Origin of the sequence: Mesorhizobium sp. M0663 (assembly GCF_040320585.1) — a bacterium.
In the GTDB taxonomy this organism is placed as follows: domain Bacteria; phylum Pseudomonadota; class Alphaproteobacteria; order Rhizobiales; family Rhizobiaceae; genus Mesorhizobium.
In genome coordinates, this window is sequence record NZ_JAMYPX010000004.1 from 57,672 (window position 1) to 166,720 (window position 109,049).

General features: G+C 62.3%; 117 protein-coding genes, 1 tRNA gene and 3 pseudogenes (2 of these 121 cut by a window edge). 69 read left to right on the plus strand and 52 right to left on the minus strand.

All coding sequences use genetic code 11. From position 1 onward, the window contains the following. On the plus strand, positions 1-339 hold the end of the coding sequence (locus NKI54_RS09550) for a DUF1236 domain-containing protein (protein ID WP_352636305.1). It extends 450 nt beyond the left edge of the window; only the last 339 of its 789 coding nucleotides appear in the window; the start codon falls outside the window, past its left edge; its stop codon occupies positions 337-339. Between the two features lie 106 nt (positions 340-445). Here NKI54_RS09550 and NKI54_RS09555 read toward each other — a convergent pair whose 3' ends face one another. Both NKI54_RS09555 and NKI54_RS09560 read right to left on the minus strand, forming a co-directional pair. Next, on the minus strand, positions 446-688 hold the full coding sequence (locus NKI54_RS09555; RefSeq protein ID WP_352636298.1) for a polymerase: 243 nt from the start codon (positions 686-688) through the stop codon (positions 446-448). A gap of 247 nt (positions 689-935) precedes the next feature. Then, complete coding sequence (locus NKI54_RS09560; RefSeq protein WP_352575226.1) at positions 936-1,490, minus strand: DUF4142 domain-containing protein; 555 nt, start codon at positions 1,488-1,490, stop codon at positions 936-938. 245 nt (positions 1,491-1,735) lie between these two features. Between NKI54_RS09560 and NKI54_RS09565 the strand changes: the two genes are divergently transcribed. Then, positions 1,736-1,966 carry a hypothetical protein gene (locus tag NKI54_RS09565; protein ID WP_156937349.1) on the plus strand — a complete coding sequence of 77 codons (231 nt, stop codon included), beginning with the start codon at positions 1,736-1,738 and terminating at the stop codon, positions 1,964-1,966. A 75-nt stretch (positions 1,967-2,041) separates the two neighbouring features. Here the strand turns inward: NKI54_RS09565 and NKI54_RS09570 are convergent, their stop codons facing one another. Beyond that, positions 2,042-2,353 (minus strand): hypothetical protein, encoded by a 312-nt coding sequence (locus tag NKI54_RS09570; RefSeq protein WP_023677109.1) that lies wholly within the window; start codon positions 2,351-2,353, stop codon positions 2,042-2,044. A 308-nt stretch (positions 2,354-2,661) separates the two neighbouring features. On the opposite strand from NKI54_RS09570, the gene NKI54_RS09575 reads away from it, so the two are divergent. Next, positions 2,662-2,826, plus strand: a complete 165-nt coding sequence (locus NKI54_RS09575) for a DUF3309 family protein (RefSeq protein ID WP_023677107.1) — start codon at positions 2,662-2,664, stop codon at positions 2,824-2,826. A 260-nt stretch (positions 2,827-3,086) separates the two neighbouring features. Here NKI54_RS09575 and NKI54_RS09580 read toward each other — a convergent pair whose 3' ends face one another. Then, positions 3,087-3,284 (minus strand): hypothetical protein, encoded by a 198-nt coding sequence (locus tag NKI54_RS09580; RefSeq protein WP_292655400.1) that lies wholly within the window; start codon positions 3,282-3,284, stop codon positions 3,087-3,089. Between the two features lie 501 nt (positions 3,285-3,785). Between NKI54_RS09580 and NKI54_RS09585 the strand changes: the two genes are divergently transcribed. Beyond that, complete coding sequence (locus NKI54_RS09585; protein WP_352571876.1) at positions 3,786-4,517, plus strand: Crp/Fnr family transcriptional regulator; 732 nt, start codon at positions 3,786-3,788, stop codon at positions 4,515-4,517. 169 nt (positions 4,518-4,686) lie between these two features. Further along, complete coding sequence (locus NKI54_RS09590; protein WP_023677104.1) at positions 4,687-5,214, plus strand: YciE/YciF ferroxidase family protein; 528 nt, start codon at positions 4,687-4,689, stop codon at positions 5,212-5,214. Between the two features lie 136 nt (positions 5,215-5,350). Here the strand turns inward: NKI54_RS09590 and NKI54_RS09595 are convergent, their stop codons facing one another. Beyond that, positions 5,351-6,349 (minus strand): ATP-dependent DNA ligase, encoded by a 999-nt coding sequence (locus NKI54_RS09595; protein WP_352637305.1) that lies wholly within the window; start codon positions 6,347-6,349, stop codon positions 5,351-5,353. Positions 6,350-6,379: 30 nt separating this feature from the next. Continuing rightward, complete coding sequence (locus NKI54_RS09600) at positions 6,380-6,547, minus strand: hypothetical protein (RefSeq protein WP_023677102.1); 168 nt, start codon at positions 6,545-6,547, stop codon at positions 6,380-6,382. Positions 6,548-6,773: 226 nt separating this feature from the next. Here NKI54_RS09600 and NKI54_RS09605 point away from each other — a divergent pair, with 226 nt between their 5' ends. After that, positions 6,774-7,478, plus strand: coding sequence for an MgtC/SapB family protein (locus NKI54_RS09605; RefSeq protein ID WP_352577685.1), 705 nt, complete (start codon positions 6,774-6,776; stop codon positions 7,476-7,478). Between the two features lie 202 nt (positions 7,479-7,680). Beyond that, positions 7,681-8,943 carry a DUF763 domain-containing protein gene (locus NKI54_RS09610; protein WP_352449581.1) on the plus strand — a complete coding sequence of 421 codons (1,263 nt, stop codon included), beginning with the start codon at positions 7,681-7,683 and terminating at the stop codon, positions 8,941-8,943. 10 nt (positions 8,944-8,953) lie between these two features. Here NKI54_RS09610 and NKI54_RS09615 read toward each other — a convergent pair whose 3' ends face one another. The 6 genes from NKI54_RS09615 to NKI54_RS09640 form a co-directional block, all read right to left on the minus strand. Then, complete coding sequence (locus NKI54_RS09615; protein WP_352637306.1) at positions 8,954-9,397, minus strand: PPC domain-containing DNA-binding protein; 444 nt, start codon at positions 9,395-9,397, stop codon at positions 8,954-8,956. A gap of 24 nt (positions 9,398-9,421) precedes the next feature. After that, positions 9,422-9,574 carry a peptide ABC transporter permease gene (locus NKI54_RS09620; RefSeq protein WP_352457805.1) on the minus strand — a complete coding sequence of 51 codons (153 nt, stop codon included), beginning with the start codon at positions 9,572-9,574 and terminating at the stop codon, positions 9,422-9,424. A gap of 201 nt (positions 9,575-9,775) precedes the next feature. After that, entirely contained in the window at positions 9,776-11,491 is a 1,716-nt protein-coding gene (locus NKI54_RS09625) for an HAD family hydrolase (protein WP_023677097.1), read from the minus strand. Between the two features lie 4 nt (positions 11,492-11,495). Beyond that, on the minus strand, positions 11,496-12,467 hold the full coding sequence (locus NKI54_RS09630) for an SDR family oxidoreductase (protein WP_352691321.1): 972 nt from the start codon (positions 12,465-12,467) through the stop codon (positions 11,496-11,498). Positions 12,468-12,516: 49 nt separating this feature from the next. Further along, positions 12,517-13,626 carry an FAD-dependent oxidoreductase gene (locus NKI54_RS09635; RefSeq protein WP_352571870.1) on the minus strand — a complete coding sequence of 370 codons (1,110 nt, stop codon included), beginning with the start codon at positions 13,624-13,626 and terminating at the stop codon, positions 12,517-12,519. A gap of 9 nt (positions 13,627-13,635) precedes the next feature. Continuing rightward, the gene (locus NKI54_RS09640; protein ID WP_352691323.1) at positions 13,636-13,959 is read right to left on the minus strand and encodes a hypothetical protein; all 324 of its coding nucleotides are present in this window, start codon (positions 13,957-13,959) and stop codon (positions 13,636-13,638) included. A gap of 202 nt (positions 13,960-14,161) precedes the next feature. Between NKI54_RS09640 and NKI54_RS09645 the strand changes: the two genes are divergently transcribed. The 12 genes from NKI54_RS09645 to NKI54_RS09700 are packed head-to-tail and all read left to right on the plus strand — an operon-like array spanning position 14,162 to position 26,033. Continuing rightward, a complete protein-coding gene (locus tag NKI54_RS09645) occupies positions 14,162-14,818 on the plus strand; it encodes a cytochrome c3 family protein (RefSeq protein ID WP_502898208.1) in 657 nt (218 codons plus the stop codon). After that, on the plus strand, positions 14,802-17,789 hold the full coding sequence (locus tag NKI54_RS09650) for a TAT-variant-translocated molybdopterin oxidoreductase (protein WP_352691326.1): 2,988 nt from the start codon (positions 14,802-14,804) through the stop codon (positions 17,787-17,789). The genes NKI54_RS09645 and NKI54_RS09650 overlap by 17 nt, the downstream gene beginning before the upstream one ends. Then, a complete protein-coding gene (nrfD, locus tag NKI54_RS09655) occupies positions 17,782-19,149 on the plus strand; it encodes an NrfD/PsrC family molybdoenzyme membrane anchor subunit (RefSeq protein WP_352691330.1) in 1,368 nt (455 codons plus the stop codon). Before NKI54_RS09650 ends, nrfD begins: the two co-directional genes overlap by 8 nt. Next, the gene (locus tag NKI54_RS09660; protein ID WP_352457813.1) at positions 19,146-19,673 is read left to right on the plus strand and encodes a DUF3341 domain-containing protein; all 528 of its coding nucleotides are present in this window, start codon (positions 19,146-19,148) and stop codon (positions 19,671-19,673) included. Before nrfD ends, NKI54_RS09660 begins: the two co-directional genes overlap by 4 nt. A gap of 2 nt (positions 19,674-19,675) precedes the next feature. Next, positions 19,676-20,209 carry a c-type cytochrome gene (locus tag NKI54_RS09665; RefSeq protein WP_352457837.1) on the plus strand — a complete coding sequence of 178 codons (534 nt, stop codon included), beginning with the start codon at positions 19,676-19,678 and terminating at the stop codon, positions 20,207-20,209. Further along, the gene (locus tag NKI54_RS09670) at positions 20,206-21,354 is read left to right on the plus strand and encodes a hypothetical protein (protein WP_352571865.1); all 1,149 of its coding nucleotides are present in this window, start codon (positions 20,206-20,208) and stop codon (positions 21,352-21,354) included. The genes NKI54_RS09665 and NKI54_RS09670 overlap by 4 nt, the downstream gene beginning before the upstream one ends. Further along, positions 21,347-21,799, plus strand: coding sequence for a hypothetical protein (locus NKI54_RS09675; protein WP_023677086.1), 453 nt, complete (start codon positions 21,347-21,349; stop codon positions 21,797-21,799). Before NKI54_RS09670 ends, NKI54_RS09675 begins: the two co-directional genes overlap by 8 nt. After that, on the plus strand, positions 21,796-22,545 hold the full coding sequence (locus NKI54_RS09680; protein WP_352691332.1) for an SCO family protein: 750 nt from the start codon (positions 21,796-21,798) through the stop codon (positions 22,543-22,545). Before NKI54_RS09675 ends, NKI54_RS09680 begins: the two co-directional genes overlap by 4 nt. Then, a complete protein-coding gene (gene coxB, locus NKI54_RS09685) occupies positions 22,542-23,513 on the plus strand; it encodes a cytochrome c oxidase subunit II (RefSeq protein WP_352691334.1) in 972 nt (323 codons plus the stop codon). Before NKI54_RS09680 ends, coxB begins: the two co-directional genes overlap by 4 nt. Continuing rightward, entirely contained in the window at positions 23,510-25,147 is a 1,638-nt protein-coding gene (gene ctaD / locus NKI54_RS09690) for a cytochrome c oxidase subunit I (RefSeq protein ID WP_352691336.1), read from the plus strand. The genes coxB and ctaD overlap by 4 nt, the downstream gene beginning before the upstream one ends. Beyond that, positions 25,144-25,782 (plus strand): cytochrome c oxidase subunit 3, encoded by a 639-nt coding sequence (locus NKI54_RS09695; RefSeq protein WP_352577674.1) that lies wholly within the window; start codon positions 25,144-25,146, stop codon positions 25,780-25,782. The genes ctaD and NKI54_RS09695 overlap by 4 nt, the downstream gene beginning before the upstream one ends. Further along, positions 25,779-26,033 (plus strand): cytochrome C oxidase subunit IV family protein, encoded by a 255-nt coding sequence (locus tag NKI54_RS09700; RefSeq protein ID WP_023677081.1) that lies wholly within the window; start codon positions 25,779-25,781, stop codon positions 26,031-26,033. Before NKI54_RS09695 ends, NKI54_RS09700 begins: the two co-directional genes overlap by 4 nt. Positions 26,034-26,080: 47 nt before the next feature. Here NKI54_RS09700 and NKI54_RS09705 read toward each other — a convergent pair whose 3' ends face one another. From NKI54_RS09705 to NKI54_RS09715, 3 genes are all read right to left on the minus strand, one after another. Next, the gene (locus NKI54_RS09705; RefSeq protein ID WP_352577673.1) at positions 26,081-26,368 is read right to left on the minus strand and encodes a hypothetical protein; all 288 of its coding nucleotides are present in this window, start codon (positions 26,366-26,368) and stop codon (positions 26,081-26,083) included. A 479-nt stretch (positions 26,369-26,847) separates the two neighbouring features. Next, positions 26,848-28,248 carry a phospholipase D family protein gene (locus tag NKI54_RS09710; RefSeq protein WP_352637313.1) on the minus strand — a complete coding sequence of 467 codons (1,401 nt, stop codon included), beginning with the start codon at positions 28,246-28,248 and terminating at the stop codon, positions 26,848-26,850. Between the two features lie 62 nt (positions 28,249-28,310). After that, positions 28,311-29,126 (minus strand): endonuclease/exonuclease/phosphatase family protein, encoded by an 816-nt coding sequence (locus NKI54_RS09715; RefSeq protein WP_502898209.1) that lies wholly within the window; start codon positions 29,124-29,126, stop codon positions 28,311-28,313. A 243-nt stretch (positions 29,127-29,369) separates the two neighbouring features. On the opposite strand from NKI54_RS09715, the gene NKI54_RS09720 reads away from it, so the two are divergent. Then, entirely contained in the window at positions 29,370-30,272 is a 903-nt protein-coding gene (locus NKI54_RS09720; protein WP_352577670.1) for an alpha/beta fold hydrolase, read from the plus strand. Between the two features lie 63 nt (positions 30,273-30,335). Then, a complete protein-coding gene (locus tag NKI54_RS09725) occupies positions 30,336-30,746 on the plus strand; it encodes a DUF427 domain-containing protein (protein ID WP_502898210.1) in 411 nt (136 codons plus the stop codon). 31 nt (positions 30,747-30,777) lie between these two features. Here the strand turns inward: NKI54_RS09725 and NKI54_RS09730 are convergent, their stop codons facing one another. The 4 genes from NKI54_RS09730 to ku all read right to left on the minus strand — a co-directional run bounded on the left by NKI54_RS09730 (position 30,778) and on the right by ku (position 34,096). After that, positions 30,778-31,194: an HD domain-containing protein gene (locus NKI54_RS09730; RefSeq protein ID WP_352577668.1), complete on the minus strand. Its 417-nt coding sequence runs from the start codon at positions 31,192-31,194 to the stop codon at positions 30,778-30,780. 127 nt (positions 31,195-31,321) lie between these two features. Then, a complete protein-coding gene (locus NKI54_RS09735; protein WP_352577667.1) occupies positions 31,322-31,693 on the minus strand; it encodes an avidin/streptavidin family protein in 372 nt (123 codons plus the stop codon). Positions 31,694-31,768: 75 nt separating this feature from the next. Further along, the gene (locus tag NKI54_RS09740; protein ID WP_352577666.1) at positions 31,769-33,169 is read right to left on the minus strand and encodes a PAS domain-containing HWE histidine kinase family protein; all 1,401 of its coding nucleotides are present in this window, start codon (positions 33,167-33,169) and stop codon (positions 31,769-31,771) included. Between the two features lie 93 nt (positions 33,170-33,262). After that, the gene (ku, locus tag NKI54_RS09745) at positions 33,263-34,096 is read right to left on the minus strand and encodes a non-homologous end joining protein Ku (RefSeq protein WP_023677071.1); all 834 of its coding nucleotides are present in this window, start codon (positions 34,094-34,096) and stop codon (positions 33,263-33,265) included. A 119-nt stretch (positions 34,097-34,215) separates the two neighbouring features. Here ku and NKI54_RS09750 point away from each other — a divergent pair, with 119 nt between their 5' ends. Further along, a complete protein-coding gene (locus NKI54_RS09750; RefSeq protein ID WP_352637316.1) occupies positions 34,216-34,680 on the plus strand; it encodes an NUDIX hydrolase in 465 nt (154 codons plus the stop codon). A 54-nt stretch (positions 34,681-34,734) separates the two neighbouring features. On the opposite strand, the gene NKI54_RS09755 is transcribed toward NKI54_RS09750, so the two are convergent. Next, entirely contained in the window at positions 34,735-35,337 is a 603-nt protein-coding gene (locus tag NKI54_RS09755) for an alpha-ketoglutarate-dependent dioxygenase AlkB (RefSeq protein ID WP_023677069.1), read from the minus strand. A 129-nt stretch (positions 35,338-35,466) separates the two neighbouring features. Here NKI54_RS09755 and NKI54_RS09760 point away from each other — a divergent pair, with 129 nt between their 5' ends. Continuing rightward, positions 35,467-35,682, plus strand: a complete 216-nt coding sequence (locus NKI54_RS09760; protein WP_352449552.1) for a KTSC domain-containing protein — start codon at positions 35,467-35,469, stop codon at positions 35,680-35,682. A gap of 160 nt (positions 35,683-35,842) precedes the next feature. Then, a pseudogene (locus NKI54_RS09765) lies at positions 35,843-35,999 on the plus strand (histidine kinase); the annotation flags it as partial. A gap of 37 nt (positions 36,000-36,036) precedes the next feature. Here NKI54_RS09765 and NKI54_RS09770 read toward each other — a convergent pair. Both NKI54_RS09770 and NKI54_RS09775 read right to left on the minus strand, forming a co-directional pair. Then, a complete protein-coding gene (locus tag NKI54_RS09770; protein ID WP_352637317.1) occupies positions 36,037-37,218 on the minus strand; it encodes an acetate/propionate family kinase in 1,182 nt (393 codons plus the stop codon). Beyond that, positions 37,218-39,629: a phosphoketolase family protein gene (locus NKI54_RS09775; protein ID WP_352637318.1), complete on the minus strand. Its 2,412-nt coding sequence runs from the start codon at positions 39,627-39,629 to the stop codon at positions 37,218-37,220. The genes NKI54_RS09770 and NKI54_RS09775 overlap by 1 nt, the downstream gene beginning before the upstream one ends. Before the next feature lie 298 nt (positions 39,630-39,927). Between NKI54_RS09775 and NKI54_RS09780 the strand changes: the two genes are divergently transcribed. Then, positions 39,928-41,928 (plus strand): protein-L-isoaspartate(D-aspartate) O-methyltransferase, encoded by a 2,001-nt coding sequence (locus tag NKI54_RS09780; protein WP_352691345.1) that lies wholly within the window; start codon positions 39,928-39,930, stop codon positions 41,926-41,928. A 48-nt stretch (positions 41,929-41,976) separates the two neighbouring features. Continuing rightward, on the plus strand, positions 41,977-42,222 hold the full coding sequence (locus tag NKI54_RS09785; RefSeq protein WP_023677063.1) for a hypothetical protein: 246 nt from the start codon (positions 41,977-41,979) through the stop codon (positions 42,220-42,222). On the opposite strand, the gene NKI54_RS09790 is transcribed toward NKI54_RS09785, so the two are convergent. From NKI54_RS09790 to NKI54_RS09805, 4 genes are all read right to left on the minus strand, one after another. After that, complete coding sequence (locus NKI54_RS09790) at positions 42,167-42,826, minus strand: DUF1772 domain-containing protein (protein WP_352637319.1); 660 nt, start codon at positions 42,824-42,826, stop codon at positions 42,167-42,169. The genes NKI54_RS09785 and NKI54_RS09790 overlap by 56 nt on opposite strands. Positions 42,827-42,930: 104 nt before the next feature. Beyond that, positions 42,931-44,469, minus strand: coding sequence for a SpoVR family protein (locus NKI54_RS09795; protein WP_023677061.1), 1,539 nt, complete (start codon positions 44,467-44,469; stop codon positions 42,931-42,933). Then, positions 44,469-45,791 carry a YeaH/YhbH family protein gene (locus NKI54_RS09800; protein WP_023677060.1) on the minus strand — a complete coding sequence of 441 codons (1,323 nt, stop codon included), beginning with the start codon at positions 45,789-45,791 and terminating at the stop codon, positions 44,469-44,471. Before NKI54_RS09800 ends, NKI54_RS09795 begins: the two co-directional genes overlap by 1 nt. Positions 45,792-45,810: 19 nt before the next feature. Continuing rightward, entirely contained in the window at positions 45,811-47,760 is a 1,950-nt protein-coding gene (locus NKI54_RS09805) for a PrkA family serine protein kinase (protein WP_023677059.1), read from the minus strand. 271 nt (positions 47,761-48,031) lie between these two features. Here NKI54_RS09805 and NKI54_RS09810 point away from each other — a divergent pair, with 271 nt between their 5' ends. Further along, entirely contained in the window at positions 48,032-48,193 is a 162-nt protein-coding gene (locus tag NKI54_RS09810; protein ID WP_023677058.1) for a hypothetical protein, read from the plus strand. A gap of 16 nt (positions 48,194-48,209) precedes the next feature. Here NKI54_RS09810 and ocd read toward each other — a convergent pair whose 3' ends face one another. Both ocd and rocF read right to left on the minus strand, forming a co-directional pair. Continuing rightward, positions 48,210-49,277 carry an ornithine cyclodeaminase gene (ocd, locus tag NKI54_RS09815; RefSeq protein ID WP_352571844.1) on the minus strand — a complete coding sequence of 356 codons (1,068 nt, stop codon included), beginning with the start codon at positions 49,275-49,277 and terminating at the stop codon, positions 48,210-48,212. A gap of 3 nt (positions 49,278-49,280) precedes the next feature. Next, the gene (gene rocF, locus NKI54_RS09820; RefSeq protein WP_352588776.1) at positions 49,281-50,201 is read right to left on the minus strand and encodes an arginase; all 921 of its coding nucleotides are present in this window, start codon (positions 50,199-50,201) and stop codon (positions 49,281-49,283) included. 130 nt (positions 50,202-50,331) lie between these two features. Between rocF and NKI54_RS09825 the strand changes: the two genes are divergently transcribed. After that, the gene (locus NKI54_RS09825) at positions 50,332-50,769 is read left to right on the plus strand and encodes an Lrp/AsnC family transcriptional regulator (protein ID WP_352588773.1); all 438 of its coding nucleotides are present in this window, start codon (positions 50,332-50,334) and stop codon (positions 50,767-50,769) included. A 208-nt stretch (positions 50,770-50,977) separates the two neighbouring features. Further along, positions 50,978-51,301 (plus strand): hypothetical protein, encoded by a 324-nt coding sequence (locus NKI54_RS09830; protein WP_352588770.1) that lies wholly within the window; start codon positions 50,978-50,980, stop codon positions 51,299-51,301. Between the two features lie 41 nt (positions 51,302-51,342). Here NKI54_RS09830 and NKI54_RS09835 read toward each other — a convergent pair whose 3' ends face one another. The 3 genes from NKI54_RS09835 to NKI54_RS09845 all read right to left on the minus strand — a co-directional run bounded on the left by NKI54_RS09835 (position 51,343) and on the right by NKI54_RS09845 (position 53,251). Continuing rightward, on the minus strand, positions 51,343-51,564 hold the full coding sequence (locus tag NKI54_RS09835) for a hypothetical protein (RefSeq protein WP_352588767.1): 222 nt from the start codon (positions 51,562-51,564) through the stop codon (positions 51,343-51,345). Between the two features lie 146 nt (positions 51,565-51,710). After that, positions 51,711-51,971 (minus strand): SpoIIAA family protein, encoded by a 261-nt coding sequence (locus NKI54_RS09840; protein WP_352588764.1) that lies wholly within the window; start codon positions 51,969-51,971, stop codon positions 51,711-51,713. A 98-nt stretch (positions 51,972-52,069) separates the two neighbouring features. After that, positions 52,070-53,251 carry a DUF3182 family protein gene (locus NKI54_RS09845; RefSeq protein WP_352637321.1) on the minus strand — a complete coding sequence of 394 codons (1,182 nt, stop codon included), beginning with the start codon at positions 53,249-53,251 and terminating at the stop codon, positions 52,070-52,072. Between the two features lie 131 nt (positions 53,252-53,382). Between NKI54_RS09845 and NKI54_RS09850 the strand changes: the two genes are divergently transcribed. Further along, positions 53,383-53,886: a YbhB/YbcL family Raf kinase inhibitor-like protein gene (locus NKI54_RS09850; RefSeq protein ID WP_352588960.1), complete on the plus strand. Its 504-nt coding sequence runs from the start codon at positions 53,383-53,385 to the stop codon at positions 53,884-53,886. Between the two features lie 153 nt (positions 53,887-54,039). On the opposite strand, the gene cyoD is transcribed toward NKI54_RS09850, so the two are convergent. Genes cyoD through cyoA form a run of 4 tightly spaced genes read right to left on the minus strand, consistent with a single transcriptional unit; the run spans position 54,040 to position 58,044 of the window. Next, positions 54,040-54,468, minus strand: a complete 429-nt coding sequence (gene cyoD / locus NKI54_RS09855) for a cytochrome o ubiquinol oxidase subunit IV (protein WP_023677049.1) — start codon at positions 54,466-54,468, stop codon at positions 54,040-54,042. Then, complete coding sequence (cyoC, locus tag NKI54_RS09860) at positions 54,465-55,115, minus strand: cytochrome o ubiquinol oxidase subunit III (protein ID WP_352637323.1); 651 nt, start codon at positions 55,113-55,115, stop codon at positions 54,465-54,467. The genes cyoD and cyoC overlap by 4 nt, the downstream gene beginning before the upstream one ends. Further along, positions 55,112-57,118 carry a cytochrome o ubiquinol oxidase subunit I gene (gene cyoB / locus NKI54_RS09865; RefSeq protein ID WP_352637324.1) on the minus strand — a complete coding sequence of 669 codons (2,007 nt, stop codon included), beginning with the start codon at positions 57,116-57,118 and terminating at the stop codon, positions 55,112-55,114. Before cyoB ends, cyoC begins: the two co-directional genes overlap by 4 nt. A 2-nt stretch (positions 57,119-57,120) precedes the next feature. Then, complete coding sequence (cyoA, locus tag NKI54_RS09870; protein WP_352691348.1) at positions 57,121-58,044, minus strand: ubiquinol oxidase subunit II; 924 nt, start codon at positions 58,042-58,044, stop codon at positions 57,121-57,123. Between the two features lie 591 nt (positions 58,045-58,635). On the opposite strand from cyoA, the gene NKI54_RS09875 reads away from it, so the two are divergent. From NKI54_RS09875 to NKI54_RS09925, 11 genes are all read left to right on the plus strand, one after another. After that, positions 58,636-59,778, plus strand: a complete 1,143-nt coding sequence (locus tag NKI54_RS09875) for an extracellular solute-binding protein (RefSeq protein WP_352637327.1) — start codon at positions 58,636-58,638, stop codon at positions 59,776-59,778. Beyond that, positions 59,778-60,629 carry an IclR family transcriptional regulator gene (locus NKI54_RS09880; protein WP_352637328.1) on the plus strand — a complete coding sequence of 284 codons (852 nt, stop codon included), beginning with the start codon at positions 59,778-59,780 and terminating at the stop codon, positions 60,627-60,629. The genes NKI54_RS09875 and NKI54_RS09880 overlap by 1 nt, the downstream gene beginning before the upstream one ends. Positions 60,630-60,652: 23 nt before the next feature. After that, a complete protein-coding gene (locus tag NKI54_RS09885) occupies positions 60,653-61,684 on the plus strand; it encodes a sugar ABC transporter substrate-binding protein (RefSeq protein ID WP_352617742.1) in 1,032 nt (343 codons plus the stop codon). Positions 61,685-61,822: 138 nt separating this feature from the next. Beyond that, positions 61,823-62,806 carry an ABC transporter permease gene (locus NKI54_RS09890; RefSeq protein WP_352588749.1) on the plus strand — a complete coding sequence of 328 codons (984 nt, stop codon included), beginning with the start codon at positions 61,823-61,825 and terminating at the stop codon, positions 62,804-62,806. Continuing rightward, positions 62,796-64,328, plus strand: a complete 1,533-nt coding sequence (locus tag NKI54_RS09895) for a sugar ABC transporter ATP-binding protein (protein WP_352588746.1) — start codon at positions 62,796-62,798, stop codon at positions 64,326-64,328. Before NKI54_RS09890 ends, NKI54_RS09895 begins: the two co-directional genes overlap by 11 nt. 30 nt (positions 64,329-64,358) lie before the next feature. Continuing rightward, positions 64,359-65,354 carry an ABC transporter permease gene (locus tag NKI54_RS09900; RefSeq protein ID WP_352501149.1) on the plus strand — a complete coding sequence of 332 codons (996 nt, stop codon included), beginning with the start codon at positions 64,359-64,361 and terminating at the stop codon, positions 65,352-65,354. A gap of 1 nt (position 65,355) precedes the next feature. Then, on the plus strand, positions 65,356-66,141 hold the full coding sequence (locus NKI54_RS09905; protein WP_023677038.1) for an SDR family NAD(P)-dependent oxidoreductase: 786 nt from the start codon (positions 65,356-65,358) through the stop codon (positions 66,139-66,141). Between the two features lie 17 nt (positions 66,142-66,158). Then, positions 66,159-67,364 (plus strand): CaiB/BaiF CoA transferase family protein, encoded by a 1,206-nt coding sequence (locus NKI54_RS09910; RefSeq protein WP_352588742.1) that lies wholly within the window; start codon positions 66,159-66,161, stop codon positions 67,362-67,364. Positions 67,365-67,366: 2 nt separating this feature from the next. Continuing rightward, positions 67,367-68,152, plus strand: coding sequence for an enoyl-CoA hydratase/isomerase family protein (locus NKI54_RS09915; RefSeq protein ID WP_352691352.1), 786 nt, complete (start codon positions 67,367-67,369; stop codon positions 68,150-68,152). After that, a complete protein-coding gene (locus NKI54_RS09920; protein ID WP_352691354.1) occupies positions 68,149-69,924 on the plus strand; it encodes a CoA-transferase in 1,776 nt (591 codons plus the stop codon). The genes NKI54_RS09915 and NKI54_RS09920 overlap by 4 nt, the downstream gene beginning before the upstream one ends. 13 nt (positions 69,925-69,937) lie before the next feature. Then, positions 69,938-70,771, plus strand: coding sequence for an SMP-30/gluconolactonase/LRE family protein (locus NKI54_RS09925; protein WP_352691357.1), 834 nt, complete (start codon positions 69,938-69,940; stop codon positions 70,769-70,771). 26 nt (positions 70,772-70,797) lie between these two features. On the opposite strand, the gene NKI54_RS09930 is transcribed toward NKI54_RS09925, so the two are convergent. Together NKI54_RS09930 and NKI54_RS09935 are read right to left on the minus strand one after the other, a co-directional pair. Next, a complete protein-coding gene (locus NKI54_RS09930; RefSeq protein WP_352449521.1) occupies positions 70,798-71,127 on the minus strand; it encodes an antibiotic biosynthesis monooxygenase family protein in 330 nt (109 codons plus the stop codon). 153 nt (positions 71,128-71,280) lie between these two features. Continuing rightward, the gene (locus NKI54_RS09935) at positions 71,281-71,799 is read right to left on the minus strand and encodes an EF-hand domain-containing protein (RefSeq protein ID WP_352588727.1); all 519 of its coding nucleotides are present in this window, start codon (positions 71,797-71,799) and stop codon (positions 71,281-71,283) included. A 176-nt stretch (positions 71,800-71,975) separates the two neighbouring features. Between NKI54_RS09935 and NKI54_RS09940 the strand changes: the two genes are divergently transcribed. Beyond that, a complete protein-coding gene (locus NKI54_RS09940; protein WP_023677031.1) occupies positions 71,976-72,242 on the plus strand; it encodes a DUF3606 domain-containing protein in 267 nt (88 codons plus the stop codon). Between the two features lie 36 nt (positions 72,243-72,278). On the opposite strand, the gene NKI54_RS09945 is transcribed toward NKI54_RS09940, so the two are convergent. Both NKI54_RS09945 and NKI54_RS09950 read right to left on the minus strand, forming a co-directional pair. Beyond that, positions 72,279-72,827, minus strand: a complete 549-nt coding sequence (locus NKI54_RS09945; RefSeq protein WP_023677030.1) for a DNA-3-methyladenine glycosylase — start codon at positions 72,825-72,827, stop codon at positions 72,279-72,281. 103 nt (positions 72,828-72,930) lie between these two features. Next, positions 72,931-73,260, minus strand: a complete 330-nt coding sequence (locus NKI54_RS09950) for a hypothetical protein (RefSeq protein WP_352691359.1) — start codon at positions 73,258-73,260, stop codon at positions 72,931-72,933. Between the two features lie 227 nt (positions 73,261-73,487). On the opposite strand from NKI54_RS09950, the gene NKI54_RS09955 reads away from it, so the two are divergent. Together NKI54_RS09955 and NKI54_RS09960 are read left to right on the plus strand one after the other, a co-directional pair. Further along, positions 73,488-74,015: a metallophosphoesterase gene (locus NKI54_RS09955; RefSeq protein WP_352691361.1), complete on the plus strand. Its 528-nt coding sequence runs from the start codon at positions 73,488-73,490 to the stop codon at positions 74,013-74,015. A gap of 50 nt (positions 74,016-74,065) precedes the next feature. Next, a complete protein-coding gene (locus NKI54_RS09960; protein WP_352691363.1) occupies positions 74,066-75,361 on the plus strand; it encodes a cytochrome P450 in 1,296 nt (431 codons plus the stop codon). A gap of 494 nt (positions 75,362-75,855) precedes the next feature. Here NKI54_RS09960 and NKI54_RS09965 read toward each other — a convergent pair whose 3' ends face one another. Both NKI54_RS09965 and NKI54_RS09970 read right to left on the minus strand, forming a co-directional pair. Next, positions 75,856-76,089, minus strand: coding sequence for a hypothetical protein (locus tag NKI54_RS09965; protein WP_352691365.1), 234 nt, complete (start codon positions 76,087-76,089; stop codon positions 75,856-75,858). 380 nt (positions 76,090-76,469) lie between these two features. After that, positions 76,470-77,792, minus strand: a complete 1,323-nt coding sequence (locus NKI54_RS09970; RefSeq protein WP_352691367.1) for a hypothetical protein — start codon at positions 77,790-77,792, stop codon at positions 76,470-76,472. A gap of 398 nt (positions 77,793-78,190) precedes the next feature. Here NKI54_RS09970 and NKI54_RS36485 point away from each other — a divergent pair. From NKI54_RS36485 to NKI54_RS10020, 11 genes and pseudogenes are all read left to right on the plus strand, one after another. After that, a pseudogene (locus NKI54_RS36485) lies at positions 78,191-78,366 on the plus strand (helix-turn-helix domain-containing protein); the annotation flags it as partial. Next, a pseudogene (locus NKI54_RS09975) lies at positions 78,336-78,501 on the plus strand (IS481 family transposase); the annotation flags it as partial. The pseudogenes NKI54_RS36485 and NKI54_RS09975, both read left to right, overlap by 31 nt. Positions 78,502-78,738: 237 nt before the next feature. After that, positions 78,739-80,094 (plus strand): tyrosine-type recombinase/integrase, encoded by a 1,356-nt coding sequence (locus NKI54_RS09980; protein WP_352691369.1) that lies wholly within the window; start codon positions 78,739-78,741, stop codon positions 80,092-80,094. A gap of 341 nt (positions 80,095-80,435) precedes the next feature. Then, positions 80,436-80,597 (plus strand): hypothetical protein, encoded by a 162-nt coding sequence (locus NKI54_RS09985; protein WP_352449508.1) that lies wholly within the window; start codon positions 80,436-80,438, stop codon positions 80,595-80,597. Positions 80,598-80,612: 15 nt separating this feature from the next. Next, a complete protein-coding gene (locus tag NKI54_RS09990) occupies positions 80,613-82,286 on the plus strand; it encodes a DNA primase family protein (protein ID WP_352691373.1) in 1,674 nt (557 codons plus the stop codon). Positions 82,287-83,415: 1,129 nt separating this feature from the next. Beyond that, positions 83,416-84,201 (plus strand): terminase small subunit, encoded by a 786-nt coding sequence (locus NKI54_RS09995; protein WP_023720468.1) that lies wholly within the window; start codon positions 83,416-83,418, stop codon positions 84,199-84,201. Positions 84,202-84,216: 15 nt separating this feature from the next. Beyond that, positions 84,217-84,480 carry a hypothetical protein gene (locus tag NKI54_RS10000; RefSeq protein ID WP_352691377.1) on the plus strand — a complete coding sequence of 88 codons (264 nt, stop codon included), beginning with the start codon at positions 84,217-84,219 and terminating at the stop codon, positions 84,478-84,480. A 1-nt stretch (position 84,481) separates the two neighbouring features. Beyond that, on the plus strand, positions 84,482-85,066 hold the full coding sequence (locus tag NKI54_RS10005; protein ID WP_023720466.1) for a hypothetical protein: 585 nt from the start codon (positions 84,482-84,484) through the stop codon (positions 85,064-85,066). After that, entirely contained in the window at positions 85,066-85,737 is a 672-nt protein-coding gene (locus tag NKI54_RS10010) for a hypothetical protein (RefSeq protein ID WP_023720465.1), read from the plus strand. The genes NKI54_RS10005 and NKI54_RS10010 overlap by 1 nt, the downstream gene beginning before the upstream one ends. A 94-nt stretch (positions 85,738-85,831) precedes the next feature. Further along, complete coding sequence (locus NKI54_RS10015; RefSeq protein WP_352691382.1) at positions 85,832-86,275, plus strand: hypothetical protein; 444 nt, start codon at positions 85,832-85,834, stop codon at positions 86,273-86,275. Between the two features lie 26 nt (positions 86,276-86,301). Then, entirely contained in the window at positions 86,302-92,991 is a 6,690-nt protein-coding gene (locus tag NKI54_RS10020; RefSeq protein ID WP_352691384.1) for an LPD22 domain-containing protein, read from the plus strand. Between the two features lie 45 nt (positions 92,992-93,036). Here the strand turns inward: NKI54_RS10020 and NKI54_RS10025 are convergent, their stop codons facing one another. Continuing rightward, the gene (locus NKI54_RS10025) at positions 93,037-93,276 is read right to left on the minus strand and encodes a helix-turn-helix domain-containing protein (RefSeq protein ID WP_023720462.1); all 240 of its coding nucleotides are present in this window, start codon (positions 93,274-93,276) and stop codon (positions 93,037-93,039) included. A 178-nt stretch (positions 93,277-93,454) separates the two neighbouring features. Between NKI54_RS10025 and NKI54_RS10030 the strand changes: the two genes are divergently transcribed. The 3 genes from NKI54_RS10030 (at position 93,455) to NKI54_RS10040 (ending at position 94,376) form a co-directional block, all read left to right on the plus strand. Further along, on the plus strand, positions 93,455-93,709 hold the full coding sequence (locus NKI54_RS10030) for a hypothetical protein (protein ID WP_352449502.1): 255 nt from the start codon (positions 93,455-93,457) through the stop codon (positions 93,707-93,709). Positions 93,710-93,819: 110 nt separating this feature from the next. Further along, complete coding sequence (locus tag NKI54_RS10035; protein WP_156948129.1) at positions 93,820-94,113, plus strand: hypothetical protein; 294 nt, start codon at positions 93,820-93,822, stop codon at positions 94,111-94,113. Then, positions 94,110-94,376 carry a pyocin activator PrtN family protein gene (locus tag NKI54_RS10040; RefSeq protein ID WP_023720459.1) on the plus strand — a complete coding sequence of 89 codons (267 nt, stop codon included), beginning with the start codon at positions 94,110-94,112 and terminating at the stop codon, positions 94,374-94,376. Before NKI54_RS10035 ends, NKI54_RS10040 begins: the two co-directional genes overlap by 4 nt. A gap of 13 nt (positions 94,377-94,389) precedes the next feature. On the opposite strand, the gene NKI54_RS10045 is transcribed toward NKI54_RS10040, so the two are convergent. Together NKI54_RS10045 and NKI54_RS10050 are read right to left on the minus strand one after the other, a co-directional pair. Beyond that, positions 94,390-94,701 carry a DUF6804 family protein gene (locus tag NKI54_RS10045; protein ID WP_023720458.1) on the minus strand — a complete coding sequence of 104 codons (312 nt, stop codon included), beginning with the start codon at positions 94,699-94,701 and terminating at the stop codon, positions 94,390-94,392. Beyond that, positions 94,698-95,045, minus strand: a complete 348-nt coding sequence (locus NKI54_RS10050) for a hypothetical protein (protein WP_023720457.1) — start codon at positions 95,043-95,045, stop codon at positions 94,698-94,700. Before NKI54_RS10050 ends, NKI54_RS10045 begins: the two co-directional genes overlap by 4 nt. A 158-nt stretch (positions 95,046-95,203) precedes the next feature. Between NKI54_RS10050 and NKI54_RS10055 the strand changes: the two genes are divergently transcribed. After that, complete coding sequence (locus tag NKI54_RS10055; RefSeq protein ID WP_023720456.1) at positions 95,204-95,605, plus strand: hypothetical protein; 402 nt, start codon at positions 95,204-95,206, stop codon at positions 95,603-95,605. Positions 95,606-95,736: 131 nt separating this feature from the next. Here NKI54_RS10055 and NKI54_RS10060 read toward each other — a convergent pair. Both NKI54_RS10060 and NKI54_RS10065 read right to left on the minus strand, forming a co-directional pair. Continuing rightward, positions 95,737-95,813: transfer RNA gene (locus NKI54_RS10060), tRNA-Arg, on the minus strand. A gap of 163 nt (positions 95,814-95,976) precedes the next feature. After that, entirely contained in the window at positions 95,977-96,897 is a 921-nt protein-coding gene (locus tag NKI54_RS10065; RefSeq protein ID WP_352691387.1) for a zinc-binding dehydrogenase, read from the minus strand. 202 nt (positions 96,898-97,099) lie between these two features. Here NKI54_RS10065 and NKI54_RS10070 point away from each other — a divergent pair, with 202 nt between their 5' ends. Beyond that, complete coding sequence (locus NKI54_RS10070; RefSeq protein ID WP_352691389.1) at positions 97,100-97,906, plus strand: AraC family transcriptional regulator; 807 nt, start codon at positions 97,100-97,102, stop codon at positions 97,904-97,906. A 33-nt stretch (positions 97,907-97,939) separates the two neighbouring features. Here NKI54_RS10070 and NKI54_RS10075 read toward each other — a convergent pair whose 3' ends face one another. Next, entirely contained in the window at positions 97,940-98,830 is an 891-nt protein-coding gene (locus NKI54_RS10075) for a D-alanyl-D-alanine carboxypeptidase family protein (RefSeq protein ID WP_352691391.1), read from the minus strand. 236 nt (positions 98,831-99,066) lie between these two features. Between NKI54_RS10075 and NKI54_RS10080 the strand changes: the two genes are divergently transcribed. From NKI54_RS10080 to NKI54_RS10090, 3 genes are all read left to right on the plus strand, one after another. After that, complete coding sequence (locus tag NKI54_RS10080; RefSeq protein WP_352691393.1) at positions 99,067-100,173, plus strand: hypothetical protein; 1,107 nt, start codon at positions 99,067-99,069, stop codon at positions 100,171-100,173. 76 nt (positions 100,174-100,249) lie between these two features. Further along, positions 100,250-100,870, plus strand: a complete 621-nt coding sequence (locus NKI54_RS10085; protein ID WP_352691395.1) for a nucleoside triphosphate hydrolase — start codon at positions 100,250-100,252, stop codon at positions 100,868-100,870. Between the two features lie 70 nt (positions 100,871-100,940). Beyond that, a complete protein-coding gene (locus NKI54_RS10090; protein ID WP_245274707.1) occupies positions 100,941-101,156 on the plus strand; it encodes a hypothetical protein in 216 nt (71 codons plus the stop codon). Positions 101,157-101,334: 178 nt separating this feature from the next. Here NKI54_RS10090 and NKI54_RS10095 read toward each other — a convergent pair whose 3' ends face one another. The 3 genes from NKI54_RS10095 to NKI54_RS10105 all read right to left on the minus strand — a co-directional run bounded on the left by NKI54_RS10095 (position 101,335) and on the right by NKI54_RS10105 (position 103,643). Continuing rightward, complete coding sequence (locus tag NKI54_RS10095; RefSeq protein ID WP_352691397.1) at positions 101,335-102,039, minus strand: glutathione S-transferase family protein; 705 nt, start codon at positions 102,037-102,039, stop codon at positions 101,335-101,337. 136 nt (positions 102,040-102,175) lie between these two features. After that, complete coding sequence (locus tag NKI54_RS10100) at positions 102,176-103,384, minus strand: beta-ketoacyl-[acyl-carrier-protein] synthase family protein (RefSeq protein ID WP_352588683.1); 1,209 nt, start codon at positions 103,382-103,384, stop codon at positions 102,176-102,178. Positions 103,385-103,388: 4 nt separating this feature from the next. Then, on the minus strand, positions 103,389-103,643 hold the full coding sequence (locus NKI54_RS10105; protein WP_023677013.1) for an acyl carrier protein: 255 nt from the start codon (positions 103,641-103,643) through the stop codon (positions 103,389-103,391). A 202-nt stretch (positions 103,644-103,845) separates the two neighbouring features. Here NKI54_RS10105 and NKI54_RS10110 point away from each other — a divergent pair, with 202 nt between their 5' ends. From NKI54_RS10110 to NKI54_RS10130, 5 genes are read left to right on the plus strand one after another with little or no spacing between them, the layout of a single operon-like run. After that, on the plus strand, positions 103,846-104,688 hold the full coding sequence (locus NKI54_RS10110; protein ID WP_502898211.1) for an urease accessory protein UreD: 843 nt from the start codon (positions 103,846-103,848) through the stop codon (positions 104,686-104,688). 28 nt (positions 104,689-104,716) lie between these two features. Beyond that, complete coding sequence (locus NKI54_RS10115) at positions 104,717-105,019, plus strand: urease subunit gamma (RefSeq protein WP_023677011.1); 303 nt, start codon at positions 104,717-104,719, stop codon at positions 105,017-105,019. Between the two features lie 19 nt (positions 105,020-105,038). Next, positions 105,039-105,296 (plus strand): DUF1272 domain-containing protein, encoded by a 258-nt coding sequence (locus NKI54_RS10120; protein ID WP_352492190.1) that lies wholly within the window; start codon positions 105,039-105,041, stop codon positions 105,294-105,296. 35 nt (positions 105,297-105,331) lie between these two features. Further along, the gene (locus tag NKI54_RS10125) at positions 105,332-105,925 is read left to right on the plus strand and encodes a HupE/UreJ family protein (protein WP_352637364.1); all 594 of its coding nucleotides are present in this window, start codon (positions 105,332-105,334) and stop codon (positions 105,923-105,925) included. Positions 105,926-105,932: 7 nt separating this feature from the next. Continuing rightward, positions 105,933-106,238, plus strand: a complete 306-nt coding sequence (locus NKI54_RS10130) for an urease subunit beta (RefSeq protein ID WP_023677008.1) — start codon at positions 105,933-105,935, stop codon at positions 106,236-106,238. A 26-nt stretch (positions 106,239-106,264) separates the two neighbouring features. Here the strand turns inward: NKI54_RS10130 and NKI54_RS10135 are convergent, their stop codons facing one another. Continuing rightward, positions 106,265-106,759 (minus strand): hypothetical protein, encoded by a 495-nt coding sequence (locus NKI54_RS10135; protein WP_352492191.1) that lies wholly within the window; start codon positions 106,757-106,759, stop codon positions 106,265-106,267. A gap of 126 nt (positions 106,760-106,885) precedes the next feature. Further along, positions 106,886-107,269, minus strand: a complete 384-nt coding sequence (locus NKI54_RS10140) for a hypothetical protein (RefSeq protein ID WP_023677006.1) — start codon at positions 107,267-107,269, stop codon at positions 106,886-106,888. A gap of 179 nt (positions 107,270-107,448) precedes the next feature. Here NKI54_RS10140 and ureC point away from each other — a divergent pair, with 179 nt between their 5' ends. Beyond that, positions 107,449-109,049 carry the 5' portion of an urease subunit alpha gene (gene ureC, locus NKI54_RS10145; protein WP_031211834.1) on the plus strand. It continues 112 nt past the right edge of the window, so 1,601 of the gene's 1,713 nt are visible here — the first part of the coding sequence; its start codon is at positions 107,449-107,451; the stop codon falls past the right edge of the window.

The following is a 109,049-nucleotide window of genomic DNA, read 5'->3' on the forward strand; positions in this document are numbered from 1 at the left end:
AAGACTGGGACCACGACCACCGAGCAGACTCAGGGCAATGCCTCGACGCAGACGCAAGACCAGAGTTCGACCGCTTCCATCAACAATGTGACCGTTGAACAGAAGACGGAGATCACGCAGGTCATCAAGGAGACGAACATCCAACCGGTATCCAGCGTCGATTTCGACATCTCTGTCGGTGTCGAGGTTCCGCGAAAGAAGGTCCGGCTGCATCGCCTGCCGGCGCGCATCGTCAAGATCGTTCCGGCTTACGAAGGCTATGAGTATTTCGTGCTCGCCGACGGCCGGATCGTCATCGTCGACCCGAATACCTACAAGATCGTGATTATCCTGACCTAGTCGTGGCCCAGACGGTCTACCGTGGGTTGATGCACCAAAAAAGCCCGCCGCGCAGCTCGGGCGGCGGGCTTTTCCGTACCCGGCTCCAGCGTCTGCAAATCGCAAATCAAGGTCCGTCCTCGGGGCGAGGAGTGAGCACGGTGTGATCGATGGTGTCGGGCAGGCAGGGACTGGGCACGCAGCTTGTTCGGACTGACGCGGTGGTCATGGCATCGATATCCGTAACCAGCACCATTCTCGCGTAGTACCGCGGCCACAGCGGCTCTCCAAACAGGACGAAGACGCCGCCAATCATCAAGGCCAGCAACATGAGTGCCGTAACATTTGCAAATATCTCGCCGTAGCGCATGAAGGCAGCCTGTCCCATTCGGAAAGCGATTTCAGCCTGTGACAGCGGCGACCAGGACGGCGCCGAAAGCCGGCGCTACTATCCTTGAGGCCCCGCGAATGCCGCCTTCCATTGGATCCTCCCCGAACAAGCCGGATAAATAACGGCACTCTCGGTGCTTTGTTCCCGGCCGTGTGGCCGGACGACAGCCGCGTCACACAGGCCGTGTGTGGGGCGGCCTTTCGTTTGCAAAAGGCACTCTTCGCTCTCATTGATGCGCGGCAGCGAGGTCCTTGAGATGACGTTCGTGCATTTGCAGCACCGGCAGCGTCTTCTTGGCAAACTCCTTCATCGCCGGATCGTCGCCGGAATTCGCGTAAGCGGAAAACAGCGCCACCGCTTCCTTATGCGCCTGGGTCTGCATGTCGATATATTTCGATTGGAAGCTGTCCCCGCTGGCCTCCTTGAGTTGGTCGAGCAGCGCCTGGTGCTTGGTGTCCAGCGACGGGCCGGCTGGCGCGGTGGCCGAAGTCGTCTGACCCTTGCTGAGCGCCGCCTTGAAGTCCTCGCCGGCCTTGGTGTGGTCCGTGACCATTTGCGCCGCGAATGCCTTCACGTCGTCGGCAGTCGCCTGCGTCTGCGCAAGTCGGCTCGATTCGATTTCGAATGTATTGGCGATGGGCACGGTCTTGACGAACGTCGCGGTGTCAACCTTGCTCATGGTGTCGGTCGTTAGAGGCGTCAGCGTCGCCGATTGGGCAAAAGCAGCCAAAGGTGCGCCAGCCATCATCGCTGCCGCAGTGATGGATAGAAGGGTTTTCATGGGGGTTCTCCGAGGCTGATGTCATCCCTCCGATGGCTCAACGCGCAAGCTGCGGCGAGGTTGCCTGGTCGTGGGGGCCACAGCCGCCACCACGCCAGACAATGGTTTGGAAACGCAAAACAAAAGACGCCGGCTGCGTCCTGCAAAGTGCAACGCAAGCCACGAGATCGTACGGAATCGTACAAGCTCTTTCGCTTTGCGGCAGTCTTGCTATCGTTGGCTGGGAGAGATGGGTGGAGGCTTCCGTGGGGCAGATCAAGTCGCCGCTAGGAATCGGTATTGACACCGACGCTGCCGTTCATACCATCATGGCCGACTATCATTCCGGCGACATTCTCTCGACCACCGTCGTCATAGCCGATTTGCGCAAACGCTTTCCCTGGTTCCGGCAAACCGACGAGGAGCTGGTTGGCTTCATCGTTCGGGCGCTGGACGGTCGGGATATCGCGGTCAGCTTCGACCACCGCGGCCGCTAGGCTGATTTTACGGCAAAACCAGCCGGCCGCGGAGCTTAAGCTCCGCGGCCTCGTCAGGCTGTGATAACCGGGCGCTTACTTGCCGCAGTGGTTGTCGTTCACCGTCGGCGCCATCGTGCCCGGAGCCTTGCCGGTCGCATCGGGCAGAGCCCCCTGCGGGCCCGGCGGGCAATTCCGGTCGGCATTCGAATTCGTCGTTGAGAAATCGCGAATGCTATTGGTGATGGTCGAATCCGTGCCGGTGTCAGGGCCGCCATTATCCGGGACTACGATCGTCCGCCCGCTACCGTCGGCAGCGGCTCCGGAAGGGTCGCCGACGTTCTGCGCCATCGCTGACGTAGCCAGACCGATCGTAAGCGCCGAAGCTGCGAGAATTTTCGTGAGCATGATGCTTCTCCTTTTTACGAGGGTCGTCGCGTTGCGACTACGAAAACAACCGTTCGGGCGAGCGAAGGTTCCGACAAATTTCCTATGAATTCAGCATGTTCTCAGGTGTTCAAGGTGGCCGCCATGCCATTCTCCGCGGGCACGCATCTGTGGACTTTTCTAACGGCACAGCCCGGCATTTTGCTCGCCGCATGAGCGTACGCCTTACCGTTCCGCCGGAACAGGAATGCTTCTTGCGAGTTCATACCTTTGTACGATGCGACGCGCTGATGCGAATGGCGGCAGCGCAAACAAGGAGAGCAGACATCATGGGCCTTGGAACCATTCTCATCATAATCTTGGTCCTTGCCTTGCTTGGCGGCTTCAGCGGCTTGGGCGGCGGACCGTTCTATGGCACCGGCTATTACGGTGGTGGCGGCCTCGGCCTGGTGCTGCTTATCGTCATTATCCTGGTCCTGCTTGGGCGCATTTGATGCACGTCGCGCAAAAGTGTGCAGCGGTTTTGTGATAGCGACATGCATAAAACAGGAACCTAAAGCGCATCGCATGAGGCCAGTCGAACGCGACGCGCCTTAGTGTCACGCTCGCGACAAAAACGCCTGCCGCTTGGTAACAAGCGCCGGGCGTTTTGGAGACAAGATTTCCATGATCCTTGGCCAACCAGGATCCCTGGCTAAAAAGGGCGACCCGGTGCCGAACCTTTCGGCACCGAGGACACCACCATAGCAGCAGCTTAGTGTTGGCGATCGGCGGCCAGCGCTTCTTTCAGATCGGCGCTGAGCACGCCTTCGTTGAACAGCGACATGATACGGGCGGCCAACCGCTCGCGGACAGGACTGTCGTCCGCAACACCCAACTCGCGGCAGCAGTCGTCGAGCGCTTTTTTCAGCACGCTCAGTTCGGCTGGAGTTGCTGCACCTTGCATCGACATGCCATCCTCCCTTGAAAAAGGGCGAAAGCGCGAAGCGTCTTTCAAGCGTCCACTCGCCATGTCTGTGTGGACGACTCCAATTCAATTAGCGCCGCTCTCGTCCAAACTCAATGTACGGAAATTACCAAACAGACAGTTTGGGAACGACTGCCTTGCACCTGCATTGTTGCTGCGATCCAACCCACCCCTCATTTGGATCATTGGGCGTAGCCCACGACGCCCGAATGGAGCCCGTTGCATCCCTCGCGACGGGCTCTTTCGCGTCCGGTGACCTCAATTGTCGTTTTCGTACCAAACCGTCTTTGGTACGTTTCCAACTCTAACTTTCAGTCGGATGTTTTCGTAGGCAAGCGGCAGGAGAAACTGTCGTGCATCGATTCATTTTTTTATTTAGTAGGCTCCATACCTTTCAGTGCCTATATGAGCGTTATCGTCCGCAGGTTATACCGGGCGCGGACGGCTGGGAGATAAAAAAGCTCTTGCCCTGTTTTGGGGCTAGCTATGTCTGATCCAGCAATTTCCAATAGAAATCGATACAGAAACAAGCTGTTGCGCCGGATGAGCGCCGGCGATTTCGCATCTCTCGAGCCGCACATCGAGCGCTGTTCACTGGAGTTACGGCAATCGCTCGAAGTGTCCGGATCCCCGATCGAGGCCATTTATTTCCTCGAGGACGGCATCGGTTCGGTGGTTGCGAAAATGCCGAACGGCAGCGATGCGGAAGTTGGCCTTGTCGGCTTGGAAGGTATGACCGGCTCGGCCCTGATAATGGGCGACGACCGTACGGTCCATGATTGCTATGTGCAGCTGGCGGGAGAAGCCGCCAGGATCGACGCCGAGCCGTTCAAGGCGGCGCTGACGCAAAGCCCGACGCTGCGGCTGTTCTTGCTGCGCTACGTGCAATATCTGCATGTCCAGACCGGCTATACGGCGCTGGTCAACGCGCGATCGAAACTTGAAGACCGGCTGGCGCGCTGGCTGCTCATGTGTGACGATCGGGTGGACGGCGGCCGGCTGACGATCACTCACGAATTCCTGTCGATCATGCTTGGCGTAAGGCGTCCGGGTGTCACGGTCGCGCTGCAGCTGCTCGAGGGGCGAGGGCTCATCCGGTCCCGCCGCGGCGAAATTATCATTCGCGATCGCGATGGTCTCGTCGCACTGGCGGATGGCGGCTACGGCCTGGCCGAGGCCGAATATACCCGCCTGGTCGAGCATATCGGCGAGCGCTGACGGCGCTTTCCTGGCCGATTGCTGCCGCAGGTCGAGGCCCCTTGCGACACTACACGGCGGGTCGGAAAAATTTTCAAAGCTCCCGGACCGTCAGGGAACTTGTTTCCCGTCGGAGGGTTATGGGACGCCTCTACTTTGCGAGGCGGCACCAACCATTCGGGAGAGGATCATGGCGACCACGAAAAAGGCCGCGAAGGCGGCAAGCAAGGGCCTTGAGGATCTGTTCCTCGACGGGCTCAAAGACCTCTACTACGCCGAGAAGAAGATACTGAAAGCGCTGCCTAAAATGGCCAAGGGCGCGGAGTCGGAAGAAGTGACCGCCGCCTTCGAGAAACACCGCATGGAAACCGAAGGACATGTCGACCGCCTGGAGGAGGTGTTCGAGAAGTTCGGCAAGCCGGCCCGTGGCAAGACCTGCCCGGCGATTGACGGCATTATCGAAGAGGGCTCGGAAGTGCTCGAGGAGTATAACGGTGCTCCCGCGCTCGACGCCGGGCTTGTCGGCGCGGCGCAGGCCGTCGAACATTACGAGATCGCTCGCTACGGCACTTTGATCGCGTGGGCGGAAGAACTCGGCAAGAGCGACGTTGTCGAGCTGCTCAGGGCAACTCTAAAGGAAGAGGTCGCGACCGACGAAGCGCTTTCCAAGCTCGGCGAAAGCGGTGTCAACGAACGCGCAATGCAAGAAGCCGCTTGATTTCAAAACCGCAACCGAGCCTCGGAAATGGTTGCCAAGGCTCGGTTGGCCGCGGTGAACCGGTGAATTCTGCATTGGTCTGTCATGAACGGTAGAGCGGGCAGCTAGAGCCTTGAAGCGGTGCATCGCTGCGGGCTTACTCGATCTGATCGAACGTGCATTGCCGGGGCTCTTTGTCCGGCCGCCAGCGCAACAGCTTGGTTCCGTGCCGGAACCGGTCGCCTGTCACATGGTCGAAACGAACCTCGACCACCAGTTCAGGCTTTATCGGCTCCCATTGTCCGCTGCGCTCCGTGCTCCAGCGGCTTGGCCCGCCCGGCGCCTTGCCGGTGAAACCCGGTTTGGCCCGCAGTTTTTCCAGCCGCCTGGTCAGCGTCGCGCGGTCGTCCTTGCCGATGGTCGAGGTGAACCCGACATGGTCCAGCCTGCCTTCGTTGTTGTAGAGGCCGAGCAGCAGGGATCCGACTTCGTTGCTGCCGGCGAGATAGCGAAAGCCGCCGACCACACAATCCGCAGTGCGCAGCCGCTTGACCTTGACCATGGCGCGCTCGCCGGGCCGGTATGGCCCGGCGATCAGTTTTGCAACGACACCGTCGGTCGAGCCATGGCCGGCGCCTTGCAGCCAGCGCTCGGCGGCAGCGGCGTCATGCGTATATTTGGACAGGTGCAGTTCGGGCCGTGCCGCCGACGCGACAAAGGCCTCAATCGCCTGCCTCCTGGTGGTGAGAGGCTCTTCGATGATGATCCCGCCGCCGGGTTCGGCCAGCATGTCGAACAGGACCAGCATGGCAGGCGTCTCGAGGCTCAACTTGCGGATCCTGCTTTCGGCGGGATGAAGGCGCATTTGCAGGGCCTCGAACGAGGACGATCCGTCGACCTCGATGACGATTTCGCCGTCGGCAACAAACCGCCGCGACCTCACATCGCGCAGCACCGCGACCAGTTCGGGAAAATAGCGGCCAAGCGGCTTGCCCGATTTTGCACGCAGATCGACGGCATCGTCGCCCTTGAACACGAGGCAGCGAAACCCGTCCCATTTCGGTTCGTACTGCCAAAGCCCGTCGCCGCCAGGAATTGCGTCGGCGGCTTTGGCTTCCATCGGACGAAGGTCGAGCGGCAACGGAAATGCGGTCATGGCTGGTCCGCGCCGCCGCTGAGGCATTCGCTACCGCCGTCGGCCATTCCCCTGCGCCCCGCTTTCCCGCCTCGGCACCTTGCGGCCGGTTTGGTCGGGTGAAGGCGACCGCGGATCGACCTCGTCGGACCCACCGATCTCCTTGGTGATGCGATAGGCCAGATAAGCGACGGCTCCGGCAAGCAGCAAGCGGACCATGACTGCAAATCCTTCGTTGGCGTGAACCCACCAACCCGCAGGCCGAAGGTTTTGTTCCGCCGCTGCCCATCGCCGGGGTGAATCGTCGGCGGCGCAACCAAAATCCAAGCGCATCGTTTGTTGCTTATCGACGAAAAGAATTTGCGATGAAGACGCTCTTGCCCTTGTTCGCTTTGACCCTGGCGCCATTCCTGGCCAGCAGCGCTTGGCCTGACGGGTGACCGCGATGCTCCTCGTTGTTCCGGTCTGGCAGGACATCGCGGCACGACTGCTTCTGACCGCGCTCGCCGGCCTGTTGATAGGCCTCAACCGCGAGGCGCGCGGGCACGCGGCGGGGCTACGCACCACCGTGCTGGTCGGATTGGCCGCCGCCATCACAATGATCCAGGCCAGTATTCTGCTCGAGACCGTTGGCAAGCACCCGGATTCGTTTGCATCGATGGACGTCTTGCGCTTTCCGCTGGGCGTGTTGACCGGCGTCGGCTTTATCGGCGGTGGCGCCATTCTTCGCCGCGGCAATCTTGTCAGCGGCGTCACCACGGCGGCCACATTGTGGGTGATGACGGCGATCGGATTGGCTTTCGGTGGTGGCCAATACGGCTTGGGCGCTGCCGGCACGGCGCTGACGCTGGCCACCTTGCTGGTCCTGAAATGGGTGGACCTTCGAATGTCGCGCGAACACCATGCCCAGTTGGCACTGACGTGGAAGGCCGCGGCTCGACAGGAGATCGATGCGCTCATCGGGCCGCTTGGCTACCAGGCACGCCTCGTCGCAATAGAGAGGCGCCCAGATCTCAAGGACCCTGTGTTCTCGTTCGAGATCAGTTGGAGGCGGCCCGACACTGGCGCACCGCCAATGGATCTGCTGGCATCGGTGGGCGAGCATTGCGAGATTCAAAAGTTTGATCTCCTCAGCGAGCCTGCCCGCTAGAGCGGTTCATCGTTTCACGGAAACGCCGAAACGCTCTATCTCTTTGTTTCTGCGCAATCCCGGACGGAAAACCGTTTCACACTTTTCCTGGAATTGCTCTAGCGGCTCGCAACGATCGCGGCCTGGAATCAGGCCATCGCTTCTTCGCGGCGCTTTCGATACCTATCTGTGGAGGCAGGACTCAAGGAGCAAGCAAAAGAGCGTGGCACAGCGATCGGGAAGTGCTGATCTTCCACTTCACGGCGGACGCGTGCCGAAATGGCTCGGCGACCGCATGACGCGGCTTGGCGCGGTCATGTGCGAGGCGATCATCCACCATTACGGCCGCGATGAGTTGCTGCGCCGGCTGGCGCATCCGTTCTGGTTCCAGTCCTTTGGCGCCGTAATGGGGATGGACTGGCACTCTTCCGGCATCACCACCAGCGTCGTCGGAGCGTTGAAGCGCGGTCTGTCGCCGCTTTCCGGCGAACTCGGCATCCACGTTTGCGGCGGCCGCGGCGCGCATTCGCGCAAGACCCCGCACGAGCTTGCCCTGATCGGCGAGCGTGTCGGCCTCGACGGGCAAGGCCTCGCGACTGCCAGCCGGCTTGTCGCCAAGGTGGACAGCGCCGCGGTCCAGGACGGTTTCGATCTCTATCTGCACGGCTTTATCGTCACCGACGACGGCAAGTGGGTGGTGGTGCAGCAGGGCATGAACGGCGACAGCAAGGTGGCGCGCCGCTATCACTGGCTGTCCGAAGGCCTGAAGAGCTTTGTCGACCAGCCGCATGCTGCCATCGAGGGCGCCAACCAGGGCGAGATCGTCAACCTGACCGACCGGCGCGCTGAAGCGTCGCGCCAGGGACAACTGGACCTTCTGCACGACCTTGGACCGGATCGCATCGTGAGGGAGCTTGCCGCTTTGGAGCGGGGTTCGGCGCCAGCGCCGGAGCCGGCACAAAAGCTGCTGCCGCATCTGGTGATGCCGGCGCACCACGATGTGCGCGAAAGCGACGTCGTCATGCGCCGCCTGCACGGCAACATCGCGGCGGCGGCCGAGCGCGGCCCGACAGATTTCGCCGGGCTTCTCCTGGTGCCCAATGTCGGCGCGCGCACGGTGCGGGCGCTGGCGCTGGTCGCCGAAGTCGTGCATGGCGCGCCGTGCCGTTTTTCCGATCCAGGCCGTTTCTCGCTGGCGCATGGCGGTAAGGACAGGCACCCGTTCCCCGTGCCGCTGAAGGTCTATGACGAGACGATCGGCGTGCTGAAGTCGGCTGTCCAGAAGGCCAGGCTCGGCCGTGACGAAGAGATCGGCGCGTTGCGGCGGCTGGACGACCAGTCGAGGCAGGTCGAGCGCTATGTCACCGGCCCAAGCCTGAAGGAAATCGTCGCCGGGGAGTTCGAGCAATCGCATCTGCTCGGCGGCCGCAGCGTCTTCGGTTGGGAGGTCGTACCCGAAACGGCCGCAGTCAAATCAACGAAGTGATCGGCTCGGATCAAGCCTCCAAGTCGATCAGGGCGACGCCGAGTTCGGGACGGTGCCTGCGGCGCAGATGGCCAGGCGTCTCCACCAATGTGACCTCGAGCGTCGGCCGCACGATGCCGTCCAGCAGATGACCGCCCCTCGTGGTGCCGTCACTCAATCCAAGGACTGCGTGGACGTGCAGGCTGGGCTTGCCGTCGTCGCCGATAGCAACATCGCCGATCGCGCTCAGCACTTCGCACTGTTCCCGGACGGGGATTTTCCGGTAGGTCCTTTCTCCAGGGTCGAACCAGCCGACGGTTGCGCTTTCGAAAGCGCCGAGCGCGGTCAGCGACGCGCCGCCGACGCCACGGTCGACTGCAAATGACGTCAGCTGCGCAAACGCCTCTTCGCCGGGATCAAGCACAACGACGAACGTTCTCTGTCCGGCGCTTTCGGCAACAAGCTGTGATTTCATGATTTCGCTCCAGCCGTCAGGAATTCAAATCCACCACACCAGCAATGCCAGCAAGACGAGACCCACTAGGCCGGCGATGAAAATGATCCGGCGCGCCCGCGTCCGCAGGATGATCTCGCCCTGCCGCGCCTGTTCCGCTGAAAAGACAGGACCATCCTTGTCCCGGTCGTTGCTCATCCATCGTCTCCTTTCGAGCAATTATTCAGCATTGAATAGATCTGGCGCCCGATAGAACACAATCTCGTTTGGCGGATGAGGTTCCACGATGGACCATCGACGGTTGGAACTGACTGGGACTCGGCCGTCTGCCGAGGTGGGACGGAGATCGACCACGAGGTGAACCCAGCCGGCTTGGGACCGGCTGGGCGCCGTTTGCATCTATTCCTTCGGCGCGGTCGCGGGCGCGGTATAGCGGCGGCGCACCGCGTCCAGGACGTGCTTGCGGCTCTCCTGCGCCGAAAGTGTGCCGTCTTTCTCCGCTTCGGCGGTTTCGCGCGCCAGTTCCTTGTCCCTGATCTGGTGGCGAAACCATTCGGAATAGTCGCCGGCGCGCAAATGATGTTCCCAGGTCCTGTCGTCGATGCCCTCGGCGATCTGGGCGAAAATCATCAGATTATGGGCGCGGAGGTTCATCGCATTGTCGGGGCCGCGGAAATAGAAGCTGCCCTTCTCGTCCAGCTGGCCCTCGGCATATTTGCGGCTGTGCCGCTTGAGCGATTGTCGCGGTTCGATCGGCTCGACCATGGCAGGTTTCTTGCGCGCCTGCGGCCGCCAGAACAGCACGCGCTCGTCTTTTGGAGAGTTCAGGTCCTTGTCCTTTGGCGGTTCGGTGCCGGTCTCGTGACAGAACGTCTTGATGACCTTTTTCGCCTTGGGGCCGAGTGCGATGACGGCGGTGACCAGCCGCAATGCCTCGGTTGAGATCGCGTCCGGATGAACCGTGATCAGGATCGTGCCCGGCAATTCCATGGCCAGCACCATTGGCGTGTCGTCGCGCCGCTTCGGCAAGAGGTGATGCGCCTCGTCGATGATCAGCCAGTGTGGTCGTGCCGTGCGGAAGCGAACACCGCCAAGGCCCGGCAGCAGGTCGGCAAAGAAGTCCGGCCGCTCGTTAACGCGCAGCGCCAGGCCATTGACGACCAGATTGTTGTCCGGCTTCTCCAGGAGATCGAGCAACTGCGTCTTCGTCGGCGCGTTCGAGCCGTCGCCCAGCCGGACGGCGCCTTCGAGACCGTCATAGTCGCCTTCCGGATCGAAGATGCAGAACTGGAACTTTCTCTCGACGAAGCGCTCCGTCAGTGCAGTCGCCAGGGTCGATTTGCCGATGCCGGAGCTGCCGGCGATCAGCACCGTATCGGTTGGCGACAGATACACCTCCTTGCCATCCTCCGAGCCAAGCAGAATGCCGTCGCGGTTCGGCACAAGCTCGCGATCGCGCTCGACCACCTTGGCGATCAGTTCCTCGACGCCTTTTCCGCGCGCGCCGCGTGTCACGAGATCCGCCGTATCCTTGACTGCCGGCAGTGCGTTGTCGACGGCCACGCTGAAGCCGCAGGCGCGCAGGAAGGCGTGGTCGTTTTCGGCGTCGCCGACACCGACGACGTTGTGCGGCGACAATCTGAGGTCCTGAAGCGCGGCTGTCAGCCCGGTCGCCTTGTTGATGCCGCTGGGCAGGATCATCACCGCGCCCTTGTTGAAGATGATTTCCAGCTCCAGCCCCAATTTCTTGATGACCTCGAGCGCGGTAGCCTGATGCGGTTCCCAGGTTGCGACGATCGAGCGTCCGACCGAAAGCGGTTTGACACCGCGTTTCCTGAGTTTGGCGATGAACTCGGGGGCGGGCGGCGGGGATATCGTCCGCTCCTCCTCGCTGGCCGGCGTGTAGATCAGCGCCCCGTTTTCCGCGACCACCTTGTCGAAGATCGCGACTTCGGGAAAGACGCGTTTCAGGTCGGGCAGCTCGCGCCCGGTGACGAGAATGAGTTTGCGGCCGCTCTTCTTGAAGCGTTCAAGCGCCGCAAGCGTCTTCTCGGCAACGACCCCTTCATGCGCCAGCGTGCCGTCATAGTCAGTGGCCAGGGCAATGAAATACATGCCGTCAGTAGCCGCCCACGATCGGCAATATCTCGCCGGTGATGTAGCTCGAGCAGTGTGGCGAGGCGAGGAACACGTAGGCCGGCGCGATCTCCTCCGGCTGGGCCGGCCGTTTCATCGGCGTATCGGCGCCAAATTTCGAAACATCGCCGGCTTCCTTGTCCGAGGGGTTGAGCGGCGTCCAAACCGGGCCTGGCGCCACGGCGTTGACCCTTATGCCCTTGTCGACAAGGTTGCCTGAGAGCGCGCGGGTGAAGGCATGAATGCCGCCCTTGGTCATGGAGTAATCGACCAGTTGCTTCGAGCCCTCGATGCCGGTCACTGAACCGGTATTGATGATCGCCGAACCGGGTTTCATGTGCGGCACGGCCTCCTGCGCCATGTGGAAATAGCCGTAGAGGTTGGTCTTCAGCGTCGTGTCGAAATGCTCCTCGGTCAGCTCGCTGAAATCGCTGGAGTGGATCTGGAAAGCGGCGTTGTTGACCAGCACGTCGATCCGCCCAAACTCCTGCACGATCTCAGCCACCGCGTTGTGGCAGTGGTTGCGTTCGCTGACGTCGGCCTTGATCAGGATGCAGCGCCGGCCTTCCGCTTCGACGGCCCTTTTGGTATCTTTGGCGTCCCTATCCTCCGAGAGATAGACGATCGCCACATCGGCGCCTTCACGCGCATATAGCACGGCCACCGCACGGCCGATGCCTGAATCGCCGCCGGTAATGACGGCCACTTTGCCGTCGAGCTTTTTCGATCCGATATAAAATGGCGCATCGTAAAGCGGCGCCGGCTCGATCGCCCATTCATGGCCCGGCTTCGGCTGGTGCTGCTCGGGGAAGGGCGGCTCGGGATATTTGCGGGCGCCGGCCTGCATGGCGCCTTTTTGCTTGCCATTGGATTTGGACTTGTCCTTCTCGTCGATACGGCGCTGGATATGCCGTTGCTTGGCGGCCTCGCCGGCGATTTCCGATTTCATCTGCATGGTCATCTCCCTGGCTTGAAACCCAACAACGCATATCCGGCGAAAAGGTTTATGCGACCACGTCATTCCTTGAGCCCGGCGACACGCTCAGCAGCGGCCGTTGCAGCAGCGGCAGATGGCCGACGACGCTGAAGGCCGCGTTCCTGACGCCTTGCATGATGCCGTTGTCCGATTGGGCCAGCGAGAGGATGCGCTCGCTGAGCGTGATCCACCGTTGCCCCACCGGGTGGCGTTCGCTTGTGTAGCCGGCAAGCGTGCCGTCGACGAAACGCCTGGCGAATGACGCGGCGTCCTCGATGCCGAGATTCATGCCGCGCGCGCCCAACGGCGAATGCACATGCGCGGCATCGCCTCCCAGGAAGACGCATGCGGTTTGATAGCGCGGCGCCTGTCGTACCGGAATATGGAAGCGGTCGGCCCGCAACAACCGCGTGATCCGGTAATTGCCGGGGATGCGCGCCAACGCATCCTCGCTGTTTGAAACCGCGCGATAGCGCTTCTCGCCGATCGGGATGACGAAACCGACGTCGCCGTTCCTGTGAAGAAATGCGTGGGCGGCCATCGGCTCATAGGGCCAATCGTCGATGTCGGCGTCGGCAATGCTCCATTGCCGCCGATGCGTGTAGCCATCGAAGCCGATGCCCATGGCATCACGCACGGTGCTTTGCGCACCGTCGGCTCCGAAGACAAGGTCGAAACTTGCCTCGTCACGGCCGTCTGGCGCCTCGATCCGCACCTCGGCGCGGCCTTTGTGCTCGGCCATGCCGACAAATGTGCTTCGCCATTCGACGTCGATGCCAAATCCCTTGAGCGTATCGGTCATCAGCGATTCGGTGTCGCGCTGCGGCAGCGACAGCAGGAAATTATGGCGGTGCGGCAGGATCGAGAAATCGATCTCGCCGAGCGCTCGTCCTTCGAAGTAGAAACGGGCTCGGCGAATTTTCAATCCTTCGGCGAGCAATCGGGCAGCGACTTTGGACGGTTCAAGGATGTCGAGGCTGTGCGAACTGATGCCGACCGCCTTGGCGAGCGGCGTCGGGCCTTCCTTGCGGTCGATGATGCGAGGTGCAATGCCGCGCCTTGCCAGTTCGACTGCCGCCGTCAGCCCGGTCGGGCCGGCGCCGACGATCAGGATGGAAGCGTCCCGCGAAGCCGTCATCGTCGGGCGTCAGCTTTTTGGCAGTGCGTAGGCAATGATGTCGTCGCCGATCCTGGTCTCCATGAAATGGTGGCCGCCGGGTGCAAGGGTCGCCAGCCAGGTCAGGACGTAAAGCCATACACCGGCGGCATTGCCGGCAAGCAGCAGGCTGCCGGCGGCCAGCAGGGCGATCCCGGCGGGCAGATTGTACCAGGATCCGCCCAGCGCGATCAGCCAGGCACCGCCCCCTCCGATCAGCAGGCCGAGGATCGTCAGCAGCGCGCCGACGAACATCGTCCACCAGAAGGCAACGCCGGACCGGCGGCGAATGGGATGGGGGTGGGGGATGGTCATGATGCTTATCCGGGTGAAACAGAACGTGACCTCATCCGAACGTATGGAGGGTTCGATGGTTTCCGGTCAGCCCGACCTGATGGGCCAGGGCGGGGTAACCATTCTGTGATCTCCGCTGCTCCAGCCGGAACTTACCCACGCAGCCGCAGTTAGGCACTTTGGGGGGTGAATACGGTTTGCTGGATGCGAAATCGGCGAGGGGATGCCGCAGGTCTTTTCAAGGAGTGCCAACGGCATTTCACGCTTCGCTCTGTGGGGCGCGTGTTTCATGGCGATCTTTGCGGCTCTCGGCGGTACCGCCGTCTTGCGTTCGGACTTCGTCACCGGCGTTGGCCGGCCGTTGGCGCAACAAGTACCGTTCAGCCACAGGCACCATGTCGGCGAGCTCGGCCTCGATTGCCGTTATTGCCATAGCGGCGTCGAGACCGCGTCATCGGCGGGTCTGCCGGCGACCGAGGTGTGCATGACCTGCCATTCGCAGCTGTTCACCAACGCGGATATGCTGGCGCCGATACGGGCAAGCCTTGCTTCCGGGCAGCCATTGCAGTGGCAGCGGGTGAACAGTGTCCCCGACTTCGTCTATTTCAATCATTCGATCCATATCGCTAAAGGCGTCGCCTGCGAGACGTGCCATGGCGAGGTCGACGACATGCCGCTGATGCGGCGGGCGCACGCACTATCGATGGAATGGTGCCTGGCATGCCATCGCGATCCCGAGCCTAATTTGCGTCCGCCGCAGGACGTGTTCCTGATGCACTGGAAGCCACCGGCCGGCATCGCCGAAATCCGCCGGTCACTCATCAGCCTTCTCGATATCCACCCCGAGACCATGACCGACTGTTATGTCTGCCACCGCTGACAAACCGATCGCGGCTCCAGACATGGCCGGCCTGCGCGAACGGCTTTCGCCCGGCCCGGAGCTGTGGCGAAGCCTCGACGAGCTCGCCGATAGGCCGGAATTCCGCCGCTTCGTCGATGCCGAATTTCCCTCGATCGCCGAGCGCATCCCGCGGCTCGACCGGCGCACGCTGCTGAAGCTGATGGGTGCATCGCTGACGCTGGCCGGGCTTGCCGCCTGCAGCCGGGCCGAAGACATCCTGCCTTATATCCGCCAGCCGGAAAACATCGTTCCCGGCAAGCCGCTTTATTACGCGACCACGCTTTCGAGCGATGGCTACGGTATCGGTGCGGTGGTCGAAAGCCATGAGGGCCGGCCGACCAAGGTGGAAGGCAATCCCGACCATCCGGCCTCGCGCGGTGCGACGGACGCCATCATGCAGGCGGCGGTGCTGTCGCTTTTCGACCCCGATCGCTCGCGCATGCCGCTGAAACACGGCGAACCGGCGGCCTATGGCGACTTCCATGCCGACATGGCCGAGCTCACCTCGCGGCTGGCCGGCTCAGGCGGTGCCGGCGCGGCGCTGCTGATCGAGGCGACGACCTCGCCCACCATGAAGGCGCAGCTCGAGGCGCTGCGCGCGCGCTACCCCAGGCTGAGGCTGTTCCGGCACGATCCCCTGGCAACGCCGTCCGGCGCCGAAGCCACGCAGACCCTTTTCGGCAGGGCGCTTGCACCGGTCTACCGGTTCGATCGCGCCGATGCGATTTTCAGTCTCGACGCGGATTTCCTGGGCGAGGGCCCCGGCCGTCTCGCTTACGCCCGTGACTTTGCCGCGCGGCGTCGCGTGCGCCGGGCGGACGATACGATGAGCCGGGTCTATGCGGTGGAATCGACGCCGACGATCACCGGCGCTGCCGCCGATCACCGCAGGCCGGTGCGGCCGAGCGAGGTCGAAGCCGTCGCCGCGGCGCTGAGCGCGGTGCTTGGCGGCGAAGCGGCGCCAAGCGCCTTGGCACTGGACCCGGCCTGGTTGGCTGCCACTGCGGACGACCTGAAGGCGGCCGGCCGCTCGGCGCTGATCGTGCCGGGCGCCCATCAAACACCGTTCGTCCATGCCGCGGCTCTTGCCATGAATGCGCGGCTTGGTGCGCTTGGCAACACCGTGGAACTGATCGAGCCGCCCGACGCGATGCCCATCGAGGGCGACCTCGCTGCACTTTGCCAGGCGATCGCCGCGCGAGATATCGACACCGTTGTCATACTCGGCGCCAATCCTCTCCACACCGCACCTGCGGGGTTCGATGTCCGCGACGTGTTTTCGCAGCTGAAGCTTCTTGTCCACTGGGGTCTCTACCGCGACGAAACCGCCTTCGTCGCACACTGGCATGTCCCTGCTGCGCATGATCTCGAGAGTTGGAGTGACCTGCGCGCCCATGACGGAACCGCGTCGATCGTGCAGCCGCTGATCAGGCCGCTTTACCAGGGGCGGGCGGTGCATGAAATCCTGGCCGTGCTTGGCGGTGAATTAGCTGTTTCTGTGCTGCCGCTCGTCCGCCGGACATGGGCACAAACGACTTGGGCGCAAGCGCTGGACGATCCCGCGTGGCGAAAGGCGCTTCGCGACGGCTTTGTATCCGGCAGTGCCAGCACTCCAGTCGATGTTGCGATGCCGGCGGATTTGCGCGGCCTGAACCCGCGCGTCGAAGCGGCCAAAGGCGTCGAAATCCGTTTCGTCGCCGATCCCTGGCTGCGCGACGGACGCAATGCCAACTCGTCCTGGCTGCAGGAATTGCCGCGGCCACTGAGCAAGATCATCTGGGGCAATGCAGCGCTGATGTCGCCAGCGACGGCGGGGCGGCTTCAGGTGGAAAACGCCCGGGTCGTCAATATCGCCTCGAACGGCACGGACATCGATGCGCCGGTCTGGATCATGCCTGGCCATCCCGACGAGACCGTGACACTTGCTCTGGGCTTCGGCCGGAAGCTCGGTTCGGTGGCAGCACTCGCCGACGGCCACGACGCGTACAGGCTGCGAAGCCTCGAGGCTCCCTGGATCGTCTATGGCGCCACGGTCGCGCCGCGGGACGGCAGTGCGCGGGTCATCACCACGCAACACCATCAGGCGATGGAGGGCAGGGCGATCGTTCGCCATGCCTCGCTCGAGGCCTTCCGCAAAAATCCACACTTCGTGCGCGACGGCGCCCCGCCTGCGCCAACCGGATCGCTCTATCCCGACTGGCAATACAGCCAGGAAGCCTGGGGCATGTCGATCGACCAGTCGGCATGCATCGGCTGCATGGCTTGCGTTTCTGCCTGCCAGGCGGAAAACAACATCGCCACCGTCGGGCCGGACGAGTCGGCACTCGGCCATGAGATGCATTGGCTGCGGATCGACCGCTACTACTCCGGCCCGCTCGACGATCCCGACGTCTTTTTCCAGCCGGTGCCTTGCATGCATTGCGAGAAGGCGCCGTGCGAGGTCGTCTGTCCGGTCAACGCCACCACCCACACCCATGACGGGCTGAACGCGCAGGTCTACAACCGCTGCATCGGCACGCGCTACTGCTCGCAGAACTGCCCCTACAAGGTGCGGCGCTTCAACTTCCTGGACTTCCAGGAATTCGACAAGGATGCGGCCGGACCGGAACAGGCCGCGCACAATCCAGACGTCAGCGTCCGTTCGCGCGGTGTGATGGAAAAATGCACCTACTGCGTCCAGCGCATTTCCGAAAAACGCATCAAGGCGCAGATCGAAAACCGCCACATCGCCGACGGCGAAGTGGTGACCGCCTGTCAGCAGGCCTGCCCGACACAGGCGATCGTTTTCGGGGACCTCAACAGCAAGGGCGCCGCTGTCGTGCAGGAAAAAGCAGCGCCGCAACACTACGCCTTGCTCGAGGACCTCAACACGCGACCCCGCACCACCTATCTCGGCAAGATCAGGAATATCAACGGCCGTCTCTCGCCAGGCGGGAAAGCCGATGGCTGAGGCTATTGCTGGAAAACCGGGCGCACTGCCCGTTCTGCGCGGCCGGCACGACCTTCCGGAGATCAGCGGCCGTATCAGTGCGATCGTCCTCGACGGCAGGCTGCCGCGCTATTTCTGGACCGCGTTTTTCGCCTGCTTCGTCTTCGTCCTCATCTTTCTCTATTCGATTACCTATCTGATCTCGGTCGGCGTTGGCGCCTATGGCGTCAACATTCCGGTTGTCTGGGGCACGATGATTGGCAATTTCGTCTGGTGGATTGGCATCGGCCATGCCGGCACGCTGATCTCGGCGGTGCTTCTGCTTCTGCGCCAACCATGGCGCGCCTCGATCAACCGCTTTGCCGAGGCGATGACGCTGTTTGCCGTGGCGATGGCGGGGCTTTTCCCGATCCTGCATCTCGGCCGCCCGTGGTTCTTCTACTGGCTGCTGCCGCTACCCAACACGCATATGCATTGGCCGCAATGGCGCAGCCCACTGGTCTGGGATTTCGCGGCGATCGCCACCTATGCCAGCGTTTCGCTGATGTTCTGGTATATGGGCCTGCTGCCCGATCTCGCCGTCCTGCGCGACCGGGCGAAATCGCGCCCGGCGCAGCTGTTCTACGGGATACTGGCGCTCGGCTGGCGCGGTTCGGCCTTTCATTGGGCGCGCTACCAGACGGTCTATTTCCTGATGGCGGCACTGGCCACGCCGCTGGTCGTCTCGGTGCATTCGATCGTCTCGCTCGACTTCACCTTCGCCATCACGCCGGGCTTCCATTCGACTATCTTTCCTCCCTATTTCGTTGCCGGCGCGCTGCTGTCCGGCTTCGCCATGGTGCTTACCATCGCCATCCCGCTGCGCTGGGCGTTTTCGGTCCAGGATCTGATCACGCTGCGGCACATGGACAATGCCGCCAAGCTGATGATCGCCGCCGGCATGATCGTCATCTACGGCTATGCCTCCGAGGCTTTCTTCGCCTGGTATTCGGGCGAAACCTATGAGCGCACGATGATGTGGCAGCGCGCCTTCGGACCTTATGCGCCGCTGTTCTGGACCATGCTCGCCTGCAACGGCGCTGTTTTGCAATTGCTCTGGTTCCGCCGGGTGCGCCTCAACATGGCGGTGCTGTTCGCCATTGCCCTGATCATCAATGTCGGCATGTGGGTCGAGCGCTACGTCATCGTCGTCACCGGGCCAAGCCGCGATTACCTGCCGTCGTCCTGGGGCGAACAATCACTGAGATGGCTCGACTTCGGCATCCTGTTCGGCTCGATCGGCACCTTCTTCGCATTGGTCTTCCTGTTCATCCGCGTCCTGCCGGCCATCACCATTTTCGAGGTCGAGGAGCTGGCCAGGGAGAGGGGCGGCGCAAGATGAGCCTTTACGGCGTCATTGCGGCTTTCGCCGATCCCGAAGCGCTGACCGAGGCGGTCCGCACCATGCGGGCGCGCGGCTACCGGCGCATGGACGCGTTCTCGCCGTTCCATGTGCATGGGCTGGCCGACATGCTCGGCATGCGCAAGACGCGCTTGCCATGGGCCATCCTTGGCGGCGCCGTCGCCGGCGCGGTGTTTGTCTATGGCCTGATCCTCTATTCGGTCGAGATCGATTTTCCGCTCAATGTCGGCGGCCGGCCGCTGCATTCCTGGCCGGCCTTTCTCGTCATCGCCTTCGAGGCCGCGATACTTGGCGCTGCGCTGGCCGCATTCTTCGGCATGCTGGCCGCCAATCGCCTGCCCGAATATTACCACCCGGTCTTCAACGCCACGAGCTTCACCTATGCGCGCGGCGGCAAGTTCTATCTGCTCGTCGAGGCCGCCGATCCGAAGTTCCGCAAGGGCGTGACCAAGGGCCAGCTGACACGGCTCGGCGCCGAAACCGTCGAGGAGGTGGAGGCGTGAACATGCGCACGATCCTGCTGTCGGCAGCCTTGCTGGTCGCCGGCTGCCGGCAGGACATGGAGGACCAGCCGCGCTACGATCCGCTCGAAAGCAGCAACCAATTCGCCGACGGCATGTCGGCGCGGGCGCCGGTCGAGGACACAGTCGCACGCGATGCCGATCTTTCGCCGGTACCCGACACTTTTCCCTATCCGGTCACGATGACGCTGCTGCGGCGAGGCCAGCAACGCTTCGACATCTTCTGTTCGCCTTGCCACGGCCGCGCCGGCGACGGCCACGGCATGATCGTCGAGCGGGGCTTTCCGGCGCCGCCGACCTATCACCAGGACGCGTTGCGCAAGGCGAGCGACAGGCATTTCTACGACGTCATCAGCAACGGCTATGGCGCCATGTATTCCTACGCGGCGCGTGTCCCGCCTGCCGACCGCTGGGCGATCGTCGCCTATATCCGCGCCCTGCAATATTCGCGCGATGCACCAATTGCCGAGCTGCCGGAAAGCCTCCGCGCCGAGCTCAATGCGGAGCCGGATCGATGATGCGGGCGATGATGCGGCTTGCCGCCGAACGTTTGATTCTGCCGGCGCTTGCTGTGGCCGCCGTCGGACTTGTGCTTTGCGCCACGGGATTGGCCTTCGACTTCAGAGCCACATTGGCCGGCTGGCTGCCTGCGGCGCTCTTCCTGCTCGGCCTGCCGCTCGGGGCGCTGACCATCCTGATCGTGCATGGGCTGACCGGCGGCCGCTGGGGCGAGGCAATCCGCCAGCCGCTGCGCGCTCTCGTCGCGACGCTGCCGCTGGCGCTGCTTCTGCTGCTGCCGGTTCTGCTCAGGCTCGACCTGGTCTTTCCCTGGGCGAGTGCCGACGCGGCTGCATTGCCCGAGACGGTGCGCCAGAAATTCTCTTATCTGAACGTTCCGTTCTTTTTGCTGCGCTTTGCCGCCTGCGCCGCGATCTGGCTGGTGGTGGCGTGGCGCGTGCTTGACTGGACAACGACCGATAGCGGCCGTGGCAGCGCCGGCCGCGGCAAGGCCTATGCCGCTGGATTGATTGCGCATGGGCTGGCGGTCACGATCTTTGCCATCGATTGGATGCTCTCGCTTGAGCCGGAGTTCTCCTCGACCATCTATGCGCTGCTGGAAGCGTCCGCCGAAGTCGTTGGCGCTTACGCCCTGGCGATGACGGTACTGTGCGTGAACCGCTCGATCGAGGTCATGCCGGGCGGCGAGGAGGATGTCGCGCTCGGCGAGGATTTGGCCAACATGCTGTTCGGCTTCGTGTTGCTCTGGACTTACCTGTCGTTCATGCAATGGCTGGTGACCTGGGGCGGCGACCTGCCGAACGAGATCCGTTGGTACCTCATCCGCAGCAGCAATGGCTGGCAGTATCTGCTCTGGCTGCTGATTGCGCTGCAATTCGCGGTCCCCTTTGCCGGGCTGCTCAGCCGGGATCTGAAGCGCAGCCATGCCGGCCTGCTGTCGATCTGCGGCATCGTGCTGGCCGGCCACTACGTCGATGTCCTGTGGCGGATCAGACCGCCGTTGGCGGACGGTAATGTGATCGCATTCTGGTACGATCTTGCCGCGCTGGCAGGAGCTGGCGGCCTCTGGCTTGCGCTGCTGCTTTTCGCGCTTGGCCGGCCGGACCGGATCGCCCTCTGGTGCCGGAGGCCGGTCCATGGCTAGGGCAGCCCGCCATCCCGAAACGCGCGACGTCTGGCCGGGCGCGCTGCTTGCCTTCGCGGCCGGCCTGCTGCTGCTCCTGGCCGCAACAGTCATCGTCCTCGGGCTCGTCTTCGACACCAGGCCGTTCGGGCCGCTGCCGGGGCCATCATCGGTCGGCAACCGGGCCAGTCCAGCCTTGCAGCGCTTTCCAGAAGACGACCTCGCTGCCTTCCGCAAGGCGGAGGAGCAGGAGCTGAACAAGGTCGGCTGGGTCGACCGCACCGCCGGCATTGCCCGCATTCCGATCGAGGACGCCATGTGGGCGATCGTCAGCCATGGTTTGCCGAACTGGGGGCAGCCGGCGCCGGCCGCCGGCGCCGACTGCCGATTGGTCGAGGCCGAGATACCACGCGCGCCACAGGCCGCGCGCTGCCGGACCGCGCCAGGCCAGGGAGGCCGGCCGTGAAGGCCTGGCTAACCGCTTTTTCCATTCTCGCGGCACTGCCGGCCATGGCTTTCGCACGCCCGGCCTTCGATCCCGAGATCGGCGCGCAGCTCAGCCTCGACCGGGTGTTTCGCGATGCGTCCGGCGAGCAGCGCACGATCGGCCAAATGCTTGCCGGCCGGCCGGCGCTGCTGATTTTCGGCTACGACAAATGCCCGAACCTTTGTGGTGTGACCCAACAGGCGGTCGCCTCGGATTTGAAAAAGACCTCGCTCGACCCCGACACCTATCGCGCTTTGTTCGTCTCGATCGATGCCGCCGACACGCCCGAAGATGCGGGCGATGCGCAAGCCACGGTCGCCGCGGCGGCCGACGCGAGGAACCTGTCGGCGTGGCGGTTCCTGACCAGTGCCGACGGCGCCGGCGGCGCCCTTGCCGCGGAAGCCGGCATCAGTTTCGACACCCGCGCCAGGATCGACCAATTCGCCCATCCGATCGCGGTCATCGCGCTGACGCCAAAAGGCCGGATAGCGCAGGTGCTGCCGGCGCTGAGCTTCACGCCGCGCGATCTTGAGCTTGCCCTTGTCGAGGCATCTTCCGGCAGGCTCGGCTCGATCGCCGATCATGTCTTCCTGCTCTGCGCCGGCTTCGATGCGTCCAAGGGGCGATATACGCCGGCGATCTGGGCTGCGTTGAAGCTCGCCAGCATCGTCATGGTGGTGGGGTTGGCGACGGCCATACTGCTGGCGCGCGGGAGGCGGGCGTGAGCTTCGGCATCCGGTTTTTCCCGCAGGAAGCCTCGTCCATCGCAGGCAGCGTCGATGCCTTGTTCTACACATTGCTGGCTTTCGCACTCGCGCTCGGCCTGTTCCTGACCGTTCTCGTTGTCGGCTACGCCGTCAAATATCGTATCGGCTCCGCAGCCGACCGTACAGGGGCGCGTGCCCGCAGCCTGCCGCTGGAGATGACGTGGACCATTGCCAGCCTGGTGATGGCCTTCATCTTCTTCGGCTGGGGCGCAGTCCTTTTTGTCCGGCGCGACCGTCCGCCACCGGACGCCGTCGAGATCGCCGGCCTCGGCAAGCAATGGATGTGGGAATTCCGCCATCCCGGCGGCCAGCGCGAGATCAACGAGCTGCACGTGCCGGTCGGCAAGGCGGTGGTGGTGTCGCTGGCATCACAGGACGTCATCCACTCCTTCTACGTGCCAGCCTTTCGGGTCAAGCAGGATGCCGTTCCCGGACGCACGGCCAATGTCTGGTTCATCGCCACGCAGCCGGGGCGTTATCACCTGTTCTGCGCCGAATATTGCGGCACGCAGCATTCCGAGATGGGCGGCTGGGTGACGGTGCTGGCGCCGGAGCAATATGCATCATGGCTCGGCAGTCAAGGTGAAGGCGAAAGCCTTGCCACGAGCGGCGGGAAACTGTTCCGCGCGCTCGGCTGCTCCGGCTGTCACGGCAATTCCAGCAAGGTGCGGGCGCCCGGCCTCGATGGGGTTTTCGGCCAGCCGGTGGCGTTGGCCAACCGGCAGACGGTCATCGCCGACGAACGCTATCTGCGCGATTCGATCCTTGTCCCGAACAAGGAAATCGCCGCCGGCTACCAGCCGGTGATGCCGAGCTTCGACGGTCTCGTTGACGAAGCCGAACTGCAGATGCTGATGGCCTATCTCAAATCCCTTTCGCTCCAATCTCCCTCGTTCCCGGCGGCAAAAAACGAGGCGCCGCAATGAGCAGCGATTTGGCGTCGGCAAACTATCTCGCAGAAGGTGCCGGGCCGCGCTCCTGGCTGCTGACAACCGACCACAAACGGGTGGCGTGGCTCTATTTCGTCTCGCTGACGACCTTCTTCTTCCTCGGCGGAACCTTTGCCGTGCTGATGCGCATCGAGCTTGCGAGTCCGGCCGGTGACCTGGTCTCCGACGATGTCTACAACCGGCTGTTTTCGCTGCACGGCATCATCATGGTGTGGTTCTTCCTGGTGCCGTCGATCCCGGCAACGCTCGGCAATTTCCTGCTGCCGCTGATGATCGGCGCGCGCGACCTCGCCTTTCCCCGGCTCAACCTGGCAAGCTGGTACGTCTTCATGTTCGGCAGCCTGTTCGCGCTCGCCTCGGTGGTTTTGGGCGGCGTCGACACCGGCTGGACCTTCTACACGCCGCTGTCGACGCTCTATGCCAACGGGTTTGTCTCGACCGCGGCATTCGGCGTTTTCATCGTCGGCTTTTCGACGATCATGACCGGTATCAATTTCATCGTCACCGTCCACACCTTGCGAGCGCCTGGCCTCACCTGGTTCCGGCTGCCGATCTTCGTCTGGACGCTGTACGCCACCAGCCTGGTGATGGTGCTGGCGACGCCGGTGCTTGCAGCATCGCTGATCCTCATCGTGCTGGAGCGCGTCTTCGGCATCGGCATCTTCAATCCCGACCTCGGCGGCGATCCGCTGCTGTTCCAGCATCTGTTCTGGTTCTACTCGCACCCCGCCGTCTACATCATGATCCTGCCAGGCATGGGAGTGGTCTCGGAAGTGCTGCCTTGCTTTAGCCGCCGGCCGCTGTTCGGCTACAAGGCCGTCTCCCTGGCTTCGATGGCGATCGCCGTCTTCGGCTTTCTCGTCTGGGGCCACCACATGTTCGTCAGCGGGCAGTCGGCCTATGCCGGCGTGGTGTTTTCGTTCCTGTCCTTCTGCGTCGCGATCCCATCGGCGATAAAGGTCTTCAACTGGAGCCTGACGCTGCGCAAGGGCGAAATCAGCTTCGAGACGCCGATGCTTTATGCGCTGTTCTTCCTGGCATTGTTCACCTTCGGCGGGCTGGCCGGCCTTTTCCTTGCCGCGCTCGCCATCGACGTCCACGTTCACGACACCTATTTCGTCGTCGCCCATTTCCACTACATCATGGTAGGCGGCATGGTGACCGCCTACATGGCAGGGCTGCATTTCTGGTGGCCGAAACTCACCGGCCGAATGTATTCGGAGGTTTGGGGCCGTATAGCCGCGGCTGTGACCTTCATCGGCTTCAACCTGACCTTTTTTCCGCAATATGTGCTCGGCTTTCTGGGCATGCCGCGGCGCTACCATACCTATCCGCCGGAATTCGCTTTCTGGCACATCCTGTCGTCGGCTGGCGCCGTGGTGCTGGCGATTGGCTATCTGATGCCGCTCCTCTACTTGGCATGGTCGCTGTTTCGAGGCGCGCAGGCGCCGGCCAATCCGTGGCGAGCGACCGGGTTGGAATGGCAAACAAGCTCGCCGCCGCCAGCGCATAATTTCGATCGCATGCCGACCGTCACCAGACCAGCCTACGACTATCCGATGAAAGGCCTGACCGAGAAACGGTCGGACCCGGTGGAGGATCTGGTTTGAAGTCACCAACGACAAGCATCGCCTTCGACCGGCCGGCTCGCGAAACGGCAGCCGACAGCTTCGCCATGTGGGTGTTCATCGGCTCCGAGGTGATGCTGTTCGGCGCCATCCTGCTCGTCTTCATGTTTGCCCGGTTGAGTTATGGCGACGCCTTCGCCGGCGCGGCGAAGCATCTGTCGCTGCCGTTGGGCACGGCCAACACCGTCGTCCTGATCACCAGCAGTTTCGCTATGGCGCTCGCCCATATGTACACGGCCGCGCGGCGATGGCGCGCCGCTGGCTGGGCATTGGCTGCGACGGCGCTGCTCGGCGTCGTCTTCCTGGCCATCAAGGCGACGGAGTACGCCAGGGAATTCAGCGAAGGGCTGGCGCCGGTGCTCGGCGCACCTTTCATCTATAAGGGCCCGGATACTGTTCATGCCGAATTCTTCTTCGGCCTCTATTTCGCGATGACGTCACTGCACGCCTTGCATCTGATTTGCGGCGTAATCGTCATCGGCGGCATCCTCGCGCTGTGGCCACGCACGATCGAGGCCAGCCGGTTCCGGCGCGTGCAGGCAATCGGCCTCTATTGGCATTTCGTCGATATCGTCTGGGTCTTCCTGTTCCCCGTCCTCTATCTGATCAACAGATGAGCGAGTTCCGCAAACTCACGCTTGCTTATATCGGGCTTTTAGCCTTGCTGGCCCTGACCGTCGGCTCGTCCTTCCTCGCGCTCGGCGGCTTCAATTCGGCACTCAATCTGGTGATCGCCGCGGCCAAGACCGCCGTCATCGCCATCCTGTTCATGCATCTGGCCAGCGACGGCGTCCTGCCGCGTCTTGCGGTCGCTGCTGCCGGGTTTTGGCTGATGATCCTGTTCGGGCTGACGCTGATCGGACAATAGGCCGAAGCGGCGCACCTCGTGATGCCTTGCCTGCGCTCGGACCGGCCTTACAGGGCCGGCATTTGCTCGGCCGCCGACGTAGAAATCTTTTGGCCATGGCCGTTGAGTTGCCTGGCCTCGTCCTCGGCTGCGTCTTCGAGCTTGGCGACGAGCAGATCCTTGAGGTCGCCAACCTCTTCCTCGATGTCTTCGATGGGTACGCCGGCGTCGGCCGCCTCTTCCTTGCATTCCCTGGCGAGGATTTCCGCCTCCCTTTCAAGCTTGATCGGAGGCGGCGGCACATGAACGTTTTCGTGGATCCAGTCCTGCAAGAATTCTATCGCACTGTCGCTCATGGCGCTCACCTATAGCGGCAACCCTGTAGTGCACATTAACGTACGTGTTGCAAAATGGATGCTTGGCAACGCCGGATTTCGGGTAGCGATACTTGACGATAGCGTGATCGCTTAGGAACTGGAGCTTCTGCAGCCAAATGGAATCACTTGGCGTCGCGGAATTGCGTCTAACCAGACAGTTGGAGCGGGATCTAATTTGAAAGCATCCCGCCCTAAGACGTGTTGCGCCGACGCGCCGGTGTTGCTCGATTCGGATCGCTTGTCGGCCGACCATCGTCATCGGCAGCAGCCGGTCGTGTCGGCCGCTCAGCGGCGCGGTCGGCGCGCATTTTGCGTTTATGCGCCATCCAGAACGGCAAGAGCTCGGCAAGAAAACTGTATATCGTGGTCTTCATCGGCATGCTCCGGACAACGGTTACAACTCGTGGTCCCGCATTTCCGTTCCGACAAAGAGTTGCGTTCCGACAAATCCGTCGCTTCTATAATTGCGATTCGATCGGCAGGCAGCCAACCAACGCTGCAACGATACGCCGATAGAGACTGGCCTCCGGTTCACGCGAACATTGCCGCATCTCGCCATCCGCGATGCCGAGCCACCGCACGGCGCCTTTGTCCAGGACCAGTTGATAGCTCGTCTGCGGCGACTTTTCGTGCTCGAACAGCCGGCGCAACTCCATCACCAGATTGGCATCGTGGAAAAGCACGCCCATTTCCGCATTCAACGACACCGAACGCGGATCGAAATTGAAGGAACCGACAAACCCGAGCGTATCGTCGACCGTGAAGGCCTTGGTATGGAGGCTGGCTCCCTTTGAGCCGAAAACGGAGATGTTGGCCTGGCGGTTGAAGGGTTGCAATTCGAAAAGCTGGATACCTTTTTTAAGCAGCTTGCGGCGGTATTTGGCATAAGCGCCGTGCACTGCGGCGACGTCCGTCGCGGCGAGCGAGTTGGTCAGGATTGCAACCTCGGCGCCACGGTCCACCAGCTTCGACAGGATGGCCAACCCGGTGCGGCCGGGGATGAAATAGGGCGAGACGATTTCGAGCCGCTGTCTGGTCGCCGCGATAGCGGGAAGCAGCTCCTTGGTCAGCCAGTTCCTGCGCCGCTTGCCGCGCACCTTTTCCGGCGGATCGGAAATGACGCGAACGCCTTTCGTCCAGCAGACCTCGTTATGCGCCGCAATGAACTCCGTGATCGTGCGCCAGGCACTGAGGCTGTTCAAAAGCTGGCCGTCCATCGACGCATCGAGATTATCGAGGAAATCGGCGCGCGAGCCCACCGCAGCCGGGTTGAGCAGCTGGATCGGCTTTGCCGCCTCGCAATTCCAGAACGCCTCGAAGATCTGCATCGTCTGCCCAACGGCAGGACCGAGAAGCAACAGGTCGAGATCACGGAAATTTGTCTCCGCGGCGTCGAAATAGGCATCGCCGATATTTCTTCCTCCGACGATGGCCAGGCTCCCGTCCGCGATCCAGGCCTTGTTGTGCATGCGGCGGGTCATCGCAAACAGCCGGGCGACCATCTCCAGCGAGCGAAAGATGCTGCCGTTCCTCATGCCGCTGGGGTTGAACAGCCTCAGCTCGATGTTCTTGTAGCTGTTGAGCGCCAGGTAAGCGGCGTCGCTGTTGCGCGGATTTATATCGTCCAGCAGCATGCGGACGCGGACACCGCGCTCCGCCGCCCTGACGACCTCTTGCATCAGCAGCCGGCCGCTATGGTCGTCGTGCCAGAGATAGTACATCAGGTCGAGGCTGCTGGTGGCACTGCGCGCGGCAAGGATTCGTGCGGCAAATGCATCATAATTGTCGGCGATCAGCAGCAGCCCGCTATCGCCGGCCGCGATCTTGTCCCGGGCAACCCGCGAAATGGCCGTATCCATGAAATACACCGGCAAATATCAGCGAAGCAAACGATCTGAATCTGACTAACAACCCTCCAGGTTCATTCTGGTTGCAGTCGCGGCTGCCTTATCGCGTCAAGGTTCAGGCGGGCCTTGATGGGCAGATGGTCGGAGGCGCGCTGCGCCAGCGGCGTCTTGTGCACCTCGATGCTGGAAATCAGGTGCGGCGGCCTGGCCAGAATGCGGTCGAGCGCAAACAGCGGAAAGCGCGACGGAAAGCTCGGCAGAACCGCATCGATCGGACCGAAATGCGGCAGCAGGGCCAGCAGCGAAGACCTGTTGCGGACCCGCCATTCGTTGAGGTCGCCGAGCAGGATTGTTGGCCGCAGAACCGGGTGCGTGGCTTCGACAAGTTCGTTGGCTTGCTGCGAGCGCGAGCGCCGCAGCAAGCCGAAATGCGCGGCTATAATCCTGAGCGAGACGCCCTTCAGCTCCAGGTCCGCGATGACCGCGCCGCGCGGCTCCAGGCCGGGCAGCCGGATCTGGTTCACGCTTTCGACCACGCCGCGGCGTGCCAGGATCAGATTTCCATGCCAGCCATGGCTGCGGCGGTTTTCCGGGATGTGTGTGGGGACGAGGTCGCTGTCGCGCTCGAGTGCTGCGAGATCCAGCAATCCCTGCCTGCTTCCGGTTCTTTCGTCGGCCTCCTGCAAAGCAATGATATCGGCGTCGAGTTCCTTGACCACGGCCGCGACCCGCTCCGGATCGAACCTGCCGTCGGTGCCGACGCATTTATGCACATTGTAGGATGCGACCGTAGTGCATGAAATTTCATTGCCGGGTGCCGCAAACCGCGGCACTTCCCTTCGCAGCGCAGCGCCAAGCGACCTTGGGAGGGTAGGCGATCGATCCAGCATGTGGTCCATTTGCTGTTGAGTCGGCGAGTGGCGGCCATTGCGATTATGGCGCGTGCGGAGGTCTGAAACAACGACGACCTTGCAGAACCGTTCCCGTCGGTCTTCTTCCACCGCGAGCAGCGGTGAGGTTTCACTGGAAGTCTGCCTCTGTCATGGAACAATCGCAGCCACGCGCGGTTCAGCAAACTTGCGCCGAAAACGATCTGACGCCATGCGGCGTGATCGAAACGGGATGGCCGGATCATGGAAACACCCGCCTTCTGCACCACGCCGTTGCTGCGCATCGCGTACATCGCCGGTGGCCCTGGAGCCGGCGCGCCCGTCCTGCTTCTCCACGGCTGGCCGGACGACGCAACCACCTTCACGCGCATTGCGCCTGTCCTGCATCGTGCTGGCTTCCGCACCTTTGCGCCGTGGCTGCGTGGGTTCGGCAAAACCACCTTCCTGTCGGACGAGACCATGCGATCCGGTGAAATTGCCGCCATGGCTCAGGACGTGATCGATTTCGCCGACGCACTTGGCCTCGGCCGTTTTGCGGTCGTCGGCCACGATTGGGGCGCTCGGATCGCTTACCTGCTCGCCTCGGTATTTCCCGAACGGATACGGTGCTGCTCGGCATTGTCGCTTGGCTGGCAGCCGGGCGAACTCGCAACGCCGCCGCTGGGCCAGGTCAGGGCATTCTGGTACCAATGGTTCATGGCAACGGATCGCGGCGCCGAGATCGTTCGCCAACAAGGCAAGGCGTTCGCGCATTTTCAATGGGAAAGCTGGAGCCCGCCCGGCTGGTTCGAGGAAGAGCTTTTTGACAGCGTTTCCGCTTCCTTCGAAAATCCCGATTGGGCCGACGTGACGTTGCACTCCTACAGGGTTCGCTGGGGCGAAGCCGATCCCGATCCGCGCTACGCCGATCTTGCCCGGCGCCAGATTTCCGCCAAGTCCATTCCCGCGCCTACTCTGACGATCCACGGCGATGCCGACCGCGTTGTGCTGCCGCAATCGTCCGAAGGCAAGGAACGATACTTCACGGCCCATTACGAGCGCCAGCTTCTGGCTGGCATCGGCCACTTTCCGACGCGCGAAGCACCCGAGCGCGTTGCCGATCACCTTGCCAGGTTCCTCGACAGTTTCGGAAGAGGAGAAGCGTAGAACTGGAACCCTGACCGGCGATAGTACGTTTCGGGAAGGCAGCGCAGTCAACGGAGAAGTCGAATGCAGTCCTTAGCCGCAGATTCCGCCCCCCGCCCAGGCCCGCTCAGGATTGTCCCGTTTGATGGAACCGTGACCATCCGGTTCTCCGATGCCATTATTGCGTCGAGCGAGCGGGCAAAGGTGCTCTATGAAGACGGCCATGATCCTGTTTTCTACATACCCTTCGAGGACATCTATTTCGACCTCTTGGAGAAGACGAACACGACGAGCCACGGCCCGCTGAAGGGCACGGCAAGCTATTGGCGTGTTCATGCGGTCGGTTCGTCGGCAGAAGACTTCATGTGGGCCTACGAGACGCCCGACACCCCGGCATTGGCGATCGCCCGCCATGGTGCGTTCGATCCCGGCAGGGCGCGGATCGACGCCGATCCCGCGGAAGACAAGCGGCACACGCCGCACGTCACCGAGTAGACCCACATCGGCGACAGCCGCCAGCTGTCCGTCAGCTCGCGAACTCTTCCCTGAGAATGCGCAGGCCGTCTTCGTATTTCGCTGTCGAGGCACCGATCTGCCGTGCCTGCCATAGATTGTCGGCGAGATCGGCGCGCTTGACCGGCAATGCCAGCGGGCTGGCCGCAGCCCTGCGAACGAACGCGGCATCGCCCTCGTTCGGCCGCCGCGTCATGGCATCGACGGCCGATACGATGGATGGCCCGAACCCGGCCGCCTCAAGCCGGTCGCGGTTCCAGCCGTCGCCTTTTTCGATGACGTCGTGAAGATAGGCGATGGCTTTCTGGTCGAGCGTTTCGACGGCATCGACGACCCGGCGGCAATGTTCGATATAAGGCCGCCCTGTCTTGTCCGTCTGCCCGGCATGAGCCTGTTCGGCGATTTTCGCTGCGCGATATAGCACGCTCATTGGGTCGACCCCGTAACGAACAGCGCATGTCCTGGCTAACGCGCCATCGTCAGCGCGAGTTCCGATGCACCGCGGGAACCCTGCTGCCTCACTTGCGAGCTGAATGCCGCGGCGGCGGGCGCGATAGTCAGGAGACGCGTTCAAAACTGTCGAGGCTGGTTCCAAACGCGCGCCAGGCGGGGAGTTTCCTGGCACGGGCCGGGGCACCTTCCTGTTCCGCCGACAAAGCAGCATCCGCAACGGTGTGCCACAGCATCTCCAGCTTCCCGTTCCTGAGGATGCCGGTATAGCTCACCGCCGCGGCTCCGACCCGCCCTTCGGCCGCGCAGGTGAATCCGATGACGTCTCCATGGCAGGCTCCGAACAGCGGCACGGTCATGCCGAAGAAGGCGCTGTCCTCTAGCGCCGTCCTGAAGGTTCCGCTGATCCGTCCGCCCTCTTCGGTGGTCAGTTCGACCACCGACCCGTACTGATTCCGCCAGGTGCCCAGCCAACTCATCGCTGCTCCTCCTGATTGCTACCAAAGGGATTGCGTTGCCACACGGCCGCCAAGCCGCGGCCGGTGTAGCGGCCTTCAATCAGCCGCGATGCCAGCCATCGACATCTGAACGAAGCGCAGCGGCGCTTCCAGCGTCCAGGTGATGCCGTGCCTGGCGAATTCCAGGCGGCCGGTGCCGCTGAGCGCCTGCGGCGTGACGCGTTTGAGCACAACCGTTCCGAAACCGCGTCGCGTGTTTTCATCCACCAATGGTCCGTCCAGTTCCCGCCAGACAAGGCGGAAGCCGTCGCTGCCATCGGCGGCTGGGGTCACGGTCCATTCGACCTCGACCCGTCCGTCATGGTGCGACAGCGCTCCGTGTTTTACCGAATTGGTGGCCAGCTCGTGAAAGGCAATGCCGAGATATTGCACCGCGTTCGGCTGCAGCATGATCGTCGGCCCGCTCATCGACAGACGGGCCTGTGTCGCGAAGGCCTTGGTCTGTGCATGGATCAATTCGCCGATGGTCGCGCCACGCCATTCCGCATCGACCAGGAGGTCGTGCGATTCCGAAAGGGCCATGATGCGTTCCCGGACCCGTGAAAGGAAGGCTTCTGGCGTACCCGCCAGCTTGCTGGTCTCGCGGATCATCGAGACGATCACCGAATACTGGTTTTTAACGCGATGGTTGACTTCGCGCATGAGTGTGCGGATGCGCCGTTCGCTTTCCTTGTGGGGGCTGATGTCGCGCGCGATCTTGGAGGCGCCGATGATACGCCCGATGCCGTCGCGTATCGGCGAGATGGTGAGCGAAACCGGAACCAGGGTGCCGTCCTTGCGCTGCCGGATAGTCTCGTATGAAGGAATCCGTTCGCCGGCGCGAATGCGGCTGATGATCATGGCTTCCTCGTCCAGATGGTCGGGCGGGATGAGGATCGTCACCGGGCGCCCGATCGCCTCGGCGGGCGTATAGCCGAACAGGCGTTGTGCCGCGTCGTTCCAGCTGGTGATAATGCCGTTCAGGTCTTTGGACACGATGGCGTCCATCGAGGATTCGACGATGGCGGCGAGCCTTATGCCGGCGTCGTCGGCCAGCGTCTGCACGCGCAGGTCGAGCAGGGTGTTGATGGCGCCGACAACCTCGCCGGCTTCATTGCGAAGCAGGACCGGATGCGCACTGAACGGGATGAGTTGGCCGTCCGGCCGCTCGGCGATGGCTCGGCCCCCACGAACGTCCCGCTCCTCGAGCAAGGCAACGGCCATTGGACACTCGTCATGCGCCATCGGTCGCCCGTCGAGGTGGCGAAGCTTCCATGACCCGCACCAGCGATCCTGGCCGATAACCGGACGATATCCCCAGAGATCGGCAGCGGCTTCGTTGAAGAAGGTGATGTAGCCTTGTTTGTCGGTGGTGTAGACGGCCACAGGCAACGCCTGCATCAGATCGGCGGAGGAAACTTGCGGGATCCCGCCAGTCCTTAGTTCAACGACGTCCACCAGTCCCCCGCTCCGCTTGGCTTGCCGACGGATTGCTACGTCATCTAAATGCGCGCGAGCGTTTTCGGTTCCGTTCGATCCGCTTTCGGACATTCAGGCTGATTTGCGTTTCGGGGCCGTTCTCGGCTTTTTGCTGGGAGCCTTGCCGCCTTCCTGCGCCAGGCTTTTGCGCAGAACATCGGCGAGATTGATGACGTTCGTCTTGGGCTCAGGTGCCGGCTTGGGCGGTTTCTTGCCCTTGCGCTTGGCCTCGATCATTGCAACCAGCGCCTTTTCATAAGTATCGTCGAACTTCGACGGGTCGAATTTGGCCGGCTTCTTGTCGATCAGCAATTGCGCGATTTCCAGCATCTCGGGATCGACCTTGCGAGCCTTCAGCCCTTCGAACACCGCGTCCGCCGCGACCACTTCATTGTGGTTGCGTAATTCCGTCATCAGCATGCCCTTGCCCAGCGGCTGGATCAGCACCTCTCGGCCTCGCTGGTACAGCACGACGCAGGAGCGGGCTGCTACCTTTTTCCTGGCCATGGCGTCCCGGATCACCGCGAAAGCCTCCGTGGAGGGCGCGTCGGCCGGAACGAGATAGTAGGGTTTTTCGAGGTAGCGTGCGTCGATTTCGGCGGCAGGCACGAACTCGCCGATCTCGAGCGTATGCTGCGATACCATCTTCAGTTTCTTGATTTCGTCCGGCTCTATATGGATGAACTCACCCTTTTCGACCTCATAGCCTTTTACCTGCTCCGCCGCCTCGACCGTATCGCCGGTCTCCTCGTCTAGATAGGCGCTCTTGACCGGGAGACCGTCCTTGCGGTTCAGGATCCTGAAATGCACTTTCTCGGCCTCGCTGACGGCACCGATGATCTTGACGCCACAGGAAACCGATCCGACTTTCATAAAGCCCTTCCAGGCAGCTCGCGGCGTCGCCATGTCGATCACTCATTTGTCGAACGGACGGAACGGCTGCGCGCGGAAATCGTTCCGCCATGGCAGGCTGTTCCATATGCCGGCCCGGACGTTCGTTTCATTTTCGTCAGGGGAATAGCGGAATGGCCCAACGCAGCGCAGGATTGCTCATCTTTCGCCGAAGGGAAGGACATCTCCAGGTCTTGCTGGTGCATCCGGGCGGCCCATTCTGGGCGAAGAAGGACGACGGCGCATGGTCGATCCCGAAGGGCTTGGTCGACGAGAACGAGGACGAGCTGGCGGCAGCAAAACGCGAGGCCGAAGAGGAACTCGGTCTTGCCATCGACGGGGATTTCGAAAGCCTTGGCAGCTACAGGCAGCCGGGCGGCAAGCTCGTCATCGCATGGTGCGTCGAGGCGGATTTCGACAGCGACGCCATCAGCAGCAACACCTTCGCCATGGAATGGCCGCCAAGGTCCGGCTCGATGAAGGAATTTGCCGAAGTCGACAAAGCGGGCTGGTTCTCCCTGCCTGAAGCCAACCTCAAGATCCTGAAAGGCCAGCGCGCCATGCTGGCGGACTTTGCCGGCCGGCATGGCGACGGATGAATTTGTTTCAGCCCAGTTCTTAGGGCAGTGCTCGGGCTTCCTCACCGCTCTGCTTTAAGCGCGTTGCGGCCGCAGCGTGCGCAAGGTGATCGAATAGCGGTGCTCCGCAACCGGCGGAATGCTGTGCTCCCATTCGCTGCGCGCGGCGCCCGTCATCAGATAGGCCGATCTTGGCTCGACGGTGACCGTCTTGCGGTCCCATCGCGTGCCGTTTTTCCGCCGCAGGCGAAAGCTGCAGGCGGCCAGCAGGGAAACACCGGCGACGGCCTCGAAATGAGGCTTGTCGCGGTGCCAGCCGATACCGGCGCCCGGCCGGTACTCGTTGATCAGCACCTGCACGAAGGTCTCGGCGGGCAGGCGGGCGAAGGCTGCAACCTTTTCCCTGAGCGGCAGCAGAAAGCCGGGTATCGGCGGTGCCTCGACGACTTCGCGCCGGTCGTAATCATAACGCAGCCCAAAACCGACCACCCGCCGGTTTGCCAGATGGCCGTGAAAGTCGAAGGCCTGAAAAGGCAGGCTTGCGAGCTGGCTCGCCAACGCTGCTTCTTCGTCCGGCGTGATCAGTTCGGGCCGGTAGCGGAATCCTTCCGGCAGGTCGTCGGCGGCGGCAAAGAGATCGCCCTGGCGGGCTGCAGCCGATGTCTTGGGCGATGGCATCAACCGTATTTGGTGAAGCCGGCCCGTAGCGGCAAGGCTGCTTCGGCAGCAAGGAACCTCGCTCTCCGTGCAGGGTTATTCACATGACGATATGGAATGGAGCACTGCCGAGCATTGGACCTGTCGAGGATGCCTTCAACTGCGATCAGAAGCATCGATTACCAACCGGCGACGAGGATCCTCTCCGTATGGTTCGTCCCGAGCGGAAACCGCTATGATTACGAGGACGTGCCGCCGCAGGTCCACGCGGCATTCCGCAAAGCCTCGTCAAAGGGCCGGTTCTTCAACGAGCATATTCGCGACCGGTACAAATACCATCTGGTCGAGCAGAGCCAGTCGAGCTGAGCCTTCAGCCGCTTCTCAACCACGATCTCGGCTCTCCGCCATGCCTGGCCGCGTGGTGGCAATGAGCGGCCTTCGCAGTTGGCGAGCGACCTGATATTGATCATGGTCCCACCCAAAACATCGAAAGCTTGGAATGTCCGCCGAGCCGAAAAAACCGAGCGAAGGCGAGACCTGGCCGAAACCCGGCAAGCTCGGAGCACTGATCGCTCAATCGCTGACCGAAAAATGCCAAAGCCCGGTTCGAGGTGGATTCTGCCCCCGGCAAAGGAACGCGGGTGACCATCGTGTTCAACAGATCGGCCGCCCTCGCGACGTAGCCGGTCGAGCAAGCGCCGCCATTCGAGGCCATCCGCCTCAGCCGGGCCCCTCCATCACCTTGCGCGTGTGGCGGGCGATGACACCTTCTTCGTCGGTCGCCACGACGCGGACTTCCACCTTGCTCTCCGCCTGGCTCATCAGCGCGGCATGAGAGCTGTTGGCGGCCTCGTCGATCGCCACGCCGAGCCAGTCAAGCCTGTCGCAAATCGCTTTACGGGCCGTGGCCGAGTGCTCGCCGATGCCGGCGGTGAACACCAGGCATTCGAGGCCACCCAGCGTGTTGGCGAGGGCGGCAACTTCCCTGGCGGCGCGGAAGGCGAAAAGCTCCACCGCTTCGCGGGCCCGGCCGTCGTCGCTGGCTTCCAGCGAGCGCATGTCGCCGGAAATACCGGACACGCCGAGCAGCCCGGATTCCTCATAGAGCATGTGCTGCAGTGCCTCTCCCGAAAAGCCTCTTTCCAGCAGCAGGTACAAAAGCACGCCCGGATCGATGGCGCCACAGCGCGTGCCCATGACCAGGCCGTCAAGCGCCGAAAAGCCCATCGTCGTATCGACGCTGCGCCCGGCGCGCATGGCGCACAGGCTCGCCCCGTTGCCGAGATGGGCGACGATGGTTCTTTTCGCCGCCAGATCGGGCGATATCTGCTTGAGCCGGCCGGCGACATATTCGTAGGAAAGCCCGTGAAAGCCGTAGCGGTGGATGCCGTCTGCCTCATAGCGGCGCGGCAGCGCGAAACGGCTGACCAGAGGCTCGATGGTCCGATGGAAGGCGGTGTCGAAGCATCCGACCTGCGGCAGGTCGGGCCGCAACGCGGCAAGCGCCCGGATCGGCGCGAGGCTGCGCGGGTGGTGCAGTGGCGCAAGCGGCGTCAGCCTGTCGAGAGCCTCGACAATTGTCGGCGTCAGGCGGACAGGTTCGACGAAGTCGCGGCCGCCATGGACGATGCGATGGCCGGCGGTGATGAGTTTCCTTCCGCCAAGTTCGTTCTCGATCCATTGCAGCATCTGGCCGATGCCTAAATCGGGCGATGCGTCTGCTGCAAGTGGCCGATCGCACTGCACCGCCCCATCGGCGGCTTTTGCGGTCAGCCTTGGCGCATCGCCCAAATCCAGCGAACCGCGCGAGGCAAGATCCAGCTCGGCGGACACTCCAAGATCGTAAAGCCCGAACTTGATGCTGGAAGAGCCGGCATTCAGCGCGAGGATCGATCGTCGCATCAATCGCCGGCCCTCGTCGCGCCGTCCTGCGGCCAGGACCATTTCTGGATCTCGGGCATGTCCTCGCCATGTTCGCGGACATAGGCCGTGTGCTCAGCCAATTTCCCGTGCAACGCCGCGGCAAGATCCTTCGCCCGCTCGGCCAGCCCCGGCACACGCGCGATCGCGGCGAGCGCCAGATGATAGCGGTCGAGCTGGTTGACCACCACCATATCGAACGGCGTCGTCGTCGTGCCTTCCTCGCGAAAGCCGTGCACATGCATGTTGTCGTGGTTGGCGCGCCGGTAAGTCAGACGGTGAATGAGATAGGGATAGCCGTGATAGGCGAAGATGACCGGCTTGGCCCTGGTGAACAGCGCGTCGAACCTGTCATCGGCAAAGCCATGCGGATGCTCGGAATTCGACTGCAAAATCATCAGGTCGACGACATTGACGACGCGGATATTCAGGTCCGGAATGCCCGAGCGCAGGATATCGGCTGCAGCCAGCGTCTCCAGCGTCGGCACGTCGCCGGCGCAGGCCAGGACCACATCCGGATCTTCGTCCTTGGCAACCGTCCCGGCCCATTCCCAGATGCCGGCGCCGGCCTTGCAGTGTGCTTCCGCGTCTTCGGCGGACAGCCATTGCGGCGCCGGCTGCTTGCCGGCGACGATGACGTTGATGCGGTTGTAGGTTTTCAGGCAATGGTCGGTGATCCACAGCAGCGTGTTGGCGTCGGGCGGGAAATAGAGCCTGACCGTGTCGGCCTTCTTGTTGGCGACGAAATCGGCAAAGCCCGGGTCCTGATGGCTGAAGCCGTTGTGATCCTGTCGCCAGACATGCGAGGTCAGCAGGTAGTTGAGCGAGGCGATCGGCTTGCGCCAGGCAAGTTCGCCGGAGGTCTTCAGCCATTTGGCGTGCTGGTTGACCATGGAATCGACGATGTGGACGAACGCCTCGTAGCACGAGAACAGGCCGTGGCGGCCGGTCAGCAGATAGCCCTCCAGCCAGCCTTGGCAAAGATGCTCGCTGAGCACTTCCATGACGCGGCCGTCGCGGGAAAGATGGACGTCGTAAGGCTCGATCCGCTCCATCCAGATCCGATCCGTGACCTCGAACACGTCGTCCAGGCGGTTGGAGGACGTCTCGTCGGGTCCCATCAGCCGGAAATTCCTGGCCTCGGCGTTCAAGCGGATCACATCGCGAAGATAGCTCCCCACGGTCCGCGTCGCCTCCCCGACAGTGCCGCCCGGACGCGGTACGTCGAGCGCCAGGCCTTTCCAGTCGGGAAGCACGAGGTCTTGTTTCAGCAGGCCGCCATTGGCGTAGGGTATTGCACCCATGCGTCTTGACCCTGTGGGTGCCAGCGCCGCGAGCTCCGCCAGGAGATGCCCGCCTTCGTCGAACAGCGTCTTCGGTTCGTAGCTGCGCATCCAGTCTTCGAGGATCTGCCGGTGCGCCGCGTCGCCACGTGCGTTCGACACCGGCACTTGATGCGAACGCCAGAAATCCTCCACCTTCTTGCCGTCGACCTCTTTCGGCCCGGTCCAACCCTTTGGGCTGCGCAGCACGATCATCGGCCACAGCGGCCGCTCTCCCTTCCAGCCCGCGGTTCTTGCAGGCTCCTGGATGGAGTGGATCCGGTCGAGCACGGTATCGAGCGTGCGGGCCATCTCCCGATGCATCGGGGCAGGCTCATGGCCTTCCACGAAAAAGGTTTCGTAGCCATAGCCGAGGAACAGGCTGCGCAACGCCTCGTCTTCCATGCGGCCGAGGATCGTCGGGCTGGCGATCTTGTAGCCGTTGAGATGCAGGATCGGCAGGACGGCACCGTCGGATGCAGGGTTCAGGAACTTGTTGGAATGCCAGGCCGCGGCGAGCGGGCCGGTCTCGGCTTCGCCGTCGCCGACGACGCAGGCAACCACAAGGTTCGGATTGTCGAAGGCGGCGCCGAAGGCATGGACCAGCGCATAGCCGAGCTCTCCGCCTTCGTGGATCGAGCCGGGTGTCTCCGGAGCCGCGTGGCTCGGCACTCCGCCGGGAAACGAGAACTGCCGGAACAGCTTTCGCAGGCCGTCTTCGTCCCCGCCGACCTCGGGATAGATTTCGCTGTAGGTGCCCTCGAGCCAGCTGTTCGCGACCATTGCCGGGCCGCCGTGACCCGGGCCGCAGATGAACAGGACATCGAGACCACGTTCACGGATAATCCGGTTTAAATGCACATAGATGAAATTGAGGCCGGGCGTCGTGCCCCAATGGCCGAGCAGCCGCGGCTTGATGTGCTCGGGCCGCAAGGGCTCGCGCAAGAGCGGATTGTCGAGCAGGTAGATCTGGCCAACCGAGATGTAGTTCGCGGCGCGCCAGTAGCGGTCCATCAGATCGATCTGGTCAAGGCCGGTCGTGTGCGCAGCGGTGCGGACCTCGTCGTTCATGGAAATGCCTCCGGAATACCCTCGTCCGTCGTTATCTGGAGTGGCGTCGCGTCGGAGAAAGGATTTGCCTTGAAATAAGTTTGGGCGGCGTGGCTAGCGATTGCCGATCCTGCAACCCGCCTCGCCGGACAAAAGCGGGTCGGTCTTTTGGGGAACCTCGGGGCTTGCCAACGGTTAGGGAGATGCACCGCATTGCTTGGATCCAAAGGGACTGCCGAGGCCCTGAGATACGAGCCGGCCGAGGTGGCGTTGAGCAGCTTGGGCGATTGTAGCGGAGGCCCATAGGAGGAGCAAAAAGATGCTCGATCTCTCCCATGCCCGCAACCAAATGGTCGACATCCACTTGAGCCGCCGTGGCATTCGCGACCGCAATGTCCTTCAGGCGATGCGCGAGGTCCCGCGCGAGGCTTTCGTCGATCCTGGCTTTGAAGAATTCGCCTATGAGGACGGGCCGCTGCCGATCGCCGAAGGTCAGACGATATCGCAGCCCTACATCGTTGCGTTCATGATCGAAATGGCCGAGGTCGGAGCCGGCGACCACGTCCTCGAGGTTGGCACCGGCTCGGGCTATGCGGCTGCCGTAATGAGCCGGATCGTGGAACGCGTCTACACGATCGAGCGCCACGCCGCGTTGGCTGAAACGGCAAGGCAGCGGTTCAAAAAGCTTGGCTACGACAATATCGAAGTCCGCACCGGCGACGGCACCAAAGGCTGGCCCGAGGCGGCACCCTTCGATGCGATCCTGGTTGCGGCCGCCGGACCCGGCGCACCGCTCGCTCTGCAGGAACAGCTCGACGTCGCTGGCCGGCTTGTCATCCCGGTCGGCGATGAATTCGACTCGCAGCGCCTGCTCAAGGTCACCCGTACCGGCGCCGCAACCTACACTGAGGAGGATTTCGGCGGCGTGCGGTTTGTTCCGCTGATCGGCGAGCAAGGCTGGGGCGAGCCAGGCAGCGACAGCCAGATAGCGGCCGATCTTCCGCACCGGCATCAGCGCAGGAGCAGCCTGCCGCAGATGATCGCGGCCGCCGCCGAACCGCTTCCGGATTTCGACGATCCGGCCTTCGGTGCGCTGTTCGACCGGTTTGCCGACCGCCGCGTCGTCTTGCTCGGCGAAGCCAGCCACGGCACGTCGGAGTTCTACCGTGCGCGCGCCGCGATCACTCGCAGGCTGATCGAGAAGCATGGCTTCACCATCGTCGCGGTCGAGGCCGACTGGCCCGATGCCGCGGCGATCGACCGCTACGTCCGCCATCGGCCGCCGCGGCCTGGCGCAGATCCGCCGTTCCAGCGCTTTCCCACCTGGATGTGGCGCAACACCGACGTCGCCGAGTTCGTCGACTGGATGCGACAGCATAATGAGCGGATCAGGCTATCCTCCCGGCGGGCCGGGTTCTATGGCCTCGACATCTACAATATGGGTGGATCGATTGCGGCGGTCCTGCAATATCTCGACCGGGTCGATCCGCAGGCGGCGAGGATCGCGCGCGAACGCTATGGCTGCCTGACGCCGTGGCAGAACGACCCGGCCACCTATGGCCGTGTCGCACTCACCTCCGGTTACCAGAAATGCGAGAAGGCCGTGCTCGAGCAATGCCGGGAACTGCTTTCCAGAGAGCTCGACTACGCGCAGCAGGACGGCATCGATTTCCTCGACGCGAGCCAGAATGCCCGTCTGGTCGCCTCCGCCGAGCGCTATTACCGCACCATGTATTACGGCGGCGCGCAATCCTGGAACCTGCGCGAAACCCATATGTTCGAAACGCTGGAGCACCTGCTGCAGGCCCGCGGCCCGAACGCCAAGGCGGTGGTGTGGGCACATAATTCCCATATCGGCGATGCCCGCTATACCGAAATGGGGATCGTCAGGGACGAACTGAATATCGGCCAGCTCTGCCGCCAGCGTTTTGGCGACGAGGTTGCCTTGATCGGGCTCAGTACGCATTCCGGGACGGTGGCCGCCGCCACCGACTGGGACGGCGACATGGAAGTGAAACCGGTTCGGCCTTCCCACAACGACAGCTATGAGCGGCTTTGCCACGACAGCGGCGTCTCGCCTTTCCTGCTCGATTTCGATCGCGACGACACGCTGCGCGAACGGCTTCTGGAGCGCCGGCTGGAACGCTTTATCGGCGTCATCTACCGGCCCGAAACCGAGCTCCACAGCCATTATGCGGACGCCTCGCTCGCCCGCCAGTTCGATGCTTTCGTCTGGTTCGATGAAACCAGTGCCGTGACGCCGCTTGGGCCGGAACATGCGGGGACAGGCCTTCCCGAGACCTATCCTTTCGGGCTGTAGCGAATTTGGACCCTGGGAAAGTGGAAAATCAAAAGAAGGAGGTCACCGATGGCCGGAAAAAAGACTCATGAGCAGCAATTGCGCGTCATCGAAGAGCGCGAGAACACGAAAAACGCCGGCAAGGATTTCGACGCGGAAGCGGATTTGAAAAAGACCAGGCAAGAGCGCGAGGCGTTCCGGCGCGGTGCCGAGCTCAGATCGGACCCGAAGGACATTGCCGATCCCGACGACCGCAACATCATCCGCGGCGAGCACCAGGAAAGCGCCCACAACAAGCATCGCACCGACCGCTGAAACGGCAGGATCGCTTGACGTTAAGATAGTACGCCGGTTCCGTTCCCTGATCTGACGGATGCAGCGTTCGTGGCGGCAAGTTGGCGGACGAGGGCCGTCTTGATCCCTGGCGCCATTCAGCAAAAAATGTCGCGGCGACAGCAATTGAGACGAGGCTCAGCATCGCCAGGCCTGCCCTGGCGACATGCGAAGCCTCCCAGACGTTGTGCAAGTCTCTCCAGTCGCCGGTCTGCTTTCGAGAGAACATTGAAAAAAAGGTCGCGGCTGATTGCGGCATGGCAACGTCTTGCACCCAGAAATTATTGACGGGATGCGTGATCAACCAATAGGTCGCATGTTCCGCCAGCAGGAAGGCGAGCGCCGCCAAGGTCCACCAGAATCGAGCGCTTGGATAAGGCGTCAGGTAGAGCATGATGGCGAGGGCAATGATGCCGCCGATCTCGGCAAAGCCGCCGATCGTGAAGCCGGGATAATAGATCGCCTGCACTGATCTGTAGGTGGCCTCCTTGAGGCGCAACTTGCCGGGCAATTCCAGTGCGTGCGCAAGTGAGAGCGCCATCGTGACAGCGACCAGAAGGACGGTGGCGATCATCAATGCGCGCATGTTCCTGCTCCCTGAATGATGCCCTCGTGGCGCGCGCGTACTTAGGGTGGTTGGTGATCCGGTAAAGGCAACGACACCCGACTTCGCCGGCAAGTCCGGTTCGGTCATTCCCCGATCTGGCTGGTCGACCGTTCGTGGACTGTGGCGCCGGTCTGTGCGTCGACCGCAGCCATGCTGACCTCGTAGCCCCAGAGCTTGCGGATATGGCGCAGCGTGGCGTCGCGGCTGCCGCCTTCCAGCACTATGCCGTCCTTGACCTTATGCTGCAGGCGCAGATGCCGATCGCCGAGCAGGTCCACGTCCACCACCTGGATGTCCGGCCGGCTGGCGCCGATGTCGTAGCTGTGGGCGAGTGCGGCGCGGATGCTCTCGTAGCCGCGCTCATTGTGTATCGAGGCGACTTCGTAGTGCGGATCGTTGGCCGCATCGGCAAGCACAAAGAACCGCCATTTCCGGATCAGGGTGGGGCTCAGATACTGGCGGATGAAGGACTCGTCGCGATGGTTGGCCCAGGCGTCCAGCAGGGTCTGGCGCCAGTCGCCATTGCCGGCGATATCGGGAAACCAGTCGCGGTCCTCGGCGGTCGGCGCGGTCGAGATGCGCTGGATGTCCTGCATCATGTCGAGGCCCAGCGCGTAAGGGTTGATGCCGGAAAAGCGCGGATCGTCGAAGCCCGGCTGGAAGATCACGTTCGAATGGTTGCGCAGCACTTCCAGCATGGCGCCTTCGCCGATCAGGCCGCGGTCGAACAAAAGGTTCATCAGCGTGTAATGCACGAAGGTGGCGCAGCCCTCGTTCATCACCTGCGTTTGGCGCTGCGGATAGAAATACTGCGCGATGACGCGGACAATCCGGATGACCTCACGCTGCCAGGGTTCCAGGATCAGGCTGTTCTTCTCCAGGAAATAAAGCAGGTTTTCCTCGGGCAGCTTGAGCGATTTCCTGCGCTCCGCCATTGTATCCGTCTCGCGGGGCTTGGTGCCGTCCTTCGAAGGCGGCAGCGTGCGCCATAGGTCATTGTAGGAACGCTCCTCGTATTCCAGGCGCTCGCGAACGCCCTCGCGCTGCTTTTCCGACGACAGTTTCGGCGGCCGGTGATATCTGAACACGCCCTGTTCCATCAGCGCATGTGCGGCATCGAGGATCTCTTCCACCGCATCGACGCCATGCCGCTCCTCACAGCGGGCAATGTAGCCCTTGGCGAAGTCCAGATAACTGAGGATAGCGCTGGCGTCAGTCCACTGCTGGAACAGATAATTATTCTTGAAGAAATGGTTATGGCCGAGTGCCGCGTGCGCCGTCACCAGGGCCTGCAGGGCCATGGTGTTTTCTTCCATCAGATAGACGATGCAGGGATTGGAATTGATGACGAGTTCATAGGCGAGCCCCCGTCCGCCTTTGCGGTAGAGCAATTCCTGGTAGAGGTAGTGCTTGCCGAACGACCAGTGGCGGTACATCAGCGGCATGCCGACAGAGGAATAGGCGTCGAGCATCTGTTCTGAGGAGATGATCTCCATCTGCACCGGATAGACGTCGAGGTGGAGCTCTTCCGTGGCGACCGCCTCGATGGTCTCGTAGGCACGCGACAGCGTCCTGAAATCCCAGTCGGAACCGGAAAACAGCAACCCGGATTTGCTCGCCATCAGCCCCCTCTTTCAGCGCTCTTTTGATAACCCGGCTGTCTGGCGAAGAGCTGGCGGAAAACCGGGTAGATGTCGGCCGCCGTGGCGATGCGGCTCATCTGGAAGTTCGACCACCTCAGCTTGACCGCACTGTAGGCACGCCACAGCGACGTGCCGTTGTCGGTGGCGCCGAAGATGTGGCTCTCACGCTCGTCGAGGATCTCGACATAGGCGAAATACTGGCAAAGCCGCATGATCTGTTCGTCGAGCAAGGCGATGCAGCGCTCGGAATCGGTGACGAAATTGTCGCCGTCCGAGGCCTGGGCGACATAGATGTTCCATTCGCGGCTGGGATAGCGTTGCTCGACGATGCGGTGCATCTCCTCGAGCGCCGTGGAAACCACCGTGCCGCCGCTCTGAGTGTTGTAGAAGAAGGTTTCCTCGTCCACCTCCTGCGCCTCGTGCGTGTGGCGAATGAAGACGACCTCGGTGCGGTCATAGCGCCGTTTCAGGAACAGGTGCAGCAGCACGAAGAAGCGCTTGGCCAGATCTTTCTCGCGTTCGCCCATCGAACCGGACACGTCCATCAGGCAGAACATCACCGCATTGGCGTTCGGCACCGGCTGGGCGTCGAAGCGGTTGAAGCGGATATCGACCGGATCGACAAAGGCGATCCGCTTGCGGCGGCGCTCCAGCCGCTCAAGCTCTTCCTGCAGCGCCACGATGCGCTGCCGCATCTCGGCGTTTTGCGGCTTCGTCTCCAGCGTCGCGATCTCCTGCGCGACAGCGTCGACCGCCTCCTGCTTGGGGCGCCTGAGCGCTATGCGGCGGCCATGGCTGTTGCGCATCGTGCGCCCGACATTGATGTTGGTCGGCGAGCCGGTCGCGGCGAAGCCGGCCCGGCGCGGCTTGAAGGCGAGGATCTCCTTGAGGTTGAGCTTGACCATATCAGGCAGTTCGAGGTCTTCGAAAAAGAGGTCGAGCACCTCCTCGCGCGACAGCACGAAACGGAAATCGTCCTCCGATTCGGTTCTCCCCGGGGCGGATCCCATGCCGCCGCCCTGGCCGGGTTTAGGCAGCCGGTCGCCTCGGGCAAAATGCTTGTTGCCGGGCAGGACGTGCTGGCGGCTGCCGCTGTTCCGGGCATCCTTGAAGCTCGGCTCGCCGGTGCCTCGCGCCGGCATCGAAACGGCATGCTCGGCGTCCACGTCGGCGATCTTGCCGGTGCGGATCTGATCGCGGATGGTGCGCTTCAACTCTTCGCGCGCCCGCCGCAGGAAACGCTGCCGGTTGCCGAGGCTTTTGTCCTTCGGGTTCAGTCGGCGATCGATGAAGATCGGCATATGTTACCCCGGGCTGGCTTCAACCCGCCTTGTTCACCCGCATGTACCAGTCCACCAGCCGGCGGACCTGGCGCTCGGTGTAGCCGCGCTGGATCATCCGCTGCACGAATTCGGTATGCCGCTTCTCCGTCACGCTGTCCTGCTTGGAGCCGAAGCTGATCACCGGCAGCAGATCTTCGACCTGCCCGAACATCCGCTTCTCGATGACTTCGCGCAGCTTTTCGTAGCTTGTCCATGATGGGTTGCGGCCATGGTTTCTGGCCCGCGCGCGCAGCGTGAACTTCACCACTTCGTTGCGGAAGTCCTTGGGATTGGCGATGCCGGCCGGCTTTTCGACCTGCGACAGTTCGTTGTCCAGAACCTCGCGATTGAGGATCTGGCCGGTATCGGTATCCTTGTAGTCCTGATCCTCGATCCAGGCATCGGCATAGGCGATGTAGCGGTCGAACAGGTTCTGGCCGTATTCGCTATAGGATTCCAGATAAGCCTTCTGGATCTCGTGTCCGATGAACTCGGCATAACGGGTCGCCAGCTCCGACTTTATGAAATCGAGATAGTCCGCCTCTGTTTCCTTCGGGAACTGCTCGCGCTTGATCGCCTCTTCCAGGATGTACATCAGATGCACCGGATCGGCGGCCACCTCTTCGGTGTCGTAGTTGAAGGTCTGCGACAGGATCTTGAAGGCGAAGCGGGTGCTGACGCCGGTCATGCCTTCATCGACACCGGCCGCGTTTCGGTACTCCTGGACCGACTTCGCCTTGGGATCGGTTTCCTTGAGGTTCTCGCCGTCATAGACGCGCATCTTGGTGTAGAGCGGCGAATTGTCGTGTTCGGCCAGGCGGGTCGAAACGGTGAACCGGCTGAGGATATCGAGCACTTCCGGAGCGCAGGGGCTGGAGGCCAATTCGCTTTCGCGCAACAGCTTCTCGTAGATCTGCCGCTCTTCGGTGACCCGCAGGCAATACGGCACCTTGACCACCAGGATACGGTCGAGGAACGCCTCGTTGTTCTTGTTGTTCTTGAATTGCAGCCATTCCGATTCGTTGGAATGGGCAACGATGATGCCCTGATAGGGGAAAGCGCCGAAATTCTCGGTGCCGTTGTAGCTGCCTTCCTGGGTCGCGGTCAGCAGCGGATGCAGCACCTTGATCGGCGCCTTGAACATCTCGACGAATTCGAGCAGTCCTTGCGTGGTCCGGTTCAGGCCGCCGCTATAGGAATAGGCATCCGGATCGGACTGGCTGAAGTTTTCCAGCTGCCTGATGTCGACCTTGCCGACCAGGGCCGAAACGTCCTGGTTGTTCTCATCGCCCGGCTCGGTCTTGGCGATGCCGATCTGGCGAAGCCTGGACGGCATCAGCTTGACGACGCTGAATTTGGAGATGTCGCCGGACAATTCGTCGAGGCGCTTGGCCGCCCAGGGCGAGATCAGGCCGTTCAGCCGCCGCCGGGCGATGCCGTATTTATCCTCCAAAAGGTCGCCCATGCGGTCGGGGTCGAACAGCCCGAGCGGCGATTCGAACACCGGGCTGACCTGGCCGCCGACCTTCAGCGTATAGATCGGACGCTGCTCCATCAGCCTTTTCAGCTGCTCCGCAAGCGAGGACTTGCCGCCGCCGACCGGGCCGAGGAGATAGAGTATCTGCTTGCGTTCCTCGAGCCCTTGCGAGGCATAGCGGAAATAACCGGCGATACGCTCGATCGTATCCTCCATGCCGTAAAAGTCGGCGAAGGTCGGATAGATCTTGATCGTCCGGTTCGAAAAAATACGGCCAAGCCGCTCGTCCTTGCTGGTATCGACAAAGGTCGGCTCGCCAATCGCCTCGACCATCCGCTCGGGCGCCGAGGCGTACATCGACTTGTCCTCGCGGCAGGCAAGCAGATATTGCTGGAGGCTTATCTCCTCCTGCGCCGCATTCTTGTAAACCTCGGAAAACAGATCGAAGACGTCGGATTGATTCTCACGCATGGTATTCCTAGCCCCGGAGCCGGTGTGGCTGCACGTTTGTCTCTTGAACAACCAAATGTCGGAAAGCCCTTGTGGTTCCCTTCACTTTGCAGAGAGTGCCTGTGACCGAATGATAAGACTCTAGATAAGGGCATCCTGAGTGCAGACAAGGCGTGGAACGCCCCGCTCGAAGCATTAAATCCTGAATCGCGCCACGCCGTGCGGGCGACCTCCGATAAGACGGAGGAACGGTTCTGGTCCTTCCCGGTTGTGAAGGAAAGGAGACGGTTCGATGTTTGAGACTAGTTTGTGGTTGCTCGTTGTTGCAGGCGGTCCACTGCTGCTGGCAATCCTGATCGCCTACGCCCTGCTCACGCAGCGCCGTCGCGGCCCGGCGGAGCGCAGGGAAAGCGACCGCGCCACCGAGCGCCTCTACCAGGAAAAGAAGGACTGACCGACAGGATCGCAGCTCAGCTGCCGGCAACCGCCAGCCCGGCCACTTTTTCGGCGCGCAGCAGCATGCCGAACAGGTCACGCGGTTCATCGGGATCGGCCAGAAGGTCTAGTTCCTCGTAAAGGCCGGTCCGCTGAAGCTGATCGCGGACGTAGCGCAGCGCGGAAAAATCCTCGATCGCAAAGCCGACGGAATCAAACAGCGTGATCTGTCCGGCGTCCGTCCGGCCTGCTGCCTTTCCTGTCATCACCTGCCACAATTCGGTGATCGGATGGTCCGCATCGAGCTGCTGGCTCTCGCCTTCGATGCGCGTCTGCGGCGGATACTCGACGAAAATATTCGAGCGCAGCAGAATGTCGCGATGCAGCTCGGTCTTGCCCGGGCAGTCGCCGCCGACCGCGTTGATGTGCACGCCGGACCCGACCATGTTGTCGGTCAGGATTGTTGCCGACCGCTTGTCGGCGGTCACCGTGGTGATGATCTCTGCACCTTCGACGGCCTCCTGCGCCGACGCGCAGAGCTTGATGTCGAAACCCATGCCGGCAAGGTTCTTCATGCATTTGGTCGAGGCCGCCGGGTCGATATCGTAGAGGCGCAGCCTGTCGACGCCAAGCAGCGCCTTGAACGCAATGGCCTGAAATTCCGATTGCGCGCCATTGCCGATGATCGCCATGCACCGGGCGGCCTTGGGAGCGAGGTATTTCGCGGCAACCGCCGAGCTGGCCGCCGTTCGCAGGGCGGTCAGGATGGTCATTTCCGAAAGCAGCATCGGATAGCCGTTGCCGACATCGGCAAGCACGCCGAAAGCGGTCACGGTCTGACGGCCGTCACGCGTGTTCTTCGGATGCCCGTTGACATATTTGAAGCCGTAAAGCTGCCCGTCGCTGGTCGGCATCAGCTCAATGACGCCGTCAATGCTGTGCGAGGCGACGCGCGGCGTCTTGTCGAACAGCTCCCAACGCCTGAAATCCTCTTCGATATAGGCGGCAAGCTCGACCAGAAAGCGCTCGATGCCGATGGCAAGCACCAGCTTCATCATGCGGTCGACGCTGACGAAAGGAACGATGTTCAAATTGACCGTCATGGCTCAGAACCCCCTCGTCGGGCGATCCATGATCCGCCGGCCCATCAAGCTTGCGGTCAGGTCGACCAAAAGCGTGGCGGTGCGGCCGCGCTCGTCAAGAAAAGGGTTGAGCTCGACCAGGTCGAGACTGGTGACGAGGCCGCTGTCATGCAGCATTTCCATCGCCAGATGCGCCTCGCGGAAGGTGGCGCCGCCTGGGACGGTGGTGCCGACCGCCGGGGCGATCGACGGGTCGAGAAAATCGACGTCGAGGCTGACGTGGAGCATGCCGTTGGCGGCGCTCACCCGTTCGAGAAAGGCGCGAAGCAGTTGCGCGATGCCGTGCTCGTCGATCGAACGCATGTCGTGGACCGTCACGCCGGCTCTGCGCAATGCATCCCTTTCCGCCAGGTCCACGCTGCGGATCCCCAGCGCGCATATGCGAGCCGGCTCCACCTGCGCTGCAAGGCGGGGGAAATAGCCCTCGAAGCCGGGCTGCCCGCTGGCATAAGCCAGCGGCACACCATGCAAATTGCCGCTGGTCGTCGTGTCGAGCGTATGAAAATCGGGGTGCGCATCGAGCCACAGCACGAAGAGCGGCCGGCCGGCATTCGCCGCCCGGCGGGCAATGCCGGCGAGCGTGCCGGCCGAAATGCTGTGGTCGCCGCCGAGAAAGATCGGCATCGCATCGGCGCTCGCGGCATAGGCGGTTTCGCTGATTGCCGCCGTCCAGGCGGCGATTTCCGGCAGCGCCTTCACCGCCGCATTGCCGTGTACGACAGGGCGCATATCGGCAGGGACAATCGTTCCGAGGTCGGTCAGCGTATGGCCAAGCTCGGTCAGCGCGCCGGCCAGGCCGGCCGTGCGCAGCGCACTCGGCCCCATCTCGCAGCCCATCCTACCCGAGCCGGCCTGGATCGGTGCCCCAACGATTGTGCAATGCATTTGTCATACCCCACCGAATTACGATGCCTTTATTGAAGCGGGCATCGCTGGCAGAATGAACATGTCAAATTGGCAAATTTGTCGAAGTGCCTTACCATTGTGGCATCATCTACTTCCGTTGTGAGCAATCATGGACCAGCTCGACGAGCAGATCATCACCTCTTTGCGGCACGACGCCCGGCGCAGCATTTCCGATCTTGCCGTCAGCCTGGGTGTCTCCCGGGCAACGGTAAGGTCCCGGATCGAGCGACTTGAAAGGGACGGCGTCATCGTCGGCTACACCGTCATTCTGCGCGCCGACGCGGTCGATCAGCGCGTGCGTGGCATCATGATGATCGAGATCGAAGGCCACGCCGCCGATCGCGTCATTCGGGCGCTGGGCGGCTTCTCCGAGGTCTCGACCATCCACACCACCAATGGCCGCTGGGATCTGGTGATAGAACTCGGAACCCAGACCCTGAGCGAGTTCGATGCGGTGCTGAGACGTATCCGCCTGATCCCCGGAATTACCGGCAGCGAAACAAGCCTGCTCCTGGCAACGCCACGCACCACCAAGGCTCGGCTGTGACTTCGAGGAACTGCGCTTGACCTGCAGCGGTAACGAAATCCGCCAAGGAACCTTCAATTGTCGCCGCGGTTAGAGCAATTCCAGTAAAAGTGTGGAACGGTTTTCCGTTCGGAATTGCGTCAAAACGAAAAAATAGAGCGGTTCAGCGTTTCCGGGAAACGACGAACCGTTCTAGGCCCGGACAGGCCTCCTTCGAGGGAGAACAATCATGGCTCACGCCCAGCAGGAACTGGTCGAATTCGTTATCAGCAAAGCCTTCAACCCGGTCATGCGGGCCAAACCGGACGGAAAATCCGATGCCGAGCGCAAGACGCTCGAACATGTCCAGCAGGCCACGAAGACCGAGATTGAGCGCTATCGCCGTTACGGCTCGGCCGAGGAGGTCGCGACCAATTTCAAGCGCGACCTGAATTCCGACGCTGCCAAAAAGTTGCACGCCCAGCTGCGCCGACTGCATCTGCCGACGATCGAGGACATTCGTGACGACTTCGAGGACAAGGCCCGCAAGCTCGGGGTCAAGGCCTCGTCGTAGATCCGCGACCGATCGCCTCGGTGACGTCCGTCAGGCTGTCATCACAAACCGTCCTTGGTCGGAGGCCACCCTGACCGAACCGTCTCGGGGATGTTGTCCGACGTCAGATCGCCCCGATTGAGCTTTTCAATCGCTTCATCGGCTTCGCTTTCGTCGAGACCGGAAAGCGGCAATCCATCGACCACGACGGCTTCGTCGCTCTCGCTGTCATAGACCTCCCAGAGGCCTTCCGGATCCTGTCGTTTGTCGTAAACGGTTGGCATGGCCATTTCCGTAACCACTCCTGCAGGCAACGCCGCTATTGCACGCCCGCCACCCATTTCAGGGCCTGGGCCTTTTCGTCCTCCGGGAACACCCGCGCCTCGATTTGCGGAAACAGCGCGTCCGTCATTTCCGTGGCGGCCTTGATCTACTGCTTGTCGGAAATCACCGCGGCACGTTTGAAGCGGTGGAGCTCGCCAAGTTTGCTCAGCCCATACTGCAGGTCGCGCCGCAAGGCGCCAGCCGTCATGTCCTCGAAATCGGCAAGATCGGTCAGGACGCCGATGTCCTTGTGGTCGCTCAGTTTCGCTTCGATTGCCGGGATGACTTTGTCGTAGTCGTCCGCCGTCACGGTGCCGGTGACACGAAAGGCGGCTACGTTCTGGGGAGCGGAAATCATCTCGATCATTTTTTCCTCCGGTCTCTGACTTGCTGCCTGCCCGAAACAAACTCGGCCATTGGTGGATGTTCCCTGCCGGAGGCGTGCTTGACTTCAACCTGACATGGCTAGAATGACGATCGGCCGGCTTCCCCGATCGGCCCTCGGATCGCCTGGGTGACGACGGTATAACGCGTGATTTGACCCTCCTCGGGGTCCTCCCCGTGGAAGTGGATTGCTGCGTTCGGCGGCAGCCGCGCAGTGCTGCCGAACTGCTTGACGGCGGAGACATGCACGATCTGCATGTCGGGGTCGCGCTTCATGGCGTCCATCGCTGCCAGCTCGGCGCTGCTGCTGCCACCGATCCGCCAGCTGGCTTCCAGCACACCCGATCGCCAGATGCCCGAGGAATCGACACCTTGGCCGATGTCGTAGTTGCGCCGTGAGGCGAAAAATCCGGGATAACCATCCATCGCTGCGTCATAGGTTCTCGCCTGCGCCACGGCCAAACCCAGCGTCGGCGATAATCGCAGCTCATCCAGCGCCTCCCATCCGCCGCGCACGACGACCAGATCGGATCCGCCGTAAACGGGCTGTCCGTCGTTGTCGGTCGTCGTCCGCTGGGTGCCGTAATAGCTGATCGACAATTCGTCGATCATGGTTCTGCCAACGCTCAGCGTAACGATGTCGCGAAGCTGCGTTTCGAGAACAAGGCCGTATTCGCTTAGGTCAGAGGATGGATATTGGTCCAGCAGCCTTTCGACATCGCCGACCGTCGCGGCGGTGTGCTGGTCGCGGCCCCGCGAAGCGCGCGGTGGCTTGAACCGGACCAGCCCGAGCTCCAGCAGACGTTGCGCTGCGCGCAGCGCGTCGTGGCGTGAAAATGCGGTGTAACCGGGCAGTACGGCCGCGGCGACGGCCCTGCCGAAGCCGGCGTGCCATTCTTTTGGCCGTGCCGCCGATCCGTCCACCAGCTCGTGGGTTATGGCCTTGGTGGTTGCGAGGCGCCAGGGCACCACACCGCCGAAGAGGTCGTCCGGCCCGTTTATGCCCAGTTGGAGCGCATCGACGGCAAGCAGGCTGTCGTCCGGCACGAAATACAGTCGGCCACTGTCACCGCCGCCGTCACGCAGGCCCTGGCGGAAGGCAAAGCCCTTCAACGCCGCAATCGTGCGCGCAACGGCAGCGACGGTTTCCCGCTCGTGGGTATAGATTGTCTCGCCGCCCGGCACGGAGAATGCGACCACAACACCTTTCGCCCCGCTTGGTTGCTTACCGCTTAGCCCGGTCATGTCGCGCCCTTCGTCCATTGCCGAGCCTCTTGCCGCCATTCCGCGGCGATGCGTCCGAACCGAAAAACCCGCTTCCTCGGCGAATGTTCCGGCCAACGGCCGGCTGCGGGTTTGACCAGGTGGCTGCCCGGAACATCGGTGGCTCGCGGTTGTTATGCGGGAACCTCAGCCAGGGAGATCGAGACCATGGCTTTCACGCTCAAAGCTCTGCCTTTGCCGATGGCGAAAAAATACCGCCGCGCTATTCCCGCGACGGCGGCAACGTCTCGCCGCCATTGGAGTGGACGGACGCGCCGCAAGGAACCAAAAGCTTCGTCCTGGCCGTCGAGGACCCCGACGCCCCTTCAGGCATGTTCCGTCATTGGGCGGTCTACGACATCGACGCACAGCGGAACTTTCTTCCCGAAGGCACGACCGCCGGCGCCAAGACCGAGAGCCTCGGACACGGCGTCAATGATTTCGGCAATCCTCATTATGACGGCCCCCAGCCGCCGCCTGGGCATGGGCTCCACCATTACCATTTCCGGCTTCTTGCGGTCGACGTCGAGACGCTGCGTCTCGACGAGAAGGCTGCCGTCGAAGACGTGCTGAAACAGGCCGCGCCGCACGTCGTGGGAGAGGCCGAGCTCGTCGGCACATTCGAACGGGCTTGAGACCGGAGCTCGCTGTCGCATGAACTGCGGCGAACGGCCGGAATAATCGCTAAAGCGCGTCGCGTTCGATCGGCCTCATGCGACGCGCTTTAGATTCTTGTTTTTACGCATGTCGTTATCACAAAACCGCTGCACACTTTTGCGCGACATGCATCAGCGGTTCATGTTCATGATCGCGTTCATCGGCATCAAATTGTGGTCGAGGTTGGCCATGATCCAGATCGAGCCGCCAATCACCAGAACTACGATCAGCACGCCGAAGGCAAGCGCTAGAGCGTTGTTGGTGTTGTCCGGCCCCGTCGTGATGTGCAGGAAGAAGACGAGATGCACGCCCATCTGGGCGATCGCAAGCACGACCAGCGCCACCGGAATGCCGGGTGCCCATATCAGGTTGGTTCCGAGCAACCAGAACGAGGCGATGGTCAACAGCGTTGCCAGCCCGAGGCCGATCACATAGCCGCGTAGCCCGGATCCGACTTCGGTGTCGCCGAGGTATTCGTCACCCGGCGCCGTATCGATGTCGTAGCGCTCCAGCCCATCGGTGTCGCGCCGTTGCGCGTGGCGATCGTCCGCATTGCTCATCGACTTGCTCCCAGGAGATAGACCACCGTGAACAGGGCGACCCAGATGATGTCGAGGGCGTGCCAGAACAGGCTGAAGCACATGAAACGCCGAAGAATATCGTCACGGAATCCCTTGGCGAAGATCTGCGCCATCATCGTGAGCAGCCACAGCAGCCCCGCCGTGACGTGAAGGCCATGGCATCCAACCAGCGTGAAGAACGCCGACAGGAAAGCGCTGCGCGTCGGTCCGGCACCGCTGGCAACCATATGCGCGAACTCGCGCAACTCAAGCAGGATGAAGCTGGCGCCGAGCACGAAGGTGACAGCCATCGCGACATAGAACCAGGAGCTTCGCCGCGCTGCCACGGCGAGGCTGGCGAGACCGCAGGTAAAACTCGACAAAAGCAGGGCCGCCGTCTCGATCGCAACGTTGCGCAGGTCGAATAGCTCGGCCCCGCTCGGCCCGCCCGCCGTCTTGCCCGCCAGCACGGCATAGGCGGCAAAGAAGGCCGAGAACATCACGATGTCGCTCAGAAGGAAGATCCAGAAGCCGTAGCCGACGACGATCCGGATCGGTGCCGGGCCGCCGTCGCCGTGGCCGGGTGCATGGCCGTGCCCGCCATGGAGGCGGTAGGGGTCACGCTCTCGAACATCGATCGCGGTCATGGCCTTGGCCCTGTGTAGGTAACCAGCGCCTCGCGGCGGGCACTTCGGTTGGCGCGGTCGATCCGGGCGACTTCGGCGGCAGGAATGACGTATTCGGGGATGTCGCGCCACGCGAATACGACGAAGGTGGCCAAAGCACCGAGCGCGCCGAGCGCCACCATCCACCAGATGTGCCAGATGAGGGCAAAACCCATCACAGTCGCAAAGAAGGCGCAGATGAACCCGGTGGGACTGTTGCGCGGCATCTCGATCGGCTCGTAGTCAGGCTCGTCGCGCAGCCGGTTTCGCTCGCGTGCCCGCTGCTTGATGCTCCAGTAGGGCTCTTCGCCTTCGACATGCGGAAGCGCGGCGAAGTTGAAGACCGGCGGCGGCGAGGGCGTGGCCCATTCCAGCGAGCGGCCGTCCCAGGGATCTCCGGTGGCGTCGCGAAGTGCCGCGCGCTGCCGGATGCTGACGACGAGCTGTACGATCTGCGCGACCACGCCGGCGGTGGTGATTAACATGCCTGCGCCGGCAACCAGCACCCACGGATACCAGGCCGGCACGTCGAAATGCTGCATGCGGCGGGTCATGCCGAGCAGGCCGACAGCGTAGAGCGGCACGAAAGTGGCGTAGAAGCCGATCAGCGTCAGCCAGAAGGCCAGCTTGCCCCAGCCCTCGTGCAGCCGGAAGCCGAATGCCTTGGGAAACCAGTAGGTATATCCCGCGAAGGCGCCGAACAGCACACCGCCGATGATGACGTTGTGGAAATGCGCTACCAGGAACAGGCTGTTGTGGAGCAGGAAATCGGCCGGCGGCACCGCCAGCAACACGCCCGTCATGCCGCCGATGACGAACGTCACCATAAAGCCCAGCGACCACAGCATTGGCGTCGCGAAGCGGATGCGGCCGCCATACATGGTGAACATCCAGTTATAGATCTTCACGCCGGTACCGACAGCGATGATGCTGGTGGCGATGCCGAACGCGGCGTTGACGTCGGCGCCGGCGCCCATGGTGAAGAAGTGGTGCAGCCACACCATGAAGGAGACGATGCAGATGAAGAGCGTCGCGGCCACCATCGAGCGGTAGCCGAACAGCGGCTTGCTGGAGAAGGTGGAGATGACCTCCGAGAAGATGCCGAACGCCGGCAGGACGAGGATATAGACCTCGGGATGGCCCCAGGCCCAGATCAGGTTCACGAACATCAGCATGTTGCCGCCGGCTTCATTGGTGAAGAAATGAAAGCCGAAATAGCGGTCGAGCGTCAGCATCGCGAGCGTGGCGGTGAGGATCGGGAAGGCGGCGACGATGAGCAGGCTGGCGGCGAGTGAGGTCCAGCAGAACATCGACATGCGCAGGTAGCTCATGCCGGGCGCCCGCATCTTCAGGATCGTGGTGACGAAATTGATCCCGGTGAGCAGCGTTCCGACGCCCGATATCTGCACCGCCCACAGATAATAGTCGACGCCGACGCCCGGTGAGTAGGCGGTCTCGCTGAGCGGCGGGTAGGGCAGCCATCCGGTACGGGCGAATTCTCCGATCACCAGCGAGATGTTGACCAACAGCGCACCGGTGGCGGTGAGCCAGAAGCTCACCGAGTTGAGCGTCGGAAAGGCAACGTCGCGGACGCCGAGCTGCAGCGGCACGACCAGGTTCATCAGTCCGATGACGAACGGCATCGCCCCGAAAAAGATCATGATGGTGCCGTGGGCGGAAAAGACCTGGTTGAAGTGATCGGGCGGCAGATAGCCGGGCGCCTGGAAGGCGAGGGCTTGCTGGGACCGCATCATGACGGCGTCGCTGAAGCCGCGCAGCAGCATCAGCAGCGCCAGCAGCGTGTACATGACGCCGATCCGCTTGTGATCGACGCTGGTGATCCATTCGCGCCACAGATAGGGGAAATGGCCGGCCAGGAAGACCCAGGCCAGCACGCCGAGGATTGCCAGGGCGACGACCGCCGAGGCGATCATCGGCAGAGGCTGATCGAACGGAATGACGTCCCAGCTCAATTTTCCGAGCATTGTCAGCCTCCTGTCTTGGGCGATACGCTCGGCTCGGGGCGACCGGCCTGGGGACCGGGCGCGGGCGGAACGCCCTGCGTCGCGATTTCATGGAAAAGGTCCGGCTCGACCGAGCGATAGGTCGAAGGCGGCACGTCGATGCTCTGTCTGGCTAGTTCCTGGTAGCTGGCCTTGTCGAGTGCCTGTCCCTGGCTTCGCGCCGAATTGACGAACGCGTCGAAGGCATCCGCTGCGACTGCATGCAGCACGAATTGCATGCCTGGAAAACCGTCACCGCTGAAATGGGCCGACCGCCCATAAAATTCGCCCGGCTGATCCGCCTGCAGGTGAAGCTGCGTCGTCATGCCATTCATCGTATAGATCATGCCGCCAAGCTGAGGCACGAAGAACGCGTTCATGACGCTTGCCGAGGTAAGCGAGAAATGCACCGGCCTGCCCGCCGGCACCACGAGCTGGTTGATGCTCGCGACATTCTGCTCGGGGTAGATGAACAGCCATTTCCAGTCGAGCGAGACGACCTGCACCTCAAGCGGCTTTTGCTGCGAATCCAGCGGCTTCATTGGATCGAGGTCATGCGACCCGATCCAGATCATGCCGCTCAGAAACAGGATGACGAGGATGGGGATCGACCAGACCACCAGTTCGATTCGTCCGGAATAGGCCCATTCCGGCAGGTACCGCGCTCTTGTGTTGGTTTCCCGGAACCACCAGGCAAAGCCGAGCGTCGCCACGATCGTCGGGATGACGATGGCCAGCATGATAGCAACCGAATTGAGCAGGATCGTCCGCTGCGCCGCCCCCACCGGCCCTTGCGGATCGAGCACGCCGCCCTGGCAGCCGGCAAGCAGCCCGACCAGCAAAATCGTCGCGCCGAGGCAGCCAAGACGGATGGCGGCACAGTTTCGAACGATCACCCTCAGCAGCATGAGATCTCGCCGTTTCCTGAAAACCGATTGGAACGTTGCAGGCAGCGTGGCTGCCAACCCCGAATGTGCGCGCCGGTGTGCTCCTGGCGACAGTTTCTTCACGCACGCGGCTCCGGCTGGCAGAACCGCATGCCGTGGATGTTGTCGTTAAGCGGTCGACCTGTCGAGAACCCCTCCAAATCCCAAGCAACCAGAGCCAAATCCTAAGGAACCAGAAACAATACCCAGATCGAAGTTATCGCCAGAACGCGGCGAATGCCAAGGCGGTAAACCGGTTCATGGCCGCGCCCACGGTTGGTCCATTTAGTCCGCTCCCTGCGACGTGGCTGCTGATTCCAGTGATGCTGCTCCAGATGGCTGCGCCAACCGAACGAATGTTCGTCGCGAAAGTTCCCCAAAAGCCAGATCCATCGCAGCCTTTGGTTGCAGGCCGGCGGCAACGCGATGCGCACCAAGGATGGTTGGGCGGCTTTCTCGCCAAACGGAAGCGAGGACTGGCTTTGCGTATGTAAAAACTACTTGTCTAGGTGAAAATAGTTGCTACTAATCGGCTGGGCTGGCGCATGGCCGCCTCTGGGAGGAATTTCGGGCATGACAAGACTGCGCGGTCTCGCGTGGGATCACCGACGCTGCTGGGGTCCGCTCGACGCCAGCATCGGGCCGTATTGTGCCGCCAATCCCGGTCTTGAGATCGAATGGGACCGCCGCAGCCTCTACGAGTTCGGCGAGGGCGCGCTTGGTCCGGTGCTCGGCGCCTATGACCTTGTCGTGTTCGACCATCCGTTCATCGGCGATATTGCCGAAGGCGGGCTGATGGTGCCGTTCGATTTGTCGGCCGAGCAGCGCCACGGCTTCGAACGGGATTCGGTCGGCGCATCCTGGCAATCCTACGCAAGGGACGGGCTTCAATGGGCGTTGCCGATCGATGCTGCCTGTCAGGTTGCCTCGTATCGCCCCGATCTGCTGGAGCGCTACGGACCGCTGCCGCGCAGCCATGACCAGGTGCTGGAGCTCGGCCGGCGCGCCTTGAAGGACGGCAAATGGCTTGGGCTGCCGTTGGTGCCGACTGACGCCATGTGCCTGCTTTTGACGCTGGGCGATCCGCGGGAAGACGGCGACGAGTTCATCGCCGGGGAAAAAATCGAGCGGGCCGTCGGGCAATTGCGCCAGCTTGCGGCGCTGTCGCATCCGGATTCGCCGAAATGGAACCCGATCCGCTGCTACGATCACATGATCGGGCATGACGACGTGGTCTACGTGCCGTTCGCCTTCGGCTATGTGAATTATGCCTCCAGGGCAGACAGGCCGTATCTGCGCTTCGCCGACGTGCCGACGCCGCGATCCGCCGGCGCCTTGCTCGGCGGCGCCGGCATCGGCGTCAGCGCCCAATCGCAACACAAGCAGGCAGCCATCGATTACGCGCTGTTTCTGTGCTCGCCCGGCTATCAGCGCGGCGACTATGTGAAATCCGGCGGACAGCCGGGGTCGCTGGCGGCGTGGCAGGATACCGAGGTCAACGCTCTCTCGGGCGGCTTCTTCGCCTCGACGCTGGCGACGATCGAAGCCTCCTATCTGCGCCCGACCCATCCGGGCTTCATCAGCTTCTTCCGCCAATGCGCCCCTCATGCCGCGGCGGCGATCGCCGGCGAATTGCAGGCGGCCGAGCTCGCGGATCGGCTGAACCGGCTCTATCGCGAGACCAGGCATGGCCAGCCGCAACGGAGCGTCGCGTAATGGCCGCCGATATTGCCCAGATCGTCGACGAAGGCGAAAGCGGCCGCAACGGCTATCGGGTGCCGGCGGTGGAGAAGGCGCTCGACATACTGGAATTCATGGCTGCCAGCGGCGAGCCGCTGACCCAAACCGAGATCGCCACCGGAATGGGGCGCTCCATTCACGAGATCTACCGCATCCTGCTGTTGCTGGAGAAGCGCGGCTACATTTTCCGGACGCAATCGGACCGCTTCCGCCTGTCGCTGAAGCTGTTCGAGCTGGCGCATATGCATCCGCCGGTAAACCGCCTGGTCGAATGTGCGCTGCCGGTGATGCGCGGCCTCGCCGCCAATGCCGACCAGAGCTGCCATCTGGTCGTGCGCGAAGGCGAGAGCGCACTGGTCGTGCTGCAGATCGATTCGCCTTTGCCGATGCGTTATTCGGTTGCCCTTGGCTCGCATTTCCCGATACTCGAAACGAGCTCCGGCGCGGTGCTGCTGGCGCATTCGAGCCGCGCCGAGCGTGGCCGCATCGTCGAACGGATCGTCGCCGCAGGCGAAGGCCAAGGCAGCCGGGCGGAAATCGAAGCGCGGCTGAACGAGGTCGCAAGGCTCGGCTATGAAATGCGCGCCTCGCTGGCTGTCGAGGGCTGCACCAACATCTCGATGCCGGTGCGCGACCATACCGGCGCCGTCATTGCCGCGCTCACCGTCCCCTTCCTGCCGCAAAAGGCCGCCCGCTTCGATCGCAGCACCGTATTCGAGCGGACGAAGGCAGCGGCCGAGACGATATCGGCGGCGCTGGGCGCGGGCGAAGCTGCCGCCTCTTCACGTGCCGACCCGGAACGGCGGGACTATCCGTTCAGCAACTGACAAGAAATACAGGGAGAAGAAACATGAACTGGTCCAAATCGATGCTGTTTGCCTCGGCGGCGGTGCTGGCTCTGAGCGCCGCCGCGGCACACGCCGAAAACATGCCGAAGCGCATCGGCTACGTCACCAACTACGCCACGCATGAGTGGTATCAGAACGTCATCAAGGGCATGCAGTCCCGCGCCAAGGAACTCGGTATCGAGCTCGAGGTGCAGGACGCCAATCTGGACGTTGCCAAGGAGGTCTCCGCCGCCGAAGATTTCATGGCCAAGGGCGTCGACGTCCTGATCATCACGCCCGTCAACGAGGAAGGCGTCGTGCCGCTGCTGCGCCAGGCGAAATCCAACAACGTTCCAGTCGTGCTCGAAGGCAATCCGGTCAAGGGCATGACCACAATGGTCGCGATCTGCGACTACGACACCGGCTACACCGCCGGCGTCGAAGCCGGCAAATACGCCAAGGAAAAGCTCGAAGGCAAAGCCAAGGTGATGAATGTCGGCCTGCCGCTGCTGTCCGCCACGGTGCTGCGGTCGCAGGGTTTCATGGATGGCCTCAAGACCATCATCCCCGACGCGGTCATGGTCCACGACCTCGACGGTGGCGGCAATCCCGATCGCGCGCTCGAGGTCTCTTCGGCGGCACTTGCCAAGAACGCCGACATCAACATCATCTACGGCATCAACGATTCCTCCTCGCTCGGCGGCCTTCAGGCCTGGAAAGCGGCCGGCAAGTCGCAGGACGGCCTGTTGACGGTCGGCACCGGCGGCGAAGGCCTCGCCTTCATGAATGCAATGCAGAACGAGCCGTCCTATCGCATCGAAGCCGCGATGTTCCCTGAAAAGGAAGGCTACACCGCCATCGATGCAGCGGTTAAGCTCTTCAACGGCGAAGAGGTGCCGGAACACATCGTCAGCCCGACCGCGCCGATGAACGGCGACGACTGGAAGAAGTTCTACGACTACGATGGCACCACACGCAAAATCAAATGGGATGCCGTCAATGCGCTTCAGCCACCGGAAAAATGCATGAAAACTTCCGCCGATCTGAAGAAGTAAGGATTCCGGCTAGCCCTTCCCGCGCGGCGGGAAGGGCATCGGATCGGATGCCGACGGCAAAACAGGTCAACCGCCCTGTTTTGGCCGGCAGTTTCCAGACGGCGACGGCACCCGATGCGGCCCGGAAATGAAATGGACATGAGCGAGCTTACGCAATCCTCCGCGCCAAGGCGTTTCATTGGCGGCCAGCTGCTGGGCAGCAGCCAGCTGGTGCTCGGCGTGATCCTGGCCGTGCTCTGCATGGCCATCTCGATTGCCGCGCCGCAATTCTATTCCGAGGCCAACATCATCGCCATCCTGCGCCAATGCGCGCTGGTGCTGATCGTCGCCTCCGGCATGACGATGCTGATCATCACCGCGGAAGTCGACCTGTCGGTCGGTGCATCGCTGGCTTTTGTCGGCTGCATCGGCATGGCCGTGCTCAATTCAACGCACAGCCTGACGCTCGGCCTGCTGGCGGCGCTCGCCTTTGCCGGTGCCGTCGGCCTGTTCAACGGGCTGGTCGTCACCAGGCTCAAAGTGAACTCGCTGATCGCCACCATCGGCACCATGATGATGCTGCAGGGCGGCGTTTATCTGTTCACCCGCGAGGCGGTGCAGAACCACCACCGGCTTGCCGGCTTCACCGATCTCGGCGCCGGCTATCTCGGCGCGATCCCGCTGCCCGTAGTCATTGCCGCGCTGATTTTCGCGCTGGCCGCGGCAACGCTGCGCTTCACCACGCTCGGCCGTTATCTCTACGCTGTCGGCGCCAACGAGCGCGCGGTTCGTCTCTCCGGCGTGCGCTCGCAACGGCTGAAACTGTTCGCCTTCGTCGTCACCGGCCTGTGCGTCGGCATTGCCGGCATGATCCTGTCGTCGCTGATGAATGCCGGCCAGCCGACCGCCGGCCGCGGCTTCGAGCTGACGGTGATTGCCGCCGTCATCCTCGGCGGCACCAGCCTGCTTGGCGGCCGCGGTTCGCTGCTCGGCACGTTGCTTGGAGTGCTGGTGCTGAAGGTCATCGACAACGGCATCATCATCCTCGGCTGGAACCAGGATCTGCAGATGGTGGTGCCTGGAATAGTCATCATCCTGGCGACCTATCTCGACATCGTGCGGAACAGGGCCAATGTCGGTTGATTTCCTTCACCCCGGCGAAACCGTGGCTGTCGACAAAAGCGTGCCGGCGCTGGAGATGCGCGGTATCGGCAAGCGTTTTCCCGGCGTGGTGGCGCTGGACAATGTCGATCTGACCTTGGAACCCGGCAAAATCCATGCCCTGATGGGCGAGAACGGCGCCGGCAAGTCGACGCTGATCAAGATCATGGCCGGGGTCTACGGCAAGGATGCCGGCACCATCCGCCTGCGCGGCCGCGAGGCCGACATCAAGTCGCCGCGCGATAGCCTGAAAGAGGGCATCAAGGTGGTGTTCCAGGAGATCGCGCTGATCGCCGAATTCAGCGTCGCCGAAAACATCTTCCTCGAAGGCTATCCGACCGGCAAAGGCGGCTCGATCGACTGGAAGAAGATCCGTGCCGATGCGGCCGCTCTGTTCAAGCGTATCGGCTTCAATGTCGACCCGGCGGCGCGCACGGGATCGCTGCCGGTCAGCCAGCAGCAGATGGTCGAGATCGCCCGCGCACTCGCCCATGAGGCCCGCGTCGTGGTGATGGACGAGCCGACCTCCTCGCTGACGCCGAACGAGGTCTCGCTGCTGTTCACCGTCATCCGCCGGCTGGCCGCGCTGGGCATCGCGGTGCTCTATGTCAGCCACAAGCTCGACGAGGTCTTCGAGATCGCCGACACCGTGACCGTGCTGCGCGACGGCCGCCACGTCTCGACCAGGCCGATCGGCCAACATACCAACGACACGCTGATCCAGGACATGATCGGCCGGCGCATCGAAAACCTGTTCCCTCGCAAGCGTGGCGCGCCGGGCAGCAAGGTCGCGCTTTCCGTTGAGGGGCTCAGCACCGCCAAGAAGCTGAAGGATGTGTCGTTCGAGGCGCATGCCGGCGAGGTCCTCGGCTTCTTCGGCCTGATGGGGGCCGGCCGGACCGAGCTCGCCAAGGCCATCGTCGGCTACGACCCGATCACTTCCGGCGCCATTTCGGTCGATGGCTGCCGGCTGCTGCCGCACGAAACGCACACCGGCGTCCGGCTCGGCATCGGCCTGCTCACCGAGGACCGCAAGAGCGAGGGGCTGATGGGCGAGTTGCCGGTCTACCAGAATGCCAGCCTCGCCTCACTCGGCGCCTTCGCCAGAATGGGCTTCGTCGACAAGGTCAGCGAACGCAAGGCGGTGCAGGACTATGTCGACCGTTTCCGCATCCGGACGCCCAGCCTGTTCCAGCAGGTCAAGAATCTGTCCGGCGGCAATCAGCAGAAAGTGCTGATCTCGCGCTGGCTGATGCGCGGTCTCAAGGTGATCGTCGTCGACGAGCCGACCCGCGGCATCGACGTCGGCGCCAAGTCGGAGATTTTTGCGCTCATCGACCGGCTCGCCGGCGAGGGCCTGGCGGTCGTCATGATGACGTCCGAAATGCCCGAGCTGCTGGGGCTTGCCGACCGCATCGCGGTGATGTGCGAAGGCCGCCTCACCGCGATCATGCCTCGCGACGAGGCCACGCAGGAGAACATCCTCAATGCGGCAATCGGCTAAGACGATGACGCTTCGCAAAGGGACCAAGCGATGAGCCTGGCAAGCACCGACACCATGAAAGCTGGGCCGTCCATGCTGGCGCGGCTCGTCGCGCGCCAGGAATTGGCATTGCTCCTCTGCCTCATTCTGGTGATCGCGTTCTTTTCCTTCACCGCCGAGAATTTCTTCTCCGTGCGCAACATCACCAATGTGCTCGGTCAGGCTTCGCTGGCGCTGACAGCCGGCATCGGCTGCGCTATCGTCTTCATATCAGGCGAGGTCGACATCTCGATCGGCTCGCTGCTGGCGACCATCGCCCTGCCGCTGATCATCATCATGAACGACACGAATTCTCTGCTGCTCGGCATCAGTGGCGCGCTGCTGTTCGGGCTGATCATCGGCGTCGTGAATGGCTATCTGACGGCCTACGCCGGCATCAACTCGCTGATCGTGACCCTGGGCACGATGTTCATCATGCGCGGCGGCGTTTATCTCTATACCGGCCAGCGCGCTATTCCAGACGATGCCGCGCTCGATAGCTTCATCGCGCTGTCGGACGGCCGCCTGTTCAACGTCGTTCCCTATTCGGCTGTCATCGCGATCGTCCTGCTCGCCGTCTTCGCCTACGTGATGCAGCACCGGCCGTTCGGGCGGCAGATCTATGCCGTCGGCGGCAATCCGGAAGTGGCACGGCTGGCGGGTTACGACGTGCGCCGCGTCAAGTTCACCTGCTTCATCATCAGCGCGCTGCTGGCGACGGTAGCCGGCATCATCCTGGCAGCCCGCGTCGGTTCGGCGCAGCATACGGCCGGGCTGAATTTCGAGTTCCAGGTCGTTGCCGCCACCGTGCTCGGCGGGGTGAGCCTTGCCGGCGGCATAGGCAGCCTGACCGGCATGGCGCTCGGCGTGCTGATCCTGCAGTTCCTGTCCAACGGGCTGCGCGGTCTCGGCCTGCCGACCGAGTGGCAACTGGTCATCACCGGCATGATCATCATTGCCGCCGTCGCCTTCGACGAAGCAAAGCGCCGGCGCGCCATTGGAGGCTGATATGGATCGTCTCAAAGGGAAAACCGCAATCGTCACCGGCGCCGCCGACGGCATCGGCCACGCGATCAGCGAGGCGATGGCAAGGGAAGGCGCGCACGTCTTCCTCGGCGACATCGCCGACGAGAAGGGTGAAAAATTCGCAGCCGAGCTGCGCGCCGCCGGCCACCGCGCCGACTACATCCATTGCGACGTGGCGGAGGAGGCCGACATCGCCGCCCTGATCGACGCAGCCGTCGGCAAGACCGGCCATCTCGATATTCTCGTCAACAATGCCGCCATCGCCATCGGCGGCATGCCGGTTCACGAAATGAGCGACGAGCAGTGGCACCGGCTGATCGCGGTCAACCTGACCAGCGTGTTCCGCGGCTGCAAATATGCGCTGCCGCACATGATCGCGCAGAAATCCGGCTCGATCATCAACATGGCCTCGGCGCAAGGTCATATCGGGCTCGACGGCTGGACCGCCTATGCCGGCGCCAAAGGTGCGGTGATGGCGATGACGCGCCAGATGGCGGTCGAGTTCGGCCCGCTCAACATCCGCGTCAACTCGATCTCGCCCGGCACCATCAACACGCCGATGAACGACAAATTGGTCAAGGAGATCGGCGGCAATCTCGCCAAGGCCTGGGTCAAGATGCATCCGCTCGGCCGCATCGGCAAACCGTCCGAGGTGGCCGAAGCCGCCGTCTATCTGGCCTCCGACGCCGCCGGCTTCACCACCGGTACCGACCTGCGCGTCGACGGCGGCCTCACCGCAGCACCGCGCTACGTACCCGACCTGCTTTGACAACAAACGAGACAAAAATGAACAAAGCCCTCGAAGGCGTCCGCATTCTCGATTTCAGCCACCTGCTGCAAGGGCCGTTCGCCACGCAGCTGCTCGGCGACATGGGCGCCGACGTCATCAAGATCGAGCGTGCCGGCGCCGGCGACATGTTCCGCGGCATGACCTTCTTCGCCAAATGGGTCGGCGGCTCCGAAAGCCCGAATTTCCTCGCCTGGAACCGCAACAAGCGCTCCATCGCGCTCAACCTGAAAAGTCGCAAGGTGCATGCCATCATCATGGACATGGCTGAGAAGGCCGATGTGGTGGTGCAGAATTTCCGCCCCGGCGTGCTCGCCAGGCTCGGCTATGGCTACGAGGACTTCAAGGCAGTCAATCCCGGCATCATCTACTGCTCGGGCTCCGGCTATGGCGAGGAAGGCCCCTATGTCGAGCGCCCCGGCCAGGACATGCTGATCCAGGGATTGTCCGGGCTGATCTCCAACACCGGCCGCGGCGATCAGGCTCCTGTTCCGGCCGGTGCCGGCCTGGCCGACCAGATCGGCGCCATGAACATGGTCTACGGCATCCTGTCGGCGCTCTACTATCGCGAGAAGACCGGCAAGGGCCAGAAGATCGAGGTCAATCTGCTCGCCGGCATGCTGGCGCATCTCAATCAGGAATATGTCGCCGTGCTCAATCTCGGCGAGGATTTCGTGCGCCCGAATTCCGGCATCGGCCACCCCGGCATGCAGGCGCCGTTCGGTGTCTATGAAGCGAAGGACGGCGGCTATGTGTCGATCGCCATGAGCCCGTTCAAGACGCTGTATGAACTGCTGGACGCGCCGCAGCTTGCTGTCTACGACGATCTGAAGACGCTGTTCGACAGGCGCGACGAGGTGTTCGACAAGGTCAACGCCGAAACCAGGAAGTTTGCCACGCAGGACCTGCTGGCGCGGCTGCTGGCAGCCGACATCTGGTGTGCCGAGGTGAAGGACATAAGGCGCGCAGCCGAGGACCCGCAGGTCAAGCACATGGGCATGATCACCAGCTACGACCATCCGCGAGGCGGTAAGGTCAGGGTGGTCGCGCCGGCGGTCAAGATGAGCGAGACGCCGGCAACCATCGAGCGGCCGGCGCCGCTGGTCGGCCAGCATGGCCGCGAGATACTGGCCGAGTTCGGCCTCCACAGCGACGAGATCGCCGCGCTGGAGGCGTCCGGCGACATGACCGTGGATGCTGCCTGACGATGAGCGTTTACCAGACACTCACCTTGGAAATATCCGGGCGCGTCGCAGTCGTCACCTTCCGGCGCGCCGATCAGCTCAACGCCATGAACCGGCTGATGCAAAGCGAGATCACCGAGCTTTTCGAGGCGCTGTCGCAGGATGACAGCGTCGGCGCGATCGTGGTGACCGGCGAGGGGCGCGGCTTCATGGCCGGCGCCGACATCAAGGAATACGCTGCCCAGACAGCTGTCGAGTTCGACGCCTTCCAGGCGGCGGGCACACGCATGTATGCAGCCATCGAGCAGAACCGCAAGCCGGTCATCGCCGCGGTCAATGGTTTTGCGCTCGGCGGCGGCATGGAGCTGGTGCTGTGCTGCGACATCGTCATCGCCAACCAGTTCGCGAAGCTCGGCCTGCCCGAGATCAAGCTCGGGCTGGTCCCCGGCGGCGGCGGCACCCAGCGCAGCGTCCAGAAGCTCGGCCGCAACCGCGCCAATTTTCTGCTGATGACCGGCGCCATCGTGCCGGCTTCCGAGTTCGTCGGCGCCGGTCTGGTCAACGAGATCGTCGATGCCGAAAGGCTGATGCCGCGGGTGCTGGACCTTGCCGAGATGATCGCCGCCGAACCGGCCGCAGCGATCGAAGGGCTGAAAGCGCTGACCGCGCATGCCGTTTCGGGCGATCTGGCCGACGGCCTTGCCATGGAGCGCGATGTCCTGGGTGGCCTGTACCGCAGCGAGACCGGCCAGCGGCGCGTCAAGGAATTTGCTGAAAAGAGCGCGACGCGGCCGAAGGCTGCGAAATGACGTCCCTGGTCAAGCAAAACCGGCCGCGCTTCACCGATGTCGAGGGCCTGGCCGCGATGGTCGGCGGCGGCGACGTCTTCGGTGTCGGTGGCCATCATTTTGCCCGGCTGCCGATCGCCTTGTTGCGGGCCATCGCCCGCTTGGGCGTCAAGGATCTTCGCTATGTCTGCTGGGCCGGCGGCCTGCCGCTCGAACTGCTTCTCGAAGCGAATGCCGTGGCGGAGGTCGATATCTGCTTTTCCAGCCTCGATATTTTTGGCTTGCCGCCGCGTTTCCGCGCGGCTGCCGAGACGAATGCCGTGCCGGTTCGCGACTGGACGGCGCTGGCGATGATCCAGGCGCTGCGGGCGGGGCAGCAGAACCTGCCGTTGATGCCGTTTCAGCTTCCGGAGGGTTCGGACATGCTGGCGCGCGTGCCGGGTGCGATCGCCGCGCCCGATCCGATCGCGGGAATCACGACCGGGATCATCCCGGCCTTGCGGCTCGATACGTTCGTCGTCCATGCCCAGCGTGCCGACGAGAGCGGCAATGTCCAGATCATCGGACCACGGGCGCTCGATTTCGCCATGGCCGGCGCGGCGCGCGAGGTGCTGGTGACGGTCGAGGAGATCGTCCCGGTCGGAGCGCTGCGGCATGATGGTCGGCAGAGCATTTTGACCCGCAACCAGGTGTCGGCGATCGCGCTGGCACCAGGCGGCGCCTATCCCGCCTCCTGCCTGCCATTCTATGTGACGGATTATCAAGCGTTGGCGGGGGCGTTCGCGGCCAAGGAAATACCTTTGTCGGACAGCCTGAGCATGCCTTCGGAAGGCGTGCCGGAGCGGGTTCAAGACGCTGCAAAAGTCCGCGCTGAAACAGTCCTCGCAATGCCCGGGCTCGTGCACGGCAACAAGGAGGCGTCCATCGACGAGATCATCGCCGCCCGCATCGCCGCTGAGCTCGACAATGAGAGCTTTGCCAGTGCCGGCGCGGTATCGCCGCTCGCCAATGTCGCCTACCGGCTGGCCAAAGCGACGCACGCGCCGGACATGATCATCGCCACCATGAGTTGCGGCCATCTCGACATAGCACCGAGCCCGATGATCCTGTCGCTGATCGAAAGCCTCGATTGCGAGACGGCGGTGGCGCATGCCGGCGGCGACGACACCTATTCGACCTACTATCAGGCCGGCGCGGTGACGCATGAGATCGTCGGTGCCGCGCAGGTCGACCGCCGTGGGCGCGTCAACACCATTGCGCTGCGCAAGCGTGACGGCAGCCTTATCCGGCTGCCCGGGCAAGGCGGCATGGCCGACGTCGCCAACATGCATCGCGATTATCTGCTCTACGTCCCCCGCCATTCCGTGCAGTCGCTGGTCGAGACGGTCGAGATTGCCAGCTCGGCGCGCGGCCTGTTGACTGAGGCCGAACGCGAGCCGATGGGCTATCGGACCGGCGCGGCATTGGTGTTCACCGACCTTTGCGTGTTTCGGCTCGACGGGGAGAGCCGGCAATTGGCCGTCATCGAAACCATGCCGGGCGTGACGCGCCAGCAGCTCCAGGATGCCACCGGCTTTGCCCTGACATTCGATGCCGATTGCCGCGAACTTGCGCTACCCTCGAACGAGACGCTCGACATCCTGCGAAACCGCATCGACCCGCTCGGCCTGCGCCGCCTCGAATTCGTCAGCGCCAGGGAGCGCAGCGCCCTGATCGCCGAGATCCTGGCCACCGACCGGCGGATGGTCGAGCGCTGCATCGCCGCACAGCGATCGCATACTGCACCGGATTGAAGAGGGGCGGCGCATGGCAAAGCCGTTGCTCGAAATGTCGGCCGCGAGGGTCTTCTTCGATGGCATCTTCACCAACCCGCGCGTCGCCCATCCGGAAGGCGTGGCCATCCATCGCGACGGCTCGATCTGGTGCGGCACCGAAACCGGCGACCTGCTGCGCCTCGCCGCCGATGGCAGCTCGGTCGAACGCATGGGCGGTACGGAGGGCTTTCTGCTCGGCATCGCCTTCGATAGCGCGGGAAACTGTTTTGCATGCGATTTGAGACATTCGGCGATCTTTCGCTGGGATGCCGCGACCGCTGGTATGCTCCGCTTCGCCTCGGCCGGCATCCGCGTGCCGAACTATCCCGTGATCGACGAGGCGCGCGGCTGGCTCTACGTGTCGGACAGCGTAGGCGAAGACAACCGCTCCGGCATCTTTCGCTACGATTTGAAGACCGGCGAAGGCGGCCTGTGGTGCAGCGAGACCATGGCCTTCGCCAACGGCATGGCGATGGCGCCGGGTGGCGATGGGCTTTACGTCGTGGAAAGCCATGCGGCCTGCGTCAGCTATGTGCCGATCCGTGCCGACGGCACGGCAGGACCTCGCCAGCTCGTCGTGGACGGCGTGAGCAACGTTCCCGATGGCGTCGCCTTGGCGCCGGACGGGTCGCTGTTCATCTCATGCTACGAGCCGAGCCGCATCTATCGTTGGCGAAAGGATAGCGGGCTCGAGGTGCTGATCGAGGATCCGGCGGCAACGACGCTCGCCCATCCCACCAACATCGCCTTCAAGGGCGACAAGCTCTACACCGCAAATCTCGGCCGCTGGCACATCACCGAAATCGACTTGACGGCGATTTCTTAGATCGGGCCGAACCGGGCGGCGCTGCCCTATCCCAGCCGCCCGTGACTCGATCGAATGCGCAACACCTGCACCCGCGACGGCAACTCGATCAGGAACTCTTCGTCCCGCTCGAGATGGTGGATTTTCGTCGGATCGCCGCCGGTGAACGCCGCCATCGCCTCGACGTTTTCCCAATAGGAGATCGTCACGAATTCCGAATGGGTCGGCGTGTCCTCGCGAAAGGTCTGCACGCCCAGCGCCTTCTCGATCAGCGGCTTGATGCCGGCTTGATAGTTGTAACTCTCATAGGCATCCGCCTTTTCAGGCACGGTTCTGCCGCGCCAGACACGGGCGATGTTTGGAGTTTTCTCTGTCATAGCCATTGAATTCCTGCTGTCTTGAACCGTTCCGACCCGGCATTCGGCTTGGCAAGGCCAGCCAGGGAATGCATCTGCAAGCGACGGTTTTCGCCCCCCGGTTGACGTGGGCGCTACCTCCGCTAGGGGCCTCATTGCCGACCGCTAGGAGACCTATTCCTGATCCTCGGCGCCGCCTCCGTGGAAGAAGGACCGGATTTCCTGCATGTCGACGCTGCCGTCACCGTCCTCATCGACGGCGTTGAATATCCGCCCGACGAAATCCTGGACTTCGCTTTGAGAAAGCGCGCCATCGCCGTCCGCATCTACTATGGCGAACATCATTCGCATCTTCGCGCCATGCATCCCGCGTGCAATGCCGCCGCGCCCACCCATCTCCCACCCTCGCTCAGGCGGGCCCATCCTGTAGCCGCGATGCCAGCGGTCGGGACCTCGCCGTTCCTCCCGGGGCGCGCGATCTTCCTGCATTCTCTCCTCCAGCATCTCGGTCATCATCTGGCGCATCATATCGCGCATGGCATCCTGGCTCTGCCCGCTCATTGCGGGCGACTGTTCGGCGCCACGATCCGGTGCCGGCGCGGCGGGCGCAGGTGGGCTCGTCTGGCCGAATGCCGGCGCGGCCAACATGGCCAGCGCCGCGGCAATTGCAGTGGTTTTGCTTGCGAGCGTCATCGTATTCTCCATCGGTATGAATTGGAGGCTGAACGTGTCTGCATCCAAGCCAAACCGGCTGCTCGCCTCATGGTTCCTGGGCAGTCGGCACGGCGGCGGAAAAGTCCGCCTGATCGCGGCAACGAAAGCGGCTCACCCACGTTGCCGTTGATGCAAAGCTCCACCAGGAGGAAAAAATGGCCGACGATAAGAGCAAGCGAGATTTCCGCGAGCGCGATCGCGTTTCTACGGAAGACGACCGTGAAGTCGAGTATTTTGCCCAACAGAACGGCATCACCGCCGACCAGGTCCGTCAGTTGATCAAAAGCTTCGGCAATGATCGCGGCCGGCTGACCGTAGCCGCGAAGGCGTTGCGAGGGATTTCACCTGCCGGAGCCGACGAGGTGACCAGGGAAGCCCGCCAGCAGGCGACACCTATGCATCTCGGCAAACCCGACGAGTGATGCCGGGGGGCAACTGCTCTGCCGCTGCCGCGGGCATCAGAACTTGCGGCTCAGATAATCCGAGTCGCGCAGTCCGAACCGCCACTCGGCATCGACAGCCTTGGAAATGCCGATCCGGCGGCCTGTCAGAACGGCGCCGGCTTCGCTCGGCGGCCTGAATTCGAATGGCGGCAGGTCCAGGGGCAGCCCGTCATGGGATTTGTCGATTGCCAGCGCCTGGCAAAGGCGACCCGGTCCCGAACAAAGCAGCCGGGGGTCGTCAACGCCGCGATTGGCCCGCATCACCACCAGCCCGGATTGCGGTTCGATTGCGCGGATAAGCACGGCACTGCCGGGCAGGCACACGGCATTGAGGCACCAATGCAGGCCATAGGAGCGATAGACATACGCGCTGCCGGGGGCGCCGAACATTGCGCCGTTGCGCACCGTCCTGCCACCGAAAGCGTGCGAAGCCGGATCATCCGGGCGATAGGCTTCGGTTTCGACGATGATGCCGCCGACGCCGTGCAAGAGCAGCATCGCGCCGATCATGTCGCGCGCCACGGTGGTGGCGTCTCGGGCAAAGAATTGATGGTTGGTGGTCAATGTGCAGCAGACTCGATCACGCCTGAACTTGGCGCGTCAGCAAGGTCCCGGACCGGAAACAAAATGTCCAGCCATCGCGCCACCGAACCTGGGGCAGCGGTATTCAGCACAGCATGGCTGCGCCGATGAAAACCGCCGCGGCCAGCACGACGATGGCGGCAATCACCAGGACTGGCCCATATCTGCTCGGTTGGACGTCGGGCTTATCCTTCAGCGGGCGCATCGCATTGGCATAGCTCGCCTGGTTGGTAAACTTCGGCGTTTCATGGCGCGCGGCAGGGCTCTTCGGCGGAGCGTTGCCGGCTGATTCAGCGTCCGTTTCCATGGGAGCTGCAGCCGGATCGATGCCCGGGGTCTTGTCCCCTTCGAGCCCGGCGTCGATATCGCCCCGCGCCTGACCCGGGCTTCGCCCAAGAGGTGCTGCGTCGGTCATCGTCGAGGTCCTTTCAGAGCATCGGGGCCAAGCATTCTAACCTGCGTCTCATTTCAAAGTTCCCCCGTTTCAAAGTTCCGCCGTTTCAAAGTGCCAACGAGCGGCAACCGCCTAGGCCTGCTTCCAGGAACAACCGGCGATCGAGCGGGTTGAGCAAGCATCGGGAGAGCAACATGGACTTGGTGCGCCACGCGCCCAGATCGGCAGTTCGAAACAGGCTCCAGCGCATGATCTACTTCACCGCCGACACGCATTTCAGCGACCCGCGCATTTTGCGCATCGACCGCCGCCCGTTCGGCTCGCTGGCGGAACATGACCGGGCCCTCATTGCGTTCTGGAACGAGACTGTCGGGCCGGACGACGAGGTCTGGCATCTCGGCGATTTTGCCAGGGGATCGGCCGCGTTCGTGTCGTCGCTTCTGGCGTCTCTTCATGGCAGCAAGCATTTGATCATCGGCAACAACGATGCTGCGGCCACCATTGAGGCCACAGGTTGGGCGAGCACGCAACACTACAAGGAGCTGGCGCTCGACGGCAGCCTGCTGATCCTTTGCCACTATCCTTTTCGCACCTGGAACCAGATCGGCAGGAAATCGATCGACCTGCATGGCCATTCCCACGGCAGGCTGACCCCGGTCACGCGCCAGTATGACGTCGGCGTCGACAGCTGGGGTTTTCGTCCGGTCACGCTGACCACCATCCTTGCCAGCCGCGGCCGAAGGGCGGCGCGGCAAAGCCGTCAAAAAGTCGAGTGATCGAAAGTGCCGGCCGTGCGTTGAGGAATTTCAACGCCAGGGAGCACGCCATGAACAGACGTGAACTGATCGATGCCGACGGCGGCAATCATGCCGCAAAACCCATTCCGCGCGCCGCGTTCGATAGCACCTTGGCCCTGCTGCGCGAGGGCTATGACTTCATTTCGACCCGCTGCCGGCGCATGAACACCGACATCTTTGCGACGCGCCTGATGCTGCGGCCGGCAATCTGCGTCCGTGGTGCCGAGGCTGCCGAGATGTTTTATGGCGGCGACCACTTTACCCGAGTTGGCGCGATGCCGCAGACCACGTTGCGGCTGCTGCAGGACAAGAGTAGCGTCCAGGCGCTCGACGGCGCCGCTCACCGCCACCGCAAGGCGCTTTTCCTGTCGATCCTGTTGGATGGCGACCAGATCGAGCGGCTTCGCGCAACCTTCCGTCGCGCCTGGCTCGACCAGCTGGAAGACTGGCAGCGGCGTGACGAGATCGTCCTGTTCGACGCCGTAAACCTCGTCCTGACCCAGGCGGCAGCGGCTTGGGCCGGCATCCCCGCCGACAAGGATCGCGCCGAACTCTGCCGCGAGCTCAGCGGCATGGTCGAGAACGCCGGCGGCATTGGGCCGTCGACCATGCTGGCGCTGTGGCGGCGACGCCGGACCGAACGCACTATCGGCGAGCTTGTACGGCGCGTTCGAAGCGGCGCGCTTGATTTGCCGGCAAACAGCCCGGTCCGCCTGGTCAGCGAATATGTCGATGCCGAGGGAATGCCGCTCGATCTTGCCAGTGCTGCGGTCGAGATCATCAACATCATCCGGCCGGTTGTCGCCATCGGCCGCTTCATCATGTTTGCGGCGCTGGCGCTTCACCAGCACCGCCAATGGTACGATAAGTTCGCCGCCGGCGATGACGACGGGCTGGAAGCCTTCGCCGAGGAGGTTCGCCGGCTCTATCCGTTCTTCCCGTTCATCGGCGGCCGCGCCCGCCACCCCTTCGAATGGAAGGGCTACCGCTTCGGCAAAGGCGACTGGGTTCTGCTCGACCTGCACGGCACCAACCACGATCGCCGCCTGTTTGTGGAGCCGGACCGATTTATCCCGGAGCGCGGCTTGAGCTGGAAAACCCACGGCTTCGACTTCATCCCGCATGGCGGCGGAGATCCGGCGACTACCCATCGCTGCCCCGGAGAAGCCGTCACCGTCGCGCTGATCATGGAAGCGGTTCGCCTGCTGACGCGGTCGATGGCCTACCAGGTGCCTGATCAGGATATGACCGTCTCGCTTGCCCGCATGCCGGCGCGGCCGAAATCCGGGTTCAGGATAGATAATGTGCGGCGAAAACCCGGCTGAAAGGCTGCCGGTCGAACCGGAACCTCTGCGCAGCTGAGGCGTTCGAAAATTGCAAGGCGTAAAGGCAAACGCAATGGCTTAGAAGATCACGACAGGCGCGAACGACCGGCCGCGCAATGAAACCATCGGCCAATCCGGCGAAGGCCTGCCGGACGACAGCAGCAGGCCGCTCGAGGTCGACGAAGGCTGGGTCGCCCGGCTGAGAAACAAGCTGCAGGGCAAGCCCCGGCAAGCCGGTCAGACCAACACGGACGAAGTCCCCGCAGGCACTCCAGGCGCTGGCGAGAATATTTGCCGCCGCTGTGCAGGGTCAGGCATGATCGACGGCCGCACCTGCCCCGAATGCGGCGGAACCGGCAAGGTGATGACGCCGATAGGCGGAGGCTGAGCAATTCCAGGAAAAGTGTGAAGCGGTTTCCGTCCGGTATTTTGCGTCAAACAATAAGATAGACCGGTTCTGCGTTTCCGCGGAACGATGAACCGTCCAGCGCCGGTCAGATCGCCGGCACCCACTTCCAGAACACGCCTTCCTTGCGTTCGGGGTAGTGCTTGAACTCGCATTCGAAGCGCCAACCGTAAGTCTTGGCGGCGGCAAGCGCTTCCTTGCTCACCGGGTTCATGCCCGTCCCCGGCGCGAACCAGTCCTCCAGCAAATCGTCGGGTACGTAGGCGCCGATCCTCAACGGCAGCTTTTCGAGGACGACATCCATTTCGGGTGGTGCAGGCACGGGGCGCTCCCTTCGAGATCTGCTGACGAAGAAATCGTTCGAGGTCGATCGGGTTCCAGGCGATTGCTGAAATCGAACGTGGTTGCCGTGGCCGGGCAGGACTGGCTTTGATGCTAGGCCTTTAGAATACGAAGATTGGCGGAACGGCCGCGACAAACCCTTTCGGGCCGAAAGTGTCCACACCATATCTTAGGTATGTTCTGTTACCCACGTCTCCGGGCCGTACATGAAAAGATTGGCGATCTCGACCTTCGAACCTGTGACCATCGCTTAGAAGGCCGGTGCTCTATCCAGCTGAGCGACGGGTGCCTTTGGCGGCTGTGTCGTACAGGGCCACATCCGTGCTACTGGCCCCACCCAATCTATTTTGCTCGACAGAGCTAGTGGACCGAAGCTTTAAAGATTCGCATAGATATTGATTGAACCCTTGATTTCTCACCTGCGTTGGTGGCGACGATTAGAGCTCGAGTTTCCTTGTTTACAATCTTCTCAGGCTCAAGCTGCAGCGCCTGTATTAATTGGACCCAATTTGTCGCGGGACCGTCTTCAATCAATTTCGACAATACAAGGCGGTCATTTTCAAAACGTTCGTTAAAGTAATAGAGCCATCTTTCCTTCGACAAACCAGCTATTATTTGATTAGCCGGTGCTTGGGCCGCCCAGGAGGTGCCGTAAAAATTGCCCAATTTTACGCAAAGAACGGCCGATATACAGATCGCAAGTGCAGGGCCGGGAATCGAGGTCCCCAAGCTTGCCAACTCACGCATCGGACCTGGCTCATTATAAAAGTTGTTCATTCCTTGATGCGCGGCAATAACGCTGCTGGCAACTTGGACGAAGGTTGTGGATCGCAAATTCTCCGGGACGTAGTCAAAACCAGCAACAGCAAGAAGAACGGCATGCAGACCTTTTACTGAGTCCCTCCGCCCTTCACTGAACTCGTGAGCATACGCCTGTCCAATTTGCCAACGCTCAGGAGCTTTCAATTGCCCCCAAAACAGAGGGATGATCAGCGACGCGTTTCTAGCTGTATGTTCCAACTGCGCGCCTTTGCTCGTCTTAAACAATGACAGCAAAATACTGATGGCCGTTCGAATAAAGAAATATGGAGACGAGGTGAGCTTAACAATCTCAGGCGAAGCTGTGGTCATCGTTTCTGATTCGAGTTTGGTCCTGAACAGCTTGAAGTCTTCTGCAACTGCCACTTGCTCGTGACCCAAAACGCCTTGAACGCACACCCGAAGGCACAGAATTGCCTCTTCTTGTGTCATTACTTCATCATGATTGGCGGATGGATCGTTCTCAACGCCTGCAAAGTGAGAGACTACCGCTTGTGACTGCAATAGCCGCATCGTTTGAAGGGGCGTTACGATCCCAAGGTCGCGAGCAAGGGATATCGCTTCAGCGTCGGACACGGCTGTCCTGACATCGCTGAATTCGTTGATGTCAGGGCGCTGCAAGAGTTCACCAATGAACTCCATGCCAAGGGATGCTAACTGAATCTTCAAGAGAGCCATCGTGCGCATCCATACAAAGGCCGAGGCGAGTTCATAGTTGCCAGCTTGAAAGTTGGTGGCAATCTGCTGTCGCTCGCGCTCGCGAAGCTGAAGGGCACGTGACGCGATTTGGTTGGGGTCCGACAGTGTATCCGGAACGGCCGGCAAACCAGGCGCAATCCAAAGGTCCAGATTGGTTGCGGTCATTGAATGGCTCCGTGGTATAGCGTCAATCCGTCTTGCGACCGAAAGAGCGCGCAAACGAGTTGTTGGCCAACTAGCGCCTTAACACCCTCGAAAGCACGCCTGCGTGCTCCGCCAACTATGCCCGTCGCGGCTGCTACCGCGTCACCTATTGGTCGGAAAAAAACGCGATATGCCGTAACCCGTCCCGACGTGTCAAAGACGATCATTCCGTCACACCGCAGAAATCCTTGCAAAAGTTCTTCGCAACGTTGGAGACTCAAAATTGAGCCAGCCGAGCTGGAGGTGTGGAACTCCAAAAACGCTGAACCAAAATCCAGCAAAGGCGAGACCATCACTGCATCTTGCATTTCAGGTGCGGCCACGCCCCCAAAATTATCCCCACAAACTAAAATTGTGCCGTACCGTGGAGAGAAGTATTCGGTGATGGAGGAACGTCTTCGTTTTTGTACCTCGCCTTCTCGACGGGGAAGGCATGAGCGATGTGTGCCGGGAATTCGGCATCTCGCGCAAGACCGGCTACAAGATCCTCACGCGCTACAACGACAGCGAAAGAAGATCAATCTCAGCCTCGTCTTTGCCGGCCAGACCGTCGGCATCAAAACAGGTCGAGGACCACATCTGGCTGGCCAGCTTCATGGACTACGATTTGGGATACTTCGATGATGAGACATGCAGGCTCGAACCACTCCAAAACCCCTTCGGGCCAAAAAGTGTTATCCATTTCTCGGGTATAAACCGTAAACTATGTGGCCGGAACGGACCTGCTTCGAATGGCGCACCCGACAGGATTCGAACCTGTGACCTCTGCCTTCGGAGGGCAGGAGACGAGTTCTTACCCAAGCTTACCCGAAGTGGATTGACATAACCAAAGCCTTGCGAACACAGCCAAATCCCGGTACTCGGTAAGCAGCGGTCATTACTGGACATGACCTGAGATTGCTTACCCGTGCTGACCTCTTGCTTACCTGGGGAATTTGGTTTCATGCCTAAGCTCACAAAGCGCATCATCGACGCCGTGTCGCCTTCTGCCGGCGATGTGTTTCTGTGGGACGATGGCCTGCCCGGCTTCGGGCTGAGGGTAAAGCCATCCGGCGCGAAGTCCTTCCTCGTCCAATACCGCAACAAGCATGGCCGCTCGCGCCGCGTGACGGTCGGGCGCTATGGAGTGCTGACGCCAGACGAGGCACGCGACGAAGCACGACAGATGCTCGCGGCGGCTGCACGCGGCGCTGATCCTGCCGATCAACGGGGCATCGACCGAACGGCATGGACCGTGAAAGACCTGTGCGCGGACTATCTTATCCAAACGGAGGCCGGGAACATCGTTACGCGCCGCCATGCCGCCAAACGGGCATCAACGCTAGCGACCGATGCGGGCCGGATCGAGCGGCACATTCTTCCTCTGCTGGCGCATCGTGTCGTACTTGATTTGAAGCCCTCAGACGTTCGTGCGTTCTTCGTATCGGTGAAGGCAGGCAAGACAGCCGCGAACGTGAAGACCAGTAAGAAGCGCGGGCGCGCCATCGTTACCGGAGGGCAGGGCACGGCGAAGCGGACTACAGGTTTGCTATCCGGCGTCCTCGCTCATGCGGTGTCGCTTGGCCTGATCGAGAGGAACCCGGCGCACGGGCTTCGTCTGCCGGCAGACGGCAAGCGCAAGCTCTCCGATTTCCCTGCCAAGTATGCTGCGCTTGGTCGGGCGCTAGCGTTAGCCGGGGCGAACGTTGAACCTTGGCAGGCCGTCAATGCGGTTCGGTTTGCGGCCCTGACCGGCATGAGGCGTGGCGAAGTCGTCGGCCTGCGCTGGGCCGAGATCGACCTGAGTAGCCGCTGCCTGCGCCTGACGGACAGTAAGACGGGGGAGAGCGTTCGCCCATTGAGCCGCGCGGCTGTCGATCTGCTCCGCTCGATCCGAGAACGCAAAAAGCGCGGCGATTTTGTGTTCCCGGCAGAGCGCAAGGGCGATGCAGCCTTTGGTGGCTTGCCAAAGGCCTATTCGCGAATAGTGCGCCATGCCGACCTGAAAGAGGTCGACCGCGCTGCGCTGGCCAATCTGACGCTGCATGGCTTGCGGCATGGCTTTGCGACAACGGCGGACGGTCTAGGCCTCACACTTCCGACTGTGGCGGCACTCCTCGGTCATTCTGCCGGTGGCGTCACTGCCGGCTATGTGGCACGCGTTGACGCCGTGCTGACCGCCGCCGCCGATAAAGTGGCCGATGAGGTATCGCGGATGATGGGCGAAACGCGTAGTGCAGCTGTAATTGACCATCCGGCAATGCGCGAAAAATCATCAGCTTAGTTCGCGATCATTGATGTTATTGTGGTTTTCCGGTTGGTGGTCACAACCATTGGTAACGAAAAGTCATGTCGGGTAATCAAAAGAAAGGCATGACCAATGTTGACCTTTGCGAATATTCCTCCCCGCCTAACGCGCGCTGAGGCTTCGCTTTATCTCAGAGAACGGCACGGCATCAGCCGGTCCAACGGCACGCTGGCAAAGCTCGCCGTGATCGGAGGTGGGCCTGCCTTCCGGAAGGCTGGGACGCGCCGTGTCGTCTACGATGTTTCGGAATTGGATCGCTGGGCGAACAGCGTCACTTCGGAACCGATGGCGTCGACCAGCGCAGCTGCGTGATCAAGATGGCCGAAGAAATCATTTTCTGCGCCAAGACCGGCCACCGGATTGTTGACGACAACGTTGTTCCGTTCCCGCGTCGTGGCCCAAAGCCAGTACCATTCGAGGATGAGGCCAAGCCTGTGCCGGTCGATGTGGAACCGGCTCCTGAAAATGACGACATTTGAGTAGGCGCACGACGAATGAACGTCCGCATGGCTTATTCATTTTCCGATTGGCAAGCAGGGGAGAGCCCAACAAAGAAGGGGTGGGACTGCGCCGACGCGATTGATGACGGCTGGTCGAAAGATCAGCTTGACGCCTTCATGCGCGCGACCGCAAGGCCATGGTCGCCATCGCAGCAGAAACCGGCAGGGAAGCCCGCTGAGACAGTTGAGCCCGCTGCCGCTCCTTCGCAGCGCCCGAAGCCCGCATCGCCCGTGGCTGCGGCGCGCACAATCCGCCAAGATGCTGGCAAGGCTCTGATCCTTGATAGACGCGACCCATTGCCATCTGCGCGCAAGTTGTTGACGGCGTGCTATGCCGTAGAGGGGCTGCGCACTCTGCATCACCATCGCGGATCGTTCTACGAATGGAACGGATCGTGCTACCGGGAGGCCGATCATGACGCTATTCACGCGGCGATATGGGCATTTCTGGATCAGGCGTTATGCCACACACCGGAAAAGGAGCTTGGCCCTTTCCAGCCTAATCGCTCACGGGTTGGCGATGTGTTCGCGGCACTGTCGGCTGCATGCAATCTGCCGGCCAGTGTCGAGACACCGGCTTGGTTGGCGTCTGGTGACATGCTTCCAGCGGGCGAACTGCTGGCCGTCGAAAATGGGCTGCTGCATCTGCCCACCGGAACGCTCCACGCGCCGACGCCTGCCTATTTCGGCCTGAACGCTGCCGATGTCTCGTTTGACCCGAACGCTCCAGAGCCGACCGAATGGCTGCGCTTCCTAGATCAAATATGGCCCGACGACCGCCAGTCCATCGAAACTCTGCAAGACCTGTTCGGCTATCTGCTTGCGCCCGATACGTCACAACAGAAAATAGCGCTCATCGTCGGGCCGAAGCGATCCGGCAAAGGCACGGTTGCACGTGTCCTCACTGGTTTGCTTGGCCACGGTAGCGTTGCGGCTCCGACATTGGCGAGCCTGGCGACGAATTTTGGCCTCGCACCGCTGATTGGGAAGCCGCTCGGCATCATAGGTGACGCTCGTCTCGGCTCGCGCGCGGATCAAGCCGCCATTGCAGAACGCCTGCTCTCAATCTCGGGCGAGGACAGTTTGACGATTGATCGCAAGTTCTTGCCGGCCTGGACTGGCAGGCTTCCGATCAGGTTCGTCATCATGACCAACGAACTGCCGCGTCTTGCCGATGCTTCGGGCGCGCTGGCCTCGCGGTTCGTCGTCCTGACGATGGAGAACTCGTTCTTCGGAAGGGAGGATCGCGGGCTTGGAAACAGGCTCCTGGGCGAGCTTCCCGGCATCCTCAATTGGGCGCGGGCCGGCTACATTAGACTTCGGCAACGCGGGTATTTCCTCCAGCCCGAGAGCGCGCGGGACGCGATAGACGAGCTTGAAGCGCTCGGCTCTCCTGTCGCGGCATTCGTGAAACAGCACTGCACCGTCGCGCCCGGTCTGCAATGCATGCCAGAGCGCGTTTTCGAGGAGTGGAAGGTTTGGTGCGACGCGAACGGGAGGAAGGAAGCCGGAACCCTTCAATCATTCGGGCGCGATCTGCGCGCTGTTGTGTCGGGTCTAAAGGTAAGTCGACCAAGGGTCGAGGGGCAGCAAGTTCGCATTTACGAAGGTATCGACATCGCGGGCAGGAAAGCGATTGAACCGAAAGAGAGGATGGCTGATTGGTAGTTGAGACGCGCTGAGACGCGTCTCTGACCATTGCATGCGTGACTTTGGTGTAGAGGATTATAAAGGCGAGTATATGAGTGCATAAGGTACAATGTGCTGAGGCGCGTCTCAGCGCGTCTCAACCGCGATCGGGGTTGCCAGACAGCAGATCGTGAAGCTCTCGGACGCGACGTAATCGCCGCCTCGTAGTGCAGATCAGGCGACCGGGACGATCATCCCGAACGACGGCAAAATTTCTCACCGCCGAACGATTTTCATCGGCTAACCTAATAATTTGCATAGGGGCCTTGCAGAATCGCGAGACCTCACCCAAATTCGACAGGTTTACCGGAAGTTAACGGTAGACAACGAGCGGCCCGGAAGGCGCGTCAACGCCAACCGGGCCTTTTTTGAAGCCACCTTGCGGTGGGGTCGTGATCACTCCGGACATTAATTGGACATCAAGAGTCCGCGTGTCAAGAGGGAAAACGTACCCCACCGTATGGGACATAAAGAAAGTCTTATACGATGAATGAGAATGAACCGCCCTACCGACTAACCCTTGATGACGCCATCGACGTTTGGCTTCGTCACTGGGATGGACGGTTTCAGCACAACATCGCGGCGACATATGGGGTCAACCCTGGCCGCGTCAATGAAGTGCTGAAAGGCCTTCGTTTCCCTGAAAGTGAGGCGCTCGCCGCCGCTAAGCGGAGGGCAGCATAATGGCACAGTGGCAGATCGCTCTTGTGAAAGAGCAGGGCGTGAACTTTGCCGTAGCCTCGGTACGGGATCACGTCGTTGAAAACCACACAGAAGCCGATGACCTTATCGGGGCACTTAGCCTCCGACTTGGTCAGCCCGTAGTGCTTTTGGGAGCTCAGCGGCATCGTCTATATGGCCGGTCGGATATCGTCCGTTTTCTACGGAATGTATCTCCGAGCCGTCTTCCGTGGCGTCGCGTTGATTTAGCAGCCTAACGCCAATCGCTGTTGAGCGCGTCAGGGCGAAGATGCCTTGACGCGCCACTCCCTTCTCGCCCGCTTTCGCGATGATCCGCGACGGCGGGCTTTTTCATGCTGAGGTGGAAAAATGCTAATTTGTGCAAGCCGGAAACTGTCAACAACCATGCGCTGATACCCGTTGCCTTATGGCACTCACGCATCGTCAACGGCGGTTCATTCAAGAATATCTGAGGTCGGAAACGGCCACAGAAGCCGCGTTGCGCGCTGGGTATGCATCGTCGTCGGCGCATGCCATGGCCTCTCGGCTCCTGGACGATCCTGAGATACTGGCTGCGATTGAGCAAGGACAGCAAAAGCGGCTTGATCGCGTCGGGGTCGATGCCGATTACCTTCTCAAGCGGCTGCACGAGGAAGTCGAGGCCGATCTTGCAGACCTCTACGAGGAGGAGACGGGCAGTCTTCTGCCGGTCCACGAATGGCCGGAAGTCTGGCGGCGCGGGTTAGTTGCTGGTGTCGAGACTGAGGAATTGTTCGACGGTCGAGGTGAAGACCGGAAGCAGATCGGCGTAGCCAGGAAAGTTAAGCTCTCTGATCGCGTGCGCCGCCTAGAGGCGATTGGGCGGCATGTATCGGTCGCCGCATTCCGCGATACGCTGGAGGTTAAGGGCTTGGACGGCCTTGCCGATCGGCTTGCGCGCTTATCGCGCGCTCAAGCTTTGGACGTGCCGGCGACGGATGCGCCTCAAGATAAGCCGGTGTCTCCAGCGCCCGAACCTGTCCCAAAGACGAAGGTCGCGCCGAAGCCGGAACAGGCCCCCGCGCCTTCGCCGGCTGTCTCGGCCGATTGGGAAGCGCCGAGGTTGCCGGCTCCGTATCAACCCATCCTGCAATACCCGGATCGGCAGGGCTTTGCCGACACAGATTACGACAACGCTGAGGACGGATTTTTGAGTGTCCGCCGCAACACCTGAGAGAAAGGGAAACCGATGGCTGACATAGCCACCAATATTGCGACTATCCAGGCGAAGGCCGCTGAGCTTGACGCGCTGATCGGTCAGGTTCGCGCCGCCAAAGCCGTCATCGAAGCCGCTGAGGCTGAAATCAGGCAGCTTCGCCCCAAGTCTGATCCATCACGCGCTTACCAGGAGCGTCTAGCTCTGGTTGCGCTGGATGCGATTGGGAAGCCCTCCATCGCAGGCGAAAAGACCATCGCCGAACTCGCCGCTGCAGCTTGGGCAGGAGTGGCCTAAGATGACCACCATCACGTCATCGCAAATCCTGGAGAAGATCGGCGCACTCGACATCCTTGTTGCTGATCTGGACGCCGAATTCGGCAAAGTTTCGACCGACGCCGTGGCCGGCGCACCCGAAGCTGGCAAGAAGGCCGCTGAGATAAACCAGCGCATCGAACGGTTGGCCGTCGATCGCCTGATACTCAATCGCGCATTGGCACGAGCGCAGCGGGCCGAAGCCGCCGCTCGCGAGGCCAAGGCGGAAGCTGAGCGCCGGAAACACTTCGACGCCGCGAAAGGCCATGCAAAGCGCCTCCTTGCCGCCACCAAGCGCATTGATGCGGCGATTGCGGAAATAACCGCATCCTTGCCTGAGATCGCAGCCGAAGAACTACTTATCCGGCAAAACCTGGGACGCGCGCAGGTCAATTTGTCGGTCGGACCCATAGGGCAGATGGGTCTCGCAGTAATGGCGATCGATAAGCTGATCCGCCTGGCTGATGGCCGTGCGCGGCTCTCCGGCCCGGGCAAGTCCGTGACAGAAATCGCGACTTCGGCATGGGTCATTTTGCTCGCAGCCGAAAACGAACAGGAGACTGCGTGATGGCTGAGATTGATCACGCAAGCATCCTGTTCCCAAATGATGCGCCGTCAAAGCCTGCGTCGGTGCCGGAATGGGCCCAGGCGCAACATGCAGCTGCGGAACAGCGCTTGACGGGAAATCACGGCAAGCCTGACCCTGCCGCCGCCGCGATGTTTCCGAGCGAGCGCAAGGCCGAGGCCTCGCCTCCTGCCGGTAAAGACGACGACGCCGCGTCGATCCTTTTCAGGGATGATGCGGCTCGGAAGGACGTAGATTATGAGCGCGCTGTTGGCGGTGAACTGGATCAGTTCACGCTTGACGCAATGAAGGACGGCGACACTGAGCGGGCTAGCGCCTTGAAAGCGGCGACGGCGGCGCTGTCTGAGGATTTCCGCGCGTCTGGAACCGATACTGCGACGATTGAGGAAGCTTTCACTATCGTTCGCCAGAGCGCCGATAGCTTCTCGCCGCCAACACCCGAACAGATCGAGGCAGGCTTTGCTGCAAGCATGACCGAATTGACATCGGCAGGTGTAACAGACGCCGATCTTACCATTGCGCGGCAATTCATCCGAGACCTGGAGCTAGTCAGTCCTGGTGTCGTCGCAAGCTTGGAGCGCCATGGTGCAGGCAATAACCCGAAACTGGTCCGAGCGGCCATCAAGGAAGCCAAGCGTCGGGGATACCGCTGATGCCTGGGCCGCTTGACGACGTCAAAGAGGGGCTGGGTGAGGCGGCTTTAAACTGGCCGCTGGATGACTTCTTGGCCCATGTGAAACACATTGCATGGCTGCGCTCGACGCTACCACCACAGCCGCCGAAGCCTCAACGATTAGAGGACGCGTTGCTTGCCCGTGCGCCGGAAATCCGCGAGGCCGCAGCACGCCGGGCAAAGGCTCGGAAGTCGAAGGCGATACGGTGACCTGCCCCTGCTGCAACCAGTCTGTGTCTGCCCCGGCACTTGGCGACTTGATTGCGGAGCGTCGCATCAGCGGCCACGCCGCTGCCCTTCTTGAAGCTGTCTGGCGCGGCAAGGGCATGCCGGTGATGAGCCATGTAGTTTTCGACGCATTGTACGCCGACGATCCAGACGGCGGGCCATCGCCGACGGTCATGTACCGCGCGCTTAGAAAAGCATTTGACGGCCTGAGCGCTCGACTGAAGGACACCGGCGTCTCCGTTGTCGAAGTCGGCTATCGGCAAGGCTTCCGGCTCGTTCTGCACCCATAGAAAAATTCGCCTAAAGGAGATCAATCTTGGATACAATCGCGGACTATAACGCGTGGAAAGATAAGCAGCAACAGAACGGCGTCGGTGCGGCGCAAGTCGTGCTCGGCTCGGTTAACGAGAAGCCCGACGAAATAGCCGGCGATCTGAACCTCGCAAACGAGTTCGGCAAGGCCACAGGCAACCCGGTTCCGCCGCTGCCAATGGTCCGCGAGTACCGGAACGTCTTTCAGCAGAAAATAGAAGAGCAGAAGAACAAGACCATCCTGTCATCCAACCCACGGTTGACGGAATGGCTGCGCAGCCCCGACAATGCGGCGCTCGCGCGCGATGATCTGCAAAACCTGTCCTGGTTCGAAGGCTTCGGGCGCGGCGCGGCGAACACGCTGTCACGTTCGGGTGATCGTCTTAGCCAGATGGGCAATCAATTCATGTTCGAACAGACGGCCGGCCGCGACCGCGACCGCTCTAAGCCGTTCGAGCAAATCCTCCAGGAAGAGAAAACCAGTTCCGGCTTGAAGGATATGCAGGGCAATCCGCTTGAGACCTGGACGGGCGCGGAATACCTCAGCGCGTTCGGGCGCTGGGTAGATGCCCGCTACGCCGACATGATCGGCGCGGATGACAACGTGGCTGCGGTGCAATTCGCGGAAGGCGTCAAAGCCAGCCAAGACCGACTTGCGGCAACGCCAAAATCAGCGACCGCCCAGTCGTTCGAAAAGGCCGCAATCGTCAAGGATGCGACGGCCGGCCAAGCGATTGCCAATTTCGGGACCGCGTTCCTTCAAAACCCTGTCGGCGGTCTGTCGTGGGCTCTGGAGACGGCCGGCGAAAGCGCGCCGCAACTCGCGGCGGCGCTCGTTGCTAGCCGGTTCAACCCGGCGCTTGGCGTGGGCGTTCTCGGTGGCGGCTCCTACGTGACGGAGCGCTACACTGCGCCGGCCGACTTCCTCGCAGAAAAGGGGATCGACCTCGGCAAGCCTGAGGACGTGCAGCGCGTTCTGTCCGATCCGAAGCTTATGGAGGAAGCGGCAAAGCGCGGCGTCATTCGCGGCGCAATCGTTGGCGCTTTCGATTTGCTGTCCGGTGGTCTCGCCGGCAAGGCCGCGTCTCACAATCCCATTGTCGAAGCGATAGCGCAAAGCGCTCAACAGGCGATCCTCGGCTCTGCCGGCGAGTACAGCGCGCGGGTTGCGGCTGGTCAGCCAGTCGACTGGAACGACATCGTTGCGGAAGGTGTCGCGGAGATCGCCACCGCGCCCGTTGACATGGGCGTGGCCGGTCGAGAGTTTGCAGCCAATCGGCGCAAGACCAAGACCGCTGATGGAACGGTCGCCCAGCTTGGCGAGATATCCGCCAACGCCCAGGCGTCGGCTGTTCGCGCTCGCACGCCCGACAAGTTCCGCCAGTTTGTCGAGGCCGCAACCGCGAACGGGCCCGTGGAAAATGTCTATGTCCCGGCCGAACAGTTCTCAACGTATTTCCAAGGGCTCGGCGTCGATCCTTACGCCCAGGTCGATGAACTCGACGGCGTGAGCCGTGACGATCTCGACGTTGCGCTTGCGGGCGGCGGCGATCTGCAAATTCCGACCGCCACCTATGCGGCGAAGATCGCCGGCACCGAACACGACGCTTTCCTTATGGAAAACATGCGGTTCGATCCCAACGAGTTCACGGCGCTGGAAGCCAAGCAATTCAACGAACGCGCGCAAGACGCGATGGATGAAGCATTCCAATCCGCTGAGACCGCGCGCCTGGAAGATGAGGGCGCGCGATCCTTCGAACAGCAAATCTATGACACTATGGTCTCTCGGTTGCGCGAGGCCGGCCGGTCAACCGATGTAGCCACGACTGAGGCCACGCTTTATCCGGCGTTCTATCGCACGATGGCCGAACGCTCGGGGCAGTCGGTCGAGGACTTCATGGCCGCTTATCCGCTGCCACAGGTGAGCGGATCGATACCGGAAGGCATGCAGTTCCGCGACGTTGACGCCTTGAACCGGACGCTCGCGGAGGCCCGAGTTCGCCGCTCTGCCGGTCTCGACAAGCGGCAATCGCTGCTTGAGTTCATTTCCGACTACGGCGGCATCAATGACGTAGGCGGCAAGTTGAAGGCTCGCGATGCTGCTGTGATCAAGCGCAAGGGCAAGAAGTCGCTCAAGCTGGCGCGCGGCGGCATTGTCGACGGCGTGCGCGATCTGTTCGGGCAGGCGAGCGGCAAGAAGCACGGCGTTGATGACGTTGCCCAGGCGGCGATTGACGCCGGCTTTCTGGCGAACGATCCAGTCGCGACCGAATACCGCAATGCGGTCAAGGAAGGGCGCGAGGTTCCGAACATCGGCAACGCCTTACTCGATGCCATCGACCGCGAATTGCGCGGCGAGGCCGACTATGCGGTTCCCGCTGACGCAGCTGCGGTGGATCACTCGGCCCAGCTTGATCAAATCGAGGCGTATCTTTCGAGCCTTGGCGTTGGGCTTGATGATGATGACGCCACAATCCGCGCTGCCGTCCAGTCCGATCAGGCAGACGAGGGGAAGAAATACGGGCAATCCGGCGACGTTCGCGGGTCGCGCGGCTCGATCCAGTTCCCAGGCGGCGGCGTCGGCAATGGCGACACGGTTGTTCGCCTGTTCGAAGGCGCGGACCTGTCCACGTTCCTGCATGAGAGCGGGCATTACTTCCTGACCGTTCTTCGCGATCTCGCCGCCAAGGGCGAGGCGACTGCGGCCGGCGATATGGAAAGCGTCAAGGCATGGTGGGGCGAGAACGCCGCCGCTGTGGCAAAAGACGGCATGCGCGTGATGCCCGATGTGGCCTTGACCGCCGACGATGTGAACGCGGCGCTCGCCAACGGCACGACCGGCGATCTGATGAAGGACGCCGCCGTTGATGTCGGCATGCAGGAGCAATGGGCGCGCGGGTTCGAGAGCTATTTGATGGAGGGCAAAGCGCCGTCCATCGAACTGCGCGGAGCGTTCGAAAAATTCCGGTCTTGGCTGATCTCGGTCTATCGCCGGCTGGCCGGCCTCAACGTCACGGTGTCGGACGGCATTCGCGAGGTCTTTGACCGCATGGTTGCCTCGGATGATGAGATCGCCAAAGCCAAGGAGCAGGCCGGCGATCACGGGCCGATCTTCGCCACGGCTGAGGAAATGGGCCTAACGCCCGGCGAGTTCGCATCGTTCCTCAAGCTGCGCGATCAGGCGGAGGATGACGCCAAGGCGCGGCTGTTGCGCGAGGCGATGGCTCCGGTAAAGCGAGCGCAAGAGAAGTGGTTCAAGGATGAGCGCGCCAAGGTGCGCGAGGAAGTCGAGCGCCAAGTCAACACCTATCGCTATTATCGCGCATGGGAATGGATGGGCAACCGCCGCTGGTGGGACACCGAAACGAAGCCGGAAGGAATGCCCGATATCCGGCTGTCCAAGGAAATCCTTGTGCAGCGCTATGGTGATGGCGTCTTGAAGACGCTGCCGCGCGGCATGCAAACCATTTACGCGGTCGAGGGTGGGATTGACCCTGACGACGCTGCCGGGTGGTTCGGGTTCGATAGCGGCGATGAGCTTGTCCAGGCTCTCGAAAAGGCTCCGCCGCGCAAGGAAGCCATTGAGGCCGAAACGGACAAGCTCATGCGCGAGCGGCACGGCGACGTGCTGACTGACGGCTCGGTCGAGGCGGCGGCGCTCGATGCGCTGCATTCCGACAAGCGCGGGCAATGGATCGCGGCCGAACTCAAGGCCGTTGTCGAGGTGGCCGGGACCGGCCTTGGCATGACCGCGAAAGAGGCTCGCGCGTCGGCTCGCGCGTCGATTGCCCGCATGCGCGTCCGTGATGCCGTAAACTCCAGCCGGTTCCTCGCCGCCGAACGCAAGGCCGCTGATGAGGCTGCGAAGCTCGGCGCGATGTTGTCTCGTGAAAAGGTCTGGCTCGACGCCTCGCGCCGCCGCATCGAAACAAAAGCTCGAGCCGCGTCCAAGGGCAACACCTCGCCCGATACCGTCGCCACGGCGATTGACGCCTACAACGCCAAGTTCGAAACGACGCAATCGACGTTCACGGTTCCTGATCGCGAGGCCGTCAGCAAGTCGGGAAATGCCTTCACGATCAAGGGCGGCGAGCGCACCGCAACATCGCTCGGCTATAACGATCTGGTAGCGAAGCTGGTCGATACCAAGCGCCGCCAACTGATCAATCACGCGCTCTACATGGAAGCGCGCAACGTCGCCGATGAAGTCGAGAAGGCGGAGAATTTCGTTGCCAAGCTCGGCAAGAAATCGACGCGCGAACGGATCGCTGGCGCTGGCCGGCGCGAGAACGCCCAGGTGGACTATCTCGGCGCTATCGATGAAATCCTTGAGCGTTACGACTTCCGCAAGCTGAGTGGGGCCGCTGAGGGGCGGCGCGGGGCGCTGAACGCGTTTGTCGCCGCAATGACGGCTGCGGGCCGGGAGAATGAGCTTGCCATTCCTGAGGCCGTCCTGAGTGACGCGGCGAGGCGTCCCTACAAAACCCTGCCGGTCGAAGAAATGCGCGGCGTGGTCGACAGTCTCAAGAACCTGGAGCACATGGCGACACGCTGGAACAAGCTGATCGACGCGCAAAAACAGCGCGAGCTTGAGGCTGTCGTTGCCGATGTCGTCGCGGCCTTCGACGCCAACATGCCGAAGCGCCCGCCCGGTCGCGTCGGGACCAAGAGTGAAGCATTGCGACATTCGGTTCGCCAGTTCTTTGACCTGGTGCTGAACGCCGGCACGATCCTGCGCGAGATCGACGGGTTCAAGGACATGGGCGCGGCGTATCGCAACATCAAGACGCCGATTGATGAGGCGATGGATCGGCTGACAGTGCGCAAGCTGAAAGCGGCGAGCGATCTCGAAAGCCTATATGCCGTCTACTCAAAAGCGGATCGCCGCCGCATGGCCGTCCGCGATCATATCCCCGAACTCGGCTATGCGCTTTCGAAGTGGGAGCGGATCGCCGTTGCGCTCAATCTCGGCAACGCTGGCAACCGGGCGAGGCTCACCGATCCAAAGGTTCGTGGATCCTTGTCGGAGGCTCAAATCGCGGCGGTGATCGCCGCGCTAGACGCGAAAGACGCGGCTTTCGTGCAATCGGTGTGGGATTATGTCGGATCGTTCCGCGACGATATCGCCGCACGCGAGCGCCGCGCCACGGGCGTTGAACCGGATTGGGTCGAGGCAACGCCGGTCGAGATCGCCGGCAAGACCTTGAAGGGCGGCTATTACCCGCTCAAATACGATCCGCGCCTGTCGTCTCTCGCTCGCGATGATGAGGCGAACAACATCGCCCAGGCGCTCCAGGCCGGGCGCTTCGGCAAAGCGCAGACGCGGCAAGGTCACCTCAAGGAGCGCGCGCGATCCTCCGGCCGTGATGTCGAGCTCGATATGTCGGTGCTGCACCGCCACGTCAATCAGGTGATCTATGACCTGGAGCTTAGCGAGCCGGTCGCGAACTCCTGGCGTATCCTGCAGAACGGTGAAATCCGTTCGGCGTTCATGGAAGCCGGAAAGCAGGCCGATTTTGACGCGCTGGAAATCTGGCTAAAGGACGTGGCGGAAGGTGAGTTGAAATCCGCCGATCTGGTCGGCCGCGCGGCTCGCACGCTGAAATCGAACTTCACCGCGGCTAAATTGGCCTTCAATATTTCGACGGTCGCAATGCAGGTGACCGGCCTGTCTCAGTCGATGGTTGTCGTCGGCAAGAAGGATATGGCTATTGGCATCATGCAGGCGGCGAAAAATCCGATCAGCATGGCGCGCGATATCGCGGCCAAGTCGCCGTTCATGGCGTCACGTCAGACCACGTTCAACAAGGATATCTTCGATTTCTATTCCGATCCGAAGACAGGGCCGGTCGCCTCGCGCTGGGGCGAGATTAAGGCTGAGATCGTGGGGCCGCTGGCCTTCTGGCTGATGACCAAGGTGCAATGGTATTTGGCTGATGTGCCGACATGGCTTGCGGGATATCGGCAGGGCTTGCGGCAATACGGCAATGATGAGGCCAAGGCCGTGGCCCATGCCGACGCCGTGGTGAAGCGCGCCCAGGCATCCGGCCTGTTTGCCGATCGCTCGGCGGTTGAGCGCGGTTCGGTCTCGCGCACCGCGCGCCAGAATGATGTTGTGCGGCTGTTTACGGCGCTCGGCTCGTACATGTTCGCCAAGTTCAACGTCGCCTATGAGCGCACGGCCAAAGCCAAGCGTTTAATCGGTCAAGACGGATTTTCCGCGCGCTCGGCACAAGAGGCGCTTTCCTGGACGATGGATATGGCGTTCCTGTTCACGCTTGAGGCCGTGGTGGGCGCGGCGATCCGTGGCCGGCTACCCGACGACGAAGACGACAAGGATGATGAATGGGCGGCGTTCCTCGCCAAGCAAACAGCGTTTTCCGTCATGGGAACGCTGCCGTTCATCCGCGACAGCGTGAGCGCAATGCAGGGCTTTGAGGCGGGAGGAGCATACGGCAGCTTCGTCAAGGACGTGGTGCGCGGCGGCAAGGGCGTAGCTGATATTCTCACGGCCCCATTCCTAGAAGATGGGAAGGTCAATGCGTCTGATCTTAAGGCGGTGATCAACGCGACCTGCCTCGCTACCGGCCTGCCGGCTGTTCAGATCAATCGCTTTGTCGATGCTGCATGGCGACAAGCGGAGGGCAAGGACGTTTCGCCGCTTGAATACCTGCTCGGCCGGATTGGGGGCTAAGTTATCCCTCATCCTTGGCGGGGACGACTTCACGCAGTGGCGAGGTCATGCCCTCCTGTCCCTCCTGCGCACTCCAGCGCCTCCGCCGTTCTCCGGTATGAATGCAACCCCGCCAACCTCAAGGGCCGTCTGAACAGCATTCACCGTAGCGATTACACTTCGCTCGGTGCCTCGCGTTTCCATAAGCTTAATTGTCGGCGCGGACACTCCAGACTTTTCCGCGAGGTCGTCACGGGTCCAGTCGAGCAGCGCTCTGGCGGCGCGCATCTGTTCTGCATTGATCATTCTCGCATTCCCCTCGTGGTGTCTAAAAAAGATAATAGATTATCCGAAATGGCTTGACAACTGGTTTTGCATCATTGACCATAAGGGACAACGGAATATCTATAAAGGATACCGTTGACTGAACCAAAACGGAAGGACGGGCATCATGGACCGCAACGGCATTGTCTTCGAAGGCGAAATGAATTTCCTCGGCATCCTGCTGCATCAGGCTATGACCTATTCCAAAGCGAAGATCGACGCGTTGCCCGAGGACATCAGCGTTGATGAGGAGTTCGCGGCGATCGACGCTGCGAGCGCGCCGGCCTTCGCCATTGCGGAAACAATCTCGTCTCTGCCGGCGCAGAGCGAAACGGAAATCCGGATAAAGGCCACAGCTGCCGCTTGGATCGACGGAACCTACTGGGCGGACGTTGGACTTGGGACATTGAATTGAGAGGGACCGAATTCTTGTTCGCAACCTGGGTAACTTGACAGGTGTCGGCTTGGCCGTCGTGATGGCAGAACATCCGGGCTTTGATTCCGATCAGCTTTAGGGTTCACCAGATGTGCATTCCATACGGCCACAGAGTACCGCAGATCCCGCTTGAGCCCGGCTACTACTGGGCGAAATGGCGAACAGCCGCGGACGGGACCGTAGACGGCGACGAGCTTACGCCGTGTGATAACTGGGAGATCGTCCAGGTCATGGGGAACGATCCGGATTGGGAAACCCATCCAGCCGACGACAAGGCCTTATTTGTGTTCGTTTGCGGGGTCGAGGAGGCCCAATGGCGCGCATCTTTCGTGTGGGGCGATTTCGTCGCGCCCTTAGACAACGGCATTAAAGGAGACCAATGAACACCGTTTTTTTACTCATGGCGCAATTCGACGGCGCAGCTGTGATCCCCGTCGAGAAGGTGTGCGCGTCCTTTTTCAGCCACCTCACGCCTCAACAGTTCATCCGCAAGACGACAGAGGGCGAGATCGATTTGCCGGTGGTGCGGATCGAGAACAGCCAGAAGGCGGCTAGGGGCGTGTATCTGCCCCACCTTGCCGCCTGGATTGACAAGCGCGTCGAGGCCGCGAAGAAAGAGAACGACCAGCTACAGGGGCGAAGGTAGCGAGACGGCTCCGCTACTTTGAACCGATTGCCGGGATCTTCTTTCCGCATCGATATGCGACGAAGCCGAACAAGGCCGCACAAATGAGGTCAATTGGCAACCAAATTTCCCGCGAAAGAAATACCGGCAAGAATGGGTTGAAGGCCAGCGCGACGGCGAAAAGAGAGAAGGCAAGTTTCTCGTCATCGGCTGATTTCAACTTAATGCCGCAATAGATGCCGGCAGCGAAAATTCCCAGACGCAGCAGCTGATAGTACCCGTATGGCAAGGACAGGGTTGCGATGGTGAGCGCTACCGCAGCGCAAATCGCGACAATTCTAATCATCCGCGCACGCGCTCCGTCACCCCGCCGACAGCTGCTACCAGCAAGCCGGCAAGCATGAACGCAAGTGCTGGGAAGAAGACCGGGACAACGATCCAAATCGGCCATTCCCATGTATAGTATGCTCCGTAGCCGCCAATCACCATTGCGGCGGCGATTAGCAGGCCTGATCGAAACATGATCACAGCGACAAAGAACAGAACCGGCACCCACCATCCATGCCATCCGAACCATTCATCAGCACCAGCTTCGAATGCAACGGTATAGAACGCGAGCGTTCCAAGCCCGATCGCCATCACGCCAAAGACGCCGACGATGCCGAGAACTGACGTAACAAAATTTTTCATGATTGATCCCCCAAACCCATAATCAGGATGGCTTAAGTTGGGGATTATAACAAGACGTTTGTGGCCTCATTGCTAATACCTCGCTTGTCTAATGCAGCGCACGGATGCAAAGATTCGGCGAGGGACCGTGGCCGCGTTGGCGTCTCAGCAAAAGGTGCATGATGATCTTATTTCGCATGTTTAGAACACTACGAGACTTCGATCAGCCGAAATCATTTTTTGAACAATGGCTCGGCAACACCAAAGCGGTGCATGAGTTCATCTTCGTAACGATCGAAAGCTTGATTATTATGAGCGCACTACAACTAGCCTGGCAAAAGAGCGGTTCGCCTGCGGTGTTAGTTTTGTACTTGTTAGCTTATGGCGGCGCGTTCCTATTTATCGGAACTTACATACGCTACGGTCTGCACGCAGCCGCCGAGCACTTTGAGCTACCGGCCCGCTTTCGGGAGGCTTTCTTGTGGTTTTCAGGGGTCACCAGCTTCGTTGTCTCGATCTCGCTTCCCTACTTCTTTGGGCTGATTGTCACCCAGATCATAGCCAACAGCATTATGATTTGATCCCCAGTGTCCCGCGCGCCCAAGGGACGGTTCGAACTTAGGTTTCTGCTTACCCTACGCTTACCTGAAGGATGACAGAATTGGAGGGGCGATAGCTCTAAGTCATAATTCGCTGATCTCGTTCGATATTTTGGCGCACCCGACAGGATTCGAACCTGTGACCTCTGCCTTCGGAGGGCAGCGCTCTATCCAGCTGAGCTACGGGTGCCTTCAGGATCGGCGATCCCAAAAACGAACCAGCCGGTAAACCGGCCAGCCACGGCTTCTTAGCGGAAGCAGGCGCCGGCTTCAACGGGCAATCGCCAGCGGGCTCAAGTTGCCGTAGCAGCCGGGGGGAGACAGACACCGTCCCGTCCGGCGCCACCGCCTGCTCATTCTGTCACGGTAAGCACTGCCTTGCCGCTGATGCTGCGCTGCCGCAGCGCGTCGAGGGCCTGGCCGACGTCCCGCCACGGCACGGTGAGGACCACGCGCGTTTCGAGCCGGCCGGCTGCGATCAGCGCGAGCAGCGAGGCGATGTCTGCGCCACGGTCCGGACCAGAAGTGTAGTAGGCGAAGGTCTGCAGCCGCGCGCCTTCGTGACCCGGAACGAACTGGCGGAAGCCGATGGGCGTGAGTTCGCCGCTGCTCGAGCCGAACATGACGACGGTCCCGCCGGGCGCGATCCGTTCGATCGCGTGGGCGAGGCTATCGCCGCCCACCGATTCGGTAATCAGCGAGAACAGTCCTTCGGCCAGCTCGATCGTTTCGACGACCCGCTCGGCTCCGAGGCCGCGGAGATCGTCGGCATGCCGTTCAGCGGCGACTGCCACCACCGACGCGCCCTGTTGGCGGGCGATCTGGATCTGGAAACGGCCGACCGCGCCGCTTGCGCCGGTAATCAGGACCCGCTGGCCGGCCAGGTCGCCGCCGAGGCGCAGGGTCCGCTGCGCGGTCGTGCCCGCGACCGGAACAGTGGCGGCGGAGACGAAGCTGACGTCGTCCGGCAGGACGGCGAGGTGGTCGGTCGGAACGGCGACCCGTTCGGCCCACCCGGCCTCGTCGACCAGAGCCGCAACCCGGGCGCCGATGGCCGGCCCGGAGCCGTCAGCCGCGGCGCGCTCGACAATGCCGGCGACGTCCTGGCCAGGCACCCAGCCGTTCGGACGGATGTTGAGCAGGCGCAGTTCGCCGCGGTTCAGCGAGACTGCCCGAACCGAGACCAGCGCCTCATGCGGGGCGGGCTCGGGCTCACCAAACTCGGCGAGCCGCAACCCGGTGGCGCTGTCGGAAGATGTGACCAAGGCGAGCATTGGTATCGTCCCTTCTTGCTGCGTGGCGGACGCCAGCCTGTTTCCGTGCGCCGGGCTTGTTGGTCCGACGTTCAGAACGCAAGCAGGGCATGACTAAATGGAAGCCCGCCTGTCGGCTTCTGAGTTACTCATCCCTAAACTATCGACTTTCCTGTTTGAGTAATTTAGATATCTTGGCAGTCGATCGCTAAAATCAGTCAATATGAGACAGCCTCTCCGCTACCCCTGGCCTTTCGATCCGGATGATGTCCTCGCCCCGGCAATCGCCGTGCGCGTCGACGTTACCGAAACCAGGGCGGAGGTGCCGGACCACCACCACCGCAAAGGGCAACTCGTCTTCGCGCTGGGCGGTGGCGTCACATGTCGCGTCCCCAGCGGCCTGTGGATGGTGCCGCCGCATTGCGCGGTGTGGATTCCCGGCGACATGGAGCACAGCAATATCGCGACCGCCAATGCCCGGATTTTCTTCGTCTATATCGAACCGGGAGCTACCGACCTGCCGGACCGGTGCTGCACGCTTTCGATCTCGCCGTTGCTGCGCGAGCTCATCATAGAGCTGACGGATCGCGTTGAGGACGATGACGCGAGGGGCGAGCTCCTGACCAGGGCTCTGCTCACCGAACTGCCGCGCATGCCTGTCCAGCAGCTGCATTTGCCGATCTCGTCCGAGCCGCGCTTGAGGCGCATCGCGGCGGCGTTGGCGCAAGATCCTGCCGATCGCAGCACCCTGGCGGAATGGGCCAGTCGCGTCGCGCTCAGCGAGAGCAGTCTCGCACGTCTCGTGGTGAAAGAGACAGGGCTGACCTTCGGGCGCTGGCGCCAGCAACTGCACCTGATCGTCGCAATGCGCGAGCTGGCCTCCGGCGCCAGCGTGCAGCAGGTTTCGGCCGATCTCGGTTACGAATCGGTCACCGCCTTCATCACCATGTTCAAGAAAGCGCTTGGCAAGCCGCCGGCAAAGTATCTCAGCAGTGTCGCGCAAAACGGCGGCTCTGCGTTTGTCGCCTGAACCCGCACGCGGTCAACACTCGGACTTCAACTGTCACTGCTCCTCGGCATACAGCAGCCGCGTCTTTGCCTCGGAGGTCGGCAACAGGCTGCGCTGGATCAGCGCCTCGACGTGGTCGTTGCGCTGGCGCGCGCTGTCGGCGCCCATCACCACGACAATCAGCCTGTGCCCGTCCGCATTATAGGAGGTGACGATATTGAAGCCCGAAGCCCTGATATAGCCGGTCTTGATGCCGTCGACGCCGCGCACCCGGCCGAGCATGTCGTTGTGGCCGCGCACCAGCCTGCCGCGGAACATGAAGTCGCTTTCAGAGAAATAGTGGAAATGCTGCGGGAAGCGGGCGTGCAGCGCCATGCCGAGCACCGCCATGTCGCGCGCGCTGGTGTGCTGGTCGCCGTCCGGCAGGCCCGAGGCGTTGCGGAAAACGGTGCTGCTCATGCCGATCTGGCGCGCCTTGGCGCTCATCATGCCGGCGAATGCCTGTTCGCTGCCGCCGAGATATTCGGCAATTGCGACCGCCACGTCATTGGCCGATTTGACGACGACGGCGCGGATCGCCGAATCGACGTCGATGGTCTCGCCGCGCCTGAACCGCAGCTTGGTCGGCGGCTGCCGGGCGGCGTTGTCCGACACCGGGATTTGCGTCTCCTTGCTGATGCGGCCAGAATCCAGCGCCTCGAACAGAAGGTACAGCGTCATCATCTTGGTCAGTGACGCCGGATAACGCGGCGCCGTCGAATTGACCTCGAACAGCGTCTTACCGGTGCCGGCATCGATGACCATGGCGGCATATTTCTGCGGCGGCGCCGGTACCGCCAGCACGCTGTCGGGCGGCGTGACAGTCGTGCAGCCGGCAGCAAACAGCAGCAGCGCCAGCACAGCGACGCATTTGTGGATGGACGAAAAGAACCGGAAGGCGGACAAGTCAGTTCCGAAGGCAGGCTGTTTCTGAGACGAGGCGAAGCTATCTTAACGCAAAGGCACAGTCCATTTGGTTAATATCGGTCTGGCCCTCGAACGGTGCCCTGTCCACAGGCCGACGTGGCGCCGCCTGATGTGAATTGCCCGCCACCGCGCTTGCGCAACCGGCGGCGAGTGGGCTTTGCTGCGCCGGCAGAATCGGGCCGCCGGAATCGGGCTGGCAGAATCGGTAGGTGCACATGGATACGGTCACGATCACGGCGAAGGGCATTTCGGTATCGGTCGATCTTGCCGTCGGCCATCTCGCCGACATGACGGTCGATATCGATGGCCGCCGGCTGAAGCCGCTGCATCGCGCACCCTGGGTCGGCGAGCCGCGCGAGATGCTGCCGAAAGACCTGCCTGAAGGGACGGTCCACCTGTCCGGCGATTTCCTCTGCGCGCCGTTCTCGATCAGCGACGTCGAAGCGGCACCTTTGCATGGCTGGCCGGCAAATAGTCGCTGGGACGTCGTCGACAGCGCGGCAACGACCGACGGCTGGCGCGCCGTCTTCCGCCTGCAGCGCCCGGTCATGGGCGCAACCGTCGACAAGATCCTGATCGTGCGCGACGATCATCCCTTTCTCTATCAGGAGCACGTCTTTTCCGGCGGCGCCGGCGCCATTCCCGTCGCCCACCACCCGATGACGGTGATGACGGCCGGCGGCAGGCTAGCCTTCTCGCCCAAGCGCCTTGCCGCAACGCCGAGTGAGGCGCCGGAGCCCGATCCGGCCCGCGGCCGCTCGTTGCTCGCCTACCCGGCGCGAACCGCCGACCTGACGCGCTTTCCCGCCGCCAACGGCGGCACGATTGACCTGACCACCTATCGCATGGACCAGCTGCGTGAGGACTTCGTGACGCTGGTCGAGGCCGATCATGGCGGGCCGGGCTGGACCGCGCTGGCGCGCCAGGCGGAAGCCGATCTCGTGCTGGTGCTGAAGAACCCGGCCGAACTGCCGGTCACCATGCTGTGGGTCAGCAATGGCGGGCGCGATTATGCGCCATGGAGTGGCCGCCACCGCGGCGTGCTCGGCATCGAGGACGGCCGCACGGCCGTCGGCCACGCCGCATCGCTCGGCGACAATTGGCTGAAGCGCGAAGGCGTGGCGACCGCCTTTGCCCTTTCCGAAGCGCGCCGCTTTTCGTTCCGCCATGTCATCGGCGCACTGCCATGGCCATCCGGCGAGCCGCCGCACGACGTCACGACCTCGCCGGGCCGCATGCGCACCCTGGCCGCCGATGATGCCGTGCGCGACATTGGCTTCGACGGCGATTTCCTGCGGATCGGTCAATCCAGGCCCGATTGAAGGCTTGGCACAAGCCGGCGTTTGAAATTTTCGAAAACTGCCGCCAAAATGCGCCAGAACCACCGTAAGGGGGCCAATGTCAGAAATCGCCCATATCGCTGCTGCCATTTTCAAGCGCGCCGGCAAGGCACCGCGCTTCATCGTTGCCATTGCCGGCCCTCCCGGCGCCGGCAAATCGACATTGTCGGCAGGCTTGCACGACCTGCTGCCGGAAGGCACGGCGGAAGTCGTGCCGATGGATGGCTTCCATTACGATGACGCCGTTCTCGATCGACGCGGCCTTCGCGCGCGAAAAGGTGCTCCGGAAACCTTTGATTTTGCCGGCTTCGAAGCGCTGCTGAAGCGCATCCGCGCCGGCGAGCCGGATATCGCCATCCCGGTCTTCGACCGCAGCATGGAGCTGTCGCGCGCCGCCGCTGCGATTGTCGCCGCCGACACCAAATTCATTCTGGTCGAAGGCAATTATCTCCTGCTCGACGAGGAACCTTGGTCGCGGCTGGCGCCGCTGTTCGACTTCTCGATCTTCGTCGATGTGCCGCGCGCCGAGCTCGAGCGCCGACTGCTGGCGCGATGGCACGAGCACGGCCGCTCCGACGAGGACGCGCGCGCCTGGATCGCCTCTAACGATATGCCGAACATCGACCGCGTGCTTGCCCGTCGGCGGCCCGCCGACCTGGTGGTCGGCGACCTGGCCTGACTTGCAAGGAACCGCCCGGCCGGAACCTTGACAGTTTCAGGCCGTTATCCCGGACACGGCAATTGTGCCCATGAGGGAACCGTTCGATGGAAACCATGGCAAGAAAGCCTGCGCCCGCCAAGGGCAGGGCAACACGATCAAAAGCAACTCGCGCGAAAACCAGCGCCGGTCCGGCAGCGGCGGCGCGTTCCAAGGAGGCGGCAAAGCCCAGCTTTGGCAAGGCAGCGCCGAAAAAGGTGATGCCTGCCGCGACCAAAGCCGCAGCTCCCAAAGCCGCCAGCCCTAAAAAGCCGGCAAGCAGAGGATCGATCGCAGGCAGCGCAATGCGCACCGTCAAAACGACGGCCAACGTCGCCGCTGGTGCCGTGCTTGCCACCGCCAAAGGGGCGGCGTCGCTTGCCGCTTCCGTAGTCGGCAAGAAACCCCGGACCAAAGCAAAATAGCCGAGCGGAATCGGCGTAAGATCAGCTTCTGGCCGGAATGGTGAGGCCCCTCAGCACCGCTGGACGAGCGAGGCCACGCTCCAGCCATGCGCCCACGCTGGGGAAATCGTCGAAACCGACGAGTTCCCGCGCCTCGTAGAAGCCGATCAGATTGCGCACCCACCCAAGCATCGAAATATCGGCGATGGTGTAATCGTCGCCCATGATCCAGCTGCGGCCCTTGAGCCTCGTTTCGAGGACGCCGATCAGCCGTCGCGACTCGTCGCGATAACGTTCCAGCGGGCGCTTGTCGGCGATTTCGCGCCCAGCGAATTTGTGGAAGAATCCGACTTGGCCGAACATCGGCCCGATCGAAGCCATCTGGAAGAACACCCACTGGATCGTCTCATAACGCAGCGTCGCGTCTGCCGGCACCAGCTTGCCGGTCTTGTCGCTGAGGTAAAGCAGGATGGCGCCGGATTCGAACAAGCCGATCGGCTTGCCGCCCGGGCCGTCCGGATCGATCATCGCCGGTATCTTGCCGTTCGGGTTCAAAGACAGGAATTCCGGGGTCCAGCTCTCGTTCTTGCCGATATCGACGGCATGCGGCTCGTAAGGCAGGCCAAGTTCCTCCAGCGCGATCGATATCTTCACCCCGTTCGGCGTCGGAAACGAATAAAGCTGGATGCGGTCGGGGTGGCTCGCCGGCCAGCGCCTAGCAATCGGAAACGCGGACAGATCGGTCATCGAAACTCCTGGTAGGGGACCGCGCCGAGCGGCACGGTCATGGCAGGTCGCAGAGAATTAGGCGCGACGCCTGGCGCGATCAATATGCGCATGGAAAGTTTCGCCGGCCCCGGTGAAGGACCCGCAAGGGGTGCGGTCACACGGCCTTGACCGCCAGCACCGCATTGGTGCCGCCGAAGGCGAAGCTGTTGCTGATCGCGGTGCGCACGGTGCGTTCGCGCGCCACGTTCGGCGTGATGTCGAGATCGCAGTCGGCGTCGGCTTCCCGATAATTGGCGGTCGGCGGCACGATGCCTTCGCGGATCGCCATCACGCAAGCGATCATTTCCAGCGCGCCGGAGGCGCCGAGGCAGTGGGCGTGCATCGATTTGGTCGAGGACACCGAAAGCTTGTAGGCATGGCCGCCGAACACGCGTTTGATCGCCGCCGTCTCGATCTGATCGTTGGCCTTGGTGCCGGTGCCATGCGCGTTGAGATAGTCGACGTCCTCTGGATTGAGCCCGGCATCGACGAGGCAGAAGCGCATCGCCGCCTCAGGCCCTTCGATGGTTGGCGCGACGATATCGGAGGCGTCGGCGGAAAGGCCGACGCCGGCGATTTCGGCAAGGATGGCGGCGCCGCGCGCCATGGCATGCTCATATGTTTCCAGCACCACCATGCCGGCGCCTTCGCCGAGCACGAGCCCCTGGCGGTCGGCCGAAAACGGCCGGCAGGTGTCCGGCGACAGTACCCGCAGGGCCTCCCAGCCCTTGAGGATGCCCCAGACCAGCGGCGCATCGGTGCCGCCGGCGACCATGACGTCGGCCCGGCCGAGCCTGATCTGATCGACCGCCGAGGCAATGGCGTGGTTGGATGACGAGCAGGCAGAGGTGATGCCGAACACCGGCCCGCGCAGACCAAGATTCATGCTGACATGGCCGGCTGCAGCGCCCGGCATTACTTTCGGGACGGTGAAGATGCCGGCGCGGTTCTTGCCTTCGAGCAGGATGGCGCGATAGTTCTCTTCGATTGCCTCCCAGCCGCAGACGCCGACGCCGACGATGGTGCCCATCCGGTAGGTGTTGGCCGCGTGCGGGTTCAATCCCGCCTGCTGTGCCGCCTCCCGCGCGGCGATCGTCGCCAGAAGGCTGAAGCGGTCCATCGACACGACCTGCTTGCGGTCGATGCCGTGCTCGGGAAGCGCCTTGATTTCGCAGCCGACCTTGACCTTCAGATCATGCAGCAGCGGATTGTCGATCGCGCCGATTGCCGAACGGCCGGCGCGCATTTCATTCCAGATTGCCGGTGCATTGGTGCCGAGCCCGCATAATCCGCCGATGCCCGTGATGACGACGCGCTTGTGCATTCAGTCAGGCTTTTTTCGCGATCAGCGCGCGAACCGCCTCGACCATGTCGCCGACATTCTTCAGATTGCTCCAGGCATCGACAGTGTTCATCTCGATTTCGATGCCATACTCTTCCTCGAGATCGAAGATGATCTCCGTCAGTTCCAGCGAATGGATGCCAAGGGCGGTCAGTTCGGTACTGGTGGTGATTTCCTCGCCGCCCGGCTCGGCATGAGCCTTGATCTTGGCGATGATATCGTTTGCCAGCTGGTCAGCCATTCGGTTTCTTCCCCAACTCTGTCGTTTCCCGACGCCAACTGATCAGCGCCCCTTTTGTCCTCGATTACGTCGTCATCGTCGCCTTTTACCCCCGCCAGGCGCCGGTGACCGTACCAAGGTGGCTCCCTCTATAGAAACCGAAACGCTGTCAAGCAACAAGCTATATATCGACAAAGCCGCCGCAGTGCTTAACGTTGGTGTCGTGGATACGATCGCATATAGCTTGACTTCAGTGCCGCCGGCCCAGCGTGTTGCCGGCGTCGCGCGGCTTGGCTGCGACTGGAACGGAGGCCGCACGCGTCTTCGGCGTCTGTACCAGGACGGTTCGGCCAAGATCCGCATGCCGGCGGTCTCGGCCGATCCGCTCGAAGCCGTCCTGATCAACACCGCCGGTGGGCTGACCGGTGGCGACCGTCTCGCCTGGGAGGTCGATGTCGGTGCCGGCGCCTCCGCAACCATAACAACGCAGGCCTGCGAGAAAATCTATCGCGCCGCATCCGACCGCGCCGAAGTGCGGGTGCAGCTGACTGTCGGGGAAGACGGCCACATTGCCTGGCTGCCACAGGAAACCATCGTCTTCGACCGCTCGGCCTTTGCCCGCAGCCTTGACGTGGAGCTTGCCACCGGAGCCGAGGCGCTGATCCTGGAGGCTACCGTCTTCGGCCGCCTGGCCATGGGTGAACGGGCTTCGCAAGGCCATTTCCACGACCGCTGGCGCGTCCGCCAGGACGGGGCGCTGGTCCATGCAGAGGAGTTCCGCATCGGGCCGGACGTTGCGGCCACCTTGAACCGTCCCGCAGCGGCCGGCGGTGCCGTCGCCGTGGCGACGCTGCTGATGGTATCGCCACGGGCAGAGGCTTTGCTCGAGCCGGCCCGGGGCATAGTCGGCGGCCAGGGCGGCGTCAGTTTCTGGAGCGTGCGGAAATCTGGCAAGCTTCTTGCGAGGCTGTTCGCTGAGGACGGCTACCAGCTCCGCAAGCGGCTGGTGCCGCTTGTCGAATTGCTCAACGGACGGGCGGGCCTGCCCAAATTATGGTCACTCTGATTTCGATTGTGCCACCGCAGGAAAAAGCATGAATCTGACGCCGAGGGAGAAAGACAAGCTGCTGATCGCCATGGCGGCGATCGTGGCCCGCAAGCGGCTCGAACGCGGCGTCAAGCTCAATCATCCGGAAGCGATCGCGCTGATCACCGATTTCGTCGTCGAGGGTGCCCGCGACGGCCGCGCGGTCGCCGAGCTGATGGAGGCCGGCGCCCATGTCGTCACCCGGGCCCAGGTGATGGAAGGCATTGCAGAAATGATCCACGATGTGCAGGTCGAGGCGACGTTTCCAGACGGCACCAAGCTGGTGACCGTGCACGAGCCGATCAGATAACACCGCCAAGGAGAGGAAAATGCTTGAGCTGCGTCCCAACTGCGAGTGCTGCGACAAGGATCTGCCGCCCGATGCGACGGATGCGGTGATCTGCACCTTCGAATGCACCTTTTGCGCCGACTGCGCACAAAACGTGCTCGGCGGCGCCTGTCCGAATTGCGGCGGCAACTTCTCGGCCCGCCCTATCCGTCCGGCAGCGCTGCTGAAGAAATATCCGGCCTCCACCAAGCGCGTCCTCAAGGCAGAGGGCTGTGGTCCGGCCCGCAAGGCGGCGTGAGAGGCATGATGATCTCGAAGATGGAAGCTACGCCGATGATCCCCGCTACGATGAAACGCACGACGCTGTCGGCGGTCCTGCTGCTGGCGGCAGCTATGCCAGCCTATGCCCATGTCGGCGTGGGCACGGTTTCGTCCTTCACCGCCGGCTTCTCCCACCCGCTCTCCGGCCTCGATCACATGACGGCGATGATTGCCGTCGGGCTATGGGCCGCGCTCAAGGGCGACAAAGCGACCTGGGCATGGCCGCTGGCCTTCGTAAGCGTCATGCTGGCCGGCGGCGTGCTCGGCAGGCTGCATGTGCCTATGCCTTTCGTCGAGCCGGCGATACTGGCGTCCGTCGTGGCACTCGGGCTGCTGGTTGCGCTCGCCGTCGATCTTCCCGTCTCGGCCGGCGTCGCCGTCATCGGCCTGTTCGCGCTGTTCCATGGCTACGCCCACGGCACCGAGGTTCCTGAAAATGCCGCTGGGCTCGGCTATATCGCAGGCTTTGCCGTTGCCACGGCACTGCTCCACGCCGTCGGCATCGCGGCCGGTCTCGGCCTCGGCTGGCGCTTCCGCGGGCTTGCCCGCGCCGCTGGCGCCGCTTGTGCCGCGATTGGCGCCGGCCTCGCTTTCGGCGTCGTGTGAGGCCGCGATGATCCCCGGCGAAATCATCACGGCAAGCGGCGAGATCGAACTGAACAAGGGTCTGGCGACGGTCACTTTGAAGGTAGCCAACAGCGGCGACCGGCCGATCCAGGTAGGCAGCCATTATCATTTCTTCGAGACCAATGAGGGACTGAGATTCGATCGCGACAAGGCGCGCGGCATGCGCCTCGACATCGCTGCCGGCACCGCCATGCGCTTCGAGCCCGGCCAAGAGCGCGACGTTACCCTGGTGCCGTTCGGCGGCAAGCGCGAGGTCTACGGATTTCAACAGAAGATCATGGGCGCGCTGTGAGATCGAAGGCGTCGAGCAGTTTCGGCTCAGCCGGGCGGCTTGGCCGCCGCATAGATGATGACCTTTCCCGGATCGTCGAATTCCACCGCCAGAACGTCCTCGGTTTGCACTCGCCGCGAATCGATGGCGTTGAACAGCAATGCGTTCGCTTCGATCTCCTTGCGCAGCTCGGCGATGTCGTCCCGATGTTGCCTGACCTTGTTTTCGATCGCCGGTGGCGGGCCGCCTTCAGTGCGCGCGGCATCGGTAAGAAACACGATATCGACCTTGTCGAGCTTGGATGTCTTGCGCACGGCGGCGATGTTTTCACGCGTGCGGTCGATCGCCGAACTGACCTTGCCGGCTTCCGCATTTGTCTGGGTCTCTTCCTGGCCGACCTCCGAGCCGACGATCCGGTTGACGGTCTCGGCGCTGTCGAGGCTCTGCGCGTTCAGCGCGGCGTGCGGAATGCTGGCTGCCAGAAACGCGGTCGCGGCAATCCCATGCAGCCATCTGGTGTCGGAGAAGGTGGTGATCGCCATCGCTCGTTCTCAGGGTCCTTTTCGAGGCTCGTGTCAGGGCGACAGGACCGAAACGTAACGTCCCCCGTGAAGGTTCCCTTTGTGATGCGGCGGGCTGGCCGGGCGCCGGCCCGCCGCCTCGTCTCGTCAGCTCGCTTTCTTGGTGATCAGCGTCAGCGCGCCATTGGTGCTCATGCTGGCGGCGATCACCTGCGCCGAGGTGAGCCCCTTGGCTTCGAGCGCGGATTTGACCTGCGGTGTCGCGTCGATCGAGCCGCGCAGTTTCTGCAGGTCGGCATCGCTGCGCTTGGCGATCACCTCGTTGACCTTGGCTTGAGTGTCCGCGGGCAGATCCTTGATATCGACGACGTTGATCGCCTGGATGGTGGGCGCCTGCGGCTGCGCCCCGGGCGCGGCAGGAGCAGGCGCAGCCGGCGCCGGACTGGGCTGCTGCGCAGGCTGTTGCTGGGCGCTGGCGGCGGTTGCGAGCACCAGCGTGGCGGCGGCTGCCAGAAGGGTCGTTTTGCGCATGGATGTTCCTTTCCATCGATTGGCAAATGGTCGTTTTGGGGTGGCCCGGCCACCTCAAACGCTAAATGGGATCGGAAAGTGTCGCTCAGCGGGTCATTGCGTGACCATAGGATGGCGGCAATGTGGGGCCCGGCTTCGACAAGCGGTATTTTCGGGCTGTATTTCGGGAGCAATTGCTGATGGCTAAAATCACCCGCGCCGCCTATGCGCAGATGTACGGCCCGACCGTCGGCGACAAGGTCCGGCTCGCCGACACCGAGCTGTTCATCGAGGTCGAAAGGGATCTCACTCTTCACGGCGAGGAGGTGAAGTTCGGCGGCGGCAAGGTCATCCGCGACGGCATGGGCCAGAGCCAGGTGTCGCGCGCGCAAGGCGCGGTCGACACCGTCATCACCAATGCGTTGGTCGTCGATGCCACCGCCGGTATCGTCAAGGCAGATATCGGCCTCAGGGACGGCCGTATCGCCGCGATCGGCAAGGCCGGCAATCCGGATACCCAAGGCGGCGTCACCATCATCATCGGTCCCGGCACCGAGATCATCGCCGGCGAGGGCAAGATCCTGACCGCCGGCGGCTTCGACGCGCATATCCACTTCATCTGCCCGCAGCAGATCGAGGAAGCGCTGATGTCGGGCATCACCACCATGCTCGGCGGCGGCACCGGCCCGGCGCACGGCACGCTGGCCACCACCTGCACGCCTGGGCCGTGGCATCTGGCGCGCATGATCCAGTCTTTCGACGCCTTCCCTATGAATATCGGCCTGTCGGGCAAGGGCAACGCGTCCCTGCCTGCCGCGCTCGAGGAGATGGTGCTCGCCGGCGCCTGCTCGCTGAAGCTGCACGAGGACTGGGGCACGACGCCGGCTGCAATCGACTGCTGCCTGTCGGTCGCCGACGATTACGACGTGCAGGTGATGATCCACACCGACACGCTGAACGAGTCCGGCTTCGTCGAAAACACGGTCGCGGCGATCAAGGGCCGCACCATCCATGCCTTCCACACCGAAGGCGCCGGCGGCGGCCACGCGCCTGATATCATCAAGGTCTGCGGCCTGCCTAACGTCATTCCGTCCTCGACCAACCCGACCCGCCCCTACACGATCAACACGCTGGCCGAACACCTCGACATGCTGATGGTCTGTCACCATCTGTCGCCGTCGATCCCCGAAGATATCGCCTTTGCCGAAAGCCGCATCCGCAAGGAAACCATCGCCGCAGAAGACATTCTGCACGACATCGGCGCCTTCTCGATCATCTCGTCGGACAGCCAGGCCATGGGCCGTGTCGGCGAAGTGGCGATCCGCTGCTGGCAGACCGCCGACAAGATGAAGCGCCAGCGCGGTTCGCTGCCGCAGGAGACCGGCGACAACGACAATTTCCGCGTCCGCCGCTACATCGCCAAATACACCATCAATCCGGCCATCGCGCATGGCCTGTCGAAGGACATCGGCTCGGTGGCGGTGGGAAAACGCGCCGACCTCGTGCTGTGGAATCCGGCCTTTTTCGGCGTCAAGCCGGACATGGTGCTGATCGGCGGCATGATCGCCGCCGCCCCGATGGGCGATCCCAACGCCTCGATCCCGACGCCGCAGCCGATGCATTACCGGCCGATGTTCGGGGCCTACGGCAAGGCGATGACCAATTCGTCGGTGACCTTCGTTTCGAAGGCCGCGCTCGACGCCGGCCTGCGCGGCAGGCTCGGCGTCGACAAGCAGATGGTCGCGGTCGAAAACACCCGCGGCGGCATCGGCAAGCATTCGATGGTGCTCAATGACGCCAC

Coding starts and splice junctions, on each gene's coding strand:
- NKI54_RS09555 (WP_352636298.1), bottom strand. CDS start 688: ATGCGCTACGGCGAGATATTTGCAAATGTTACGGCACTCATGTTGCTG.
- NKI54_RS09560 (WP_352575226.1), bottom strand. CDS start 1,490: ATGAAAACCCTTCTATCCATCACTGCGGCAGCGATGATGGCTGGCGCA.
- NKI54_RS09570 (WP_023677109.1), bottom strand. CDS start 2,353: ATGCTCACGAAAATTCTCGCAGCTTCGGCGCTTACGATCGGTCTGGCT.
- NKI54_RS09575 (WP_023677107.1), top strand. CDS start 2,662: ATGGGCCTTGGAACCATTCTCATCATAATCTTGGTCCTTGCCTTGCTT.
- NKI54_RS09580 (WP_292655400.1), bottom strand. CDS start 3,284: ATGTCGATGCAAGGTGCAGCAACTCCAGCCGAACTGAGCGTGCTGAAA.
- NKI54_RS09585 (WP_352571876.1), top strand. CDS start 3,786: ATGTCTGATCCAGCAATTTCCAATAGAAATCGATACAGAAACAAGCTG.
- NKI54_RS09590 (WP_023677104.1), top strand. CDS start 4,687: ATGGCGACCACGAAAAAGGCCGCGAAGGCGGCAAGCAAGGGCCTTGAG.
- NKI54_RS09595 (WP_352637305.1), bottom strand. CDS start 6,349: ATGACCGCATTTCCGTTGCCGCTCGACCTTCGTCCGATGGAAGCCAAA.
- NKI54_RS09600 (WP_023677102.1), bottom strand. CDS start 6,547: ATGGTCCGCTTGCTGCTTGCCGGAGCCGTCGCTTATCTGGCCTATCGC.
- NKI54_RS09605 (WP_352577685.1), top strand. CDS start 6,774: ATGCTCCTCGTTGTTCCGGTCTGGCAGGACATCGCGGCACGACTGCTT.
- NKI54_RS09615 (WP_352637306.1), bottom strand. CDS start 9,397: ATGAAATCACAGCTTGTTGCCGAAAGCGCCGGACAGAGAACGTTCGTC.
- NKI54_RS09620 (WP_352457805.1), bottom strand. CDS start 9,574: ATGAGCAACGACCGGGACAAGGATGGTCCTGTCTTTTCAGCGGAACAG.
- NKI54_RS09625 (WP_023677097.1), bottom strand. CDS start 11,491: ATGTATTTCATTGCCCTGGCCACTGACTATGACGGCACGCTGGCGCAT.
- NKI54_RS09630 (WP_352691321.1), bottom strand. CDS start 12,467: ATGCAGATGAAATCGGAAATCGCCGGCGAGGCCGCCAAGCAACGGCAT.
- NKI54_RS09635 (WP_352571870.1), bottom strand. CDS start 13,626: ATGACGGCTTCGCGGGACGCTTCCATCCTGATCGTCGGCGCCGGCCCG.
- NKI54_RS09640 (WP_352691323.1), bottom strand. CDS start 13,959: ATGACCATCCCCCACCCCCATCCCATTCGCCGCCGGTCCGGCGTTGCC.
- NKI54_RS09645 (WP_502898208.1), top strand. CDS start 14,162: ATGCCGCAGGTCTTTTCAAGGAGTGCCAACGGCATTTCACGCTTCGCT.
- NKI54_RS09650 (WP_352691326.1), top strand. CDS start 14,802: ATGTCTGCCACCGCTGACAAACCGATCGCGGCTCCAGACATGGCCGGC.
- nrfD (WP_352691330.1), top strand. CDS start 17,782: ATGGCTGAGGCTATTGCTGGAAAACCGGGCGCACTGCCCGTTCTGCGC.
- NKI54_RS09660 (WP_352457813.1), top strand. CDS start 19,146: ATGAGCCTTTACGGCGTCATTGCGGCTTTCGCCGATCCCGAAGCGCTG.
- NKI54_RS09665 (WP_352457837.1), top strand. CDS start 19,676: ATGCGCACGATCCTGCTGTCGGCAGCCTTGCTGGTCGCCGGCTGCCGG.
- NKI54_RS09670 (WP_352571865.1), top strand. CDS start 20,206: ATGATGCGGGCGATGATGCGGCTTGCCGCCGAACGTTTGATTCTGCCG.
- NKI54_RS09675 (WP_023677086.1), top strand. CDS start 21,347: ATGGCTAGGGCAGCCCGCCATCCCGAAACGCGCGACGTCTGGCCGGGC.
- ctaD (WP_352691336.1), top strand. CDS start 23,510: ATGAGCAGCGATTTGGCGTCGGCAAACTATCTCGCAGAAGGTGCCGGG.
- NKI54_RS09700 (WP_023677081.1), top strand. CDS start 25,779: ATGAGCGAGTTCCGCAAACTCACGCTTGCTTATATCGGGCTTTTAGCC.
- NKI54_RS09705 (WP_352577673.1), bottom strand. CDS start 26,368: ATGAGCGACAGTGCGATAGAATTCTTGCAGGACTGGATCCACGAAAAC.
- NKI54_RS09710 (WP_352637313.1), bottom strand. CDS start 28,248: ATGGATACGGCCATTTCGCGGGTTGCCCGGGACAAGATCGCGGCCGGC.
- NKI54_RS09715 (WP_502898209.1), bottom strand. CDS start 29,126: ATGCTGGATCGATCGCCTACCCTCCCAAGGTCGCTTGGCGCTGCGCTG.
- NKI54_RS09720 (WP_352577670.1), top strand. CDS start 29,370: ATGGAAACACCCGCCTTCTGCACCACGCCGTTGCTGCGCATCGCGTAC.
- NKI54_RS09725 (WP_502898210.1), top strand. CDS start 30,336: ATGCAGTCCTTAGCCGCAGATTCCGCCCCCCGCCCAGGCCCGCTCAGG.
- NKI54_RS09730 (WP_352577668.1), bottom strand. CDS start 31,194: ATGAGCGTGCTATATCGCGCAGCGAAAATCGCCGAACAGGCTCATGCC.
- NKI54_RS09735 (WP_352577667.1), bottom strand. CDS start 31,693: ATGAGTTGGCTGGGCACCTGGCGGAATCAGTACGGGTCGGTGGTCGAA.
- ku (WP_023677071.1), bottom strand. CDS start 34,096: ATGGCGACGCCGCGAGCTGCCTGGAAGGGCTTTATGAAAGTCGGATCG.
- NKI54_RS09750 (WP_352637316.1), top strand. CDS start 34,216: ATGGCCCAACGCAGCGCAGGATTGCTCATCTTTCGCCGAAGGGAAGGA.
- NKI54_RS09755 (WP_023677069.1), bottom strand. CDS start 35,337: ATGCCATCGCCCAAGACATCGGCTGCAGCCCGCCAGGGCGATCTCTTT.
- NKI54_RS09760 (WP_352449552.1), top strand. CDS start 35,467: ATGCCTTCAACTGCGATCAGAAGCATCGATTACCAACCGGCGACGAGG.
- NKI54_RS09770 (WP_352637317.1), bottom strand. CDS start 37,218: ATGCGACGATCGATCCTCGCGCTGAATGCCGGCTCTTCCAGCATCAAG.
- NKI54_RS09775 (WP_352637318.1), bottom strand. CDS start 39,629: ATGAACGACGAGGTCCGCACCGCTGCGCACACGACCGGCCTTGACCAG.
- NKI54_RS09780 (WP_352691345.1), top strand. CDS start 39,928: ATGCTCGATCTCTCCCATGCCCGCAACCAAATGGTCGACATCCACTTG.
- NKI54_RS09785 (WP_023677063.1), top strand. CDS start 41,977: ATGGCCGGAAAAAAGACTCATGAGCAGCAATTGCGCGTCATCGAAGAG.
- NKI54_RS09790 (WP_352637319.1), bottom strand. CDS start 42,826: ATGCGCGCATTGATGATCGCCACCGTCCTTCTGGTCGCTGTCACGATG.
- NKI54_RS09795 (WP_023677061.1), bottom strand. CDS start 44,469: ATGGCGAGCAAATCCGGGTTGCTGTTTTCCGGTTCCGACTGGGATTTC.
- NKI54_RS09800 (WP_023677060.1), bottom strand. CDS start 45,791: ATGCCGATCTTCATCGATCGCCGACTGAACCCGAAGGACAAAAGCCTC.
- NKI54_RS09805 (WP_023677059.1), bottom strand. CDS start 47,760: ATGCGTGAGAATCAATCCGACGTCTTCGATCTGTTTTCCGAGGTTTAC.
- NKI54_RS09810 (WP_023677058.1), top strand. CDS start 48,032: ATGTTTGAGACTAGTTTGTGGTTGCTCGTTGTTGCAGGCGGTCCACTG.
- ocd (WP_352571844.1), bottom strand. CDS start 49,277: ATGACGGTCAATTTGAACATCGTTCCTTTCGTCAGCGTCGACCGCATG.
- rocF (WP_352588776.1), bottom strand. CDS start 50,201: ATGCATTGCACAATCGTTGGGGCACCGATCCAGGCCGGCTCGGGTAGG.
- NKI54_RS09825 (WP_352588773.1), top strand. CDS start 50,332: ATGGACCAGCTCGACGAGCAGATCATCACCTCTTTGCGGCACGACGCC.
- NKI54_RS09830 (WP_352588770.1), top strand. CDS start 50,978: ATGGCTCACGCCCAGCAGGAACTGGTCGAATTCGTTATCAGCAAAGCC.
- NKI54_RS09835 (WP_352588767.1), bottom strand. CDS start 51,564: ATGCCAACCGTTTACGACAAACGACAGGATCCGGAAGGCCTCTGGGAG.
- NKI54_RS09840 (WP_352588764.1), bottom strand. CDS start 51,971: ATGATCGAGATGATTTCCGCTCCCCAGAACGTAGCCGCCTTTCGTGTC.
- NKI54_RS09845 (WP_352637321.1), bottom strand. CDS start 53,251: ATGGACGAAGGGCGCGACATGACCGGGCTAAGCGGTAAGCAACCAAGC.
- cyoD (WP_023677049.1), bottom strand. CDS start 54,468: ATGAGCAATGCGGACGATCGCCACGCGCAACGGCGCGACACCGATGGG.
- cyoC (WP_352637323.1), bottom strand. CDS start 55,115: ATGACCGCGATCGATGTTCGAGAGCGTGACCCCTACCGCCTCCATGGC.
- cyoB (WP_352637324.1), bottom strand. CDS start 57,118: ATGCTCGGAAAATTGAGCTGGGACGTCATTCCGTTCGATCAGCCTCTG.
- cyoA (WP_352691348.1), bottom strand. CDS start 58,044: ATGCTGCTGAGGGTGATCGTTCGAAACTGTGCCGCCATCCGTCTTGGC.
- NKI54_RS09875 (WP_352637327.1), top strand. CDS start 58,636: ATGACAAGACTGCGCGGTCTCGCGTGGGATCACCGACGCTGCTGGGGT.
- NKI54_RS09880 (WP_352637328.1), top strand. CDS start 59,778: ATGGCCGCCGATATTGCCCAGATCGTCGACGAAGGCGAAAGCGGCCGC.
- NKI54_RS09885 (WP_352617742.1), top strand. CDS start 60,653: ATGAACTGGTCCAAATCGATGCTGTTTGCCTCGGCGGCGGTGCTGGCT.
- NKI54_RS09890 (WP_352588749.1), top strand. CDS start 61,823: ATGAGCGAGCTTACGCAATCCTCCGCGCCAAGGCGTTTCATTGGCGGC.
- NKI54_RS09895 (WP_352588746.1), top strand. CDS start 62,796: ATGTCGGTTGATTTCCTTCACCCCGGCGAAACCGTGGCTGTCGACAAA.
- NKI54_RS09900 (WP_352501149.1), top strand. CDS start 64,359: ATGAGCCTGGCAAGCACCGACACCATGAAAGCTGGGCCGTCCATGCTG.
- NKI54_RS09905 (WP_023677038.1), top strand. CDS start 65,356: ATGGATCGTCTCAAAGGGAAAACCGCAATCGTCACCGGCGCCGCCGAC.
- NKI54_RS09910 (WP_352588742.1), top strand. CDS start 66,159: ATGAACAAAGCCCTCGAAGGCGTCCGCATTCTCGATTTCAGCCACCTG.
- NKI54_RS09915 (WP_352691352.1), top strand. CDS start 67,367: ATGAGCGTTTACCAGACACTCACCTTGGAAATATCCGGGCGCGTCGCA.
- NKI54_RS09920 (WP_352691354.1), top strand. CDS start 68,149: ATGACGTCCCTGGTCAAGCAAAACCGGCCGCGCTTCACCGATGTCGAG.
- NKI54_RS09925 (WP_352691357.1), top strand. CDS start 69,938: ATGGCAAAGCCGTTGCTCGAAATGTCGGCCGCGAGGGTCTTCTTCGAT.
- NKI54_RS09930 (WP_352449521.1), bottom strand. CDS start 71,127: ATGACAGAGAAAACTCCAAACATCGCCCGTGTCTGGCGCGGCAGAACC.
- NKI54_RS09935 (WP_352588727.1), bottom strand. CDS start 71,799: ATGACGCTCGCAAGCAAAACCACTGCAATTGCCGCGGCGCTGGCCATG.
- NKI54_RS09940 (WP_023677031.1), top strand. CDS start 71,976: ATGGCCGACGATAAGAGCAAGCGAGATTTCCGCGAGCGCGATCGCGTT.
- NKI54_RS09950 (WP_352691359.1), bottom strand. CDS start 73,260: ATGACCGACGCAGCACCTCTTGGGCGAAGCCCGGGTCAGGCGCGGGGC.
- NKI54_RS09955 (WP_352691361.1), top strand. CDS start 73,488: ATGATCTACTTCACCGCCGACACGCATTTCAGCGACCCGCGCATTTTG.
- NKI54_RS09960 (WP_352691363.1), top strand. CDS start 74,066: ATGAACAGACGTGAACTGATCGATGCCGACGGCGGCAATCATGCCGCA.
- NKI54_RS09970 (WP_352691367.1), bottom strand. CDS start 77,792: ATGACCGCAACCAATCTGGACCTTTGGATTGCGCCTGGTTTGCCGGCC.
- NKI54_RS09985 (WP_352449508.1), top strand. CDS start 80,436: ATGGCCGAAGAAATCATTTTCTGCGCCAAGACCGGCCACCGGATTGTT.
- NKI54_RS09990 (WP_352691373.1), top strand. CDS start 80,613: ATGAACGTCCGCATGGCTTATTCATTTTCCGATTGGCAAGCAGGGGAG.
- NKI54_RS09995 (WP_023720468.1), top strand. CDS start 83,416: ATGGCACTCACGCATCGTCAACGGCGGTTCATTCAAGAATATCTGAGG.
- NKI54_RS10000 (WP_352691377.1), top strand. CDS start 84,217: ATGGCTGACATAGCCACCAATATTGCGACTATCCAGGCGAAGGCCGCT.
- NKI54_RS10005 (WP_023720466.1), top strand. CDS start 84,482: ATGACCACCATCACGTCATCGCAAATCCTGGAGAAGATCGGCGCACTC.
- NKI54_RS10010 (WP_023720465.1), top strand. CDS start 85,066: ATGGCTGAGATTGATCACGCAAGCATCCTGTTCCCAAATGATGCGCCG.
- NKI54_RS10015 (WP_352691382.1), top strand. CDS start 85,832: ATGGCTGCGCTCGACGCTACCACCACAGCCGCCGAAGCCTCAACGATT.
- NKI54_RS10025 (WP_023720462.1), bottom strand. CDS start 93,276: ATGATCAATGCAGAACAGATGCGCGCCGCCAGAGCGCTGCTCGACTGG.
- NKI54_RS10030 (WP_352449502.1), top strand. CDS start 93,455: ATGAATTTCCTCGGCATCCTGCTGCATCAGGCTATGACCTATTCCAAA.
- NKI54_RS10035 (WP_156948129.1), top strand. CDS start 93,820: ATGTGCATTCCATACGGCCACAGAGTACCGCAGATCCCGCTTGAGCCC.
- NKI54_RS10040 (WP_023720459.1), top strand. CDS start 94,110: ATGAACACCGTTTTTTTACTCATGGCGCAATTCGACGGCGCAGCTGTG.
- NKI54_RS10045 (WP_023720458.1), bottom strand. CDS start 94,701: ATGATTAGAATTGTCGCGATTTGCGCTGCGGTAGCGCTCACCATCGCA.
- NKI54_RS10050 (WP_023720457.1), bottom strand. CDS start 95,045: ATGAAAAATTTTGTTACGTCAGTTCTCGGCATCGTCGGCGTCTTTGGC.
- NKI54_RS10055 (WP_023720456.1), top strand. CDS start 95,204: ATGATGATCTTATTTCGCATGTTTAGAACACTACGAGACTTCGATCAG.
- NKI54_RS10065 (WP_352691387.1), bottom strand. CDS start 96,897: ATGCTCGCCTTGGTCACATCTTCCGACAGCGCCACCGGGTTGCGGCTC.
- NKI54_RS10070 (WP_352691389.1), top strand. CDS start 97,100: ATGAGACAGCCTCTCCGCTACCCCTGGCCTTTCGATCCGGATGATGTC.
- NKI54_RS10080 (WP_352691393.1), top strand. CDS start 99,067: ATGGATACGGTCACGATCACGGCGAAGGGCATTTCGGTATCGGTCGAT.
- NKI54_RS10085 (WP_352691395.1), top strand. CDS start 100,250: ATGTCAGAAATCGCCCATATCGCTGCTGCCATTTTCAAGCGCGCCGGC.
- NKI54_RS10090 (WP_245274707.1), top strand. CDS start 100,941: ATGAGGGAACCGTTCGATGGAAACCATGGCAAGAAAGCCTGCGCCCGC.
- NKI54_RS10095 (WP_352691397.1), bottom strand. CDS start 102,039: ATGACCGATCTGTCCGCGTTTCCGATTGCTAGGCGCTGGCCGGCGAGC.
- NKI54_RS10100 (WP_352588683.1), bottom strand. CDS start 103,384: ATGCACAAGCGCGTCGTCATCACGGGCATCGGCGGATTATGCGGGCTC.
- NKI54_RS10105 (WP_023677013.1), bottom strand. CDS start 103,643: ATGGCTGACCAGCTGGCAAACGATATCATCGCCAAGATCAAGGCTCAT.
- NKI54_RS10115 (WP_023677011.1), top strand. CDS start 104,717: ATGAATCTGACGCCGAGGGAGAAAGACAAGCTGCTGATCGCCATGGCG.
- NKI54_RS10120 (WP_352492190.1), top strand. CDS start 105,039: ATGCTTGAGCTGCGTCCCAACTGCGAGTGCTGCGACAAGGATCTGCCG.
- NKI54_RS10125 (WP_352637364.1), top strand. CDS start 105,332: ATGATCCCCGCTACGATGAAACGCACGACGCTGTCGGCGGTCCTGCTG.
- NKI54_RS10130 (WP_023677008.1), top strand. CDS start 105,933: ATGATCCCCGGCGAAATCATCACGGCAAGCGGCGAGATCGAACTGAAC.
- NKI54_RS10135 (WP_352492191.1), bottom strand. CDS start 106,759: ATGGCGATCACCACCTTCTCCGACACCAGATGGCTGCATGGGATTGCC.
- NKI54_RS10140 (WP_023677006.1), bottom strand. CDS start 107,269: ATGCGCAAAACGACCCTTCTGGCAGCCGCCGCCACGCTGGTGCTCGCA.